The organism is Aeromonas eucrenophila (assembly GCF_000819865.1).
Taxonomy (GTDB): Bacteria; Pseudomonadota; Gammaproteobacteria; order Enterobacterales; family Aeromonadaceae; genus Aeromonas; species Aeromonas eucrenophila.
This window is the reverse complement of the sequence record NZ_CDDF01000011.1, coordinates 54,566-167,908: the sequence shown is the minus strand read 5'-3', so window position 1 is coordinate 167,908 and position 113,343 is coordinate 54,566. Positions and strand designations below refer to the sequence as shown.

The following is a 113,343-nucleotide window of genomic DNA, read 5'->3' as shown; positions in this document are numbered from 1 at the left end:
TCTTTCCGTAAAGACTGGAAGAGCGCCGCCTTGCGCAAGGACAAGAAGATCTACAACTACGAGATAGGCAACACCAAGTACACCTATGACGCCACCTCGGACAAGTCCCTGGCGACGACCCATGTGGAGTACCAGTACGACGACCTGAACCTGCTGTCCGTGCATCATGCCCTGTTGCAGACCGGCGTCACCCCGGGGGATGTGGCCATTACCGTCACCCTGCCCATCACCGAGTTCTACAACCCGGATGACTGTCAGCGCAACGAAGAGAAGATTGAGAAGAAGCGCCGCAACCTGATGCGTGCCATCTCCCTGAACAAAGGTGAGCTGTTCAACATCGTCAGCGTCGAGGTGATGCCGGAAAGCCTGCCCGCAGCCCTGTCCCGTCTGGTTGGCTCCGGTTGCAACGAGTTCACCAAGACCCTGGTGATCGACTGCGGTGGCACCACCCTGGACATGGGGATCATCGTCGGTGAGTTTGACGATGTCTCCGATGTGTATGGCAACAACGAGATCGGCGTCTCCATGGTGACTGACGCCACCCGCAAGGCCCTGGCGGCGGCAGACAGCGACTCCAGCTACCTGGTGGCGAACGAGTTCATCAAGCGTCGTCACGACATGAGCTTCGTGCGCGACGTGGTCAATGACGAGAGCCAGATCCCGCGCATCCTCGAGAAGATGCAGAACAAGATCGACGAGCTGGGTTCCCAGGTGGCCCACGAGGCGAAGAAGTTCGCCAAGAACCCGAACCGGGTCTATCTAGTCGGTGGTGGCGCCTCCCTCATCGTTGAGGCGATCAAGAGCGCCTATCCGACCCTGGGTGAGCGGGTCGAGCTGTTGGAAGACGCCCAGTCTGCTCTGGCCCGGGAGATTTGCCTCTACACCACGGAGGAAGAAGAGGTGTATCGGGAAGCGGCCGTGATGGCCGGGGTTGACGATGAGTAGTCAGCTCAAGCGCATGACCTTCTCCATCTACATGGATCCGGGTGCGCTGGAGTCTGACCGCTATGCGGCTGGGGTATTGCAGAGCTGGTATCAAAGGGCCCGCAAGATCCAGGACGGGGTCGAGGAGTTCGATTTCTCCAAGAGCCGCTTCCACAAGGACATCTACCTGTCCGGCATGTTCATGTACGTGCTGGCCCCCAGCCTGTGCAAGGCGGTGGCCAATGCCTTCGGCCCGGAGCAGGTGAGCCTGGCCACCCTGCGCCATGCCTTCGCCAGCTGCGGCTTCGATCTGGGGCAGGGAAGTGATGCCCCGGCTCTGACCGACGCCATGATCGATCAGATAGTGGCCAGGTTGGCTCCCCAGTTGGGTCAGGACAACAGTGCCCAGATACTGGAAGAAATAGTGCAACGCCTGAGCCAGCCTCAGGCCATGCCGGCGTCGGACCAGTTGGTGGATGAGATAGTGAGCCGCCTTGGTGAGCAGCAACCCACCGAACTCTGGGATGAGCTACGCCAGGGATTGCCAGGGGCGCTGGATCACGATCAGCTGGCGGACGCCATCGCAGGCAAGCTGCCTGCGATGGGGGTTGAGACGGATCTGGCGCCACTGCAGAACAGCCTGGCGCTGCTCTCTCGCCAGCTGGAGGAGCAATCCAAACTCATTCGTGAGCAGCATCGGCTGATCCAGCGATTGGCCAGCCAGCCGGGCCGACAGGTCGGGGATGAGTCGAGTGCCGAGCCGCTGATCGAGGATCTCTCGAGCCAAGTGGCCAACATGAAGAAGGTCAAGGCGAAGGGGATCTTCTAAGCATCTCGTCATCAATAAAAAGCCGAACTCCTGGGTTCGGCTTTTTATTGGGCGCAACTTATTGATGAGAATGCGTGCTCAGGGATGTGAGCAGACCGGGCAGTCGGGGCGCTTGGGCAGCTTCAACTCGCGAAATCCGCCGCCAAGGCCGTCGATCATCAGCAGCCGGCCGCTGTAGGTTTTGCCCATGCTGGCCAGCAGCTTGATGGCTTCCAGCGCCTGCAGGCTGCCCACCAGCCCCACCATGGGGGCCAGCACGCCGGCCTCGACGCAGGTGAGGGATTGCTCCCCAAACAGCGAGCTCAGGCAGGCGTAGCAGGGCTCACTCTCCTGCCAGGTGAAGCTGCACAGCTGCCCCTCCAGCCGGATGGCGGCGCCGGAGACCAGCGGCACCTTATGCCGTCTGGCCTTCTGGTTGAGCAGGTTGCGGATGACTACGTTGTCGGTGCAGTCGAGCACCAGCCGGTGGCTCGGCAACAGGGCATCGAGCAGCGCCTCGTCCGCGACGGCGGCGTGAGTTTCCACTTTCAGCCAGGGGTTGAGGGCACGCAGGGACTCGGCGGCGGAGTCCACCTTGTACTGACCGATGCGCCCGTCGTTGTGCAGCACCTGGCGCTGCAGGTTGGATAGCTCCACCTTGTCGAAATCCACCAGGGTCAGCCGCCCGACCCCAGCCACCGCCAGATACTGGGCGGCGGCGCAGCCAAGGCCGCCGGCACCTATCACCAGCACATGAGCCTGCTTGAGCGCCTCCTGTCCCTCGAAGTCGAAGGATTTCAGGATGATCTGGCGGTTGTAGCGCAGCAGCTCCGCGTCCGAGAGGATCTCGCTCACAGCAGCAGCCCCGCGAAGGGCTCGACGGTGACGGTGTCCCCCGCCGCCACCCTGCCGCGCTCTTGTTCCAGCACTATGTAGCAGTTCGCTTTGGAGAGGGAGCTGAACACCCCGGAGTCCTGAGAGCCTGTGCTGCGCACCTCGAGGCCGTTCGGGCCCGCGCTCAAGATGCCGCGCTGGAAGTCCAGCCGGCCCGGCGCTTTTTTCAAGGGTTCGCTCGCGACGGCGCCGATCCGCAGTGGCGGTATGAAAGTCTGGCCGGCGAGCTTGGCCAGGGCCGGGCGCACCAGCTGATCGAAGGTGACCATGGCGGAGACCGGGTTGCCCGGCAGGCCGAAGAACCAGGCGTTGGGCAGGCGGCCGAAGGCGAACGGCTTGCCCGGCTTGATGGCGAGTTTCCAGAAGCCGATTTCACCGAGCTCTTCGAGCAACTGCTTGGTGAAGTCTGCCTCGCCGACCGAGACGCCGCCCGTGGTGATCAGGGCATCGGCTTCACTGTCTGCCTGGATGAAGGCGGCACGCAGTTGCGCGGGATCGTCCGGGATGATGCCAAGGTCCAGACAATCGATGCCGAGGCGCGCCAGCATGGCCTTGACCCCGTAGCGGTTGGAGTCGTAGATGTCGCCGTGAGCAAGGGGCGTGCCCACTGGCTTGAGTTCATCGCCGGTGCTGAAGATGGCGACTTTGAGCGGACGGCGCACGGTGACGGTGGCGATGCCCAAGGAGGCCAGCAGCGGCAACTCGCGGGGGCTCAGACGCAGGCCGGAGGCCAGCACCTGCGAGCCCTCAGCCATGTCTTCACCGCGGCGGCGGATGTTCTGGCCGGGTCTGGGCTGGCTGATAAAGCGCACCAGCTCCCCTTCGAGCTCGGCCTCCTCCTGCATGATGACAGCCTCTGTGCCGGCGGGAACCGGGGCCCCCGTCATGATGCGGATGCAGTGGCCGGCGGGCCACTCTCCCTCATAGGGCTGACCGGCGAAGGCCTTGCCCGCCACCTTGAGCGGGGTACCGGTGGCGAGATCGGCCAGACGCACGGCGTAACCGTCCATGGCGGAGTTATCGAAGGGGGGCACCGAGAGGGGGGAGGCGATATCTTCCGCCAGGATCCGATCCAGCGCCTGGGGCAGCGGCAACTGCTCGGTGTCGCAGTTGCAGGCGAGTTGGTCCAGCATCCCTTGCAGGGCCTCGTTCAAGGGGAGCAGTGCGCCAGTGTCGAATCCCATCTTCATGACCTCTTTGGTGTGGTAGAGGGCGGATTATCCCAAAAAAACCGCGCCATGGGCAGGTTCACCGCACAGGAATGCGTGGCGAGCGGGAATGAGGGGATGAAAGGTGACATTATCTCGTCCAACTCCCCCCGTATGGGCAGGGTGGATCGAGGGTAAAACAGGACGGTTTGACATAAAGTCAGGTGTCGGGCTTGAGTTAGTCCGAATTATGACAATAATCGCCCTGTACTATTACCGTCCTGAACGGGTGCGCACCGCAGAGTGCCGTCACCGGTACGGTGGCCATCACAGTCCCTGAGCGTGGGAGAGAAACAAGATGACGAGCTTAAGTCAGGAAGCCCTGTTGGTCAGGGCCGCCCTCGAGGCCCAGGGCCTGGAGACACCGCTGGTGGCCAATGAACTGAACGGCCAGCAGAAGAGAGAGAAGATCGAAGGCCACATGCGCGCCATCATGGAGACGCTGGGGCTGGACTTGACGGATGACAGTCTGACCGAGACGCCGCACCGCATCGCCAAGATGTACGTGAACGAGATCTTCTCCGGCCTCGACTACAGCACCTTCCCCAAGGTGACGGTGATCGAGAACAAGATGAAGGTGGACGAGATGATCATGGTGCGGGACATCAGTCTCACCAGCACCTGCGAGCACCACTTCGTCACCATAGACGGGCTGGCCCACGTGGCCTACATCCCCCGCGGCAAGGTGATAGGGCTCTCCAAGATCAATCGCATAGTGCAGTTCTTCGCCCGCCGGCCCCAGGTGCAGGAGCGGCTCACCCAGCAGATCCTGCTGGCGTTGCAGACCCTGCTCGGCACTCGTGACGTGGCCATCAGCATCAAGGCGACCCACTTCTGCGTGAAGGCCCGCGGCGTGATGGACTCCACCTCCTATACCACCACCACCTCCCTCGGTGGTGTCTTCAAGACCCAGCCGGACACCCGCGCCGAGTTCCTCGGCGGCCTGAAAGGCTGACAACGGGGGGGCGCCCATGCCCCCGCCGTTTATCCCCGTACTGCCCCCTCAAGATTTCCTCAGAAAAGTGTTAAAGCCGTGACTGCACTGGCCGATACAGCTCTTCATGCCGGCCCATGGTCCTTTGGTGTCCATCTGGGATCCGGCATCGGCTCTATGGCCCTGATGTGACGGGCCGGGACTCACAGGGCGTGGTGCCCGGGAGGCTTGAAATACTGCAATGGATGGCAGCTATGGTGCCCCGTGCCAGGAAGGCACAGCACAGACGAATACCACTCGCTCACCCATTGCAGGACATGCCATGAATACCATGACCATAGGTAAGAAACTCACCGCAGGCTTTGCGGTGCTCGGCCTGATGATGGCCTTTATCGGCGGCTTCTCGCTGCTGCAGTTTGGCAACATGAACCGGGCCGCCACCGGCTTCACCGACAGCATCTTGCCTGCCGTCGTTCGCACCAGCACCCTGGGTGAGACCATCAATGCCCTGCGCCGCTATGAGCTGGATGTGTTCCTGGTGGCGGACGATCCCCAACAGAAAGCCCATTACCGCGATGCCAGCGAGCAGAGCCTGCGCGAGGCCGAGCGCCAGATAGCGGCCCACGACGCCACCATCTGGGCGGAGGACGTGGAGGAGCGCCGTACCTTCGACACCGTCAAGGTGGATTGGGGGAAATACGTCGCCCTGCACCAGCGCATCAGACAGATGCAAGACTCGGATCAGATGGCCGAGGCCCAGCGCCTGTTCATGACGGAGGGGATCACCCTCTACACCGGCCTAGCCAAGTCGGTGGCGGATCTCATCCAGATCAACCACGGCTATTCCATCAACTCCCGTGCCGCCGTGGTGGCCGCCTTTGACAGCGCCAAGCTGAGCATCATCATCTCCCTGCTGTTGGGACTGGGGCTGGTGGCCGTGCTCTCCACCGTGCTGACCCGTCAGATCCGGGATCCCTTGGTGATGCTGGCTCGCCAGACCCAGCGCATCGCCAGCGGCGATCTCGGCAAGGGCGAGCTGCAGGAGTGGATCCGGGGCAACCGCTTCAAGCGCGACGAACTGGGCCAGCTCGGCACCGCCATCGATCGCATGCAGGGCTCCCTGGCGGATCTGGTGAGCGAGATAGCGGGCTCGGTGAGCCAGCTCAGCAGCGCGGTGGAGGAGGTGAGCGCCATCTCCGAGCAGTCCGCCAAGGGCATGGCCAGCCAGCAGAGCGAGGTCTCCCAGGTGGCCACCGCCATGAACGAGATGCAGTCCACCGTCAATGAGGTGGCCCGCAACACCACGGACGCCATGAGCGCCGCCAAGGCCGCCTCCCACACCTCGAGCGAGGGGCACAAGGTGGTGGGTCGCGCCATCACCAGCATCGAGCAGGTGTCCCAGCAGATCGAGCAGGCGGGTGGCGTGGTGCAGCAGCTGGAGCAGGACAGCACCAACATCAGCATGGTGCTTGACGTTATTCGCGGCATCGCCGAGCAGACCAATCTGCTGGCGCTCAACGCGGCCATCGAGGCGGCGCGCGCCGGTGAGCAGGGCCGTGGTTTCGCGGTCGTCGCCGACGAGGTGCGTTCACTGGCCCAGCGCACCCAGAACTCCACCGCCGAGATCAGCAAGATGATCGAGGTGCTGCAGGAGCGCACCGCCGAGGCGGGCAGCGCCATGCAACTGAGCCGCCAGCAGATGCAAAACAGCGTCGGGTTGGCGCGGGAGGCGGGCAACAGCATCGACAGCATCAACGGTGCCGTCACCCAGATCAGCGACATGAATACCCTGATCGCCACCGCCACCGAGGAGCAGAACGCGGTGACCGAGGAGCTCAACCGCAGCATAGTCAACATTCACAACGCCGCGGACGAGAATGCGCAGGGCGCCCAGCAGACCGCCCAGGCCTGCATCGAGCTGAGCAAGCTGGCGACCTCGCTGCACCATATGACCCAGCGCTTTACGCTCTAAGTCGCATCGTTGCGTTGCAGATAGCAGAAGGCCCCGTCCATTGGCGGGGCCTTGTCGTTTCTGGCGGGTTTGCTGCTCAGCTCAGTCCGATAATCTCGCCGTCGTCATCGATATCGATATGACGGTAGGCGGGCAGACTGCCAAGGCCCGGCATGGTCATGATGGGGCCCGCCAGGGCGTAGACGAAGCCGGCGCCGGCGCACAGCCTCACCTCCTCGATGGGCACCTCGAAATCCGTAGGCACCCCCTTGAGGGCGGGATCGTGGCTCAGCGACAGCGGGGTCTTGGCCACGCAGATGGGCAGGTGATCCCAGCCCGCCTTGGCGAGCGCCGCGAGCTGGCCCTTGGCCTTGTCTGAGAGCAGGACGCCGCGGCCGCCATAGCCGCACTCCACCAGGGTGGCGAGCTTGGCTGTCAGGCTGATGGCGTCCGGGTAGAGCAGCTTGATCTCGCTCGGTTGCCCACAGGCTTCGACCACGGCGCGAGCCAGCTCGCTTGCCCCGGCGCCCCCTTGGGTGAAGGCCTCCGAGAGGGCGACGCCGCAGGCACCGGCGCGGCGCGCCTCGTCCGCCAGCAGGGTCAGCTCGGCCTGACTGTCACTTGGGAAGCGGTTGATGGCCACCACCACGGGCACCCCGTAGCGGCGGGCGTTCTTGATGTGCCAGGCGAGGTTGGCGCAGCCCTGGCGCAGGGTCGGCAGATCTTCTTCCCCGAGGCTCGGGGGCAAGGGCTGGCCGGGGCGAATGTCGAGCAGGCCGCTGTTGGCCTTGAGGCTGCGCACAGTGGCCACCAGCACCACGCAGGAGGGGGTGATGCCGGACTGGCGGTGCTTGATGTTGAAGAACTTCTCCAGCCCCATGTCGGAGCCAAAGCCCGCCTCGGTCACCACATAGTCTGTGAGGCCGAGCGCCATGCGATCGGCGATGACCGAGGAGTTGCCGTGGGCGATGTTGGCGAAGGGGCCGGCGTGGACCAGCACCGGGGTCTGCTCCGTGGTCTGCATCAGGGTCGGCTGCAGCGCGTCTTTGAGCAGCACCGTCATGGCGCCCGCCACTTCGAGCTGTTCGGCGGTGATGGGCTGGCCGTGCAGATCCAGCGCGAGCTGGATGCGGCCGATGCGCTCGCGCAGATCTCTGAGATCGCTTGCCAGCGCCAGTATGGCCATCAGCTCGGAGGCGGCGGTGATGACGAAGCGATCTTGGCGCTCTACCCCGTCGCTCGGGCCACCCTGGCCGATACTGAGGTGGCGCAGGGCGCGGTCGTTGATGTCGAGGGTGCGTGGCCAGAGGATGTTGGCCGGGTCTATGTCGAGGCGCGGCAGGCCTGTCCTGGCGCTGAACTGATCGCCGAGTTTATGCTCGTGGAACAGGCGGGCATCCAGCGCCGCGGCGGCCAGGTTGTGGGCGGCGCTGAGGGCGTGGAAGTCCCCGGTCAGGTGCAGGTTCATCTCCTCCATCGGCACCACCTGGGCGTGACCGCCCCCGGCGGCGCCTCCCTTGACCCCGAACACGGGCCCCAGGCTCGGCTGGCGTATGGTGGCGATGCTGGACTGGCCTATGTGGTTGAGCCCCATGGAGAGCCCGAGGGTGGTGACCGTCTTGCCCTCGCCGAGCGGGGTGGGGGTGATGGCGCTCACCAGCACCAGCTTGCCGCGCTTCTGCGGCGGTTCCTTGAGCAGCGCCAGGCTGAGTTTGCCCTTGTGATGGCCACGGGGGCTGAGCAGGGCGGCCGGGATGCGAAGGCGCCGGGCCAGTTCGTCGATGTGCAGGCGGGGGGACTGGCGGGAGATCTCGATATCGCTTAGCATCAGCACCTCGTTGGCATGTCTGGTTAAAACTGCGGCGAAGTCTAGAGGAATCAACAAGGTTATCCAATGAGTAATGCTATTTTATCCGGTAGTCGTGAGCCCCATCAAAGCCCTGTCCTGCTGGATCTCAACGCCCTCTATCACCCCCCCAAGCGGCCGCTGACCGCCCTTGGCATCGTCAGCACCCTGATCCCGCTGTTTGGCTATGGCTGGCAGGCGATGACCCAGGATCCCGAGACCCATTTTCGCCAGGAGCTCGGCAAGCGCATCAACAAGCACAAGACCGAGGAGGCCAACCTCACCCTGACGCTGCAACTGGCAGCCATGCTGGACTGCCACTGCCTGCACATCATGCTGCCCTACGCCCTGAGTGAGGCGCAGCTCGCCACCCTGCGGCGGCGCCTGCCACGCTGGCAGCTGACGATGACCGAACTGCTGCTGGTGGCCGAACTGCCACGGCCCGAGACGCCCTCCCAGACGGACCCCCAAGCCAAGCTCTGAGCATCTGCCCCGCCCATCATAGGGGAGTGGGGCCCTTTCATCTAATCGCCGCAATCTGGCCTGTCAGACCTCTCGATCCCAGTAATGAGGGGCGAGGTAGCGCTCCTGCACGAACTCGATGAAGCAGCGCACCTTGGCCGAGACGAAGCGGCGGTGCGGGTAGAGCGCATAGAGCCCCACCTGCCCCTTCTCCCATTCCGGTAACAGCGGCACCAGGGCCCCGGAGCGCAGCGCGTCCCCGACGATAAAGGTGGGCTGCAATATGATGCCCTGATGGTCGCAGGCGGCCCGGGTCAGGGCCACCCCGTTGTTGGCACGCAGCGGCCCTTGCGGGCGCACGCTCAGCTGCTCCCCATCCCGTTTGAACACCCAGTCCGGCTGGGTCAGGGTGTAGATGAGGCAGTCGTGCTGCTTGAGATCCTCAGGCGTCTTGGGGCTGCCCCGGCGGGCCAGATAGGTGGGGCTGGCACACACCACCAGCTTCATCATGGCCAGCGGCTTGGCCACCAGGGAGGAGTCCGGCAGGTTGCCGATGCGCAGCGCCAGATCGAAGCCCTCTTCCACCAGTGCCACCCGCCGATCGCTGTATTCGATCTCCAGCTTGAGCTCGGGGAAGCGCTCGCGAAACAGCGGCAGGGCGGGGGAGAGGTGCAGGTAGCCAAAGTCCATGGGCACCGACAGCTTGAGGGTGCCCTGAGGTTGCTGGTTGTTGCGGGTGAGCTGGCTGTGGGTCTCCTCCAGCTCGGCGAGCAGCGCCTGGGAGCGCTGGTAGTAGAACTGGCCCGCCTCGGTCGGGTTGACCTGGCGGGTGGTGCGCGACAGCAGCCGGGTCGACAGGGACTCCTCGAGCTGCTGCATCAGCTTGGAGGTCATGGCGACCGAGATGCCGAGCTGATGGGCGGCCTTGGTGAAGCTTTGACACTCCACCACCTTGATGAAGGTGCGCATGGCGGCTATCTGATCCATTACATTCCTCTCCTCACTTTCTACTGTCAGATGATAATCATTTTAATATAACGGTAATTATCTATCACCACTCGTGAGGTTAACATCCTGTCTACAGTTATGGCTTCTCAATGAATAAATGAAGGAAAATGGAATGAGCGCGATGAAGATGACCAAAACCCTGTTGGCCTCCTGCCTGTTTATGGCGGCTCCCCTGATGGCGGCCGATTACGACGTCGATCCGGCGCACACCACTGTCCAGTTCAAGGTGGGCCACCTCGGCTTCTCCGAGGTGGTGGGTCGTTTCAACACCTTCACTGGCACCTTCAGCATGGACGAAGCCAACCCGGCCACGGCCAAGGCGAGCTTCGAGATCGATGCCGCCAGCGTGGACTCCAACCACGAGCCCCGTGACAAGCATCTGCGCAGCCCGGACTTCCTGGACGTGAAGCAGTACCCCAAGGTGACCTTCGTCAGCACCGGCTATGAGGGCACCAAGGACAAGGGCGTGCTCAAGGGCAACCTGACCCTGCACGGCGTCACCAAGCCGGTGTCCTTCGAGCTGGTGCACATCGGTGAAGGCAAGGATCCCTGGGGCGGCTACCGCAACGGCTTCAACGCCACCACCATTCTCAAGCGCAGCGACTTTGGGGTGAACTTCATGGTGCCGAATATCACCGATGAGCTGACCATCAACCTGTTCGTCGAAGGCGTGCGCAAGTAATGGGCGCAGCACTCCTGTTGCAAACCCTGGCGGCTCCCTTGGGGGCCGCTTTGCTGTCATGGCGCTGGCCGAGGCTGGGGTATCTGTGGGGGGCGCTGGCCATCTGGCTGGTGGGCTGTCTGCTCGGCGGCGTCTATGGCCTGCCGGTCAAGGCGTGGCAATGGCTGCCGCTGACCCTGCTGGTGCCCGCCGTGGCGGCTCAGGTAGAGGACAAGCGGGCCGCCGTCGCGCTGTTCGCCGCGCTCGCGGCCCTGGTGTGGTGGCTGGGGCTGGCCTCGGTGCTCGCCCTGGACTCACGCATCTGGCTGGCGCTGCTGCCCGCCATCGCCTGGTTCGGTTGGGCGCAGCTGCGCACCGACAGCCAGGAGGGGCTCGGCTTTGCGCTCGGCTTCATCTGGCTGGCGCTGGTCATCGGCATCGATGGCAGTCTGCTCATCGCCCAGTTGGCGGGGGCCCTGGCGGCGTTTGCCGGCTTCCGTGCCCTGCTCGCGGCCTTCGCCGGGGTTAAGGTGGCACCGGCGGCACTGGGCTTGGCGCTCGCCTTCGTGCAGATGCTGGCCTGGCAATACGTGGAGGTGCCGCTCGTCGTGCTGCTGCCGGTCTGGCTGCTGCCGCTGCTGGAATGGGCCTTGCGCAACAAGCCCTGGATCCAGCGCTGGATTGCGCTGACCCTGGTGGCGGGCATCGGTGCCGGTCTGAGTCTGTGGTGGGTCTGGCCTGAGGCCTCACTGTACTGATTTTTGCATGAAAAACAGGCGATTACGTTTATATTTGCATGCTTAGTCATAGTCTGTGCAGATAAAGATTGAGCGTTATTGTGGTTTCAGATAAAAATGATTTTGTTAATTTTTTATCTGGACGCAGACAGAACCCGGCCATGCCGGGTTCTGTCTGCCTGCATACTTGCGGCACACTAAGGAGGCGCACAGTTGCGCAGTCAAGGATCTGAGCATCTGTTTTTTCGCCATTTTATCGAGCAGGCGCGCCTCGAGGGCCTCTGTATCCTGCTGGTCACCCATCTGCTCCCCGACAGGCCCTATTTTATCCAGGCGCTATCCCGGATCGGACGGGTGGGCGCCATCTTGCCCAAACCCAAGTCGGTGCACGGGCCGACCCTGACCTGGGCCCAGCAGCACTACCCCGTATTGCCCCTCGACCGTCACTGGAGCAACGACCCTGCAGAGGTGATCGCCCAGATAGCGCCACTGGTGGAGGCCCATGAGCGGCTCATCATCCTGGACATCGGCGGTTATTTTGCCAGGACCCAGGCCATCCTCTGCGAACACTTCGGCGAGCGCTTCATCGGGGTGGTGGAGATGACCGAAAACGGTCATCAGCGCTACGAGCAGGAGGTGCTGGCCGCCCCCGTCATCTCGGTGGCGCGCAGCCCGCTCAAGCAGGCCGAGGATATCCAGATTGGCCTGAGCGTGGTCTACTCCGCGGAATCTTTGGCGCGCACCCTCAATCGCACCTTCAACGTCTGTCAGGCCGCCCTGTTTGGCTATGGCAAGGTGGGGCGCAGCATCGCCCGCGAGCTGCGTTGCCGCAACCTGCATCTGGAGCTGGTGGAGACGGATGCCCTGCGCCAGGTGGAGGCGCTGTCCCACGGCTTCAAGCTGGTGGGCAAGGAGGAGGCGCTCGGCCGGGCCGAGCTGGTGATCTGCTCCACCGGCAACGGTTCGCTGGGTCTCGCGGATCTGCAGGCGCTGCGCCCCGGCGCCATGCTGGCCTCGGTCACCTCGGCCGACGACGAGTTTGCGTTCTGTCTCTCCCAGCTCTCCTGGCCGAGCGAGGAGGTGTGCCCCCATGTGCTGGCGCTTACCCGCCCGGATGGCAGCACCATCTTCCTGCTCAACCGGGGGGAGGCCGTCAACTTCGTCCACGGCGCCGTCATCGGCGAGTATGTCTATCTGGTGTTGGCGGAGATCATCGAGGGGGTGCATCAGCTTGCACGTCAGGCCCCGATCCCCGGCTTGTTCGAGCTGCCCCAGGCCACCATGCAGACCATAGCGCGTCATTGGCTCGCGGACTTTCACGGGGTCATCCAATAAAGGGGCCAGCCCCGTCCTCTTTGCACCGGTGTCGCGGGCTTGCATCGTCCGCTGAATCCTTTTTACGGAGTATCCCATGACTGAACAGTTAACCCCCGTCGGCAAGCCCCGCATCGAGATCCGCTACTGCACCCTCTGCCGCTGGATGCTGCGGGCCGCCTGGCTGGCCCAGGAGCTGCTCTCCACCTTCGATAGCGACTTGGGCGAGGTGGCGCTGGTGCCCGCCAGCAAGGGGGAGTTCAAGATCCTGGTAAACGGCGTGCAGGTGTGGGACAGGGTGGCCGACGAGGGCTTCCCCGAGGCGAAAGAGATCAAGCAACGGGTGCGCGACATCATAGCCCCGGAGCGGGACCTCGGGCACGCGGACAGGAAGCCTGCCACAGAGTGATCCAGGGTGCTCGAACGGATAAAAGGGAGGCCATGCCTCCCTTTTGCTTGTTGGCAGTCAGTCTGACTGTCAACTTGAACAGCTATGGCATGACCTGCTACTGATTGAGGTCTCATGCCCGCTTGTGGGCTTGATACGGCCTACCTCCACCCACACCAGGCCGTCGATGCCGTGGTGGAACGCGGGGACTCTGCCAAAGTCCATGAACGGCCCGCTCCCCGGCTCGCACAGCTCAGGGCGGCGCCGTTACGCCCGGTAGGCCGAGGTCAGTCGCACCAGCTCCACCAGGGTGGCGACTGCCTTTTCCATGGATTGCAGCGGGATGAACTCGTGTTTGCCGTGGAAGTTGTGGCCACCGGTGAACAGGTTCGGGCAAGGCAGCCCCATAAAGGAGAGGCGGGCACCGTCAGTGCCGCCGCGAATGGGCTTGATCTTCGGTACCACGTCGGCGGCCACCATGGCGGCCTTGGCCAGCTCCACTATGTGCATGTGCGGCTCTATCTGGCTGCGCATGTTGCGGTAGCTGTCCCTGATCTCCAGCTCGATGCGCGCCTTGGGATTGTCCAGCTTCAATGACGCGACCCGCTCCTTGAGCTGGGCCTTGCGGGCGGCGAAGCTGTCCTCGTCGAAGTCACGGATGATGTAGTGCAGCTCGCTCTGCTCTACTGTGCCGCTCATCTGGGCCAGGTGGAAGAAGCCCTCGTAGCCTTCAGTGCACTCCGGGGTCTGCTCGGTTGGCATGTCCGCATGGAAGCGGGCGGCCAGGGTCTGGCTGTTGATCATGCCCCCCTTGGCGGTGCCGGGGTGCACGTTGTTGCCGATAAAACGCACGGTGGCGCTGGCGGCGTTGAAGTTCTCGTATTCGAGCTCGCCGAGCTCACCGCCATCGACGGTGTAGGCCCACTTGGCGGGGAATCTGTCCAGCGGGAATAAGTCGGCGCCGCGGCCAATCTCCTCGTCCGGGGTGAAACCGAGCCAGAGATCGCCACGGGGGATCTCGGGATGGGCCAGCAACTGCTCGACGGCGGTCAGGATCTCGGCGATGCCCGCCTTGTCATCGGCGCCGAGCAGGGTGGTGCCGTCGGTGGTGATGAGATCCTGGCCGAGATAGTTCTTCAGGCAACGATACTGGCGGATGGCCAGCACCTCGTCCCCCTTGCCGAGGCAGATGTCTCCCCCCTGATAGCGCTCGATGATCTGCGGCACTACCTGCTCGGCCTCGTAGTCGGCGGTGTCCATATGGGCAATCAAGCCGATGGCCGGCGCGTCCGGCTGGTTGCCCGGCAGACAGGCGGTGAGGTAGCCGTGCTCGTCCAGGGTCACCTGACTCAAGCCAAGCCGTGTCAGCTCCTCCTGCAGGGCGCGGGAGAAGACGAGCTGTCCCTCGCTGCTGGGGCAGGCGGGATTGGTCGCATCGGAGCGGGTATGAAAAGTCACGTAACGCAGAAAACGCTCAAGCAGGGTATCCATGGGCAAGCCTCGAACCGGAAATGATGAGGGGCCATTGTGGACAATACTGTCGCACCTCTCATTGCGTCAGCGCAGTTTTTGATGAATTTGTGGAAGGGGAAAAGGAGGGGGCTACGGTGGTCATTCAGGGGTGTTCGTGCATAAAAATTCCGGATTAAAGCGTGGTTAATCACAGGCGTGTTGACCAAATATGACCTCGGCCCTGTGCCGGCAAGGCATGGGGCAAGATGGCCGGTTCACCTGTTATTTTCAGGGCTAATCGGGAGGGGGGGCCAATGCGCGCCATCCCAGAGCCAGCCTTGCTGACAGCAAGATTTGACCCACCCGGTAAAACCGATTTTTTAACACGATTTTTTATTGTCAGTAGCGGCGGTAAGTGTGTACACTCCGCGCCGATCCGATGGTAACCCTGAGCAGGCAGAGCCGCCAGACACCGGCAGGATCATACGCCTATAGGGCGAGGCACGCAGAAACGACAGACACTGCTAGGGTATGGTTTCTTTAATACCGGTTAGGCTCCGGTATCAGGGAGAGCAACGGACTCTCATCATCCAACTGACCGACTGAGCCAATGGCTCATCATCTTCCCTTGTCATGGGTGGTCACTGGAGTTGAGCTGGCTGTGGTGGTTGTCGTCTATCAACACGCGTGCGTGCTGACGTCTTCCCTTATCTTCCTTGAAATCTCCCTTGTCGTCGCGATGGCTGCCGAATGATGAACGAACGGCGTGGCTGATGCCGCTCGTCATCAAAGTACCGCGGCGCCGCGTTAGAGTGGCACCGCATACCGTTGAGCTTGATGTAAAGCCACCAGCCCCACATCAAGACTCGTTACTTCCCAAGATCCACCAGGCAGCTCAGGCTTGCCGCGATTGCAATCGAGGGTCTGGCGATGTGGAAGGTCATGACCGTGGTGTCACTACCTTCCGAACGCCAGCAGGCAGCTCAGGCTCGCCACTCTTAAGCGATCGATGGTCTGGATGTGATTGAGGGTAACGAAGGCGGTCTTCTGGCCGCTCATTTGCGAGGCATAGCCCATGACTAACTGGTCCAGCAAGGACTCCTTGAAGGTCTACAACGTTCCCTACTGGGGTGCGGGTTTTTTCAATATCAATGACGCCGGTCATGTGACCGTCGCGCCCGACAAGTCGCGCCCCGATGCCCACATCGTAATCTCCGATGCCATCGAACAGTTGCGCCAGTCCGGGCTGACCACCCCCGTGTTGCTGCGTTTCCCCGACATCCTCAAGAGCCGGGTCGATGCGCTGTTCAACGCCTTCGGTCAGGCCATCGAGAAGTCAGGCTATGAAGGGGACTATCTGTGCGTTTACCCGATCAAGGTAAACCAGCAGCGCCGCGTCATCGAGACCATCAGCCAGTCCTACAGCGACAAGCCAAGGCTTGGGCTGGAAGCGGGCTCCAAACCGGAGCTGTTGGCCGTGTTGTCCCATCACCATGAGCAAGGCTCGGTGATCGTGTGCAACGGCTACAAGGACCGCGAATACATCCGCCACGCCCTCTTGGGCAACCTGATGGGCCACAAGGTCTACATCGTGGTGGAGAAGCCTTCCGAGCTGGAAATGGTGCTGGACGAGTCAGTTCGCCTGAACATCAAGCCGAACATCGGCGTGCGTGCCAAGCTCGCCTCCACCGGCTCCGGCATGTGGGAATCGAGCGGCGGCGCCATGTCCAAGTTCGGCCTCTCCGCCTCCCAGATCCTGGCGCTGGTGGAGCGTCTGCGCAGCCTCGGCAAGCTGGACTGCCTGCAACTGCTGCACTTCCACCTGGGCTCCCAGATTGCCAACATCCGCGACATCCAGGGCGGCATCCGTGAGTGCGGCCGTTTCTACGCCGAACTGCGTCGTCTCGGCGTGCCCATCGACGTGGTCGATGTGGGCGGCGGCTTGGGTGTGGACTATGAGGGCACTCGCTCCCAGAGCCACTGCTCCGCGAACTACAGCCTGTCCGAGTACGCCAACAACGTGGTGTGGGGCATAGGCGATGTGTGCCGCGAGTTCGACCTGCCGCACCCGACCATCATCAGCGAGTCCGGCCGCGCCCTGACCGCTCACCACGCCGTGCTGGTCACCAATCTCATCGGTGCCGAAGGGGTGGAGGTGAACGACATCCACGCGCCGGATGAAGACGCGCCCACCATTCTGCAGAACATGTGGAAGGGCTGGCTGGATCTGCGCACCGAGGATCCCTCCCTGCTGGAGATCTTCCACGACTCCGTGGCCGACCTTGGGGACGTGAACACCCAGTTCACCATGGGGCTGCTGAACCTCGAGCAGCGCGCCTGGGCCGAGATGCTGCACCAGAACACCTGTCTGGCGCTCAAAGAGCTGCTCAACCCGGTGAACCGCAACCACCGCGCCCTGGCGGACGAGCTCTCCGAGAAGCTGGCGGACAAGTGCTTCGCGAACTTCTCCCTGTTCCAGTCCCTGCCGGATGCCTGGGGCATTGGCCAGGTGTTCCCCGTGATGCCGCTGACCGGCCTCGAGCGTCCGCTCACCCGCCGCGGCATCCTGATGGACATCACCTGCGACTCCGACGGTCAGGTCGAGCACTACGTCGACGGTCTGGGGGTTGAAAGCACCCTGCCGATGCCGGAGTACGGCGAAAACGAAGAGTGCCACGTCGGCTTCTTCCTGGTCGGTGCCTATCAGGAGATCCTCGGGGATCTGCACAACCTGTTCGGTGACACCCACTGCGCGGAAGTGTGGCTCGACGACGAAGGCAAGATGGACATTCGCAACGTGGTGCGCGGCGACACCGTCGATCAGCTGCTGCGTTACGTCAACATCGACCCGTCCGTCATCCGCGAGAACTACCAGCGGATCGCCTCCCACCCGGCGCTGGACGACGCGACCCGCAAGGCCCTGCTCGACGAGCTGGAGCTGGGTCTGCAAGGTTACGCCTATCTGGAAGACGAATAAGCCACGGCTTGCTTCGTCCTTCACGGGAATGAAAAACGGCGCCTCAGGGCGCCGTTTTTATTGCGGCCTCGCGCAGTATTGCCAGCATCCTATCCGCTATCCGCTATCCGCTATCCGCTATCCGCTATCCGCTATCCGCTATCCGCTATCCGCTATCCGCTATCCGCTATCCGCTATCCGCTATCCGCTATCCGCTATCCGCTATCCGTTATCCGTTATCCGTTATCCGTTATCCGCTATCAGCACTCCCTGAGATCAAGCCGTGGCTGGCTTTGACGCAGACGCAGAGCGCTGAGTCGCAGGCGTCATGCCTAAGCCCGACCCGAGTCGCCGACGGCGTCTGATGCGCCCGATGAAAATCCTGGTCGTGCGTTAGATGCAAAAAAACTTGAACCTTTGAGGTTCTTTTACGGAGGTAAATTTTTCATTTAAATCAGTACATTGACTTGTAACCTGTTGTTCCTTTGCGCGTACTTCAGTTTGTTTTCATAAAAATAAAGTTGAACAAATCTATTTTTAATCAAATAATGTTGCACGAACAACATGAGCCTGATGCTCACCGCACCTGATCCTCGGAGGTCCTATGAAAACCCTTATTGTCTCAGCCGCCGCGCCCGATGCCATCGGTCCCTATAGCCATGGCACCGCCTATGGCGACCTCATCTTCACCTCGGGTCAGCTGCCTGTCTGCAAGCGGCAGGGGGGCGTCGTGGAGGGGGGGATCGAGGCTCAGACCCGTCAATCGCTGGAGAACCTGAAGTCCGTGCTGGAGGCCGGTGGCGGTAGCCTGGACACCGTGCTCAAGACCACCTGCTATCTGGCGGACATCGCCGACTTTGCCGCCTTCAACGGGGTCTATCAGGCGTACTTCCAGGCGGATTGCCCGGCGCGCAGCTGTTTTGCGGTCAAGGATCTGCCGATGGGGGTCAGGGTCGAGATTGAGGCCATCGCCCATCGGCTGCCCTGAGACGGGAGGCCGCTTGCGAGCCGTTTGACGACGTCCCTCCAAGGGCCGCATGCTCTTCGGTCGGGCGTTAAAACCACCATAGGGATCAGCTAGATGGCAACAGTGGACATGGCCGCCGCCGAGGCTATCATGTCTGCCTGAGCAGGCACCCAGCCGCAGCCGATCATGGGCCGCGGCGTTATCATTAAGGCCCCCATGAAACTGCACGAGTTGACCCCGACCGATTTCGAGATCCTCAAGGCGATGGAGATCATCGTGGACGGCATCGCCGCCATGTATGGTCAGCATACCGAGGTGCTGCTGCACAGCCTGGATGCGCGCAATCCGTCGATCATCAAGATTGCCAACGGCCATATCACCGGCCGCAGCGTCGGCGCCCCCATCACCAACCTGGCGATGATGAAGATCAAGAGTGGACAGGATGTCTCCAGCCCCTACATGACCAAGTGCGCCACCGGCAAGACGCTGCGCTCTCTCACCACCGTCATTCGCAACGGCGAGCACCAGGCGATCGGCCTGCTCTGCATCAACAGCGACATGGATGCCCCGCTGCAATCCGTGCTGCGCACCATGATGCCGGAATGCATGCACCAGCATGAGCCGAGTGCGACCCCCGAAGTGTTCGCCCGCAACATCGACGAGGCCCTGAGCAGCACCATCGACAGCATCAGCGCAGAGGTGCGGGGCAACGAGGCGGTGCCGCCATCCCAGAAGACCAGGGTCATGGTCAACCAGCTGCATGAGCTGGGGATCTTCGAGCTCAAAGACAGCGCCCAGATCGCCGCCCGTCAGCTCGGCATCTCGGTGCACTCCATCTACCGCTATCTGCGGGAGATCAAGAAAGGCTAGCGAGGGATGGTGGCCGCTTGAAAGGGGAGGGGCCAGGGCCTCTCTTACCTTCCGCATTCCTCTCCTTGTCGTTTTTCCGCCCCGCCCATCTGCGGGATCAGCTCGCCGAGCCTGCCTGTTGATGGTGTCAAACCGATACTTTTTTCCCACTATTATCGCCACAGAGCACGACCTCGGGCATTGACGTTGCCGTGAAATGGTAACTTCAGGTGAGTAGGCTAGTCGCCGGGACAGTAACAGGACCAGATGCGGTGTGTTTTTAAACTGAAATATAAAAGTGAGCAGTGAGAAGAGAAACAAAGGATGTTGGGGGGGAATTGATGAAGCAGGTCATCGGGATGACCTGTTTCATGATTAGTTTTCCAGCATACTATTGGGATAACATCCTTTCAGTTCGTTGTTTTTCAAGAACTTGTATATGAACGGGCATTAACCAATTGGGGTGGGTAATCATAATTTTGTTCTATTTTTTTATTTTTTGCTTGAGTAAGTGCATGTTGGATGAGCACCATCACTATACCGAACATTCCCCCAAGCATTGTTGCTAATATGACGATCAACGGGCGTTTGGGTTTATCCCGTCTCAATGGTTGGCTAGGTGTATCCAGATAAGAAAATGGGCTAAGTTTTAAATCACCAATCTTTATTTGATCCAGTCTAGCGAGCTGTACTCCCAACTCAGCTATTTCTGGCATATACTCTTCAATTTTTAGTGATTTTAAAATGGCTAATTTTCTTACTAATGCATCTTCCCCTAGGGTTATTGGGAAACGATCACCATAGCTGAAATTCTCTAATGGCTTATTTACTCCAGCAGCATTGGCTATGCTCATACTGTATTCTACACCTTCGATTTCTCTAGCCAATTTTCGCTTTGCATCTTCGGTCATTAATTTCATTCTTAGATTAAGAGTATTAATTTTACTTTTTTTATTATTTTCCAAATCTTCGATGAATTCTTGGCTCAGCAATTCAACAACATAATTAATATAGCCAGTTAGCATTGATAATGCGTCATCTCTCTTATAGAAAGAAAAGGAGAGACGTATACCAGGTTGTTCACCCTTCTTATCTTCAAGTTCGTTCTTCATCCATGCCGACCAGGTTCTCAACAAGCGTTGTTGTGCCAATTCGGACAAATTATGCTCTGCCACATATTCTTTGAATTGGATCGTTGCCTTTAAATAATCATTTATATTGTTGTAAGAATTAAATTCTAGGAAAAAATCCTTGTACAGGGAGTCATTATTCTTGGTGCCACTTAACCCTTGTATATTAAGGGCATTTCTTAGTTGATCAAGCTGCAATGTGTCGCGTGGCTTAGGTTGATAGATGACTGCGCTGGCGGTCCATTGCTCGGGTGCCTGTATTGCATACAGCAAACCAATACAGCCGCAGATGAAGGCTGCAAGGAAAATACGAATTTTTTTCTTCCATAACAATATTATCAATTCAGACAAGTCTATCTCATCATCTTTTTTGTCAATAAACTGATGATTCATTCCTTTGTTGACTCCTCTATTAACAGTGTTATCCATGGTTTTGTCAGTCACAAATTGTCGCAGATAGTCTTTTATACTGCATTTGAGACCGATTTTCATCGTCTTATTCACAATTGACGATCAAAAAATGAGTGATGACAGCTTTCCCATCACCAAGTTGAATTTATTGTGTCAATGTTGTTATGCGTTTGTTTGTTTTTGGGTTTGCCTTGGTTTTTTCGTTAGCATTTCAGTGTGGGTAATAAATAATATCCATATTACTTAATTAAAATGATAGGATATCTAAGGTATGAGTATTATTTATGATCGTTTCTACAGCGAATAATTATTTCTGATTTATCGATAGGGGATCATGAAAGCGAATTTTTTCTTATAAATAATTATATGGCTTGAGTTAGAGTGATTTTCCACCCAACACATAAAATGTTGTGGATGAAATCATAGATATTCTTTATTGGACCTCCTTTTAAACGGAGAACTTGTTTGATAGGGCAATTACCCCGCTCGGCTGAACGACATACTCAATTTTTCCTGCCGTGTAAGCCAAGCCATATATGATGAAGTTAGTACAGTGGTCTATGGCGTGTTTTTTCCTATTCGTTGGCCTTCGTTCGTATCTTATATCTACTATTCCGCACACTTATTATCTATCTAAACCCGCAGGAGAAATCATGTCTCGCATCCTCTATCTGCTACGCCACGGTCAGACGCGCTACAACGCCGAGCAGCGACTGCAGGGGCGCTGCAACTCGGATCTGACCGCCAGGGGCGAGGCGCAGGCCAGTGCCATGGGGGCTCGTCTGCGGGAGCAGATCGCCGAGCCTGCCCGTTGGTGCGTCTATGCCAGCCCGCTGGGGCGTGCCCGCCAGACGGCGCTGCTGGTATGTCAGCAGCTGGGGATAGAGAGCGAACAGATCATCTGGGATGAGCGGCTGGTGGAGCTGGGGATGGGGGAATGGGAGAGCTGCCGGGTACCGGATCTGCTGGAAGATCACCCAGAGCTCGATATCAGCAAACCGGACTGGTATCTGCAGGCGCCCGGCTGCGAAGGTTATCTGAGCATCCAGCGCCGGGCGCAGAGCTGGCTGATGGATTGCACAGTCGCCGAGCGTGCCATCGTCATCTCCCACGGCCTGTTTGGTGCCATGCTGCGCGGTGCCTATGCCGATCTCGACTATGTCACCAGCTGGCGCCAAGAGTTGCCACAGGATGCCTTCTTCAAACTCAGCGGCGGCCGGATCGAGCGGATCCCATGCTGAGCCAACCTATCGCTAGCTCCGACTGAACCAATCTGAGGGACAGTTCAGGCACCCGATGACGCGCTCTGTGTGGACAAGCCAAGCGGCGCAGGCTGGGCCATGACCCAGGGTTATCGGGTGTTAAACAGATGCAGGGCGGCGTACTGCAACAGCATGATGGTCTTGCCATCCCGAATAGCTCCCGACTCAATCATGGCGAGCGCCTCCTCGATACCGACCTCGAGCACGGCGATATCTTCCCCTTCCTCTTCGTTGCCACCCCCTTGCGAGACCCTATCACTCCCATGATAGGCGCCCACGAAGAAGTGCAGCCGCTCCGTCACCGAGCCCGGGCTCATAAAGGCATCGAAGATCTGGCGCACCTCGCGCACCCGAATTCCCGTCTCTTCCTCGACCTCTGCACGAATGCGCACCTCGGGGGCTGCCTCGTCGAGCAGGCCGGCGGGCGCCTCGATGAGGAGATCGTCGTGACCATTGACGAAGGCGGGGTAGCGAAGCTGGCGAACCAGGATGACGGTGCGGCGCTCCGGCTCATAGAGCAGTATGGTCGCCCCATTGCCACGGTCGTAGGTCTCACGGGATTGGCGCTGCCAGCTGCCGTCACTGCGCAAGAACGAGAAGGTGGTCTTCTTTAGCAGGTACCAGTCGTCGGAGAGGACGGCGACATGCTCTACCCGAATGCGATTTGCGATGCTCATGTGATTTCCCTCGGTGAGCAGGGATGGGGATCCCTGTGCTGGATATTTGCGCATATTTAATGCAATATCGTGCACAGTCAATTGATTTCGTGCAGTTGGAGGACGAATGCTCACATCGGAACGCAAGGCGCTTATCATCAGTCTCTTGCAGCGAGATGGCCGGGTGATTGCCAAGGCGCTCAGCCAGCAATTTGAGGTGTCAGAGGATACGATCCGGCGCGATCTGCGGGAACTTGCCAGCGAAGGACTGCTGCAACGAGTCCACGGTGGGGCCTTGCCCGTCTCCTCGGCGATCGCGGACTTTGGCACTCGCGAGCAGATAGGCTCGTCGGTGAAAATCAGGCTGGGACAGGCCGGCGCCCGGCTGATCCAACCTGGCCAGATTGTGTTTCTCGATGGCGGCACCACCAATGTGCAGCTGGCACGTCAGCTGCCCCGGGAGCTGCGAGCGACCATCATCACCCACAGTCCCAGCATCGCCGTGGAGCTTGTCCATCACCCCAGGGTGGAGGTCGAGCTCATCGGTGGTCGTCTGTTCAAGCACTCCATGGTCGCGGTGGGGGCCCAGAGCGCGGAGGCGATATCCCGCATTCGGGCCGATCTGTTTCTAATGGGGGCGACCGGTTTGCATCCACAGATGGGGATCACGACCGGCGATCGGGAAGAGGCGGCCATCAAGAGTCTGATGGCAAGGCAGTCGGCAGAGACCATAGTGCTGGCCACCCGCGAGAAGCTCGGCGCCGCGTCCCCCTATCAGATCATGCCCTTGGCGGAGCTGGCTACCCTGGTGACGGAGACTGGCCTGTCGGACGAGCAGCGCCATGGGCTCGATGCGGTTGGCGTCACCTTGGTGGAGGTGTAGCCTCGTCCGTCAGTATCTTGGCTCCCGAGCCGTGACCGACAAGGCTCGGACGCGCGCTATTCTCGCACCAGCCTCGGCAGCTTGTGGTAAAGCGCCACTCTATTGCCCATTGCATCTGAGCATTCCTCGATTGTGGTCGACTCGTTTTATTTGGGCCTTAACGCTATTTCCAATGGCTCCGTAACGTAGCCGGCGTATAGGCCCAAGATTAGGATTTTAAAAAATTTAATAAATGCCAGATAACCTATGGCTCCACACAACACCAGAGTATTCACTGGGGTAGGATGAGAAGGGATCACAAGGTTTGGGAGGGCACATGATCAGCCATATCGACCATCTGGTATTGACGGTGAGCGACATAGAGCGCTCGGTCGCGTTTTACAGTGCGGTGCTCGAGATGGAGGCCATCACCTTCGGGGCCGGGCGGCGGGCGCTGCGCTTTGGCAATCAGAAGATCAACCTGCAACTGCTGGGGCAGGAGCCGCGCAACAGGGCGCAGGTGGGAGCGGGGGATATCTGTCTCATCACCCACTGGACCCTGGCGCAGGTGGTGGTGCAGCTCGAAAGCCAGGGAGTCGAGATAGTGGAGGGGCCTGTGACCAAGAGCGGTGCCTACGGGCCCATCGAATCCGTCTATTTCCTGGACCCGGATCAGCACCTTATCGAGATAAGCCGCTATCTCTAGGCTTGCGAGAGGCTCTGGGGCGAGCAGGGCATCAACCCCGCGCAGATTGCCCACGGGCCATCGTCCGATTGCATCAGCTTGGCACTAAGAACAAACCGCCAGCTCAGTCAGCCTGAGCGTCCCTGCCGGCGTCTCGCCCTGAGTAGTCCCAGGAAGGTCAGGCCGGCCCCCGCCAGCAGCAACAGGTAGCCGAGGGGAAGCAGGGCGAAGGGTTCATGCAAGAATCCCTGTTTATCGAGGGAGGAGCCGATGAGGCTGAACGCCATGAAGCTGCGACCCCCATCACCATCAAGAGCACGCCTATTCTGACCATCATATTGATCTCGCTGCATTGGGAAGAGAGCAGAGCCTCCCATGCCGGGGTGAAGGGAGTGTGAAGTGAGGCAGGTGAAAAACGATCTGAAAGAAAAAGGGCAGCCCTGGGCTGCCTTTTGTGATCTGAGGGGCGAATCAATCGCCCATCGCCTTATCCTGGTGAATTAACAAACCCCCTGGGCCAGCATGGCGTCGGCCACCTTGACGAAGCCGGCGATGTTGGCGCCTGACTCGTAGTTCACGTGGGCCTCGCCATCCTGGCCGTAACGCACGCAGGTGGCGTGGATGCTGTTCATGATCCCCTTGAGGCGCGCATCCACCTCTTCCCGACTCCAGGAGAGGCGCTGGGCATTCTGGCTCATCTCGAGGCCGGAGGTGGCGACGCCGCCCGCGTTGGCGGCCTTGCCCGGGGCAAACAACACCTTGGCGGCATGGAAGGCCTGGATGGCGGCAGCGCTGCTCGGCATGTTGGCCCCCTCGGCCACCAGCTGCACGCCGTTGGCGATAAGGTTGGCGGCGTCATCTTCCCCCAGCTCGTTCTGGGTGGCGCAGGGCAGAGCGACCTGAGCCGACAGGTGCCAGGGGGTGCGGCCGGTGAAGAACTCGAGCCCGAACTCGTGGGCGTAATCCGCCACCCGCTTGCGCTGCTCGTTCTTGAGCTCCATCAGGCGGGCCAGTTTCTCGGGGGTGAAGCCGTCCGGATCATGGACGGTACCGCCGGAGTCGGAGGCGCTGATCACCTTGGCGCCGAGCTCCATCGCCTTCTCGATGGCGTATTGCGCCACGTTGCCGGAGCCCGAGACCGACACCGTCATGCCCGCCAGGGACTGGCCGCGGTGGGCCAGCATGGCCTCGACGAAGTAGAGCAGGCCGTAGCCGGTGGCTTCCGGGCGAATGAGGCTGCCACCGAAGGAGAGTCCCTTGCCGGTAAAGACGCACTCTGCGCTGTTGGTGAGCTTCTTCATCATGCCCGCCATGTAGCTCACCTCGCGCCCGCCGACGCCGATGTCGCCGGCCGGCACGTCGGTGTTGGCACCCAGGTGGCGATAGAGCTCCAGCATCAGCGCCTGACAGAAGCGCATCACCTCGCCCTCGCTCTTGCCCTTGGGATCAAAATCACTGCCGCCCTTGCCGCCACCCATGGGCAGGGTGGTGAGGGCGTTCTTGAAGGTCTGCTCGAAGGCGAGGAATTTCAGCACAGAGAGATCCACCGAGGGGTGGAAGCGCATGCCGCCCTTGAAGGGACCGATGGCGGAGCTGTGCTGGATGCGGTAGCCGCGGTTCACCTGCACCTGACCCTTGTCGTCCACCCAGCTGACTCTGAACTGCACCAAGCGCTCCGGCTCCACCAGTCGCTCCAGCAGGCCGTGCTGCAGATAGCGGGGGTGGCGGGTCAGATAGGGCCAGATGGAGGCGACCACCTCGCTCACCGCCTGAATGAACTCGGGTTGATGGGCGTTGCGCTTGGCGACCTGGGCCAGAAAATCCGCCTGGGATAGGGAATGACTCATCTGTAACTCCTGTAATGAATGGTAAAAATGGCCTCATGCCAGAGAAGGGTTCATGCCTCGTATCCAAATTTATGTTCGGTGTTTTAGGTGAATACGGACAACAATTTGGTTTCCTGCCGGATTTGCCGACAAAGGGCGCAATATCGCCTCTGGGCGCTCAACCTTGGCAAGATAATTCGTGCTGACGAAAATCTTTTTATGCATTTTCAGTCAATAAATAGCAAGTCTTAGTTCTGCCTTTTCGCGTTGGGCAGGCTCGCCACCGGCGCTGGCTTATCCGGCCCGGGTATAAAGAGGTGCGAATGAATATGTGTAACTGAGCCGGGAAGGTCGGCCCGGGGAGAATGGCGCTGAGCAAGTGGCGCCGTCGATGGGGCAGGCAGAGTTGCGACATACGGTCCTCCACCCCGGATGGAGCCTCATTGGCAGGGGGCGGGATTCCGAGGCGGCTGCAAGTATCCGGCGAACGGAGCGGGGCAATATGCTACTGTAGCGGCGTTTTTTTGAAGAATGCGCAGGCTTTGACCCTTTTAATGATGGAATGCTATGCAGACTAACCCGATGACGATCCGGCTGACCCAGCCGACAACCCCCCTCAACCCCATGATCTGGCAGGTGACCCATGCTGGCCGATGAATCCATGCGCCTGAACAAATACATCAGCGAGAGCGGCATCTGCTCGCGCCGTGAGGCCGACCGCTTCATCGAGCAGGGCCACGTCTTCATCAACGGCAAGCGGGCCGGCATCGGCGATCAGGTGTTTGCCGGGGATCTGGTCAAGGTCAACGGTCAGGTGATCGAGGCGCGGGAAGCAGACAGCCTGGTGTTCATCGTGCTGAACAAGCCGGTGGGCATCGTCTCCACCACCGAGGCGGGGGAGAAGGACAACATCGTCGACTTCGTCAACCACAGCACCCGCATCTTCCCCATAGGCCGGCTCGACAAGGACTCCCAGGGGCTCATCTTCCTCACCAACCACGGGGATCTGGTGAACAAGATCCTGCGGGCGGGCAACGATCACGAGAAAGAGTACCTGGTGACCGTCGACAAGCCGGTGACCGATGAGTTCATCAAGGGCATGGGGGCCGGGGTGCCTATCCTCGGCGCCGTCACCAAGAAGTGCAAGGTGAAGCGAGAGGCGCCCTTCGTGTTTCGCATCACGCTAGTGCAGGGCCTGAACCGCCAGATCCGCCGCATGTGCGAGCACTTCGGCTTCGAGGTCACCAAGCTCGAGCGCATCCGCATCATGAACGTCAGCCTCAAGGGGCTGCCGGTGGGGGAGTGGCGGGATCTGACCGACGACGAGCTGATCGAGCTGTTCAAGCTCATCGAGGACTCCTCCTCCGAGGTGAAGCCGGCCAAGGGAGCGCAGCCTGCCAACAAGCCGGTTGCCAAGGCGGCGCAGGGCAAGAAGCCGCGCCGGGACGACGATCACGAGATAGGCGGGCGTCCCAACGTACCGGGTCCGGCCGCATTCGAAAACAAGAGTCCGGCGGGCAAGGGCGGCGCAGGCAAGGGGACAGCGTCTAAAGGCGCCGCTGGTAAGGGTGCCCCGGCCAAAGGCGGCAAACCCGCCGCGGCGGGCAAACCGCGCACCAACCAGGGTGGACGGCAGAAGAAGGGACGCTAAGGCGCCCCGTCACACGGTTGTTCATGCTCCCAATACACCGGCCCTAGGCCGGTGTATTGCTTTGGGCAGGTGTGGATGTGCCCGTCTTGCCAACCACGGGCAGGCGCATCACCCGAGCGTAGTAACGGGGGTTGAGACGCAGCACCAGCAGGCTCATCAGCGCCAGGCCGCCCAGCTGCCACTGCCAGGCGCTGGCGAAGTCGCCGCTCACATGATGCAGGCGCGCCGCCACCCAGGGGCCGGTCGCCGCCAGCATGAAGCCAAACCCCTGCATCAGGGCGCTGAGGGTGCCGGCGCGGCGTGGATCCGGCAAATGATCGAGCGCTATCACCATGATGAGGGAGAAGCTGCCGCCAAGGCCTGCGCCGCACAGCATGCACCAGAGGATGGGGGCGCTGGTCGGCGCCAGCCAGAGGCCGCCAAAGCCCAGCGCCTGCAGCAATATGGCGAGCCCCATCCAGGGGCGCCTGTCCTCCTTGCGCGCCGCCAGCAGCGGCAGGCCGAGGCCGCTCAGGGTCTGTGCCAGCGCCAGCCAGGCCACCAGCTCACCCCCTTGCTGGGCGCTCCAGCCCAGCGCCATGTAGGCCGGCGCCAGCCAGGCCACGACGATGCCATAGCCGCTGTTGATGATGCCAAAGCACAGGATCAGCAGCCAGCTGCGGGGCAGGGCGAGCAGGCGCTGCTCCCCCTCGGGCACTAGCGGCGCGGGGGGGACGGGCAGGCGCACGCGCCACCCGAGCCAGCCGAGCGCCAGCAGCACCGGCAGGCTCCAGAGTGCCAGCACCCGCGACCAGTCCAGCTGGCTCGCGAGCTGGGGGCTGAGCACGGCGCCGAGGGCACCGCCTCCCATCATGCAGGCGGAGAAGATCCCCATCACCAGCGGCACCCGGCTGGCGAAGACCTGTTTGATGAGGCCGGGCAGCACCCCCTGCACCAGGGCCGAGCCCAGGCCGCAGAGGGCGGCGCTGGCGATGAGCAGGGCGCCGCTGGTCAGATCGAAGCGCAGGGCGCTGCCGAGGGCCAGCAGCAGCAGGGCCGCGGCCAGCAGCGGGCGCGGGCCGGCCAGGGTGCGCAGGGTCGGGGTGAACAGCACGCCCACCCCGATCAGCAGCAGCGGCAGCAGGGTCACCCAGGCCAGGTTGTCCATGCCGAGCGCCAGCCGCGCGTCTATCTGCCCCGCTAGCGGGCCGATGGCGGTGAGGAAGGGGCGCAGGTTGATGCCGATCAGCATGACCAGCAGCAGCAGGGCGCCGGCCCCTGGCCGCATGGACGGCTCATTCATGGGGCTGGGCCCCGTAGAGGGCGGCGGCCGGGAGCGGGCTTGGCAGCTTGATGAGGGGCAGCGGCGGCGGGCTGAGGGGCAGTCGCAGCTTGTCATAGCTCGATGTGCTGTCGAAACCGAAGGGGGCCGCATCCTGGTTGTCGAAGGCGTAGTAGACGGCGCCGATGCCGTTCATCACCAGGGCGCACAGGCACATGGGGCAGGGGTGGCCGCTGGCATAGACCACGGCGCCCTTGAGGGAGCCGTGCTGGCTGGCTTCGCGCAGGGCCTCCAGCTCGGCGTGACGGGTAGGATCCCCCGCCTCCAGCATGCGATTGACGGCGCTCGCCAGCAGCTTGCCCTCCTTCACCAGCAGGGCGGCGAAGGGTCGGCCCCCCTGTTGACGGTGGGTCAGCGCCAGGTGCAGCGTCTGCTCGAGCCACTCCTGATGGGTGGGATCGGAGATCGCGGTCAACGAGTTGACGAGACGGGTGCCGGACTGGGGGAGATGGGCCTGTAGCATGGGAGATCCTGCGAAAGAGGGGGATGGGAGCAGCCTAGCGGGCCGCCATGTCATTTGGAAATTAAATGATAGAATGACTATCAGTGATTTTATAAATGGGAAAACCCCTCAGATGGACAGCCCCCTGCTGGATCCCCAGCTCTTGCGCAGCTTTGTCGCCATCCTCGAAACCGGCAGTTTCACCCGCGCCGGCGAGCGGGTGCACCTGACCCAGTCCACCATCAGCCAGCAGATGCGCCGCCTCGAGCAGCAACTCGGCTGTCCGCTGCTGGACAGAAGCGGCCGCACAGTAGTGGCCACGGTGGCCGGGGAGAAGTTGCTGGGGCTGGCGCGCCGCATCCTGGCGCTGCTGGCGCAGGCCGGGGAGCGGGTCAGCGAGGCCAGCCAGCCGCTGCGGATCGGGGTGCCGGAGGATTTCGTCGCCGGCGTCATGGCGCCGGTGCTGGCCGCCTTCGCCCGCCAGTATCCTATGGTGCGGCTGGAGGTGCAGAGCGGCCTCAGCCACGAGTTGTGGCGCAGCTTCGAGGAAGGGGGGCTGGATCTGGCCCTGGTCAAGCAGGCGCGGGGGCAGGGGGATCCCGTCGCCCGTTGGCGCGAGCCGCTCGCCTGGGTCGATAGCCGGGACTGGCCCGCCTGCGGGCGGGATCCGGTGCCCCTGGTGGTGTTCCCGAGTGAGGGGCTCTACCGGCGCCAGCTGACGGAGGCCCTCGACGCCAAGGGGCTGCGCTGGCACATCGCCTATGTCAGCGCCAGCCTCGCCAGCCTGCAAGGGGCGGTGAGCGCGGGGATAGGGGTCAGCCTGCTGCCGGCGCGGTTGCTGCTGCCGGATCAGGTGGCGCTGACGGACTGGCCCCAGGTGCGCTCGGTCGAGCTGGCGCTGCACCTGGGGATGGACAAGGGGGAACCGCTCGAAGGCCTCAGCCAGGCGCTCATTCGCCTGTGCGACGAGGTGATGGGGCCGCGCTGAGCGCAGGCCGCGAGATGAGCCGCGCTAGTGCACCTTGAAGCGGACGATCAGTGCGGCCACCAGGGCCAGGGCGAAGATGGCGGGGGCCCAGGTGCCGTGATGGCTCAGCAGGGTGGCACCTGCGGCGGCGATACCCGCCAGCCCCTGTTGCAAGAAGCCGCACAGCGCCATGGCGTAGGCGCCATGTTCCCTGGCATCACTGACCGCCAGCGCCATGCTGTTGGGGAAGAGCACCGCCTGCCCGAAGATGATGAGGCAGTAGAGCCCCATCATGATCACCAGCACCCCCTCTCCCTGTAGATCGGACAGCATTGACAGCACCACCATGCCGGCAGCGGCCAGCAAGATGAGGCCGGCCCCTTGCCTCATCAGCCGCTTGCCACCCACCCTGGCGACCTGCCGATTGACCGCCATGGCTCCCGCGAAGTAGGCGACCCCGATCAGCAGCCCCAGCGCCCCGAAGGTGGTCACCTCCAGCGCGAACCCTTGCTGCAGGACGAAGGGACTGATCTCTTGCAGGGTCACAGTGATGGCAAAGCCGAGCCCCCCGGCGCAGGCGGGCCAGAGAAAGCCGGGGCGTTGCAGCAGGCTGGCGTAGCGCCGCCACATGCCGGTGGTGGGCGCTGCGGCATTGGGGCCCTGCAGCGGCAGGCGGATCATCAGCGCCAGTGCCACCATGCCAACGGCCGCCACCAGGACGAACCCCAGCTGCCAGTGGGCATAGCGACTGATGAGCCCGCCTATCCACTGGCCGCCACCGAGGGCCGTGATGAAGGCGATGGAGAGGACAGAGAGGCGGCGAGCCAGCTCGTCCCCCTGCCAGTGATCCCGTATCAGGATGCGGGCGATGATGGTGGCGCCCCCCGCCGCTATCCCTTGCAGGGTGCGCAAGACCAGCAACAGCGGCCCCTGACTTGTGGTGGCGAGCAGCAGGCTGATCCCGACAAACAGCAGCAGTGACAGGGCCAGGGGAAGCCGGCGGCCAAAGCGATCGGCGGCGGCGCCCCAAAACAGCAGTGGCAGGTCGGCGCCAATCACGAACAGGGAGATGGAGAGCTCCGCATGTTGTCTCGTCATGGCGAGATCGCTCATCACGATTGGCAGGGAGGGGAGGTAAACCGTGGTGGCCATCTGGGCCATGAAGACGATGAGGCAGGCCAGCGTCATGAGCCGGGCCGACAGGCTCCAGGGCCCTGGCCGTTCGATGTTATTGGGGTTATCCATCACGAGGCTCACACAAAGAGGGGCTCCATCCTTGCATGGTCTTCGTTCGGCGTCACCCCATTTATAAGCTGTTTTTATGCATATTTATCCGCGCTTGAGCGGTCGGTGCCAGGGGGTCAGGCGAGCGCCTGTCTGGGCCTTACGGCGAGCCAGACTTCCAGCTCACCACCGCCGGTTTCGGGGTCAAACGCGGCGCCGTAGCGCTCGAAGTCCGGCTTGTGGGCAGACTCATAATCGGACCGGGCCAGCCAGTCCAGCGCCCCTTGCCAGGTCTGCGGCAGGGTGGAGACGTGGCCCCTATGCAGGAAGACGGCGTAGGTTTGGGGGTCGATGCGCATCCGGCCCAGGGTCTTGGGCAAGACCTCCAGCGCCGCGACTTCCACCGCGCACATGTATTCGCAACTGGTGGCGTCGGCGCCGCAGATGACACCGTAGGCGTGCTCCCCGAGCTGGCCGGGCAGTGGGCCGAGGGCGCCGAAGTCGCGCCACTGACCGCCGAAGTCCCCTTGCTGGAACTCATGGTGGCGGCGCAGGCCCCCCAACAGCATGGGGCGACCGGTTTCGAATCGAATGGGATCTGTCATGGAACCTCCTGGTGTGGGCTCAACCGAGCCGCGCTCAGTGATCCTTGCCTTCTTTGAGCTTGCGTTGGTAGTCCTGGGTGACGATGGCCAGCGCCGCCAGCGCCAGATCCGGCGCTATCCGGTTGGTCTCCAGCAGTTCGATAAGGTCCACCGCGAGCTTGACCTCGGGGGGGGCAGTTTCCAGTGACATGGTTGCTCCGATACTCGTCTGTCGATGGCGGCCATTATACAGGGCGGCGTCCGGATCGGGAGCGAGCCCATGTCACATCTGCACACCACCATCACAGATGCTGGCGCCCCGTTGTCATAGATGCTGGCGCATCTCCTTGTCTATCTCCTCGCGCAGGGCCATCAGCTTCCTGGCGTACTGCTGCAACTGCCGATCCTCGTCCGAAACGGGCTGCCACTGGGGCACCTTGTTCGGTTTGCCGCCCTCGTCCATGGCGACGAAGATGATGATGCAGTGGGTGGTCTTGTGGCGCTCCCGCTCTGTGGGGTGGCGGCTGTAGACGTCCACCGCCAGGTGCATGCTGGTGGTGCCGGTGTGGATCACCCGGGCGTGCACCTCCACCAGCTGGCCTATCTGGATGGGGCGCAGGAAGCGGATGCCCCCCACGTAGACGGTCACCGCATAGCCGCCGCACCAGCCGGCGGCGCAGGCGTAGCCCGCCTGATCGATCCACTTCATCACCATGCCGCCGTGCACCTTGCCGCCGAAGTTGACGTCGGCGGGCTCGGCCAGAAACTGCAGGGTCAGCTCGCGGGGTGGGGTCATGCATTCTCCTCAGATGGCATCACTGCCGGTTACTCTTGCGGTAGGCGTCGGCCTGCTGGCAGGGCGCCAGGGGTGACACATAGGGGCGCTCGTTGCCGGTACGCTGACCGACGCTGGCGTATTGCTGCTGGCATCGGGTCGCCTTGCCCCCGGCCCTGACGCAGGCATCGATGAGTTGCTGTTTGTCCTGCCCCGTCTGTTGTTGGCGGGCGTTGATGCAGGCTCTGTCCAGCCCGGCCTGATGGGTCTCCCTGTCCGGATTGGCGGCAAGCAGGCCGGTCGAGAGGGTAAGTCCGAGCAGCAGTATGGCGATCTTCATGGTTTGTCTCCCGCCGGGGGGCGTCCCGCGATGACCAGGGCTATGCCCCCCAGAATGCCCAGCGATGACAATAACAACCGCAGCGACCAGGACTCATCCAACCAGATGAGCCCGGCCATGGCCGCGAGCAGGGGCACCAGCAGCTGGACGCTGGCGGCCAGGGTGCGTCCCAGCTGGGGCAGCACCGAATACCAGAGCGCATACCCCAGGCCGGAGGCGAGGGCCCCCGAGGCCAGGGCATAACCGATGGCGGCCGGGCTGGCCTCGAGCCGGCCCAGCAGCAGATAGAGCAGGGCCGCAGGCAGGCTGGCGCGCAGGAAGTGGCCGGCATTGGCGGCGACGGGATCGCCAAAGCGCGAGGCCCGCAAGGTATAGCAGGCCCAGGCGATGCCGGCGGTGACCATCAGGACAGCCCCCAGGAGATCCGGCGCCTGGATGCCTGGCAGCAACAGCAGCACCAACCCCGCCATGGCGAGCAGCAAGCCGGCCCATTGGCGGGCAGGCAGACGCTCGCCCCGCAGCAGAGGGGGGGCCAGCATGCTGAGCTGGACGGCCGCAAACAGCAGCAGGGCACCCGTGCCCGTGGTCAGGGTGAGATAGGCAAAGGAGAAGGCGGCGGCGTAGACGAGGAGGGCCAGGGCGCCCCCCCAGTCTCCCTGGCGGGGCGGCGTGGGGCTGCGGGCTGCACAGAGCAGGAGCAGCACCAGGGCCCCGCTGGTCAGTCGCAGCAGGGTGAACAGCGCCGGATCCATCCGCTCTTCGAACAGGGCCAGGCGGCAGAGCAGGGAGTTGGCCGCGAAGGCGAGCAGGGTAAAGAGGGTCAGCAGGGCCAGTCTTGGGAGCGGCATTCATTCACCTCAGATTCAGTCAGGCCAACCTAGCATGAAAATCACCGTGGAGGAGGACCTATGAAACAAATACTCGACCAACTGCTGGGTGCCGGCAAGGGCTGGCTCAACGACGGCGGTGACAGCCGCAAGGCCCAGATGAAGGGCATGGCGCAGGGCGGTCTGGCCGCCGGGGCCATGGCCTTGCTGCTTGGCAACAAGAAGGTGCGCAAGTATGGCGGCAAGGTGGCGGCGGTAGGCGGTGCGGCGGCCCTGGGCGGCCTCGCCTACAAGCTCTATCAGGACTGGCAGTCCCAGCAGGGGGGCGCGAGCCAGCCTGCCCAGCCCCTCGATACGCTGCAAGGGCAGGCGCTTGACGCCCGCTCGACCCTGCTGGTGCGCGCCATGGTGGCGGCGGCTCGGGCCGACGGCCACATCGACGACGCCGAGCGTCAGAAGATCCAGCAGTACCTGACCGAGCAGGGGCAGAGCGATGCGGCGCGCTGGATCGATGCCGAGCTCGCCCGTCCGCTGGATCCCCAGGCGCTGGCCCGGGAAGTCACCGACATGGAGCAGGCCACCGAGGTCTACCTCGCCTCCCTGCTCGCCATCGACGTGGATCACTTCATGGAGCGTGGCTACCTCGACGAGCTGGCGCGGGCCCTCAAGCTCGACGACAACCTCAGGGGCAGCATAGAGCGGCAGGTGGCCCAGCTGAACGGGCCGGGCTAAGCCTCGAACAACGTGTAGAAACAAGGCCCCGTGACGGGGCCTTGTTGTTGGTGCCGCATCTGCGGTGAACCGCGTCTTGCGGTACCTAGCTCTCCGTCGGCCAGGGGCCGAGCTCGATGCAGTGGCCGCGATAGAGCGGATGCTCGCTGTCCTTCGCCATCACCAGCAACTCGCTGCTCGCCTTGAGCTGCTGCCACTCGGTCGGGCTCATCAGGCGACCCGCCATGACCTCTTTGAGGGGGGCTAGGGGTACCAGCTTGGCGGACGCTTTGTCGCGCATCCAGAGCATGGCGTCGGCGGGCAGGTGCAGCGGGCTCGCCTGATTCTGCTGCAAGCGGATGCTGGACTGGCCCGGCTGCTTGCCTTGGTAGGCCACCAACACGAAGGGAGCCTCCTCGCCCGCGGAAGACATCATGGCCAGGTAGCGCACGGGCTGGATGGGGGCGGAGGGCGAGGGGAGCAGGTGTTGCAGCCACAGGCCCAGCAGCAGGGAAGCGGCCATGGCGAGCGGCCACCACAGGCGATGGGGCCTGGGCTTGGGGGAGATTCCCTGTTCTATGTTGCGCCAGACGCTGCGGGGCAGGGTCGGGGCGGGCTGGGGTTGATGCAGCAGGGGATCCAGATGTTGTTGCCACTGAGCTATCCACTGCCACCAGTCGGGATCGCGCGCCATCAGGCGGGTCATCCTGGCCTGCACCCGCGGGCTCAGGGTGCCCAGCACGTATTCACCGGCGAGCCGCTCGCGCAGGGCGGGGTCCCGGTAGCGTTTGGGGGTCATTGGGTCAGGCATAGCTTGAGCTCCTCCAGTCCGCGCCGGATCCAGGACTTGACGGTGCCAAGCGGGGTTTGGGTGTGGGTGACGATCTCCTGGTGGCTCAGGCCGTGCCGATAGGCCAGCACTATGGCGTTGCGCTTGTCGGCGGAGAGTTGCCCGAGGCAGCGTTCGAGGGAAAAAGAGGGGGCAAGCCCCCCTTCCGTACTCTGAGCAGGTTTCTCCTCGAAGGACTCCTCCAGCGGGATCTCCCCGTGGCGGGCCTTGGCCCGCAGGGCATCGATGGCCAGATTGCGCATGCACTGGCAGAGCCAGGCCCAGGGGTAGTCGACCGGATAGGCGCTCTGGCCGTGCCAGATCTTCAAAAAGCCCTCCTGCAGTACGTCCGCGGCCCACTGCTTGTCCTTGAGCAGGGCGTGGAGCAGGGCGAACAGGGGTTGGCCCGTCAGCTGATAGAGCGCTTCAAACGCCTGCTTGTCCCTGAGCCGACTGCGGGCGAGCAGGTGGGCGAGCTGCTGATTGTCGATATTCACTCAGACCTCATCGTTGGACGCGGTGCCAGACATTCTTCATGCCATCCCCGCTGCTCTGGCCGGGCTGCTCATCCTTGATCCAGCGATAGAGCGGCTGGCCACGGTAGCTCCACTGATAGCGGCCGTCGTCGCGCAGGACCAGGCCGACACCGGCGTCGGCCGCGCTGCCGACCCCGGCCTTGACCTCGCTGTCGCTCGCCAATGCCGGCGGCCATTTCTCGGCGCATTCAGCATAACAGTTTGATTTTCCTTGGGCATCCTTGTCGAAGCGGTAGAGGCTAAAGCCCTTGGCATCGACCAGATAGGCCTTGCCGTTCTCGGTCATCTGGGCGATGGGCACCTGCTCGGCCCCGCTCAGGGGCTGGGTCTCGAGGGCCCAGGCCGAGGCGAGGGGCAGGCAGGCGAGGGTGATGAGGAACTTGTTCATGGTGTGTCTCCTGAGATTCATGGGGTTGGGGTTAACGGGTCCAGCCATCCTGGGCGAAGAGGGGCTCGCCTTGGGGGCTGTCGATGAAGTCGAGGAAGCGCTGGGTGCTGGCGTCGGCCCCCGCGGCTTTGGCGATGACGAGATCGCGATAGATGCGGCGCTCCGGCTCGATTTCGACGAAGTCGGCCTTGTCCTGGTGGTTTAGGGGCCAGTGCACCCAGGTGATCCAGGCATCGGCCTGCTGGCCGGTGAAGGCCCGGAAGCTGGCGCCGCTGCCCTGCTCGAAGGCAACGATGTTTCGTCTGAGCTTCTGCACATCGGCCAGGGAGCCCTTGCGCCCGGCCACGTCTTCCCAGAGGCCGGTGCCGGAGGTGTTGTAGCTGCCGAGCCCCTCGGTCACCACCACCTTGAGGGGGCGGTTGATCAGATCCTCGATGCCGCGGATCCCCGCCGGGTTGCCCTTCTGCACGGCGATGACGCTGCGCCTCAGGTAGTAGGCGTGGGCACTCTGCTTGTCGAGGAAGGGATAGCGCTCCAGATAGGCGGACATGGACTGCTCGGCGCCGGCGAAGAACAGATCGGCATCCTGCAGCGCCCGATCGCGCCAGCTGGACTCGGGGCCGGCGGTGACCTCGACCTTGATCCCGGTCTCCTGCTGGAAGGCCGTGGCCGCCCGTTTCAGCGCGGTATCGGGCCCGCCCGGGCCATATAGGCGGATCACGCCATCGCCGGCCTGATGGGCAACGCCGGTCTTCTCGGAGGCGCCAGCTTGATCAGCACTTGGGGCGGCCTGCAGCGGCAGTTGAACGAGGGCCGCGCAGAGCAGGGCCGGCCATAGGGGGTGGGGTTTCATCGTCTCTCCTTGATTGAGGTTCAAGCAAGAGACGACGGGGGGAGGCGATTGGATGCAGCCGCACGGAAAAAAAGATGGGTTGTGGAGCGAGAGTGAGCGGGGTTGAAGGGGAACCCGCTACTCTGGCGGGCTCTGACGGACGTTGCTAACCGGTGCCCAGTTGCCGGTGAATGAGATCGGCAAGCTGCTCCAGGGCCGCCTCCAGCGCCGGGCTCCAGGGATGGGAGCTGTTGATGCGCAGGCAGTGGTTGTGCTGGCCCTGGCTCGAGAACAAGGCCCCCGGCGCCAGCGAGAAGCCGCAGGCCAGTGCCTGGGCGTGCAGGGCCCGGCAGTCGAGGTGGGGGTCGAACTCCAGCCAGAGGAAGTAGCCGCCGTCCGGGGCGCTGATGCGCACCTCATCCGGGAAGAGGCGCAGCAGGGCGGCGCGCATCTGCTGCTGACGCTGGGCCAGGGTGTGGCGCAGGCGCCGAAAGTGAGCGTCCACCCCGCCCTGGCGCAGCATGTCGGCGAGCGCCAGCTGGCTAGGCACATTGGTCGACAGGGTCGACATCAGCTGCAGCCGCTGGATGCGCTCGGCATGGGGCCCCGCCACCACCCAGCCGACCCGAAAACCCGGCGCCAGGCACTTGGTCCAGGAGCTGCACAGCAGGCTGTCTCCCCGCGCGTCCCAGCTCTTGATGGGGCGAGGCCGCTCCCGGCCGAAATAGAGCTCGGCGTAGACGTCGTCCTCCACCAGCGGCACCCGGTGTTCGTTGAGCAGGGCCATCAGCGCCTGCTTGTGCCCGTCCGGCATGGTGTGGCCGAGCGGGTGCTGGACGTTGCCCATCAGCCAGCACGCCTTGATGGGGCGCTGGGTCAGCGCCTCCACCAGCAGGGCGAGATCGATGCCGACTCCCGGGATCACCGGGATCTCCACCACGTTGAGCTTCAAGCGCTCTATGGCCTGCAGGGCGCCGTAGAAGGTGGGGGATTCCACCACCACCCAGTCCCCCGGCTCGGTCAGGGCCTGCAGTCCGAGGGAGAGCGCCTCCATGGCACCGGTGGTGATGATGATCTGCTGGGGGTCGACCGCCAGCCCGTCGCCGGCATAGCGCTGGGCGATGGCGCGGCGCAGCGCCTCGTTACCGGGGGGAAGGTCTGCCACCGTGCTGAAGGGGTCGAGCCGGCGCATGCAGCTGGCCAGGGCCCGGCCGAGCTGGGGGTGGGGGAAGAGCGCGGGATCCGCCACCGCCATGCCGAGCGGCACCAGCTCGCGGGACTTGCTCGCCTGCAGCACCTCGAACACCAGATCGTTGATGTCCACCGAGCCGCTGTAGTGGGCCTGTTGCGGCGCGCTGGCCCGCAGCGGGGAGGGGGCGGCCTTGACGTAGTAGCCGGACTGGGGCCGCGCCAGTATCAGGCCACGGCTTTCGAGCAGCTGATAGGCCTGCAGCACCGTCATGGGGCTGAGGGCGTGGGTCTTGCAGCTCTGGCGGATGGAGGGAATGCGCTCCCCCGGCTGCCAGACGCCGCGCTCTATCTGTTGCTGCAGCAGGGCTGCCAGCTGGCCGTAGCGAGACATGGTGGGTTCAAACTGTTCTAGGTGTATTTCAATATAACTGCATCTGTTATAGGTGTCATGACTCATGTTGTACTTGGCAGGCGAAAACCTGTCTGTTAAATGCAACATAGAGAGTCCTGCATGATTAGCCTGGATGATGTGGTAAGCCTGTCCCGATTGCAGTTCGGGGCCACGGCCATGTTTCACTTCCTGTTTGTGCCCCTCACCCTGGGGCTGTCCTGGATCCTGGTGATCGCCGAATCCGCCTACGTGATGACCGGCAAGGTGATCTACAAGGACATCACCCGTTTCTGGGGCAAGCTGTTCGGTATCAACTTCGTGATGGGGGTGACCACGGGGATCACCCTGGAGTTTCAATTCGGCACCAACTGGGCCTACTACTCCCACTATGTCGGCGACATCTTCGGCGCCCCCCTGGCGGTGGAAGGGCTGATGGCCTTCTTCCTCGAATCTACCCTGGTGGGCCTGTTCTTCTTCGGCTGGGACAGACTCTCCCGTGGTCAACACCTGATGGTGACCATGCTGGTGGCGCTCGGCTCCAACCTCTCCGCGCTCTGGATCCTGATCGCCAACGGCTGGATGCAGAACCCGGTCGGCGCCGAGTTCAACCCCATGACGATGCGCATGGAGTTGACCGACGTCACCGCCGTGCTGTTCAACCCGGTGGCCCAGGTCAAGTTCGTGCACACTGTGGCGGCGGGTTACGTGGCCGCGTCCCTGTTCGTGATGGGGGTGAGCAGCTGGTATCTGCTGCGCCGCATGGAGGTGCGCTTCGCCCTGCGCTCCTTCGCCATCGCCTCCGGCTTCGGTCTGGCCGCCATCCTCTCGGTCATCGTCCTCGGGGACGAGTCCGGTTATCGCACCGGTGAGGTGCAGAAGGTCAAGCTCGCCGCCATCGAGGCGGAGTGGGAGACAGAGCCTGCCCCGGCGGCCTTCACCCTGTTCGGCTGGCCCGATCAGCAGGCCGAGAAGACCCATGCGGCCGTCAAGATCCCCTATCTGATGGGCATCATCGCCACCCGCTCCCTGGATGAGGCGGTGACCGGCATCAAGGATCTCAAGGCCGAGCACGAGGTGCGCATCCGCAGCGGCATGCTGGCCTATGGCGCCCTGGAGGCGCTGCGCCAGGACGGTGGCAACGGCGCCGCCCGCGCCACCTTCGAGCAGCACCGTCAGGATCTCGGCTACGGTCTGCTGTTGACCCCCCATGCGAAAGACATTGCCAAAGCCGACGAGGCGGCCATCGCCAAGGCGGTGGAGGATTCAGTGCCCCAGGTGGCGCCGCTGTTCTGGAGCTTCCGGCTGATGGTGGGCATAGGGGTGGTGCTGCTGGTGCTCTTTGCCGCCTCCTTCCTGCAACTGTGCCGGGGCCGGCTGGTGCAATCGCCGCGCCTGCTGAAGGTGCTGTTCTGGAGCATTCCGCTGCCCTGGATTGCCATCGAGGCGGGCTGGTTCGTGGCCGAGTTTGGCCGCCAGCCCTGGACCATCAGCGAGGTGTTGCCGGTCTCGGCCTCGGTCTCTCTGCTGCAGCCGGGCCAGATCTGGTTCAGCCTCATCTCCATCAGCCTCATCTACACCAGCCTGCTGGTGGTGGAGCTGTTCTTGTTGCGTCATGTGATCCGCAAAGGGCCCGCCAGCCTGCAGACGGGTCGTTATCAAGGTGAAGTCTTGGCAAGCGGGAGTGCGCTCTGATGGATTATGAAACCCTGAAATTGATCTGGTGGGGCCTGGTGCTGTTCATGCTCATCGGCTTCGTGGTGATGGACGGCTTCGATCTGGGGGTGGGCCTGTTGCTGCCTATCGTCGGCAAGACAGATGAGGAGCGGCGGGTGCTGCTCAACAGCGTGGGCCCGGTGTGGGAGGGCAACCAGGTGTGGCTCATCGCCGGTGCCGGCGCCCTGTTCGCCGCCTGGCCGCTGGTCTATGCCGCCGCCTTCTCGGCGCTCTACGTGCCTTTCATGTTCCTGCTGTTCGGCCTCTTCCTGCGCCCGGTGGGTTTTGACTATCGCAGCAAGCTGGAATCGGCCCAGTGGCGCCGCTGGTGGGACAGGGCCCTGGTGACCGGGGCCTTGCTGCCGACCCTAGTGTTCGGCGCGACCCTCGGCTTTTTGCTGCAAGGATTGCCGTTTCGCTTCGATTCGCACCTTCGAATCCACTACGGCGCCTTTGAGTTCAACTGGCCGCTGCTGCTGACCTGCATGGGCACGGCGCTGGCCCTGCTGATGCTGCACGGCGCCAGCTTCCTGCAGTGCAAGACCCAAGGGGTTATTGCCGAGCGCTGCGCCCGCCAGAGCCTCTGGCTCGGCCCTCTGGCGAGCGGTCTGTTTGCCCTTGGCGGCGTCTGGCTCAGTCAGATGGAAGGCTATCGCTTGCAGGAGATAGGCGATCTCAACGGCGCCCTCACCCCGCTGATGAAGCAGGTGGCGCTGGCACCGGACGGCTGGTTCAGCAACTTCGCGGCGCAGCCCTGGCTCTGGTGCGTGCCGGCCCTGGGCCTGCTGCTGCCCATGGTGAGCAGCCTTGCCAGTGCCCGCGGCCTGCCGCGCCTGGCGATCATGGCCAGCGGCGGCGCCTGCGCCACCATGATGCTGACCATCGCCATCGCCCTGTTCCCCTTCGTGCTGCCCTCGTCCCTGGATCCGTCGAGCAGCCTGACCCTGTGGGACGGCACCTCCAGCGAGGGCACCCTGCTCATCATGCTGGGGATAGTGGGGGTGCTGATGCCCATCAACATCGGCTACACCCTCTGGGTCTACCGGGTGGTGCGCGGCAAGGTCAGCACGGATCAGGTTCGCCAGCACGGCCACAGCCTCTACTAACCGTCTTCTACTCAAGGGAGTTTCGACTATGTGGTATTTCACCTGGATTCTGGGGCTGGGCTTTGCCCTGCTGTGCGGCCTGGTCAACCTGCTCTGGCTGGAGGCGCGCTGGGCCGCGGACGAGGATCTCAAGGAGTCTTGAGCCCCGCCGCCTTGGAAATGAAAAAGGCCGACACTCAGTGTCGGCCTTTTCGTTTGGGGGAAGGTCAGACCGCCAGCGCCAATTTGGCCTCGCGCTTCTCGCTGACGTGGGTCAGGCCGTAGGCCAGCAGCACGATCAGCGCGCCTATCCAGGGGGTGTGCATCAGCCCAAGGTGCTCCACCACGAAGCCACCAACGACTGAACCCAAGGCGATGCCGACGTTGAAGGCGGCGATGTTGAGGCCGGAGGCCACGTCCACGGCGTTGGGGGTATGGATCTCGGCCTGTTTCACCACCAGCACCTGCAGTCCCGGCACGTTGCCAAAGGCGAAGGCACCCCACACCAGCACGGTCAGCACCGCCAGCACCGGATGGGGCGCGGTGAAGGTGAGCATCAGCAAGATGAGCGCCAGCCCGGCAAACATCAGCTTCAACGCGGGCAATGGACCCATCTTGTCCGCCAGCTTGCCGCCCCAGATGTTGCCGAATGCCACCGATACTCCGTATACCAGCAGGATCAGGCTGACCGCGTTGGCGCCGAAGCCGCTCACCTGTTGCAGGATGGGGGCGAGGAAGGTAAAGGCGGTGAAGGCGCCGCCGTAGCCGAGCGCTGTCTTGGCGTAGACCAGCAGCAGCGGCTTCTTGGTCAGCACCAGCAGTTGTTCACGGATGCTGGAGGCTGCCCCCTTGGGCAGGTTGCTCGGGATCAGCAGCAGGCTGCCCACCATGGCGATGAGGCCCAAGAGGCTCACCACCAGGAAGGTCTCGCGCCAGCCAAACTGTTGGCCAATCCAGGTGCCGAGCGGTACACCGGTCACCAGGGCGACGGTCAGGCCGCTGAACATGATGGCGATGGCGCTGGCCGCTTTTTCTTTGGCCACGAGGCCAGTGGCGATGGTCGAACCCACCGAGAAGAAGACCCCGTGAGCCAGACCGGTCAGCACCCGGGCGACGATCAGGCTCTCGTAGCCGGGGGCCTGCCAGGCCAGCAGGTTGCCGGCGGTGAACAGCGCCATCAGCCCGACCAGCAACCACTTGCGCGGCAGCTTGCCGGTCAGGGCGGTCAACAGCGGCGCACCTATGGCGACGCCGAGGGCGTAGAGGCTGACCAAGAGGCCCGCCGAGGGCAGGGAGACATGCAGTTGCTCGGCGATGGTGGGGATGAGCCCCACTATCACAAATTCGGTGGTGCCGATCGCAAAGGCACTCAGGGTGAGGGCAAATAACGCCAGTGGCATACAAACTCCTTGGATAGGACTCCCGACGGGAGAATGGCGCCAGTATGCCGACGTGCTTTGTTGGCAAAAATGACGATGACATCAAATTACTTTTGCTTAATCAGCAGCAATAACCGAGGGGAGGCGGGTGTTATCGGGCGGGAAAGGGGGGTGGCAGCGCACCAAACCAAAAAAAGCGGGAGGCACAGTGCCTCCCGCTAGGGGTTGGATAAATGTCCCGGATCGTTATTGACTCCCTTCTCCCCTGGCGGGAGAAGGGGCGGGGATGAGGGGACATTCTGTATATGCTGCAAAACTGGCTTAGGGTAGCGAAAGATGCTGCTATACCCTCTCCCATGGGGAGAGGGAACAATCCGGTTAGTCCCAGGCAGGTGCGAAGTCCGGATTGGCGCAGCGCTCGCCCCGCTCCAGGGTGGCGATCTGGGCCATCTCGTCGGGGCTGAGCTGGACCTTGAGGGCGGCCAGGTTAGCGGCCTGGTTCTCCCGCTTGGTGGAGCTCGGGATCACCGTCATGCCCTGGGCCAGCAGCCAGGCCAGCGACACCTGGGCCGCCGAGACGCCGTGGCGTTTGCCGATCTCTACCAAGAGCGGCTCGGTGAGCACCTTGCCGTAGGCGAGCGGCATATAGGCGGTGAGGGCGATGCCCTGCTCCTGGCAGAACTCAACCACCTTGCGGTTTTGCAGCAGGGGGTGCACTTCCACCTGCTGGTGAGCGATGGCGCCCGGCCCCAGGATGTCGATGGCTTCTTTGAGCTGGGCCACGGTGAAGTTGGAGACCCCGATCTCCCGGGTCAGGCCCTGGGCCTTGGCCTCGGCCAACTGCTCCAGATAGACCGCCATCGGCACTTCATCCTGGGGGGAGGGCCAGTGAATGAGCGCCAAGTCCAGATAATCGGTGCGCAGCTTCTCGAGGCTTACCTTCAGGCTCGGGATCACCTTGCCCGGACCGAACTCGCTGGTCCACACCTTGGTGGTCAGGTAGATATCCTGGCGGGGCACAGCAGTGCTGGCCAATATCTCGCCCACCTCGGCCTCGTTGCCGTAGATCTGGGCGGTGTCGATATGGCGATAGCCGAGCTCCAGGCCGGTGTTCAGGGTGGCGAGCAGGGGCTCGCCCTTCAGGCGGAAGGTGCCCAGACCCATCATTGGCATTTTCATCATCAAACTCCTCATGTTCTTGCTTTTTACGTTCTTGTTTATGGGGTTTGCCCATCAGTCAGTTTGCCGTCTGCGGTCAAACTGCTGGTGGGCAGAAAAAGTGGTGCAGGCGGTCAGGCCAAGTGATAGCGGCGAACGGTGCTGTTGGCAAACCAGCCCTGGGTGTCGGCCACGAAGGCGATAAAGTGGGGCTCTTGCTGGTGGGCGATAAGGGCATCCTCGCTCACCCACTCCTCGTGCAGCATCCAGGATTGGGGGTTATCCAGGCTCTGGTGCAGTTGATAGCGCAGGCAGCCGGCCTCTTGCTGGCTGGCCGCGATCAGCGGTGTCAGGGCGGCCCTGAGTTGGGCGGCGAATTCGGGCTTGGCGTCGAGCTGGGCAATCACTATGACGGGAACGGACATCTGACTCTCCTCGAGACAACGAGAGTCAGTATGCCTGCGGTGGCGTGCGGATAAGAGGGGCGCTGTCGCAAAACACTATTGAGGTGAGCGCAGCAATAGAGCAGTGGTGAAGGGTGCGCCCCTGCAAGGAGTCACCAGGAGCGCACCACGCCAGCTCAGGCGCCGGCCGCCTCGGACCAGACCGCAAACTCATTGCCGCTGGGCTCAACGAAGTGGAAACGGCGGCCACCGGGGAAGTCAAACAGCGGGCGAATGATGGTGCCCCCATGCTGGAACACCTTGGCCTGGGTCGCCGCAATGTCGGCGCTGTAGAACACCAGCAGGGCGCCGCCCTGGGCGCTCTGACAGCAGAGATCCGCCCGGTAGAAGCCGCCATCCAGCCCTTCCCCCGCAAAGGCGCAGTAGTCGGGGCCGTAATCCACAAACTGCCAGCCAAAGGCGGCGGTAAAGAAGGTCTTGGTGGCCGCGAGATCCCGGGCGGCAAACTCCACATAGTTCAGTTTTTCATGGGCCTTGGTCATATGGCTTCCTGGCTTGTCGGTTGATGCTCCATTACTGACACCTTACTGCTTGGGTTGCCAGCGCTTCTGGGTCCGCGGCGTGGAGTGGGGCAGTGCCTCCCAGGGGGTCAACTTGAGCTGCCGACGGCGCACCTGGAAGACGATAGCCATCAGCAGGCCGACACCGATGGCAAAGAAACTGGTTTGGCGCAGGGCATACCCCAGGCTCACCTCATGCTCCCAGCCGAAGAACCACATCAACAGTCCCCAGATGATACCCACCGGCAGCCCCATGGCGATCAGGTTGACCATAAAGCGCTCATAGTGGGGTGGTTTCAGTTGCCAGCCGAATTTGCGCAGCAGTTGGCACAGGGGCGGGTCGTAGTTGATCTCCTTCACGCCCTTGCTGGCCAGCTCTTGATGGGCGGCGAACAGGCGGTGTTCAAATGACATTGTGCTTCCTTCGTGTGACAGCAGGGTTGGTGATAAGACGCCTGCTCAATATCCCTATGTGGGCGCCGATTGTAGCCTTGTTGTCGGCGGGAGTGTTAGCGCCGGATCACAGCAATGGCACCAGGGATTGGAAAAGTCTGGGGGGAGAGGTAGTGGCGGAAAGGAGGAGCTTATCGCACGCCAGGGCTTCATTGCCCCGGCGTGCGGATGACTTGGCTCAGCGCCCGGTCACAGGGCCCGGCCATCGTAGTGCTGCACCGGCAGCGCCTCGGGATCCACTCCCTCCAGGCAGCGGACATTGACGGCGACCATGTGGTGCCCCTTGGGATCCACGCCGTCGCAATAGGGGTGGATGCCGCACACCGGGCAGAAGCGGTGTTTGACCACATGTTTGTGGAAGGTGTAGGTGCTGGCGGCCTCGTCCGGGGTCAGCAGTTGCAGCTTGTCGCGCGGCAGCATCCACAGCAGGGATCCCTTGCGCTGGCAGATGGAGCAGTTGCAGGCCATGGCCTGGGTCAGCTCCCCCTCGACTTCGAATGCCACCCTGCCGCAGTGGCAGCTTCCCTTGTATTTCATGTCATTGCTCCTCGTTGACGGGGGGCGATCAGGCAACCGACGCCCCCTTGTTACCAATGTCATTTTTGTATCGAAAGAAGCATATACGTTGTGTTCATGTTGCGCTGACTGCGCACTCAGGAGAGACCCTTCTCGTAGGCGGTAATGGATTACCGCCGACTTCACAGAGAACAGGAAGGTTCTATGACACATCGCTATCTCACCTCGGCCATTCTCCTCGCCCTGCTGGGGGCCAACCCCATGATGGCGGCGGCAGAGGCCCCCATGTCTCCCCTGATGACCCAGCTGAACAAGGGCAACTGGCTGTCGGAGTCCGAGGCGAAGACCCTGAGCGACGAGCTCTACTACCAGGACGCGGTGCAGGCCTATCTGGTCTCCCTGCCGCTGATGAACACCATAGGCCTGCGCGACGGCTCCGAGGCCGCCTTTGGCAGCGGCTACAACGTGCTGCCGGTGTGGAAGGAGCGGATGGACAGCCGCGCCGTGGTGCCGACCCCCAATGGGGATGTCATCTACTCCATGAGCTATCTGGATCTCAAGCAGACGGGCCCGCTGGTGATCAAGGCGCCGGCCAACGTCATCGGCATGTTCACCGACTTCTTCCAGCAGACCATCACGGACGTGGGGGCCATAGGCCCGGGTCGCGCCCGTGGCGGCCTCTACCTCTTGCTGCCACCGGATTACGAAGGGCCTGTGCCGCAAGGCTATTTCGCGTTCAAGTCATCGACCTACAACGTCTTCCTGTTCTTCCGCACCATCATGGGCAAGGGGGAGGGCAAGCCGGATCCGGCCCCGGCGGTGAAGAATGCGGAAACCACCCGGGTCTATCCCCTGTGGGACGTGGAGAAGGAGGTCAAGCCGATGGAGTTCCCGGATGCGAGCGGCAAGCGGGTCACCATGATGTACCCGACGGATGGCGCTTACTGGCAGAAACTGAAGGAGTTCGTCGATTACGAGCCGCTCACCGCGATCCCGGATCAGACTCGCAGTGCCCTGCTGAGCATCGGCATCGGCATCGTCAAGGGCAAGCCGTTCGCGCCGAGCAAGGGGCCCTGCTGAAGAAGGCGGTGGAGATGGCCCCCCGCATGATCCTGGCCCGCCGTCAGGTGGGACTCGACGATCAGCGCCAGCTCTACTAACCGAACCGCCAGTGGGAGAACTCCTGGGCAGGGGCCACCGCCGAGTGGATGCAATACGCCACCCTGGACAAGAACCAGCGCGCCGCCTTCTTCCAGATCGCCTATTCGAGTGCGGCGGCCATGGTGATGCACACCACGGGGGCGGGCTCCAAGTACCCTTATGCGACCAAGGACAAGGACGGCAAGCACCTGGAGGGCGGCAACACCTACAAGCTGCACCTGCCCGCGAACCCGCCGGCGGCCCTGTTCTGGGCGGTGACCGCCTACAACATCACCGACGGCACCATGCCGGAGACGGATCAGCTGCTGCCCTCCACCAACGGCTATTACGACATTCCGAAGAACCAGGATGGCTCCATCGACCTCTGGTTTGGGCCCAGCAAGCCAAAAGATGTCGCAGACAGCGCCTTTATCAAGACCATAGCGGGACGCAATTTCCTGGTGGCCCTGCGCCTCTATGGCACCGAAGACGGTTTCTATGACCAGACCTGGATCCTGGACGATCTGGTCAAGGTGAACAACTGAATCAGACAGCATCCCGGTGTGGTCAAGGTGCCGCGCCGGGAGCCTTCCTCAGAGGAGACATAGATGAAACTCAAGCAACTCGTATGGCTGACCACGCTCGCGCTGAGCGCGGGAGCCATGGCCCAGTCGGCCCCATTGACCATTCCCCATCCCACGGCGTTTGATGCGTTGACCTGGCCCGCCGCCGGGGTCCAGATGCCGGAGGCCTACGTGAAGGCCATCGCCCAGCAGGCCTACATCTGGGGTTATCCCATGGTCAATCAGTTCAACCGCCGGGCCACCATCACCAAGGCGCCCTATCCGGCCCTCAATGGCGGCATGGTGCCGGTTGCCCCCATGGGGCAGCTCAGCATGCTGACGGATTACATCAAACCAGCAGAAACCTTCGTTACTTGCCCGAATCAGGACGTGGTCTACGGGCTCGGCTTCTTCGAGCTGGATAAAGAACCCGTGGTGATCCAGGTGCCGGACTTCGGCGATCGCTTCTGGGTCTACGCCATCTACGATGCCCGCACCGACCAGATAGCGAACCTCGGCAAGCCCTATGGCTCCAAGCCCGGCTTCTACCTGCTGGTGGGGCCAAACTGGCAGGGTGAGACTCCCAAGGGGATCGAGGGGGTCATCTGCTCCTCCACCGAGATGGCCAACGTGATCCCCCGGGTGCAGATGGACGATACCAAGGAAGATCGGGCGGCCATCCAGGCGCCGGTGCGGGAGGTGATGACTTACCCGCTCAGCAAGTTCGACGGCAAGATGAAGTCCTATGACTACGCCAACATCCCCTCCATCGGCGAGAAGCCCAACCCCAGCGCCGGGGAGACCAAGTGGGTCATCCCGGACAAGTTCTTCGATCAGCTGGACAACGTGCTGACCAAGGTCGCGCCCCTGCCCGGTGAAGAGGCGCTGTATGCCCAGTTCCGCCACTTGGTGAACGCGGGCAAGCAGGATCCCAAGGTGCGCCAGTGGATGAACGAAGCGGCGGAGCAGACCGACAAGACGGTGATCGCCGACTTCTTCAGGTGGGAGAACAACGGGGTACCGGCGGGCAATGGCTGGAACCGCTCCAAGAACAACGCCCAGTTCGGGGTGGACTACTACAACCGCACCGGCACCTCCAAGTCGAACATGTTCGACAACAAGCCCGACGAGACCCAGTACTTCTACACGGACTATGATGCCGGCAAGGTGCAGCTCGACGGCGCCCACAGCTACCAGGTCACCTTCGCCAAGGGGCAGTTGCCCCCGGTGAAGGGCTTCTGGTCCCTGACCCTCTATAACAGCAAGCACCTGTTCAGCCCGAACGAGCTCAACCGCTATTCGCTTGGCACCAAGAACAAGGATCTCAAGCTCAATCCTGACGGCTCCCTGACCATCCATGTCAGCCGCAAGGCGCCGCCCAAGGCCGAGATCAACAACTGGCTGCCGGCGCCCGAGGGTCACTTCTCCCTCTATATCCGCGCCTACTGGGGCGAGAAACCCATACTGGATGGCAGCTGGATCCCGCCCAAGATCGAGAAGTTGAACTAACCCCTCGGCCGAAGGCCGCTGTCGATACAAGCCCCACGCCTCGTCGTGGGGCTTGTTTATGTGGGCCGGGTGCCGGGCGCCAACGTGATGGCGCGGGAGATTTTGGCTTGCCAATTTATCGACATTGCGTCTATAAAACGCCATTGCTCTTGCCAGGATAACAACAATGAAGACCCATTCCGATGAACTGACCCTGTTCGTGGCCGTGGTGGAGGCGGGTAGCTTTCGCCAGGCGGCGGAGAACCTGGGGATGGACAACTCAGTGGTGAGCCGCGGCATCAAGCGCCTCGAAGAAAAGCTCGCCACCGTGCTGCTCAATCGCACCACCCGCCGGGTCAGCCTGACCGAGGAGGGGAGCTGGTTCTATCAGCGGGCGGTCAAGGTGTTGACCGAGATGAGCGAGGCCGAGAGCCACCTGCTGATGCGCCGAGAGCAACCGGAGGGGATATTGCGGGTCGATGCTGCCACCCCCTTCATACTGCACCGGCTGGTGCCCATCATCGGCGAGTTTCGCCGCCGCTACCCGGCCATCGAGCTGCAACTGCACAGCTCCGAGGGCTTCATCAACCTGATGGAGCGGCGAGTGGACATGGCCATTCGCATCGGCGAGCTGACCGACTCCTCCCTGCGCGCCCTGCCGCTCGGGCGATCCAAGCTGCGGCTGCTGGCCTCTCCCGCCTATTTAAGCGAGCGCGGCACCCCGCGCCAGCCGGCGGATCTGCTGGAGGGTCACGAGCTGCTCGGCTTTTTGCATCCCGATCACCTCAACCACTGGCCGCTGCTGAGCGCGGAGCAGGGAGACCGTTTTGCCATCACCCCGACCCTGAGGGCCAGCAGCGGCGAGACCCTGCGCCAGCTGGCGCTCAAGGGGCAGGGGATCGTCTGCCTCTCTGACTTCATGACCGGGGAGGACAGGGCGAGCGGCGCCCTGGTGGAGGTGCTGGCGCGCAGCAACAGCGGCGCCTCGCGTCCCATCAATGCGGTGTTCTACTCCGATGCCCAGCGCGACATCCGGCTGCGGGTCTGGCTCGACTTTATCCGGGAGCAGCTCGGCAACCATTCCCTGTAGGGCAATCACCACCTCTGCCTGCTCGGTGTGCACCGGCGTGGGGCGCGAACACAATAGAAGAGGCCGACATCGCTGTCGGCCTCTTTGGGTTTTCACCTGGGTGAAAGGGGCTGGTTATTCGTCTTCAAGGGCCCAGCGACGGGAGCGCTCCACCGCTTTCTGCCAGCCGCGATAGCGCTTGTCCCGATCCGCGTGATCCATCTGGGGGATGAATTCGCGATCGACGCTGAACTTGTCTTGCAGCTCGTCGGAGCTCTTCCAGAAGCCCACGGCCAGACCGGCCAGGAAGGCGGCGCCCATGGCGGTGGTCTCGATCCGGGTCGGACGCACCACTGGGGTGTGCATCATGTCGGACTGGAACTGCATCAGGAAGTCGTTGGCCACGGCGCCGCCGTCTACCTTCAGGGCCGCCAGCTTGATGCCGGAGTCCTGCTGCATGGCATCCAGCACGTCGCGGCTCTGGTAGGCGATGGATTCCAGCGCGGCGCGGATGATGTGGTTGCGGTTCGCGCCACGGGTCAGGCCGACCATGGTGCCACGAGCGTATGGGTCCCAGTAAGGGGCGCCCAGACCGACGAAGGCCGGCACCAGGTAGACGCCGTTGGTGTCACCCACCTTGGAGGCGAAGTAGTCGGTGTCGCGGGCATCGTGGATGATCTTGAGCTCGTCGCGCAGCCACTGGATGGTGGCGCCGCCCATAAACACGGCCCCTTCCAGCGCGTAGTTCACCTCGCCTTTAGGACCGATGGCGACCGTGGTCAGCAGGCCGTTGTGGGAGCGAACCGGTTCGGTACCGGTGTTCATCAGCATGAAGCAGCCGGTGCCATAGGTGTTCTTGGCCATGCCTTTCTCGAAGCACAGCTGGCCGAACAGGGCGGACTGCTGGTCACCGGCGATGCCGGCGATGGGGATACGGGTGCCGCCGCCACGGGTGGTGTAGCCATAGACCTCGGAGGAGGGTTTGACTTCCGGCAGCATGGACATGGGGATGCCGAGCTCGTCCAGCATCTTTTCATCCCACTTCAGATCGCGGATGTTGTAGAGCATGGTGCGAGATGCGTTGGTCGGATCGGTGACATGCACCTCGCCGTTGGTCATCTTCCACACCAGCCAGGTGTCGATGGTACCGAACAGCAGCTCGCCGTTGATCGCCTTCTCGCGGGCCCCTTCCACGTTGTCGAGGATCCATTTCACCTTGGTGCCGGAGAAGTAGGCATCCAGCACCAGACCGGTGTTCTCGCGCACATAGTCTTCCAGACCGCGGGCCTTGAGCTCTTCGCAGATGGCGGCGGTGCGGCGGCATTGCCAGACGATGGCGTTGTAGACGGGTTTGCCGGTGGCTTTTTCCCACACTACGGTGGTTTCACGCTGGTTGGTGATGCCGATGGCGGCGATCTGCTCGCTGTGCAGGCCGGTCTTGGCCAGCACCTCGGTGAACACGGAAGACTGGGTGGCCCAGATCTCCATGGGATCGTGCTCGACCCAACCCGCCTTGGGGTAGTGCTGGGTGAACTCGCGCTGGGAGGTCGCGACTATATTGGCGTCCTGATCAAACACGATGGCACGGGACGAGGTGGTGCCTTGATCCAGGGCGACGACATATTTCTTTTCAGCAGACATGATGTTCTCCACGTTTTAGGGGGCCACTCTTATGCGGCGGCTTTGTCTTTAGCGAGTAGGTCGGCTTGCTCGGTGGCGGCAACACGGTTGCCCGGCACGCAGGGAGCCAATACTTTCACATAGAGGGCGGTTCCCAGCTGGGCGCCGACGATGGGGCCGAGGATGGGGACCCAGAAGTAGGGATTGTCACGACCGCCGGTCAGGGCCACATCACCCCAGCCTGCGACGAAGGCGAACAGTTTGGGGCCAAAATCACGGGCCGGGTTCATGGCAAAGCCGGTCAAGGGGCCGAGGGAGGCACCGATCACCGCGATCAGGATCCCGATCAGCAGGGCGGCGGCGAAACCTTTGGGGGCGCCGTTGTTGTTGTCACCCAGCGCCATGATGCCCAGCATCAGTACGGCGGTGATCACCATCTCGACCGCGAACGCCTGCATGTTGGAGAGCAGTGCATTGGGGTAGGTGGAGAAGATGCCGGCGGTGCCGAGGCTCTCGACGCTGCCGCGCACCACGTTGTGGGTCAGTTCCCACTGGGTGAAAAGGTTACCATAGAGGAAGTAAACCAAGGCGGCGGAGCAGAAGGCGCCCGCGACCTGAGCGATGATGAAGGGCACGACTTTGCGCTTGTCAAAGCCAGCGAAGGTCATCAGCGCCAGGGTAACGGCCGGGTTCAGGTGGGCACCAGAAATGCCGCCGGTGACATAGATGGCGATGGCGACGCCCAGACCCCAGGTAATGGAAATTTCCCATTGTCCGAAGTTGGCACCGGCCAGCACCAGGGCTGCCACACAACCGACGCCGAAGAAGATCAGCAGGCCGGTTCCGATAAACTCGGCGATGCACTCGCCAAGCAGGGTATTGGGTCTTTGTATGCTCATAACTTGTTATTCCTTATATCCACCCAGAGTAGGTTTGATGTTCCATCTCGTTATCGTTCAGTTCCATTTGTTGCGTCCGCAAACGTTTCTTCTTGTTTTTTGAGCCAGCGCAAACGTTATGTTCGTTTTCGCTCGTTCTTGGACGAGAGAGAAAATAAACCTTCTGTATCAATTCACCATACCCCTGCCACAGGAAATGTGGACAAGATCCCACTCATTGCTAAGAAAATGTGACGAAAAGCAACTTGCGCAGAACTAGATACCACCAATGGGGTATGTGAAAGCCGTGCTGTATAAGGGCTTGCGCTCAATGTGCCCTCACTCCTCCGATGACTTTCTCTGTAATAAAACTGCAATATTTCCGCCTACATCACAGATTAAATGTTCACATGTGAGCACAATAGGCTCGCTTGCGAATCGGGACTCATCTGGTTTGTCTGCACGAACGGGGCACCCTCAACCGCCCATAACAACAATAAGGAAGCAAACATGCTTAGTCTCTTCAGGCCAGCACCCCACATCGACCGGCTACCCGCCGACAAGGTCGATCCCTTCTACAAGCGCATGCGCTGGCAGGTGTTTTTCGGGATCTTCTTCGGTTATGCCGGCTACTACCTGGTACGCAAAAACTTCAGCCTGGCCATGCCCTATCTGATAGAGCAGGGGTTCTCCCGCGGCGATCTGGGCCTGGCCCTGTCCGGGGTCTCCATCGCCTACGGTCTGTCCAAGTTCCTGATGGGGAACGTGTCGGATCGCTCGAACGCGCGCTACTTCCTCTCCGCTGGCCTGCTGCTCTCGGCCGGTATCATGTTCATGATGGGGACCATGCACTGGGCCACCTCCAGCATCGCCATCATGTTCGTGCTCTTGTTCCTGAACGGCTGGGTGCAGGGCATGGGCTGGCCCCCCTGCGGCCGCACCATGGTGCACTGGTGGTCACAGAAAGAGCGGGGCGAGATCGTCTCGGTCTGGAACGTGGCCCACAACGTGGGCGGCGGCATGATAGGCCCGCTGTTCATCCTCGGGATGGGCTGGTTCAATGACTGGCGCAGCGCCTTCTATGTGCCGGCGGCTGCGGCTGCGGCCATCGCCGTGATCACCTTCTTCGTGATGCGCGACACCCCGCAATCCGTCGGCCTGCCCCCCATCGAGGAGTTCAAGGACGACTACCCGAAGGATTACAACGAGAGTCACGAACAGGAGTTCTCCGCCAAGGAGATCTTCATGAAGTACGTGCTGCACAACAAGCTGCTGTGGTACATCGCCATCGCCAACGCCTTCGTCTACCTCATCCGCTACGGCGTGCTGGACTGGGCGCCGACCTACCTCAAGGAAGCGAAAGACTTCAGCGTGGATCACTCCTCCTGGGCCTACTTCCTCTATGAGTGGGCGGGGATCCCGGGCACCCTGCTGTGTGGCTGGATCTCGGACAAGATGTTCAAGGGCCGCCGCGCCCCGGCCGGCATCCTGTTCATGGTGCTGGTGACCGTCGCCGTGCTGGTCTACTGGCTGAACCCGGCAGGCAACCCGAGCGTCGACATGATGGCGCTGGTGGCCATCGGCTTCCTCATCTACGGCCCCGTCATGCTGATCGGTCTCTATGCCTTGGAGCTGGCGCCGAAGAAGGCTGCCGGTACCGCCGCCGGCTTCACCGGCTTGTTCGGTTACCTGGGTGGCGCCGTGGCCGCCAACGCCATGCTGGGCTACACCGTCGACCACTTCGGTTGGGACGGTGGCTTCATGGTGCTGGTGGTTTCCTGCCTGCTCTCCATCGTGCTGCTGGCGATGACTCTCAAGCACGAGAACATCGCCGTCGCCGCCAAGGCCGCTGCCAATAAGGCATAAAACGTGATCCTGCCCTTATCGATCCGAAAAGGGATAAGGTAGACTGCCCAAGGCCCCGCATTGCCGGGGCCTTTTTTCGTCCCATCAGCGGAGTGCAAGCGTGAAGCAAACCCAACGACATCTGGAGATCCTGGACGTCCTGACGCGGCAGGGTTTCGTCTCGACCGACGATCTGGTGACCCATTTTGACGTCAGCCCCCAGACCATTCGCCGGGATCTGAACGATCTCGCCGAGCAGAACAAGATCCGGCGCCATCACGGCGGAGCCTCCCTGCATTCGAGTACGGTCAACACCGCATACAGCGCCCGCAAGGTCATGCAGCTCAAGGAGAAAGAGCGTATCGCCCGCGAGGTGGCTGCCAACATTCCCGACGGCTCCTCGCTCTTCATCGACATCGGCACCACCACCGAGGCCATCGCCCGCGCCCTGCTCGATCACCGCGAGCTGCGCATCGTCACCAACAACCTGAACGTCGCCAGCATCCTCACCGCCAAGGATGACTTCACCGTCATCATCGCCGGTGGCGAGATCCGCAACCGGGATGGCGGCATCGTCGGGGAGGCGACCCGCGACTTCATCGGCCAGTTCCGCATGGACTACGGCGTCATCGGCATCTCCGGCATCGACAACGACGGCTCCCTGCTCGATTTCGATTACCACGAGGTGAAGATTGCCCAGGCCATCATGGCCCACTCCCGCCAGGTGTTCCTGGCCGCCGACCACACCAAGTTCGGCCGCAACGCCATGGTCAACCTCGGTAACATCGACCAGATCCACGCCCTGTTCACGGATCAGGAGCCGCCGGAGCGGCTGATGCGGCTGATGTCCCAACATCAGATCGCCTGCCACGTCTGCTGACATCCAAGACTCCGCCAGCATCAGGCCGCCATAGGGCGGCCGCTTTTTTCCACTCAATACGCCCCGCCTTCTTCCCCCTTTGCCGTCGCGCCCTGGCATGGCAAGGGTGCCCGCCAGGGGGGGATCCCCCGCCCGCAGTGGCCACCGCCGGCATGCCGATCACCGATTGGCAGCATTTTTAGCATTGTCGGAACAATCCCGATCACATTCTCATCATAAAATGTTCGTTTATCATTTTTTCATGTTCTAATATGAGCGAAATCAAACATTGCCCACATGGCAAACACAAAATAAGAAAGTAGGTGAACATGAGCGAACATTATGATCTGGTCGTCGTCGGCGGCGGCATCAACGGGGTCGGCATTGCGGCAGATGCGGCGGGGCGGGGGCTGAAGGTGGCGTTGTTCGAGGCACAGGATCTCGCCTCGGCCACCTCTTCCAACTCCAGCAAGCTGATCCACGGCGGCCTGCGTTACCTCGAGCATTACGAATTCCGGCTGGTGAAAGAGGCGCTGGCGGAGCGGGAGGTGCTGCTCGGCATGGCCCCGCACATCGCCCGTCCCATGCGTTTCCGCTTGCCCCATCGCCCGCACCTGCGTCCGGCCTGGATGATCCGCGCCGGCCTCTTCCTCTATGACAACCTGGCCAAGCGCGACAAGCTCAAGGGCAGCTGTGGCGTGCGCTTTCTGCCGCAAGACGGCCTGAAAAACGGTATCAACAAGGGCTTCGAATACTCGGATGCCTGGGTCGATGATGCCCGTCTGGTGGTGCTCAACGCCATGATGGCCCGGGACAAGGGCGCCGAGGTGCAGACCCGCACCCGCTGCGTCAAGGCGGTGCGCGGCTCCAAGCACTGGACCCTGACCCTGGAGCGGGCCGGCGGCGAGCAGTTCAGCGTCACCTGCCGTGGCCTGGTCAATGCGGCCGGTCCCTGGGTCAAGACCTTCTACGACGAGAGCCTGCACGAGAAATCCCCGCGCGGTATTCGCCTCATCAAGGGCAGCCACATCATAGTGCCGCGCATCCACGAGCGCGAAGAGGCCTATATCCTGCAAAACGAGGACAACCGCATCGTCTTCGTCATCCCCTATCAGCAGGACTTTTCGCTGATCGGCACCACGGACGTGGAGCACAGGGGGGATCCGCGGGAGGCGAAGATCAGCAGCGCCGAGATCGAGTACCTGTGCAAGGTGGTCAACGGGCACTTCACCCGCCAGATAGCGCCCTCCGAGGTGATCTGGACCTATGCCGGGGTGCGCCCGCTCTGCGATGACGAGTCTGACTCACCCCAGGCGGTGACCCGCGACTACACCCTCGAACTGAGTGGTGAATCCGACGGCGCGCCCCTGCTCTCGGTGTTCGGTGGCAAGCTCACCACCTACCGCAAGCTGGCCCAGGCAGCCTGCAACAAGCTCAAGCCCTGGTTCCACCAGATGGGGGACGACTGGACCGCCAGCAGCCGGCTGCCCGGTGGCGAGTTCGACTGCTCCACCACAGAGCTGGCCCGCGCCTACATGCTCGAATTCGACTGGCTGGATGAGCGCGGCGCCCGCCGCATCGCCGAGGCTTACGGCAGTCATGCCCGCCTCTGGCTGCACGAGGAGCGTGGTCAGCACTTTGGCGCCGGCTTGTACGAGTCGGAGGTACGCTACCTGATGAGCCGCGAGTGGGCCTATTCCCTGGAAGACATACTGTGGCGCCGCAGCAAGCTGGGGCTGCGCCTGTCCGAGGCTGAGCAGCAACAGTTGCAAGCCTGGCTGGATCAACATCAGGCCTTGCCCAAGGCAAGCTGATGAAGAAGGCGGGCGGCCCTGGTCACCCGCCGTAAATCTGCAATAAACCTCTGCTATAACAATAACCTACATTCAAGCCGAAATAATAAACGGCACAATAACAAGAGCACAATCCATGAACAAACTTCCTCTCTCCCTGGTGGCCCTTGGCCTCGGGGCCGCCCTCGCATTGCCCGCCCTTGCCGCCGACGAAGGCAAGATAGTGATCGCCCACCGCGGCGCCTCCGGTTATCTGCCCGAACACACCCTGGCGTCCAAGGCGCTGGCCTACGGCATGGGGGCCGATTACCTGGAGCAGGATCTGGTGATGACCAAGGATGACCAGCTGGTGGTGATGCACGATCACTTCCTCGACGGCATCACCGACGTGGCCGAGCGCTTCCCCGGCCGGGCCCGCCCGGATGGCCGCTACTATGTGGTGGACTTCACCCTGGCCGAGGTGCGCTCCCTGCGTATGACGGAGCCGTTCCAGCTGGTGGATGGCAAGCAGGTGCCGGTCTATCCGGCGCGCTTCCCGCTGTGGCAATCCAGCTTCGAGATCCACACCTTCCAGGAGGAGATCGAGATGATCCAGGGGCTCAACAAGAGCACCGGCAAGCAGATTGGCATCTACCCGGAGATCAAGGCCCCCTGGCTGTTCCGCCATGAGGGCAAGGACATCTCCAGCGCCGTGCTCAAGGTGCTCAAGCAGTACGGCTACACCAATAAAGAGAGCAAGATCTACCTGCAGAGCTTCGATGCCGACGAGCTCAAGCGCATCGACACCGAGCTGATGCCTGCCTTAGGGATGGACTTGAAGCTGGTGCAGCTGATGGCCGAGACCGACTGGCACGAGACCATGGTCTACGACGCCAAGGGCAAGGCGACTCCCTACGACTACGACTGGATGTTCAAGCCGGGGGCCATGAAGACGATCGCCGCTTACGCCGACGGCATAGGCCCCTGGAAGCCGATGGTGGTGACCGAGCCGGGCACCCTCGGCAAGCCGGTGATCACCGGCATGGTCAAGGAGGCCCATGCCGCCGGCCTCAAGGTGCATCCTTATACCTTCCGCCAGGATCAGGGTCAGATCCCGGCCTATGCCAGGGACTTCACCGATCTGCTCAACATCTTCCTCTATCAGGCGGATGTGGACGGGGTGTTCAGCGACTTCCCGGACAAGGCGGTAGCCGTCATCAAGGCGCACGGCAAGGCATAAATAGAAGAAGAGAGCACGGGAACGCAAGCGGGGCCAGGTGCCCCGCTTTTTTATGCCCGAGAGAGGAGCAAGAAGATAACCAGTCGTCTGGACTCATGTGAATGATTTGATTGTAAATTTATGTTTACGATATTTTGTTCTTCGGAGGTTAGGGGTACCCGATTTTATGGCTGCCGAGGTCAATATGTTGGTCGTTTATTCACCTGTTGAGCCATTTCACCGCTAGTTTCACTTGATTGTTTGTTTTTCCTTGGTAAGGTGGGGGCGGTTGCGTAACAAAGCGCTGACTTGTGTAAACAATAAAATACACTCGGCGCAATTGGCTTAAATACAGTAGAGAGAATGAGAAAATGCAGAGAGATCCCCTGAACAACATCCATATCCAGTCCGAACAAGTGATGATCACGCCTGCCCAGCTCAAGGAGAAGTTACCCATCTCCGAGCGTGCGCTGGCTTTCGTGCAAGGGGCTCGCACCACCATCGCCGACATCATCCACCGTCGTGATCATCGCCTGCTGGTGATCTGTGGACCCTGCTCCATCCACGACATGGACGCCGCCAAAGAGTACGCAACCAGACTCAAAGCGCTGCATGATGCCTATCAGGATTCTCTCTACATTGTCATGCGGGTCTACTTTGAGAAGCCACGCACCACGGTCGGCTGGAAGGGCTTTATCAACGATCCGAACCTCGATGGCACCTTCGACGTGGAGCTGGGTCTGCACCGGGCCCGTGAGCTGCTGTGCTGGCTCGCCGAGCTGGAATTGCCGCTCGCGACCGAGGCGCTGGATCCCATCAGCCCGCAATACCTGGCGGAGCTGTTCTCCTGGTCGGCCATCGGTGCCCGCACCACGGAATCCCAGACCCACAGGGAGATGGCGTCCGGTCTCTCCATGCCGGTCGGCTTCAAGAATGGCACCGACGGCAACCTCGGTACCGCCATCAATGCGCTGCAGGCGGCCTCCAGCCCCCATGCCTTCATGGGCATCAACCAGCAGGGCCAGGTCGCCTTGCTGCAGACCCAGGGCAACCCGGACGGCCACGTGATCCTGCGCGGCGGCAAGCACCCGAACTACGACTCGGTCAATGTGTCCCTGGCGGAAGAGGCGCTGGAGAAGGCGGGCCTGCTGCCCGGCCTGGTGGTGGATTGCAGCCACGGCAACTCCAGCAAGGATCACCGCCTGCAACCCAAGGTGGCGGACAACGTCATCCACCAGATCCAGGAGGGCAACCGCTCCATTATCGGGGTGATGCTCGAATCCAACTTGCTGGAGGGCAACCAGTCCAGCGAGCAGCCCAAGGAGCAGATGCGCTACGGGGTTTCAATCACCGATGCCTGCATCGACTGGGACACCACCGCCGACTTGCTGGCCCGCTGCCATCGTCAGCTGGCGGCGCCACTTCAGGGCAGAACCGCGTCTTAAGCCGTGGTATCTTGTCATCATCTGGAGCAGGGGGCGCCACGGCCAACGGCGGTGGCGCCCTCCTGACATCTGTTGCAATCGATTGAATCACAAGGCGTCGCCGCCAGCGGCGCCAGCAAGGATTGGACATGGCTGAAGAATTGAATGCCTTGAGGGACAAGATTGATGCGGTGGACAGGCAGCTGATCGATCTGTTCGCCGAGCGCCTGGCCCTGGTGGGGGAGGTGGGGGAAGTGAAGAGCCGACACGGTCTGCCCATCTATGCGCCGGATCGGGAGGCGAGCATGCTGGCTCGCCGTCGCGCCGAGGCCGAATCCCTCGGGGTGCCCGGGGATCTCATCGAGGACGTGCTGCGCCGGGTGATGCGCGAGTCCTATATCCTGGAATCGGCCAGCGACAAGGAACATCACTTCAAGTGCATGAAGCCGACCCTCGGCAAGGTGGTGATCATCGGCGGTCAGGGCCAGCTCGGCCGGCTGTTCGGCCAGCTGTTCAGCCTGTCGGGCTACAGAGTCGAGAGCCTGGAGCAGGCCGACTGGCCACGGGCTGACGCCATCCTGGCCGGGGCCGGGCTGGTGATGGTGGCGGTGCCCATCGATGTCACCTGCCAGATCATCGACCGGCTCGGTGCGTTGCCCGGCGATTGCCTGCTGGTGGATGTCACCAGCGTGAAGGCACAGCCCCTGTCACACATGCTGGCGGTGCACAAGGGACCCGTGCTGGGGCTGCACCCCATGTTCGGACCGGACGTGGCGAGCCTCGCCAAGCAGGTGATCGTCTGCTGTCAGGGCCGGGACCCGGCCGCCAGTCAGTGGCTGCTGGATCAGATGACCATCTGGGGCGCACGGCTGCAGCAGGTGGAGGCCAAGGCCCACGACGAGGCCATGACCTTCATCCAGGCGCTGCGCCACTTTGCGACCTTCGCCTACGGTTGGCACCTCTCCCGGGAGCAGGCCAACCTGGATCGGCTGTTGACCCTGAGCTCTCCCATCTACCGGCTGGAGCTCGCCATGGTGGGACGGCTGTTTGCCCAGGATCCGCACCTCTATGCCGACATCATACTGTCGTCACCACAGAACCTGGCGATGATCCGCCGCTACTACCAGAACTTTGGCGAGGTGCTGGGGATATTGGAGCAAGGGGACAGGGCGGGTTTCATCGACGCCTTCGAACAGGTCTCCGGCTTCTTCGGCGAGCGGGCGGATGAGTTCCTGCGCGAGAGCCGCATGCTGCTGGCCCAGGCCAACGATCGCCGACAGCACGGCTGAGATTGAACGACATCTATACAAAAGGGGCCATCAGGCCCCTTTTTCGTTGCTGTTATGCTGATTGGTGCAGGCGCAGCAGAGGAAGACGCAGCTAAATTGTCATCATGGCAGCAGCTTGCCTTGCTCGAGGGACGGCAGTCGCAGCTCGGCCTCGTCCCAGCCAAGGGGTAGGGTCAGCAGCTGATCGATGAGCTCGCGGCGATCGGATTTCTCCAGATAGGCGAGGTAGAGCGGGCGGCTGAGCGGCTGCCCTCCTTCCACCAGATGCAGCCGTCCCTGCTCGAGGAAGGGGCTCACCATCCGTCTGGGCAGGTAGGCGGCGCCACCGTTGGCCAGCACGAACTGCAGCGCCATGCTGGCGGAGCTCGAATGCAGCACAGGCGTCTTCTGCAGGCTCTGCAAGCGACTGGATTGGGGCTCGAAGCTGGTGCCCCAGTCGAGGTGAATGTGCGGCATCTGCATCAGGCTGTCGGCGCTGGCGGCACTGTCCCGGCTCACCAGCACGAACACCAGCTCACCTATGGGGTGCAGGGCGATCTCGTCGATCTTGGTCGGCTCCGAGAGCAGGGCGAGATCGAGGGAGCGCTCCAGCAACTGGCGGCACAGGTGCTCGCGCGACGCGGTTTCGAGCCGCACCGCGAGGCCGGGGGCCAGCGCATAGACGTGATTGAGCCAGTCGTTGAAATCGAGCTCCCAGAACACCGCGGGGGCGCCGATGGCGAGCTGCTGACTGAAGCCGGGGGAGAGGGCCACGTCCTGCTTGGCGCGGCCTAGCGTGTGCAAGATGGCGTCTGCGTAGGGCAGCAGACGCTCACCGGAGGCGGTCAGGCGGATGTTGTTGCGATGACGGGCAAACAGGCTGACCCCGAGTTGCTGCTCAAGCTGGCGGATCCGAAAGCTCACCGCCGACTGGGTCAAGTAGAGATTCTCGGCCGCCCGGCCAAAGTGCCGGGTCTTGCTGACCTCGATAAAGGTCCGAAGCAGCTCGGTATCCATTAATCGAGGGACTCGTCGCTGCCACCGCCGCCACCACCGCTGCTTTCAAAACTGCCGCCCATGTCTTCGTTGGCGCCACCGGCGACGGTGCACAGACGATGCACCCGCTTGGGACCAATCACCTTCAGATACTTGAACCACACCTTGGCGTGGGGGTTGCTACCGGCGGCGCCAGACTTGACCTGCTCGATGAAGGCACTCTCCACCTCGTCGCGCGGAGCCTGGTTGCCCTGGTAGAGCGCCAGCATGACGGTGCCGTATTTTTCCAGACTGTCGGCTTCGGCCACGGTGAATTCGCCGCTGCGACGCAGGCCACGGGGAAAATGTTTGAAGTCATTGAAACGCTTGTCTGATTCGAAGCTCATAGTGCTCTTGTTCTGGTTAGTTTGACCTTTGCGGGCAAGTATCATCAGGCCGTCGCAGAGTGCAAAATCAATTTTTTTACTATGTTAATAAATATATTTCATCGAACTGGGTTTCGCTCATCCCGAAGGGGGATTTTGCGGTGAGTACCACAAAAAAGCCTGAAAAATAGTGGAGTTATGTCAGCTTCTGTAAAGGAAATGGCAGCATTGACGCACGAAAAACCCAAAAAATAAGGCGCCATGTGGCGCCTTATTTAGATGTTTATGAACAACTGTACCCGATCATCAGGCACTTATTCGATCATGGCTGGCTGCGCGAGGTTGTCGGCACGCCACAGACGATAGCGCACTTCATACTCTTGCGGCACATAGATGACGAACGGCAGCTTGGAGTTGTAGTTCACGAAGAAGCCCTGACCATAGATCTGGACGAAGGTATCTTTCTTCTGGCCATCCGGGCAGGCCATCAGGGTGCTGACGGGGCCGGAGACCTGGCCCAGGGTCAGGTAGTTGTAGCCCCAGCCCTTGACGCTGTGCTGTTCCAGGTTGCCGGCGAAGCGCGGCAGGTTGCAGTCGACCAGCATCTTCTTGCCGACCTGCAGTTCAACCATCATGTCGGCTTCATTCTCGACTTCCGGCAGACGGATCACGACACGTTCCTGGTTCACTTCGGCGGCGGGGAACATGCTGATATCAAATTTTTTCGGTTCGGCGGCGAAGGCATGGCCGCCCAATAACAAGGCGCCCAGCAGGCTAAAACGCAATACGGTTTTCATCTGTACCTCATGGGATTGCTTCAACGCCGCTAGACTAACCGCTCTGCCGTTTTCATGCCAGCGCTGCGGGGCGCAAAACCTGCCGTTACCGGCACACAATGACGTAATTTGATGCTTTTTTGACGGCTTGCCTCACAAACAGGCAACAGGGTAGGGGTCATGAGACCCCCACCCAGAGCCTCAACGCACCAGCAACACCTGCTTGGCCCAGGCGCTGGGGGCCCGCAGACCGACGGAGCCACTGGTGATGTCGAGATAGGCCACCGTCTTGCCCGCCGGGAAGGGGGTGGCGGACCAGAGATAGACGTAGCCATCGTTCACCTCTTTCCCGTCACCGGCCATGGCGCGGGGGAAGATGGTCTCGTTCAATGCCGGCTTGTAGCAGGCGGACTCCAGGATGCTGGTCAGCTCCTTGATGGTGGGCAGGCGCCAGTCCTGGTGGCCGCCGAAGCCATGGAGGGCGTGATTGGGCTCGGTGCGGATCCGCTCGGCGGTCAGCAGCGCCTGTTGCCAGTAGAGGCGGGTAGGCTCGCCACGGCAGCTGTTATTTTGCCAGGTCTGGCCCAGCTGGCAGCGCATCCAGGTGAGGCCGGAGGCCCGGTCCGTTACCGTGCCGTTGCCGTGATCGAGGAAACGGGAGCTGGGGCTGGTTCTGGGCATGTTGTCGTCGCAGATGGCGATGGCCAGTGCCAGCGGGCTGCACAGACCGAGCAGCAGGGTCAGGATAAACTTGTTCATCGGGTTACCTCGGCCACCAGGCGCAGTTGCAGGGCATTGGTGTCGTCAGGGGTTTGTACGGGGGTCGGGTAATCGCTGCCGGCATCCTCACCCCAGAAGAGCGGGGCAATGACGCTGAGCGGTGCGCTCTCGAGGCGACGGGACGGGGTCAGGGTCTGACTCCAGTAATAGCCATCGAAGCCATTGAACCCGGTGCCCAGATCGGGGAAGTAGCGCACATCCAGGGTCGCTATCTGGCCATCCTGCTGACTGAGGGAGCCAAAATGCTGCAGGCTCATCAGCTCCTGGGCCTGGGGCAGGCGCCAAGTCTGGATGCCGCACAGTTGCTGGCTGTTGAGCCACTGGCGGTATTGCTCGGTGGTGCAGATGGCCTCGCCGGCCGGGCAGGCGTAATCCAGCTCCTCCTGCAAGGGGTGGTAGTTGCCAAACTCCCAGGCGAAGGCTCGGTGCAGATCCCGCGGGCTGTCCGGGTCATCCAGCTTCTTCTCCCAGATAAGACCTGTGTTGAGATCCTCCACGCAGTCCCACTGAGTCGCGCTGTCCGGCAGTGGCTGCCCCTGGTTGTCGAGCTTGCGATAGCGCAAGGGGGACTGATTGAGACTGGCGTCCTGGCCCGGGTGATCTGCGGGTTCGCTGGTCAGCAGGTAGTCCACCCCGTCGCTGTAAGTGGTGACACCGCTGGCGGTGATCAGGGCTCTTGGCTGCTGTTGCAGTAAGACGGTGGTGAGTCTGGCCTGCAGGCTCTGCAGCTCGGGGCTGTTGGCAAAGTGCTGGCCGAGCTCGGGCAGCAGGGTGACCAGGCCCTGCCAGATCTGGCGTCGGCGCTCATCGGCAGAGAGCCCTGGCAGTATGCTGGTGTCATCGAGGCTGGCCAGCGCCAGCTCACCGAGGGCCTGGTTGAAGGCGGTCAGCTGAGCGAGGGCAGCGAGATCCTGGCCAGGCTGGAGCGGGGCCAGGGCCAGCAGCAGGTCGGCCAGCGCCTGGGCCGGCGGGATACCGTCGCCGATGCGGGTCTGCAACAGGCTGCTCAAGGGGGTGGGGGTGAGGCTCTGCCCATCCAGGCGCGCCGCCGGGTGGGTCAGGGTCAGGGCGGCCGGATCCCTTGGAATGAACAGCAAGGGGCTGGTCAGCAAGGCGGGGGAGTTGCCGCTCAGCTGACGGGCACCGGCGGCGCCACTGGCCTCGGGTTCGCCGGGGTCGCAGCTGTCGTTCTGGTTGAGGTTGACGCACAGGGTGCCCGCCTGGGGCAAATTGACCGTCAGGCGATAATCCGGCGCCGCCAGCGGCGCCTCATCCGTGCTGCCGCCACCACAGGCGGTGAGCAGGGGGGCCAGCAAACAGGCCAGCGGGGTCATTCTCATCTTCATTTATTGTCCTTGGAGGGGCCCTGGGCCCCTCGCTGTTTTTGAGTCATTGATCCCATCGAGGGGTCTTAGCCGCGACGCACCAGACGGCGCCAGAAGGCCAGCGGCAGCAACCAGAGCAGGTTGAGGCTGCCACCGCCGCTGCTGTCCGAGGTGTTGAAGTGGATGATGCCGTCATCCGGCAGGGCAATGGGCTCACCACACTGGGCGCCGATGCGCTGACTGATGCTCCAGCCGTTCAGGCGACCCTGTTTGCCGGGGGCGTTGTCCACCACTTCCAGGGTCCACTGACCGGCCAGCGGCTCACCGATGAACTGACTCAGGGGTTGCACGGATTGCAACTCGGTCGGGAAGACCCCCTTGAGGCGCGGCAGCGGGCTGTAGCCCTTGTCCCAGATCTGGACCCGGGTGCCGGAGGGGGAGTTGAGCCAGATCTCCAGCTCGTCCAGCGCCTCGTGTTGCAAGTCCAGGCTCAGTTGTAGCTCGCCGTTCACCCGGGCATCGCTCTTCGCCAGCACCAGGCTGGTCTGACTCAGTCCCTTCTCCTCCGTGCTTTGGGCATCCTTGAGGGTCAGGGCCTGGCCGTTGGCCCGGCTGATGACGGGGGTGCCGATGGGCAGGCTCAGGGACTGTTGCCATTGGCGCTCGCTCGGGCTGGCACCGGTCAGGGTCAGGTTGACGGGCAGGGCGGCCACGTCGCCGCAGGTGAGGGGGCTCTGGGCCAGCAGTCGCAGGGTGGTGCTCATGCTGGCGCCGGCCGCCAGGGTGCTGGCCTGCCACTGATAGGGGTCGGCTTGCAGGCCGGTCGGCAGGGTCAGGGTCAGATCGTGCAGGGTCACCGCTGTGTTGCCCGGGTTGCTCAGGGTGAGCACCACGGACTGGCGTTGACCCAGCTCGATGGCGCTGCCATCGGCCAGGGACAGGTTGACCGGAGCCTGCAGCAGGCCGTGCTGACGGAAGGCCTGCTCCAGGTGGCGGCCATAGTGGCGCGCCGGATAGAGCCGCTCGGCGGTGTCCACCGTGAGGCGGGCCAGCTGCGGCATACGGATGGCCGGGCCCAGGCCGAAGTGGGACTCGATGATCAGGCGATCGAACTCGTCCCTGGCCACCTCACCGTACTCGGCGACCGAGGCCAGCAGGGCCTGGAACAGCGGCGTGCCCCACAGCTGATCCCCGTTGCTGCCGTTGACGGTGCGGTGGGCCGGGTAGTTGTAGTCCGGGTGGTAGCGAGCGCGCAGATCGTCCAGCTGGCGCGGGGCCCGGTCGGTGAAGCGGGCATCCCAGTTAAACACCAGGGCCGGCTCGAAGTTGCGGCCGGCCTCGCTGCGTTGGCGGTGGCTGGCGGCGAGATAGTCGCTAAAGCCCTCGCCGATGGCGCCCCAATCCGCCTCATCACCGAGATCCGGCACTATGTGATGCTGTACCGCGTGGCCGAACTCATGCCAGACCACCATGGGATCCTCGGCATCGGGGACGCCGCTGCGGCCCAGCTCCAGCCTGCGCTCGAACGGATCGTAGAGGGAGTTGTCCTGATAGCCCGCATCGGTGTCGATGTCGAGGGCGCCGGGGATGAGGTCGGTGAAGCCGAGCGCCTTGAGGTGCCGTTGGGCCAAGTCCAGGTGGTAGTAGGCATTGATGTCGGCAAAGCCGGCATCGTCCCGGGTCAGGCGAAATGCCTGGGGGTTGTCGGTGCTGTAGGGGGCCGTGGCGGGCTCCATGGCATCCACCACCCGGGCATTGGGGCCGCTCAGCACATAGTCGCTGCCTTGCAGGCTGACCGGCAGGGCCACATTGTCCTGATAGGCGGCGTCTGCCAGCACCAGGGATTCGTGCCAGACCAGGCTGGCATCCTGCAATTGGGTGCGGGGATCCGGATCAAATACCCGGGCCAGTACGGACTGATCCCCCGCATCGGGGATGAAGGGGGCCGCCGTGGTGGCGGCGTCCATCCAGCGGCCGAGCTCCTGGCTGCCGTCACAGCTGGCAAACAGCTGCTGGTAGGCGGCCTTGGCGTTGCCGTCCTTGTGCTCGCGCACCCGCTGGCGCAGGGCTGGCACCAGAGTCTCGCCATCGCGCCAGTACCAGGCCTCGACCGGCCCCAGCGTATCTATCTCGGCACCCGCATCACGCAGGCTGGTGAGCAGGGGATCCAGGCTGGTGGCGGGGTCGCAGCCGGGTTCGGTGCTCTGGAGCGGGCGCAGGTTGTGATAGAGGCGCCAGGGCTTGCCGGCTGGATCGATGCTGACGGCGGCCTGGGTGGTCGCCACCGGCAGGCCGTTCACCAGCTGATGGAAGCTATGGTGGTGGCCGAGCAGGCTGACCCTGTCGTAGTCGGGGACGAGGGTCACGCCGAGGCGCTGCTCCAGCCAGGCTTGGGGCGTGGTGGTGAGCGGCGGCGCATCGACATACAGCAGCTCGGCGGCCTGCAGGGGCTGGGCGAGCAGGGTCGCCGCCAGCCAGAGGGCCAGGGATGAGGGTTTCATAGGTGACTCCAAAGCAAAAAAGATGAGGCGTGGCATCAGTGGTTCACCCCGGCGAGGGTGAGCAGGAAGGCATACTCCTGGGCCGCGCGCAGCTGCGCCGTACGGGGGTTGGCGAGGTGACCGCCATCGAGCTCGGTCCGGAGCAAGTAAGGGCCCTTGCCCGTGCTGTGGGCCCGCAGGCGGGCTATCCACTTGAGCGGCTCCCAGTAGGGGACCTGACTGTCATGGAGCCCTGCCGTCACATAAAGTGGTGGGTAGGGGGCGGCATGCAGGTTGTCATAGGGGCTGAGTCGGCGCATGGCAGCATAATCGGCGGCGTTCGCTGGGTTGCCCCACTCCGCATACTCCTGGCGGGTGAGCGGCAGCTCGGGATCCATCATGGTGCCGAGCATGTCGACGAAGGGCACCTGCAACACGGCGCCGGCGAAGCGGGTCGGCGCCTGGTTGAGGGTCGCCGCCACCAGCAGGCCGCCGGCGCTGCCGCCCATGGCAAACAACCGGGCGGGATCGATGGCGGGATCCCGGGCGAGGCTGTCTGCCACCGCCAGGAAGTCGTCCACGCTGTGCTGCTTATTCTGGCCACGGCCATCCAGATACCAGGTTTCCCCCAGCATGCCGCCCCCCCGTACGTGGGCGATGGCGTAGACGAAGCCGCGATCCAGCAGGCTCAGCACCTGGGACTGGTAGTAGGGGCGCATGGGGGTGCCGTAGGCGCCATAGCCATAGAGCAGCAGCGCCTTGGGTGTGATGATGTCTTTGCGCCACACCAGGGAGACCGGCACCCTGACCCCGTCCTTGCCGACCACCCAGCGCCGCTCGCTCTGATAGGGAGAGGCCTGGGTTGGCTCATCGCCGGTCAGCCAGGCGCCCGAGGCCAGATCCAGCCAGCGCTGGTGCGGGGCCTCGGCCATGCCCTGACGGCGAATGAGCACCCGCTTGCTCTCGGGATCCTGGGCGCCCTGGATCCAGGCCGTGCCGGCTCCCTCGGTCAGCGGCAGGCTGTGGGTCAGCTTGCCGTCGGCATCCAGCACGTCGAGCCAGTCGTCCCCTTCCTTGCGGTATTGCAGCACGGTATGAGCGGCAAACAGGCGCCACTTCTCGAGGCTGCGATCCTGCCCGGACCAGAGTGGCCGCCAGGGTTGGCTGCCCACCTCGGCCAGGCTGGTTGCCTGGTAGAGACCGAGCTCTCCATCCCGGTTGCTCTTGATCAGCACCCGCTCGGCCAGGGTGTCGAGGTAGTATTCGACTCCGGGCTGGCGCGCCTTGACGAGGGTCGCCTTGCCATCGTCCAGCAGGTATTGCTCCGAGCTGTCGTGGTTGTTGCTCTGCAGGATCAGGTGGCGCTTGTCCGTGGTGCGATAGAGGCTGAGCAGCCAGGCGGCGTCCGCCTCCTGATGCACCATGGTTTCTTTGCCGTCTTGCCAGGCCCAGAGCTGCCAGGGACGCAGGGTGTTGCGCTCGTTGGCGACCGTGTAGAGGGTCTTGCCGTCCAGGCTCCAGAGCAGATCGCTGGCCCTATGGGGCAGGGTGGCCAGGGTCTCGCCGCTCGTCAGATCCAGCAGGGTGATGCGGTAGTCTCTATCGCCACGGCTGTCCTCGGCCAGGGCCAGCCAGCGCCCGTTCGGGTGCAGGGACCAGGCGGCGAGTTCGTAGTAACCATCGCCGCTCTGGCGCGGAGCCAGCCGCTGGCGGGGCTCTGCCTGCTCGCCCGAGCGCTGCCACAGGCTGCCATCGGCGCTCATGCGCCACTGGCTGCCGGCCTGGCTCAGCCACTCGACGGGCATGGGCTCGCCCCGCTCCCTGTGCTGCCACTCGGATTGCAATTTCTCTGAGAGAGGCTGCTGGCCGGCGAGCTGTTGCTCGGTCCAGCGGTTCTGCTCGCGCAGCAGGGTCAGCAACGCGGGGGCGCTGCGGCTGTCGTCGCGCCAGCCACCATAGGTGTCGAAGCGGGCTATTTCGCCTTTCATCACCAAGGGGCGCTCGGGGATAAGGGGCGCCGCTGCCTGAGTCACTTCATGGACAGAGGCGGGCGCCGGGGTGGCCAGCAGGCTGGCCAGGATCAGCAGTGTTTGCATCAGATCCCCACGAAGGTGTAGCGCAGGCTGGCACTCAGGGTGCGACCGCTCTGGGTGAAGAGTCCGGCGTCGGTACCGGCTTCCAGCCCGGCCACATCCTGATAGCGGGTGTAGCGGGTGTCGAACAGGTTATCGAGCTTGACGTTGAGCTTGAGGGCATCGGTGGCCAGCCAGTCGGCGGTCAGGGCTATGCTGAACCAGCCGGCGCTCTTGAGGCAGTCGCCCTGGCTGCCGGTCAGGCTGTTGCCACAGGTGGGCACCCGGTTCATGGCGGCGGCGTAGTCCGCCTGCACCCCGAAGCTCCAGTCGTTGGCCTGATAGCTCAGGCGGGTGTTGCCCTCCAGCGGGGTGAGGGTGCGCAGGGCTTCGCCCTGGCTGTCTTCCCCGTCGACCCAGCCGAGCTTGGTGGCGACTTCCCATTCCTGGGTCAGCCAGTAGCTGGCGGCGACTTCTGCCCCCCAGGTCTCGGCCTTGGCCACGTTGCGGTACTGGCGCAGTATGACGCCGTCGCGCAGGCGCAGGCCCACCTCACGCCAGTCGATGAAGTTGTAGTAGCGGTTGTAGAACAGGGCCGGTTTGATGCTCCAGTTCTGCCCCTCACCACTCAATCCCCACTCGAAGCTGTGGCTGGTCTCCTCCTGCAACTCGGTGTTGGCGATGATCTCGAACGGCGGCAGGGCGAAGTAGTGGGGTATGTTGCCGTACACCTTGTCATAGGAGGGGGCACGGAAGCCGTTGGCGTAGCTGAGCCAGCTGCGCCACTCCTCGTTGAAGCGATAACTGGTGGCCAGGCTCGGGGAGATGTGCCAGCTGTGGTTTTCGCCGTTGCTGCCATCGAGCGGCTGCAGCCACTGGTGATCCATGCGCAGGGTCGGGGTGAACTGCCACCGGCCCAGGGTCGCCACGTCGCTCAGCCAGACGCCGGCCCTGTCGGTGCGGGCCCGGCTGAAGGGGGCGGATTGCTGGGGCTGGGGCACGCCGGCCTCCAGGCTCAGCTTCTCCACCGGCCGCTCGTGGGTGGTGCGCTCCAGCTCCAGGCCGTAGCTCAGCTTGTGGGCAATGTCACCTGTGGTCAGATCACGGCGCACACCCAGCTCGGTGCCGAGCCTGTCTTCGGTGAAGGTGGCGAGCTCCCGCTCGCTGCGATAGCGGGGATAGCCGCTCAGCAGGTCGTTTTGCAGCAGACTGCGCTTGTTGGCGGTGTTCTTGGAGTGGTTGCCATAGGCACTCCAGGTGAAGCTGTCGGCCAGCAGAGTATCGAGGTCGCGCGCCTCCCAGCTCAGTTTGCCGCCCTGGGTCTTCTGGGAGGCGTCTTCCCGGTACTGGCGTACCTGCCACTTGCCGTCGGGCTGGGGCACCTCGCGCGGTCCCTGATCCCGCTGGGCATTGTCTTCGAAGTAGTCGAGCTCGAGGCGCAGCAGGTGGTGCTCGTTGAGATCGAAGCGGGAGCTGGTGGACGCGCTCAGCCCGTCCAGATCCGCCGGGATGCGGCTCTCGTCATAGTTGGCGGTCTCGTGCCCCTGCCAGCCGGAGAGGCGCAGCAGGTGCTCGGTATCCATTACCCGGGCGGCGCCGGTGGCGCTCAGCTTCTGCTTGTCGCTGCTGCCATCTTGCAGCACCTTGCTGCTCAGATAGGCATCCTGACCCTGCAGGTAGTCTTCCGGTTGCTTGGTGCTGATGACGATGGTGCCGCCGATGGCGTCCGAGCCATGGAGGGAGGAGCCGGCGCCCTTGGCGACTTCGATCTGCTTGACGTCGTCCAGATCGAAGCTGAAGCGGCCCACCTTGTCGTTGAGATCGTCGGCACCGAAGCCATCGCTGACCCGCACCCCGTCTTTGATGATCAGCACCCGATTGCCGCCCATGCCGCGAATGATGATGTTCTGCGGCCGGCCGGCGGAGCCGGTCACCGAGACACCGGGCTCATTCTTGAACACGTCGGTGAGTTCGGTGGCGACCTGGCGATCCAGGTCCTCCTCGGTGATGACGGTGATGGAGCCCGACACGTCGGACAACTTCTGCTCTATACGCTGGCCCTTGACCACTATGGTCTCGCGCGCCTTGAGCTCGGGGTTCATCTCGGTTGAGTCGATCCTCGCGGGATCGCTGGCGGCCAAGGCTGTACCGGACAGCAGCATGGGCCAGTAGTGCAATGGTGTTTTCATTGTTGATAATGATTATTATTTAAGCCTGAAGGGCGCGGATTATTGCAGATGAATCCTTTCAGTTCAACGACTGATAATCATTATCATTTTGTTTTTATGATCTTGATCAGACTGACTTTTTTGACTGATAAATCATTAGTGGAAGCGATACGTTTGTGAATAGGAGGGGCGAAGCAGGGGAAAGATGGAGGTGAGTGCGGAGGCGGTTTCAGTCCTTGAGCGAGTCTTCAGGCAATAAAAAGCCCGCCAGAGCGGCGGGCTTTAAGGGACTTGATCGAGCCGTTACGGGGCGCGATAGAAGCGGTTGAGCTCGTTCATCACCTGGATCATGGCCCCCATGTCAGGGGTGCCGTGCTTGATGGGACGATAGCTCTCGCGATCCAGCAGCTCGAAGTCACCCTGCTTGTTGAAGTGGGTGATGGTGTTGCCCTGATAGATGGCGAAATCGTTCTGATCCCCCGCCAGCAACCAGCCACGGGGGCTGTCGTCAAACAGGCTGCGGCCGATGCTGTAGTCGCGCACCGGATTGCGTACCCCCAGCATGCCCTTCATCAGGGTGGGTACCAGATCCAGGTGGCTGCTCGCCTGGGGCTGTGGCTTGTTCTCGGCACCTGGCCAGGCGAGAACCAGCGGCACCTGCACCTGATAGGGGGAGTAGTTGCTGCCATAGCCCCAGCTGTTGCTCTGAGTTTCGTTGAACTCCTGGCCGTGATTGGAGGTGATGACGACTATGGTCTGCTCGCTCAGCCCCTGTTGCTGCAACTGCTCCAGCATCTGCTCCAGTAGCTGATCGGTGTAGAACACGGTGTTCTTGTAGCGATTCTCCAGCTTCTGCAGGTTCTCTGCCTTATAGGCGGTGGCCGGGTTGAAGCGGGTCAGCTCCGGCTGGAAGGGGCCCTTCACATTGGCAGGCACCTGATAATCCCCGGGGCTCGACAGGTAGACCAGGGAGAACCAGGGTCTGTCCGCCGAACGTTTGGCGAGCCACTGCTGCCAGTCACCGATGAGGCGGGTGTCATCTGTCTGCTGGGAGACAAACACCTGCTTGCGCAGGCCGGCGAGCAGGCTCTGCTGGTATTGCTGGGCATCTTCCAGCGCCCCAAACAGGCCGAACTGGTAGTCCTGGCGCAGCATCTCGTCGAACAGCACGGGCGGGCGCTTGTCGGTGCGGATGTCGCCGTAATAGTGACCTGGCAGCCCGTAGAAGAGACTGAACATCCCCATCACATCGTCATTGCCGCCACTCATGTGGTTTCGGAAATTGAGGTGTTGATCCGCGTAACGCTGCAGATTGGGCATGTTGATGTTGTTGAGCATGTCGGCGCGCAGGGAGTCGACCACCACCACCAGCAGGTTCTTGTGTTCAGCGGGCGCGCTCACGCTCAGCGGGCGCAGCGGGTAGATCAGCCGGTTCTCGGCGCTGCCCTGATCCTCGGCTCGCTTCTCATACTGCTCCAGATCCAGCCAGCCATGCTTGGCCAGGAAGCTTCTGGCGGTCATGGGGTAGGAGAGCGGGAAGTTGGCGCGCTGCATGGTGATGGGTTGATACAGGGTCGCATCGGCCCAGCTGTTGACCAGGTGGGTCAGGACGAAGCAGACCAGCAGGGCCAGTCCGACCTGATTGCCGTACTGGCGCCGTTTGCGCTTGTTGATCTTGCGCCACACATAGGCCGACAGCAGCAACTGCAGCAGGAAGATGGTGGGCACCGCCACGAAGATGATGCTCCAGATCGAGCCCTCCTCGGTCTGGGCCTGATCCAACAGCAGCTGCCACACCTGACCGTTCAGGTGGAACTTGAACAGCTGGAATACCTGGGTGTCGATGAGCAGCAGCACCTGCGCCAGGGTGGCAATGAGGGCTGAGATGAAGCGCAGCGACCTCTCCTTGGGCAACACGAAGCTCAGGGGGAAGACGGTCAGCAGGTAGGTGACGAAGCTCAGGAACGAGAAATGACCTATCCAGCTGATGATGAGATAGGTGATGCCGAGCGTGGTCGATGGCCAGCTGATGGAGCCCAGATAACGGGTCGCGATCAGCATGGCCAGAATGATGTTGAAGAAGGAGAACCAATGCCCCCAGGTGATCAGGCGAGAAACATTATCACGATAGGGGTTGCCGGTTTCGACCATAGTGATCCATCTGCTTGAAAAACATCAAAGAATGCGAAGAAACTCAGTGAGCATCGTGGCGATGATCCACCGAGGCGGTGAGCGCCTGGATGTACTTCTCGGTGATCGCCTGACGCTGCGCCGGGGCCATACCGTTGATGATATTGGTGGTCAGATTGCCAAGCACCATCAGGCTGAGATCCACCGGCGCCTTGTGTTTCTCGAGGGCGGTGATCAGATCGTTCATCAGGGCGTCAAACTGCTCGTTATTGTACTTTGATACGATGGGCATAATCTTGGGTTCATCTCGGTTCAAAGCGCCTTATAATACTTCACCCTTTCGGCTAACACTATGGCTTTGTGACATGAGTCTCGATATCGACAAGATCATTCTTCACTCCCTGCGGCCTGGCCACGATGGTCAACCCCACGCCGACACCCGCAGCCAGACCCTGCCCGCAGACGAGGCGGTACAAGGGTTGATGGCGGAACTGCATCGCATCTACAACGGCAAGGGCGGCAAGGGGTTTGGTTTCTTTGCCGACCCCGAGGCGGCCGTTGCCGAACTTGTCGACGGCGAGGAAGCCCCGAAACAGCCTTCCCCCGCGTTTCGCATCGCCCTCGAACAACTGCTCGGCGAGCAGACCGACTTCGTTCCCTTCTCGGTAGCCATGACCGAGTTGTTGGTGAAAAATCTGGTGGATCACGCCCTGGATGAGCAGGGTGTGCTGCTGTTTGCCAAATACAACTATGTCGGCGTCGATTACCTGATGCTCGCCCTGCTGGAAGGCAAGGAGAGCGTCACCGTCAGCGAGGCGCTGGAATTGCGTCATATCCAGTATCTGGATATCGGCAAATTGAACCTGGTGGCCCGCATCGATCTGACCGAATGGAAAACCCAGCCGGAGTCCCGCCGTTATATCACCTTCAGCAAGGGGCGCGTCGGCCGCAAGCTGGGGGATTTCTTCATGGACTTGCTGGGTGCCCGCGAGGGCATGGATGCCAAGGTGCAGAATAAGGGCCTGCTGCAGGCGGTGGACGATTATTGCGACAGCCGTCAACTCGAGCCCGCCGAGCGCAATGATTACAAGAAGCAGGTCTTCAAATATTGCACCGAGCAGGCCAGCGCCGGTGAAGAGATCGAGATCAAGGAACTCTCCGCCGAACTCTCTGCAAAAGAAGCGGGGGAGGGCGATCTGGACTTCTACAGCTTCATCGGCCAGGAGTATGAGCTCGAGGATCGCTTCCCGGCGGACAGGTCCACCCTGCGCGGCCTGACCAAGTTCGTCGGCTCCGGCGGCGGCCTGACCCTGAGCTTCGAGCAGAAGTTATTGAACAGCCGCGTCTTTTATGACCCGCAGACCGATACTTTGACCATCAGGGGGGTACCGCCGAACCTCAAGGATCAGCTGCTACGCCAGTCATAATGTGATCCAGTCATCACTTTTAGCAAAAAGACACCGGGGCTTGCCCCGGTGTCTTTTTATTTAAGGGGTTGGCGCACGTCGAAATTGACTCGGTACTTTGTTAACACATTAAACAAAATAATGGATGTGAAAGGGTTTTCAGTGGGGTGAAAGCCCTTTCATTGGTGTAATTTTATTTCTATTTGGTAATAATTTTTCCATATTCATCCAAAAATATGGCGATAAATCCCGATAAGTCGCTGAAATAAGAAAATGTTTTCAGAACTTTCTGGAAGAAAATACGTAATTGCATTTCAAAAATGCGAGGCGTGTCATGTGAGGCATTGGCGGCTTGGGATAATATTCATCTCGCACACAATGCTCTTACAGCGCGGAACTCATACAAGGAAAGGCTCATGAAAAAGAAATTGCTGTCATCCCTGATCGGTCTGGCTACCCTGGGTGTGGCTTGTTCAGCCACCGCCGCCATTGACGAAGGTCAGCTGACCATCTGGATCAACGGTGACAAGGGCTACAACGGCCTGGCCGAAGTAGGCAAGAAATTTGAAGCCGAAACCGGCATCAAGGTGACCGTCGCTCACCCGGATCAGGTTGAAGTGAAATTCCAGCAAGCCGCCGCTACCGGCAATGGTCCGGACATCTTCCTCTGGGCTCACGACCGTTACGGTGAGTGGGTCAAGGCCGGTCTGCTGGTGCCGGTCGCTCCGAACGCCGCCACCAAGGCCAAGTTTGAGCAGTTCGCCTGGGATGCCATGACCGTCGATGGCAAGACCTACGGCTACCCGGTTGCGGTGGAAGCCGTGAGCCTGATTTACAACAAGGATCTGCTGCCGAACCCGCCGAAGACCTTCGAAGAGATCGCCAAGATCGACGAAGATCTGAAGAAAAATGGCAAGCGCGCCATCATGTGGGCCTATGACACCCCTTACTTCAGCTACCCGCTGGTGGCTGCCAACGGTGGTTATGCCTTCAAGAAGACCGCTACCGGTTATGACGTGAAAGACACCGGCGTGAACAACGCAGGTGCCAAGGCCGGCGTCGGCTACATCTCCGAGATGATCAAGTCCGGTCACCTGGAGAAGGGCATCGACTACGGTGTCATGGATGCCAAGTTCAACAAGGGCGAAGTGGCCATGATGATCAACGGTCCCTGGGCCTGGAGCAACCTGGACAAGAGCGGCATCAAGTACGGCGTAGCCCCGCTGCCGACTCTGAATGGCAAGCCGGCCAAGGCCTTCGTTGGCGTGCTGGGCGCGACCATCAACGCCGCCAGCCCGAACAAGGATCTGGCTGTCGAGTTCCTCGAGAACTATCTGCTGACCGATGCTGGTTTGGCACCGGTGAACGCCGACAAACCGCTGGGCGCCGTGGCGTTGAAGTCCTTCCAGAAGACCCTGGAATCCGACGCCAACATCAAGGCCACCATGCAAAACGCCCAGAATGGCGAGCCGATGCCGTCCGTGCCTGAGATGAGCCGTTTCTGGTCTTCCTTCGAAACAGCCCTCAAGAACGTCACCTCCGGCCGTCAGAGCGTTGACGAAGCCCTGGATACCGCTGCCAAGCGTATCGTTCAGTAAGCATGCACCAGGGAGGCCTTCGGGCCTCCCACTCTCTCAAATCTCTCTTGGCGTAATAAAGGTTAATTGGCATGGAAGTAGTACCTTCTATCGAATCCTATGCCGGTCCGAAGGATAAGCACACCTGGCTTAAGTGGACCCTCGCTGCCCTGGTCGCCATCCTCAACGGCTATGCTGCCGTGATGATGTACGCCAGCGGTGAATGGGTGTTCGCCCTGCTCGATCTGGTGGTGGTTTCCGTCGGTCTGTATGTCTTCATGAACAAGAAGACCTATGCCCACCGCTATATTTTCCCCGGTGTGGCTGGCATGGTGGTGTTCATCATCTTCCCTCTCGCCTACACGATCGGCATCGCCTTCACCAACTATTCGGGATCCAACTTGCTCTCCCTCGAGCAGGCGCGGGAATTCCATCTGAAAAAGATTTACAAGGTGGCGGGTGGTGAGTTCGACTTCACCCTGCTGGGCGGCGAGAACAATCAGTTCCAGCTGTTGCTGCAACAGGACGATCAGTCCTTCATCAGCCAACCTCTTCATCTGATGAACAACAAGGCGCGTACCCTGGCCGTCCGTGAGGGCAAGGTCCATGACGAGGCGCAGGTTGTTCAGTTGCAACCCCTGAACGGGGAAGCCATCGGCCAGGCGGCACCCATTCGCGCCATCGTCGATCATCGCACTCATCTCAACGCCCTGGATCTGGTGCTGCCAGATGGCAGTATTCACCTGACCATGAGCAGCCTGCGCAAGTTTGCGGCGCAAAAGCCCCTCTATACCCAGCTGACGGATGGAGTTGTTCTGCAGAAGTCTGGGGTCATGATCAAGGACAGCAACCTGCTGCGCGACAACCAGAGCGGCGAGCTGATGCTGCCAAACCCGGACACCGGCTTCTACCAGTACATCGATGCCAACGGCGAGTTCGTCGGCAAGGGCATGGCCCCCGGTTTCGTGGTGAGCGTGGGCTGGAAGAACTTCGTCCGCATCATGACAGACCCGGGTATCCAGGGTCCCTTCATGCAGATCTTCGTCTGGACCGTGATCTTCTCCGCCTGCTCCGTGTTCTTCACCCTGGCCATCGGCACAGTGATGGCCTGTCTGGTGCAGTGGGATCAGGTCAGGGGGCGCGGTTTCTACCGGGTCATGCTGATCCTGCCCTATGCCATACCGGCGTTCATCTCCATCCTGGTGTTCAAGGGCTTGTTCAACCAGAACTTCGGTGAGATCAACCTGTTCCTGGAAGCGGCGTTCGGCATCAAACCGGACTGGTACACCACCCCCTTCCTGGCCAAAATGATGATCCTCATCGTCAACACTTGGCTCGGCTACCCCTACATGATGATCCTCTGCATGGGCCTGCTCAAAGCCATCCCGGAAGATCTCTATGAGGCGTCCGCCATGGACGGCGCGGGTCCGGTGCAGAACTTCTTCAAGATCACGGTACCGCTCTTGATGAAGCCGCTCACCCCGCTGCTGATCGCATCCTTTGCCTTCAACTTCAACAACTTCGTACTCATCCAGTTGTTGACCAACGGGGCACCGGACATCATAGGGGCCAGTACCCCGGCCGGGACCACGGATCTGCTGGTGAACTACACCTACCGGATCGCATTCCAGGGCTCGGGTGGTCAGGACTACGGTCTGGCCAGTGCCATCGCCACCGCCATCTTCCTGATCGTCGGCGCGCTCGCACTGCTCAACCTGAAATTGTCCAAAGCGGACAAGCTGTAAGGAGGCTCTAAAATGGCTATCGTACAACCCAAATCAGTCAAATACCGGGTGTGGGCAACCCACCTGGTCATGTGGGGCTTCCTCGCACTGATCATCTTCCCGGTGATCATGGTCATCGCCATCTCGTTCCGTAACGGCAACTTCTCGGTGGGGGAAATCATCCCCTCCGATCCGACCCTGGATCACTGGAAGCTGGCCCTTGGCATGTCCATCACCAACGCCGATGGCAGCATCACGCCGCCGCCGTTCCCGGTGCTGACCTGGCTGTGGAACTCCATCAAGATCGCGGGCATCACCGCCCTGATGATAGTGGTGCTCTCCACCACCTGTGCCTATGCGTTTGCCCGTCTGCGTTTCCGCGGCAAGCAGACCATCTTGCAGGGGATGCTGATCTTCCAGATGTTCCCGGCGGTGCTGGCACTGGTGGCCATCTATGCGCTCTTTAACAAGATCGGGGACTACATCCCCTGGCTGGGCCTGAACACCCACGGCGGCCTGATCCTGGCCTACATGGGCGGCATCGCGTTGCACGTCTGGACCATCAAGGGCTACTTCGAGACCATCGACTCCTCCCTGGAAGAGGCGGCGGCCATCGACGGTGCGACTCCCTGGCAGGCGTTCCGCCTGATCCTGTTGCCCCTGTCGGTGCCCATCCTGGCGGTGGTGTTCATCCTGGCCTTTATCGGCTCCATCACCGAGGTGCCCGTGGCCTCCATCCTGCTCTCGGATGTGAACAGCCTGACCCTGGCGGTCGGCGCCCAGCAATACCTCTATCCGCAGAACTATCTGTGGGGCGACTTCGCGGCCGCCGCCGTGCTGTCGGGCCTGCCCATCACCGTCGTCTTCCTGATGGCGCAGCGCTGGCTGGTTGGTGGCCTGACCGCCGGTGGTGTGAAAGGTTAAGTGAGCTGGCGGCATGCGCCACGCTGCCAGCACCAAGGTCTTCCTGCTGGTCTATCGCAGGGCTGGCTGGTTGGTGGCCTGACTGCGGGCGGCGTCAAGGGTTAATGTTTATGGCCGGGGGAGTCCTCTCCCCCCGCTATCACGATTTGCAAAGATTCAAGAGCGGAGCTCGTCATGGCTGAAGTAGTACTCAACAACGTTCGCAAGAACTACGATCCGGCGGTCCACAAGGACACCCTGCGTAACATCAACCTGGCCATCAAGGAGGGCGAGTTCATCGTCTTCGTCGGCCCGTCCGGTTGCGGCAAGTCCACCCTGCTGCGGATGATCGCGGGTCTGGAAGACATCACCAGCGGCGAGCTGACCATCGGCGGCCGTTACATGAACGACGTGCCGCCGGTGGAGCGCAACGTGGGCATGGTGTTCCAGTCCTACGCCCTCTACCCGCACATGAACATCTACGAGAACATGGCCTTCGGCCTCAAGCTCAAGAAGATGGACAAGGAGAACATCCACAAGCGGGTGATGCGTGCCGCCGATATTCTCGGCCTGGAGCCCCTGCTGGATCGCAAGCCCAAGGCACTCTCCGGCGGCCAACGCCAGCGGGTCGCCATCGGTCGTTCCATCGTCCAGCAGCCCCAGGTGTTTCTGTTTGACGAACCCTTGTCGAACCTGGATGCCGCGCTGCGGGTCAAGATGCGCATCGAGATCGCCAAGCTGCACAAGGAGCTCAACTCCACCATCATCTACGTGACCCACGATCAGGTGGAAGCCATGACTCTGGCCAACCGCATCGTGGTGCTGAGCCCGCTCAAGGGAGATGCCGAGTCCAACCTGGAACAGTTCGGCACGCCGCTCGAGCTCTATCACAACCCGGACAACAAGTTTGTGGCGGGCTTCATCGGCTCCCCCAAGATGAACTTCCTGGCGGGCGAGCTGCAGGAGATCGGGGAGCAGGAATGCCTGGTCAAGCTTACCTCCGGCGACATGGTGCGGGTACGGGTCGATGCCCGTCGCGGTGCCGTCGGCGACAAGGTGGAGCTGGGCATTCGTCCCGAGCACCTGGTGACCCTGGATCATCCCCATGCCCACAGCAAGGTGAGCGGGATCGTGCAGGTAGCAGAGCATCTGGGCGCCGAGTCCTTCGTCTATATGGATGTGAATGGCCACGACTTCACCGTCAAGGCGCACTCCGATATCGATGTGGCCACCGGTCAGCAGTACAGCGTCGGCATTCCGGCCGAGGCCTGCTACCTGTTCGATGCCAAGGAGCAAGCCTTCCCGCGCACGGCCAAATATATTCGCGCCTGATGGCGCAACGGTTTTTCGTCCTATTCAATGCCTTTTTGCCGGTCGCAAGACCGGCTTTTTATTGCCCGGCATTCGGGGTGCGGACGCTGGGTCTGGGTAGACCCTGAGCGCATATGGCGTCGCAGGACGCCGCCGGGGAGTCAGGGGCGGGGCGCTCGTGCTACACTGCCGCCCCCTTTGCCGGCAACAGGAGCAAACATGAAGAAAATGATGGAGATAGCGGGTCGTCAACTGGCCTACCTGGACGAGGGTCAGGGCCCGGTCCTGCTGTTTGGTCACAGCTATCTGTGGGACAGCGCCATGTGGGCGCCGCAGGTTGCCGCGCTCAAGGGGCAATATCGCTGCATAGTGCCCGAGCTGTGGGGCCACGGTGATTCCGACGTCTTGCCCGCGGGCCCCTGCACCCTGGGGACCCTGGCCAGGGATCATCTGGCCCTGCTCGATGCCCTCGGCGTCGACGACTTCGCGCTGGTGGGTCTCTCCATCGGCGGCATGTGGGGGGTCGAGCTGGCAAGGGCCGCGCCTGAGCGCCTCAAGGGACTGGTGCTGATGGACAGCTTCGTCGGCTGGGAGCCCCAGATCCCCTGCGAGCGTTATCTCGCCATGCTCGGCGCCATCGAGCAGGTCGGCAGCATCCCCGCGCCCATCATAGAGCAGGTGGCACCGCTGTTCTTCGCCCATCAGCCAGATGAGGCGCTGATGGAAGGCTTCAAGGCGCGGCTGGCCAGCTGGCCCGCAGACAAGGTGGCGAGCCTGGTGGCGGTGGGGCGCAGCTTCGTGAGCCGAGAAGACCGGATGGAGTGGCTGGAGGAGATCACGGTGCCGAGCCTGGTGATGACCGGCTGCGAGGACAAGGCGCGCCCGGTGCTGGAGGGTTACCTGATGGCCGAGACGCTGGCTTGTCCCTTCAAGGAGATCCCGGCGGCGGGCCATATCTCGACCCTGGAGAACCCGGCCTTCGTCAATCAGGCGCTGACAGAGTTTCTGGCCGGACTATAAGGCCGGGCAATCAGTGCTAGTCGCCAATGGATAACAAAGAAGGGAGCCTTGGGCTCCCTTCTTGTTGGTGGTGTTTCCTGTTATCGGTCTATCCGGTTACCAGATATAGCCTATCCCGAAACCGGCGTAGAGCTCCCCATCGTGCTGGACTATGGGGCTGTTGGCGATGTCGTTGTCATACAGCTCGTAGTTGGCGGCAAACATGCCGATCCAGTGGGGGCTGAAGCGGTAGCTGGTGATGATGGCTGCCATGGGGGAGAGGGTGGTGCCGGTGTCCCACTCGGCGCGCTGGGCGGTGGCCTCAGCGCCCGAGACACCGCCGAAGTAGTAGTTCGCCATCTTGTCGCTGCGGATCATCACCCCCATGCCGGGCATGATGAGCAGCTTGTCGCGAATGATGGGGAAGTCGGCCCACAGCAGCAGCTCCTGGCCGTTGCTGGTGCCGGTCACGTCCGTGCTGAGGCGGGTGCTGAGCAGGGCGTAGGGGGTGATGAGACTGGCGCCTATGCCCCCTTCGAGCTCCCATTCACGCTCTTCCATGCCCGCGAGCTCAGGGGCATCGTCGGGATCCAGGTTGCCGAAGCGGACCCGGCCATAGCCGTAGGCGGCAAAGTTGTCGTCCTTGTGGAAGTAGTAGCGGGCCCTGTCCCCGAGGAACATGAACTGATCGCCGAAGTAGACGGCGCCTGGCACCACCAGGGCGGTGTTGTCCTGGCCCTGGTAGCGCGCATCCCCGCCGATGGCGGCACCGCCCAGCACCAGCCCCTTGGGGACCGGACTGGTGGGACTGTCCTGCACGAAGACGTCGAGGGAGCCTAGATCGATCTCGGCCCGGGCGGTGGGGGCGAGTAGCAGAGCCAGCAGGCAGCCGAGGGGCGCATGGCGCAAGGCACGAAGAGGGGGCATGGACACATCCTTATTGATCAGGGGCCGGAGCTGGGGGGGCATAGAGTAGTGCTGATGATGCAGTCAGTGAAGCTTGTTTTTATTTTAAATTCAAGTCGATAGCAAGGTTGTGCCCTTTCTTTCTGCACCTTGGTGGAAGGTTGGCGCTAAGTGACTCTGTTTGCCATCTCGCCCTGGCCAGATGGATAAGAAAAGAGAGGCCGGAGCCTCTCATTTACATCAGCAGCAAGCCGCGGGATGAGGCGGCTCATCCCGTTTATCCCCATCAAGCCGTGGGGCGGGGCTGTTCATCCCGCTTGGGCCAGGCGTTGAGCACCGCCTTGACCAGGGTCGCCAGGGGAATGGCGAAGAAGACGCCCCAGAACCCCCACAGGCCGCCAAACACCAGCACGGCGATGATGATGGCGACCGGGTGCAGGTTGACCGCCTCCGAGAACAGCACGGGCACCAGCAGATTGCCGTCCAGCGCCTGAATGATCAGATAGGCCACCATCAACCAGGCGAAGTCGGGGGTCAGCCCCCACTGGAACAGGGCGACCATGGCGACGGGCACGCTGATGGCGACGAAGCCGATGTAGGGCACCAGCACCGAGAAACCGACCGCCACCGCCAGCAGTACAGAGTAGCGCAGCCCCATCAACGCGAAGGGAATGTAGGTGGCGATGCCGACGATCAGGATCTCGATCACCTTGCCGCGGATGTAGTTGATGATCTGGTCGTTCATCTCCACCCAGACCCGGTTGACCAGGGTGCGGTTGCGCGGCAGGAAGCGGCGCAGGCCCCCCATCAATACCGTCTTATCCTTGAGCATGAAGAACACCATCAGCGGCACCAGGATGACGTAGATGAGGATGGCGACCACGTTGATCAGGGAGCTCAGGGAGGCGCTCACCAGTTGTTCACCCCCGGTCAGGATACGCTGGCGGATGTTGTCTATGATGGTCTCGACCAGGCTGACGTCGATGATCTCGGGGTACTTCTCCGGCAGGGTGCGCACGTAGTCCTGGGCATGGTTGAGCATGGAGGGCGCCTCCTTGGCCAGGTTGATGCCCTGATTCACCAGGGTCGGGATCAGCCCGAGGAAGGCCATGGTGGTGAGCGCGATGAACAGCAGCAAGATCAGGCTGGTTGCCAGGGTGCGGGAGAGCCCGGCCCGTTGCAGCCGGCTGACCGGCCATTCCAGCAGATAGGCCATCACCAGCGCCACCAGCAGTGGCGCCAGCAGATCGCCGAACAGCCAGAGCACGGCGAAGCAAAATACCAGCAGCAGGAACAGGGTGACGGCATCGGGATCGGAAAAACGGGTCTGATACCAGCGCTTCAATACTTCTAACATCGAGGCTTCCTTAGATTACTGGGGTCATGTCCATCGCAATGACAGGGCCCCGACGACGGACTGCAAGGGAGATGGCTGGCATGGGCGTCAGGGTGAGGGCCCGGCCCCGACGACGATCCGCAAGGCGAGACGGCCATCTGACTCCTGCAACGGCAACACCTGATGACCCTGACGGCGCAACCAGGCCGGAATGTCCTGTCTGGAACCGGCATCCCCCAGTAGAATGAGCAGGGATTGACCTCGTTGGGCGCCGCGCAGCCAGAGTTTGAGCCGGATCAGGGGCTCGGGACAACGCCAGGGGGTCAGGTCGAGCTGTTCCCATTGGGGTTCCATACAAGGAAGGGTTCCATGGTGCGTGATGACCGTCATTATGGCCGTGATGGCACCGTGAAACAACGCTTGTGGGCCTTGATGGGCAAGGGTATTCTGCCCGAGCACTTTCTGATGGAGCTAGAGATAACGTGGCACGCTTTTCCCCCTTGATGGCATCATTTCCTTTGCTGATCTCTCTGATGAGCGCCACCTTTCATGCCCAGGCGAGTAATCAGCTGCCCGACATCGGCACCGCCGGGGTCGCGGCCCTGCCCATCGAGCAGGAGGTGCGCTATGGCAATGCCTTCATGCGGTTTGCGCGGGCCGGTCTGCCCATCATCGACGATCCCGTGCTCAGCGAGTACATCGACGATCTGGGTCAGCGACTGCTCACCAACGCCGACGGCGTGCGTTTCCCCTTTACCTTCTTCCTCATCAACGATCCCAGCATCAACGCGGCCGCCTTCCTCGGCGGGCGGGTCAAGGTGCACACGGGCCTGTTCCTCTACGCCGACAGCGAGAGCGAGCTGGCCTCGGTACTGGCCCACGAAATCACCCACGTGACTCAGCGCCACATCGCCCGTTACATGGAGGCGCAGGCCAGCAGCTCGGCCATGACCCTGGCGGGGCTGGTGGGCTCCATCGCGCTGGCGGTGATCAACCCCACCGCCGGCATCGCCGCCCTGCAGACCACGCTGGGCTTGTCCATGCAGTCGGCCATCAACTACACCCGTGACAACGAATACGAAGCGGATCGGATCGGCATGAAGACGCTCTATGACGCCGGCTTCGATCCCATGGGTATGGCGAACTTCTTCCAGAAGCTGGCGGCGGAGTATCGCTACGCCAGCAAGCCGCCCGAGATGCTGCTCACTCACCCCCTGCCCGAGACCCGGATCAGCGAAGCCCGCGCCCGTGCCAGCAGCTACGGCCAGCGGACTCTGCCCCCCAGCCTCGATTTCTGGCTGGCCAAGGTGCGCATCCAGGTGCGCTACGGCACCGAGAACCCGCAGGCGCTGCTCACCTACTTCGATAGCCGCTTGCAGAAGGGGGACTATCCCCTCAAAGACGCCGCCCTCTACGGCAAGGCGCTGGTCCTGCTGCAGCTCAAACGCACCGACGAGGCGGACAAGCTGATGCAGGAGCTGACGGCGCGCCATCCGGAAGACTTGTTCATGCTCGACGGCATGACCGACATCGATCTCGCCAAGGGACGCAACGCCCAGGCCATCTCCCGGCTGGAGCGCTTCCGCATCCGCATGCCGGACAACGAGGTGGTGGTGGTCAACCTCGGCAACGCCTATCTGGAGGGGGGCAACTACAAGAAGTCCATCGCCATCCTGGACCCTTATGCCCGCGAGCATGAAGAGAACAGCCTGGCCTGGAGTCTGCTTGCGGATGCCTATCGCAAGGCCGGCCGGATGACGGATCTGCACATGGCGCGGGCGGAGACCCTTTCCCTGCGCGGTGACTACCAGGCGGCCATCGACGAGCTGATCGTCGCGCGCGGCACCACCAGCGACAAGCTGACCCTGGCCCGCATCGAGGCACGGATCACCCAGCTGGAGCGTGCGAAGAAGGATCTGGACAGCCTGAAGGGCTAACTCGCCTATCAGCGACGAGACGGGGTGCCGAGAGGCGCCCCGTCTTGTTTTTTTGGATTCATATGCTGGTCTAGAAGTGTTCTATAGAGCTAGATGGCGTTAAATGATGCCTATGTAGCAGCTTGCGCTATTGTGGCGCCGTCAGTCTGGCCTTGAGATCCGCCAGTTTCTGCGCATCGAGCTCTCCTACCAGGGTCTCCCGCAACTTGCCCTCACCATCCAGCAGGTAGCTGGTGGGCAGCACCGTCGGTCTGGGGAAGGGGAGGCGGGTTTCATCATCGGGGATCATCAGCGGCACGGCGATCTGATACTGGCGCGCCAGGGCGGTCAGCTCGGCGGGGGAGGCGGGATCGTAGTTGATGGCGAGTACCCCAATCTGGCCTTCCCGGTGCAGCGCCGCCAGCAGCGGCATCTCCCGCAGGCAGGGGGCGCACCAAGGCGCGAAGTAGTTCACCAGCAGCGGCTTGCTGGCAAAATCGCTCAGGCTGACCGACTGGCCCGCGGCGTCGGTAAAACTGGGAGCCGGGGTGCAGCCCCCCAGCAGGCTGGCCACAATCAGCCAACAAATTCGTTTCATTTCCATTCCCCTCCTGCTTACCCTGCGCATCGGTTTCCCCTACAATAGCGCCATTTCTTGCCCCATCTTGCGAGCAATCAGGGAGTTACCATGAGCGAGACCCAAATTTACCACAATCCACGTTGTTCCAAGAGCCGTGAGACCCTGGCCCTGCTGGAGCAGCAGGGGATCGCCCCCGAGGTGGTGCTCTATCTGGAACAGGCGCCGAGCGAGGCGCAGATCCGCACCCTGCTGAACCAGCTCGGCTTTAGCGATCCGCGCCAGCTGATGCGCACCAAGGAGGATCTCTACAAGGAGCTGGGATTGGCCGAGCAAGCGGGTGATGCGCTGATCGCCGCCATGCACCAGCACCCCAAGCTCATCGAGCGCCCCATCGTCATCAAGAACGGCCAGGCCCGCATCGGTCGTCCGCCCGAGCTGGTACTGGAGATCCTCAAGTGAGCACCCGCTTCGCCCGTCTGCTGACCCTGGTCGGCTTCTTCGGCCTGCTGGTCTGGGTCATGCTGTGGCACCTGTGGCTCTCCCCCCACCCGGATCTCAATCCCTGGCTGTTGCCGGTGATCTGGACGGTGCCGCTGCTGTTCCCCCTCAAGGGCATAGTGCAGGGCAACCCCTACACCCACGCCTGGGGCAACTTCGTGCTGATGCCCTATTTCCTGCACGCCCTGACCCTGATCACAACGGATGAGGGTGAGCGGTGGCTGGCGGTGGTGGAGTTGGTGTTCACTACCCTCGCCTTCGTCGGCACCATCTATTACGCCCGCCTGCGCGGCCGTGAGCTGGGGCTCAGCATTCGCAAGAAGAAGGGCGAGGCGCAATAAGCCAGGCCTATCCTGACAAGACGCCCCGAGGGGCGTTTTTTTATGGGGCAGGGGGCTGGCGCCGCTCGGCCAGCTGCCGCTCGCTGAAGGCCATCAGCTCGGGGTAGAAGCGCAGAAAGCCCCGTTCGCTTGCCTGCCATGCCGGCGCGTCCAGGGTTGCGAGCGCCTCTCCCAGCGGGAGCGGGCGGCGCAGCCGATGGCCTATGCCGTTGAGGGCCCGGGTCAGTCCCTCCCGGCTTCGATAGGAGGCGATCCAGTCCTGCTCCGCCATCCGCTTGAGGGGCAGGGGTAACCCCTCCGGCAAGGAGGCGTCGTCTGCCAGCAAGCGGCCATAGCTCTCGCGCAGGAAGTGCGGAAGGGAAGGCTCGGCAAACTGCTGCCAATGCAGGCTGAGCCAGTGGTCGTAGAGCATGTCCACCAGGATGCCGCCAAAGCGGCGCCAGGGCTGCTCGAAGCGGGCGACGGCGGCCCTGTGCTCGGGATGGGCGTCGGTGAAGGCGTCTATCTTGCGGTGCAGCCAGATCCCCTCGTCGAAGGCGGGGCCCAGGGCGCTCGGCAGCGGCCCCTTGACGAAGTCCCCTAGCAGGTTGCCGGTGAGGGAGCTCTGGGTATGGGCGGCCAGATGCAGGTGAGCCAGGTAGTTCATGAAGGTGGATGAGGACCAGCAAGGGAGAATTGCTGCTGAGCCTAGCGGATCCGGCCGCCTTTGCCTATGGCGATCGAGCTCGCACGCTATTCATGAAAAGCTTTCACTGAGGCGCCAATGGTGGATTAATGGGGGCAGCCGTCTCTTTGGTGCCATTAACCGGATTGCGAGGAATAACCATGATGTTGACCCTGATCGAGGGTGCCGAACTCTACTGCCCAGCCTACCTGGGGCAGCAGGATCTGCTGGTGGCCGATGGCCGCATCGCCTGGATAGGCAAGGGGTTGACCGTGCCCGACGGCTGGCCGCTGACGCGGGTGGACGGTCGCGGCCGCTATCTGGTGCCCGGTCTGGTGGACCCCCTCGCCCATATCACCGGCGGCGGCGGGGAGGGCGGTTTCGCCTTTCGCACCCCCGAGCTCGCCGCCGAGGAGGCCCTCAAGGCGGGGGTCACCACCCTGGTAGCGGCGCTCGGTACCGACAGCCTGACCCGCTCGCCGGCCCAGGTGCTCGGCAAGGTGCGCGAATTTCGCGCCGCCGGGGTGAGCGCCTTCATGTACACCGGCTCCTATCACCTGCCGGTCAAGACCCTCACCGGCACGGTGGAGTCGGACATCATCTTGATCCCCGAGGTCTTGGGGGTGGGGGAGGTCGCCATCAGCGATCACAGATCCAGCGCGCCGACTCACCACGAGCTGGCCCGGTTGGTGAGCGAGGCGCGGGTGGCCGGCCTGCTCTCGGGCAAGAGCGGGGTCAGCTTCTTCCACCTGGGGGATGGCCGCGGGGCGCTGGCGCCGCTGCGAGCCCTGCGCGATGAGACCGATATCCCATTGCGCCAGCTCTATCCCACCCACTGCAACCGCAACCCCTGGTTGTTCGCCGAGGCCATCCATTGGGGCAAGGCGGGGGGCTGGGTCGATCTCACCACCTCGAGCTTCCCCGACTTGCTGGAGGATGGCGAACGGCTGGCCGCCGATGCACTGGTGGATCTGCTGGCCGCCGGGGTGCCCGCTGATCGCATCAGCTTCAGCTCGGATGCCAATGCCAGCCTGCCGCGCTTCGATGCCGAGGGGCGATTGATCGAGATGCGCTGCGGCCAGATCGGGAGCCTGTGGCAGGAGCTGGTGCAGGCCTGCGCCAAGGGAGTGGCGCTGGAGACAGCGCTGTCGGTGGTGACGGCTAATCCAGCCCGGGCGCTTGGTCTCGCTGGCAAGGGGAGCATAGGGGTGGGTCAGGATGCGGATCTGCTGCTGGTCGATCCCGATACCCTCGCCATCACGCGGGTGATGAGTGGGGGGCAGTGGCGGGCTTGAGGCCAGCAGTGGCTGAGAATGGTTCGGTAGTACAAAGAGGGTGATATCCCGACACGAAGAAGCCCGACCTCAAGGTCGGGCTTCTTTGTCTGAGTGGTGATGCTTAGATGGCCAGGAAGCCCAGGATCAGGATGGGGCCGAGCAGGCTCAGGATAAAGCCCGAGACGATGGCCACCGGCACCATCTGGATGCCACTTCCAGCTTGAACTCGGCAGTGAATGAGCGGCGTTGTTTTGCCATTGAACACCTTAGGTAACGGTGGCACCTAAAACGGTGTCCGGGATGATGAGACCACTGCACTCGTTCAGCCGCTGTACTGGGCGCGTGAGGATAATACTGTCTTCATCCCGTAGTTATGCAGCAAGTCACTGAAGAAACGCAATGCTTCCTCGGGGAGCAGGGGCGTGTCACCAGCGCTTGAGTCTGGGTTTTGAACTCATCCCAATGGGGCAGCCCACTCCCAGCGAGGCCTTCACGGCCGCTGCATCAAATTGTGTCGAGAGGGGCAACTTGACGTTGAACTTTACCTCGCTTTGTTCAACGGTCCAGTCTATGCCAGGCGGCCTGGAGCCAGATGTTGAGAGATTGCTGCGGGGGTAACAGATTGCCGAAGTCATGCCAGGGGGTTTGGCCGGTGTAGGCTATGGTCTCGATAAGGTGAGCCATATTCCCTCCAAATTACGTGATATGCAGGGAAAATCCTACGTATTCATGGCGGTGATATATATCTGTAATTATTTTAAATTATGGAGATTTTAAGAATAGCTAATTAGGATAATATTTTTACACGCTAAAAGGATAAAAACGGTGGAAAAAGTTCGCTGGTAAATTTAACCGTCAAAAAATATAACCCAAATGCCAATTGTTAGTGGTTGGTGATTCATTTGTTATTAGTATAGTTGGCTAGTCAATGTTAATAAAGATGAGAAGTATGCATGCTTTGCTTTTTATATTTCTGTTTCTAACCTTATCGATAGCGTCGGCTACTGAATTATCATCCTCAGATGAGGTAGACCTCAATGAGAGTCGCAAGCAGATCAGAGCTTTGCGCAAAGCTGAGCGGAATGCCACTATCCCGGCAGATGTACGCCCATCTATCACTCGGTCAAGTCAGTCAAACCAGCAGAGGCTGAATCGCAAGTGGGAACATGCATTACCTTTCTATGCGCAGAAGGCGATTGATCTTGGATTTGATTTACCTCTACCGTTCTCCTTTTCCATTGTGCCAACTTATATGCAACAGGGGATCGGTTTTTCCGGCTTGAAGCTGGCAATTCCCAGTCGTCCGGATATCGACTTTGACCGTTTAAATCTGGATGAGATCGATTTTGGTCATCCAGAAACCAATACCCAGACATGGCAACTGAAACTCAGCTCGTGGGTTCTACCGTTTATGCAGGTCGGCGTACATGCCGGGCGTTTTGATGGAAGCTCTGACCTGGAAGTCACCATCCCGGATTCGGTGTTTAATCATATTAAGCCGGGTATCAAGCCGATTCATTTTTCGCCAGATTTCTCAGGTTGGAATTATGGGGTAAGTACGAATTTTACCGCTGGTTTCGGTCAGTATTTTGGTGTTCTGCCGATCAGCTATACCAGGTCGGAAACTGATGATAAGCGAACCGAAAGTGAAGCTCTCCTGATTAGCCCACGAATTGGTCGTTCATTCCACCTCAACAATCTGGGGTTGGTCAGCCCTTTTGTTGGTTTTTCTTATATGAAAGTGAAGGGATTTACGCAGCAGTCTGATCCGTTTGGATACAATGTCGCTTACAGTATTTCTTCTGAAAACGAAAATGAATGGGCAGGTGTGGTTGGGCTGAACTGGAATCTGGCCCGCCATTACGGCGTAGTGACAGAGTTCAGTGTCGGTCCTGAACGAACCAGCATGGTCATGATGCTGGACTATCGATGGTAGGCAGAGCCATGATAGCCAAGATTTATTTATATTGGGCGGAGCTTCGACGGAACAATAACTCTAATGGTAGAGGTGTCTAACGGTTATATTATCCATCGTATGCTGATTATTCAGATTTATGAAATTCAATAGATTTCGTGATATGAAGGTGTCCGTATTTCTGAGTTGTAGTGGGAGGGGATGTTGAAAACAAATCGGTGTATATTGATTTTTATTATGTTAATGGTTGCAGGTTGCAGCAATTTAAATGATGAACAAAAGAGTATAAAGCAGCAGAACATTAATGACATGGCACGCGACACTATCACGCAGCTGCTCGAGCGGGATGAAAGACTCACTAAAGCGTTCGATGAATCGTTAGCTTATATGGTTGTCGACATGAAAGTAACAAAAATTCCTGCTGTTGGAGTAGGTGGCGGCGAGGGAGTGCTTTTCATGAAAGCAGAAAATAAACCCACTTTTTATCGTGTTCAGCGTTTTGATCTGGGCGCTGGTTGGGGGGCTCGTTCCTATAAGGCTTTAGTTTTAGTGTCGTCACCAAACATCATTGAAAAATTAAAAGAGGGTCTCTGGGTATTTGATATCGGCGGAGAGGCTTCCGCTGGCACTGCTGCTATGGCAGGCACATCGAGTGACATTATTCCTGAGTACTCTGTACATATCCTATCCGATGGTGGCGTGTCAGCTTCAATTACAGCAAGGGCAATCAGAATCAGTAAAAGTGACCTCAATTGAACAAGAATATGAGCTGAAGGCTCCCTTTAGAGAGGCACTACTGCTGGCCGCCGGGGTGCCCATGGATCGCATCAGCTTCAGCTCGGATGCTAACGCCAGCCTGCCGCGCTTCGATGCCGAGGGGCGATTGATCGAGATGCGCTGTGGCCAGATTGGTAGCCTGTGGCAGGAGCTGGTGCAGGCCTGCGCCAAGGGGGTGGCGCTGGAGACAGCGCTGTCGGTGGTGACGGCCAATCCGGCCCGGGCGCTTGGCCTCGCTGGCAAGGGGAATATCGGTATTGGCCTGGATGCGGATCTGCTGCTGATCTCTCCCGATACCCTCGCCATCACGCGGGTGATGAGTGGCGGTCAGTGGCGGGCTTGAGGCCAGCAGTGGCAGAGAATAGTCAGCTGGTGCAAAGACCCTGACATCCCGAAACGAAGAAGCCCGACCTCAAGGTCGGGCTTCTTCGTTTGAGAGGTGATGCTTAGATAGCCAGGAAGCCCAGGATCAGGATGGGGCCGAGCAGGCTCAGGATAAAGCCCGAGACGATGGCCACCGGCACCATCTGGATGCCACCGGACTTCTGGATCACCGGCAGGGTGAAATCCAGGGCGGTGGCTCCGCCGTAGCCGATGGCCGCGGAGGGGTGACGACGCATCAGCATCGGAATGATCATGATGGCGATGAGCTCGCGCCCCAGATCGTTGATGAAGGCCGCGGAGCCGAGCACGGGCCCCAGCTTGTCTGCCACCAGGATGCCGGAGAGGGAATACCAGCCGAAGCTGGAGGCCAGCGCCAGGGCGTGGTTCCAGGGCATGCCCAGCCATTGGGCCGCCAGCAGGCTGCCGAGCCAGCTGCTCAGGATCACGGTGAGGGCGATTTTCATGCCCCAGGGATTGAGCAGGACCTGGCGCAGCCGCATGCCGGAGTTGCGCATCTGGATGCCGATGAGCAGCAACAGCAGCATCAGCGCCCACTCGCTCAACTTGTCGATGGGCAGGGCGCGCAGATCGATCAGCAGCCCCAGCCCGACCCCGGCCAGCACCACGAAGCAGAGCTGCAGGGACTCCCACAACATGTGCAGCTTGTTCGGCTGCCTGGCATCGATGGCCTCGTGGGTCGGTGGGCTGCGCTTGTCCAGCCACCAGAGCGCCAGCAGATTGCAGAGGGTGATGGCGCCGAGCATGATGGCGGCCACCTCGAAGATCACCGTCAGGTTGCTGCCGAGGTTCTCCACATAGGCCAGCCCCAGCCCCATCAGGAACAGGATGAGGTAGACCATCTTGCCGAGAGACTGATTGACCAGCTTGATGAGCCGCTGGGAGGAGAGGGGGATCAGATAGCCGATACCTAGCGGCAGCAGGATCAGCAACACATTCAGCAACATTGGGGCCTCGATCACAAAACTGGGAAAAATGGCACCTTATCACGAGTTGTTGCGCAAGTGTCACATATCCGTGAGCTTGACATGGCCCACACGGGCCTTTTTTATCATATTGTTATATTTTTCGGATGGCGGCCCATCCTGACCATCCTCCGGCAAGGGGCGGTCATCATCAGTAAAATCAATTTCATTCACAAAAACTGACCGGCTGACTCGACAGAAAAGGATGAATAAAGTCGTTTTGAGCGACATCCGGTGTGGATGGCTGAATTTTCTTGCTACCAGTGCGTTCTGAGTATAAAAATGCGGTATCTCGGGGGCGTCTGAAATCGGGTTTTATGCAGACAAAGTGCTGAAAAATACCGATGAGACCAATAAAAATACAGATAAAACACCAAATACCTCGGTTCTGTATTGTTTTTTAACTACCTGAGTGATATTTTCGCTGAAGGTTGCCATCGGTTAACGTTTTGTTAAATGGACGATGGTTGAGTCACGCCCCAGCGGCGTCTAGGGACAGACAAGGTTGTAATGGATGAGCGACGTCGCCGCACTGGAAGTTCGTGAACTGCACAAGTATTTTGGCACCCACGAAGTGCTCAAGGGCATCGATATGACGGCCCACAAGGGGGATGTCATCTCCCTGATCGGCTCCTCAGGTTCGGGGAAGTCGACCTTTCTGCGCTGTATCAATCTGCTCGAAACCCCCTCCTCCGGCACCGTGGCCCTCCACGGCGAGCTCATTCGCATGAAATCCAACCGGGCCGGTGAACGGCAACCGGAGGACATGCGCCAGGTGGAGCGTATTCGCAGCCGGTTGGCCATGGTATTTCAAAGCTTCAACCTCTGGTCGCACATGACCATCATGCAAAACATCATCGAAGTGCCGATCCAGGTGCTGAAGGTGCCCCGCGCCGAGGCCATCGCCAAGGCGGAGCATCTGCTCAACCGGGTCGGTCTGTGGGAGCGGCGCGACTATTATCCCGGTCACCTCTCCGGCGGTCAGCAGCAGCGTGCGGCCATCGCCCGCGCCCTGGCGGTGGAGCCCGAGGTGATGCTGTTCGATGAACCCACCTCGGCGCTCGATCCCGAACTGGTGGGGGAGGTGCTCGGCCTGATGCGCGAGCTGGCCGAAGAGGGGCGCACCATGCTGGTGGTCACTCACGAGATGTCATTTGCCCGCGACGTGTCCAACAAGGTCATGTTCCTGCACCAGGGGCGAGTGGAGGAGGAGGGCAATCCCAAGGAGATCTTCGCCCATCCCAAGTCGGAACGATTCAAGCAATTCATCTCTTCCATCTACTGATGGGCGGGCTGTCTTTTAACCATCTTCATTTTCAACGATCGACGTGTTTATCAAGGAGAGATACATGAACAAGCTGATGCTGGCGACTGCCGTGGTGACTGCTCTGGCTTCCGGTAACCTGATGGCCAAGGAGTGGAAAGAGGTGCGGATCGGGGTCGAAGGGGCCTATCCTCCCTTCTCCTGGACCGAGCCGAGTGGCGAGGTGAAAGGCTTCGACATCGACATCGCCAACGCCCTGTGCGAGGAGATGAAGGTGAAATGTACCCTGATCAAGCAAGATTGGGACGGCATCATCCCGGCGCTGCTGTCACGCAAGTATGACGCCATCATCGCCACCATGGACATCACCGAAGAGCGCAAGAAGAAGGTGGACTTCACCCAGAAGTACCAGCACATTCCGGCCCGCTTCGCCGCCAAGAAAGGCACCGAGGTCAAGCTCGACAAGGCCTTCATGGATGGCAAAACCGTTGCCGTGCAGCGCGCCACCTCCATGGACACCTACATCACCGACAACTTCCCGAATGCCACCATCAAGCGTTATGGCACCGCCGATGAAGCCTATCTCGATCTGAAATCCGGTCGGGTGGACTATGTGATGGCCGACTCCGCCGCCATCAGCGATGGTCTGCTGAAGAAAGAGGGTGGCGATGCGTTCGAATTCGTCGGCCCGAAACTGACCGATCCCAAGTGGTTTGGCGAGGGTGCCGGCATTGCGGTACGCAAGGCTGACAAGGATCTGAAAGAGAAATTTAACGCCGCCATCCTGGCCCTGCGTGCCAATGGCAAGTACAAGGCCATCAACGACAAGTACTTCGACTTCGACGTTTACGGCGAATAACGAAAAGACGTTTACGGCAACAAATAGAGAGAAGACGTGTACGGCGAGCGCCGTAAGTTCGATTAGCCGCGAAGCGGCGTCACCGGACGATGCGTCATAGGGCCCGTTGCCTCCCGCCGGAAGTGACGGGCCTGCTTAATTGCAATGGAGCTGCATGTGGTTGATTTAAAAGAATATGGGGCCTCTTGTATTGGAGAGACGAACCCAGTCAGTTGTTGCAATGGAGCTGCCTATGTTTGATTTGAAAGGATACGAACACTCTCTGCTGGAGGGCGCCTGGGTCACCCTGGAGGTCGCGCTGGCCTCCCTGCTGCTGGCCCTGCTGCTCGGCATGCTGGGCGCGCTGGCCAAACTCTCCCCCTACAAATGGGCGCGCGGCATCGCCACCGCCTACACCACCGTCATTCGCGGCATCCCGGATCTGGTGCTGATGATGCTGCTGTTCTTCGGCGGTCAGGTGCTGATCAACAACCTCTGCACCTGGATCAACGAGAGCTACAACAACTACCTGCTGGCGAGCGATCCCAACCAGGAGTGGGTCTCGCTGCTGCCGGATTACATCGACATCAGCCCCTTCGCGGCCGGGGTCGCCACCATCGGCTTCATCTTCGGCGCCTACATGACCGAGACTTTCCGCGGCGCCATCCTGGCGGTGGACAAGGGAGAGCTCGAGGCGGCGCGCGCCTTCGGCATGAGAGCGACCCAGGTGTTTGTGCGGATCCTGTTCCCGCAGATGATGCGTCACGCTCTGCCGGGCTTTGGCAACAACTGGCTGGTGCTGCTCAAGACCACGGCGCTGGTCTCCATCATCGGGCTCGATGACATGGTGCGCAAAGCGTCCTTGGCGGCGGGTTCGACCCAGCAGCCCTTCACCTTCTACATGGCGGTGGCGCTTATCTTCCTGATCTTCACCGCGGTCTCTACTTCGGCGCTGAAATGGGCCGAGCGTCACTACGCGATCAAGACGAGGTAAGCCATGGATTTCTCAATCATTCTCAAAGAGTGGCCCACCTACTGGGAGGGGCTCTACACCACAGTACTGCTGGTGGCGGCGTCCCTCGTGCTCGGCCTGGCATTGGCCGTGCCCATGGGGATACTGCGCAATAGCCGCAACTGGCTGATCAAGGGGCCGATCTGGGCCTATATCTACTTCTTCCGTGGCACCCCGCTCTTGGTGCAGCTGTTCATCATCTACTACGGCGCCGCCCAGTGGGAGTGGCTCAAGAACAGCGCCGCCTGGGAGCTGTTCGCCCAGGCCTGGTTCTGCGCCCTGCTGGCGTTCACCCTCAACACCGGTGCCTACACCGCCGAGATCGTGCGTGGCGCCGTGCTGAACATGCCAAAGGGCCAGATCGAGGCGGCCAACGCCTTCGGCATGACCCGCTGGCAGACGCTCACGCGGATCATATTGCCGAACTCGTTTCGCCGTGCGCTGCCCGCCTACAGCAACGAGGTGATCTTCATGCTGCAGGGCTCGGCGGTGGCGGGGATCATCACCATCGTCGATCTCACCGGCGCGGCGCGGATCATCAACTCCCGCTACTACAGCCCGTTCGAGGCTTTCCTGACTGCGGGCCTGCTCTACATGCTGCTGACCTTCGTCATCGTCTGGCTGTTCAAGAAGTGGGAAGCCCGCTGGCACGCCCATTTGCGCCCCCGTACCGTGTAACCGGGTACGAAAAATCAGAGACAAAAAAGCCCGCAGTCGCGGGCTTTTTTGTGGGTGTTTTGTGGTTTGCGCTGCGCGGTCAACGCCCCAGATATTCCCGATCGAAGAAGGTGTTGACCCAGTGGGGGCGGTAGACGGCGAGCAGGGTCATGGCCATGCCGTTGAGCAGCGCCTCGGGGAAGAGCAGCAGCGGCCAGATGGAGAGGTAGTCTGCGCTGATCACCTGCCAGCTGTAGCGCTCATCCAGTCCCATCAGCAGGGCACTGGCGATCATCTTGACCGAGATGCTCAGCGCCCCGCCGAGGAAGGCGGCCACGAACAGATAGACGAACAGGTGGCGGGGCATCCAGGCCCAGCTCCCCAGGAACAACAGCCAGCTGGTGGCCACCGGCAAGCCTATGTCGATGAGTGCCTGCCAACCGAAGTCTGCCAGATTCGTGACGCCAAAATAGCCGAGGATCAGCAGGGTGAGGCAGGGGGCCAGCAGGGCGAGGCGCCAGCCCAGCAGCAGGGTCAGGCTGGTGAGGCCGAGAAAATGGATCTCCAGCCCTTCGTGCAGGCCGGCCCGCAGATACCAGAGCGGCACCAGTGCGATGGCGCCTCCCAAGCAGAGATGCTGATAGAGGGGGTTGTCATGCAGGGTTCGTAGCAGGGAGCCACGCAGGCTGAATGCGAGCAGCACCAGCCAGAGCAGGAGGGCGGCGACTTGTCCTTCAGTCATGGCATGTCCTTTGCGCGTTACCGATTGCGGGTGAACGATGGCCATCCTCGGGATGGCGCAGAAAAAGGGCTGACCCTGTTGGGTCAGCCCTTTTCTTCAATATTTGACGTTGGGGTGGTACTTGCCGAGGATGGCCTGGACCCTGTCCATGGTCTCCTTGCTGGGGGGCTTGATCCCGGTGAGATCATAATGATCGCCCAGCACATCCCACTTGTGTTTGCCAAGCTCGTGATAGGGCAGCAGCTCCACCTTCTCGACGCAGTCACCCAGCTCGGCGATGAACTGGCCGAGTCCCTCGGCGCTCTCGTCATCGTCGGACCAGGTGGGCACCACCACGTAGCGGATCCACATGGTCTGGCCCCTGGCCGCCAGGTAGCGCGCAAATTCCAGGGTGTATTTGTTGCTGACGTGGGTCAGCGGTATGTGCTTCTCATCGTTGATCTGCTTGATGTCGAGCAGCACCAGGTCGGTGTTGTCGAGCACCCTATCGAGCAGCTCGTCGTAGTGGCGCACGAAGCCGTTGGTATCGAGACAGGTGTGGATCCCCTGCGCCTGGCAGGCGGCGAACAACTCGGCGATGAACTCCTGCTGCAGCATGGCCTCCCCGCCGGAGGCAGTGACGCCGCCGCCTGAGGCATTCATGAAGTGGCGGTAGCTGGTGAGATCCTGCATCAGCTCGGGCACTGTGACCTCGCGGCCGCCCTGGGTGTCCCAGGTATCCCGGTTGTGGCAATACTTGCAGCGCATCAGGCAGCCCTGCATGAACACGATGAAGCGGATGCCGGGGCCATCGACGGTGCCGCAGGTCTCGATGGAATGGATCCGGCCAATGACTTCGGTATTGCTGGCGTCGCTAACGGTGGCGGCAGGGATCCGGGGATTAGCCACTTTCCTGTCGGCAGAGCCGCTGACTTCGACGGCAGGGATCCGGTTAATGATTGACATAGACGACTCCAATTGTTCTGGCAGGGTGCGAGCGGTCGTTATTTTATTACAAAAAGCCCTATAAATCCTACCTGTTTAGCCCGGTCTGGCGTTGCCCAGCAGCGCCTCCAGTGCCTTGACCGCGAGCGGACGGCTGGTCAGGAAGCCCTGATAGTGCTGGCATCCCAGCTGCTTGAGGACATCCAGCTGCTCCTCATCTTCCACCCCTTCGGCGGTCACGGTGAAGCGAAACACCTTGGCCAAGTCCAGGATCGCCTTGACGATGGCCCTGTCCTGCTCGCTGTGCACCAGCGTCTGGATGAAGCTTCTATCCAGTTTGACCTCATCGGCCGGTAGATCGCGCAAATAAGCGAGGGAGGAATAACCGGTGCCGAAATCGTCGATGGAGATCAGGATGCCGAGCGCCTTGAGCTGGCGGATCTTGGCGATGCTGTCCAGCCGGTTTTCCAGCACCACTGACTCGGTCACCTCCAGCAGCAGGCGGGAGGGGGGCACGCCGGTGTCGCGCAGTATGTACTCTACCTGTTGCACGAAGCCGGCGGTGTGGAACTGGCGGGCGCTGACGTTGACCGACAGATGGGGAATGACGAGGCCGTTGTTGAGCCAAAAACTGTACTGGGCACAGGCGGTCTTCATCACCCAGTAGCCTATCTCCTGGATGAGGGTGGTCTCCTCGGCGATGGGGATGAACTCACCGGGGGGCACCATGGTGCCGTCGGCCTTCTGCCAGCGCAGCAGGGCCTCTATCCCGGACAGGCTGCCGTTGTCGACCCTGTATTGGGGTTGATAATGCAGCACCAGCTCGTTGTTGCGCAGGGCATCGCGCAGCTGGTTGCTCAGGGAAAGCTTGTTCTTCTCCTTCTCCGCCATGGCCTCGCTGAAGAACACATAGTTGCCTTGCCCCGCGCGTTTGGCCATGTGCACGGCGGTATCGGCCTGCTGCATCAGGATCAAATGATCCCTGTCATCGCCGCAGAAGAGGCTGATCCCCACGGAGGCGCTGCAGTGCAGCTTGTGATCGCCGATGTCGAACGGATTGCGGAAGATGCCCATCAGCTCGCGGGCGAAATGCTCCGCCAGGATCTTGGCGGTGACATAACCCTGGCCGAGTGCCGTGAACAGCAGGGCGAACTCGTCCCCCGAGGTCCGGGCCAGCACCAGGTTCTCCTGTGGCAGGGACTTGAGCCGCGCCACCACGGCCTGCAGCAGCAGATCGCCGCAGGCGTGGCCGAGGGAGTCGTTGATCGACTTGAAGTTGTCGAGATCGAGCAGCAGCAAGGCGCCCCATTGACCACTGGGGCTCTGCAAGGTGCGCTGCATGATGTCGTTCAGGCTGCGCCTGTTGTAGAGATCGCTCAGATCGTCGTAATAGGCGAGCCGCTCGATGTGGCGTGCGGCCTCCTTCTCACTGGTGATGTCGTGGAAGCTGCAGACGAAGTGGCTGATCTCGCCGGCCTCATCCTTGACGCCGCTGACCATGAGCCGGACCGGGAAGAGCTGGCCAGCCTTGTGCAGGCACTGCTCCTCACCGAGCCAGTACTCCTGCTCGTTGACGGCGGCGGTGACGTCATCTTTGAGGCTGTCGCCGTAGTAGGTCGGGCGCAGGGTGCCGATGTGAAAGCCGATCACCTCATCCGCCTCGAAACCTGTGATGCGGCTGAAAGAGTCGTTGACCTTGAGAATGATGCCGCTGTGATCCATCACCAGCAGACCGTCGTGGGTGTTGAAGGCCACTTCGGCCAGACGCAGGGCATCGTCATTGGCGAGGCGTTGCAGCTCGATGGCGGCCCGCTCACGCTGACTGTCGAGGGCGTCGAGCAGGGGCATGGGGTCGGCGAGCGGGCCATCGAGCAGCAGGGTGAGCTGGCCCAGAGGGGCGCCGTTCGGGCCATGGAGGGGGATGCCGACATAGGCCTTGGCATCGAGGGCCAGCAGTTGGCTGGCCTGGGGGTAGCGCAGGGGCAAGTCATCCACGTAGAGACTCTGGCCGTGCTGGAAGATCTCCCGGCCTGGTCCCATGTCCATCCGGATGGGTCTGACGGTGGAGAAGGTCTCCCCCGACAGGACGCAGCGTGGGATGATCCAGAGATCCTGACCGCGGGGCTGAAATTCACCTATCCAGCCGATGCGGGCCCCGCAACTGGCCATGGCCCAGCCGAGCAGGGCGCGGCAATAGTCGTTGCCGGTCTTGCAGCTCAGGGCGTCGGCGGGCAGGGAGATGGCCGCTGTCTCGGTCGCCGGCGGCTCAGGTTGCCAGTGACCCAGCAATTGGGCGCAGTGGCGCACCAGTTGCAGCGTCTCCTCGCTCGGCAGGAGCGTCTCGACGAACTCGAGGCTGAGCACCCCGATGAGCTTCTCCTGCTCCAGCAAGGCACCATCCAGGCGGGAGCAAACATTGGCATCAGCCAGGTAATAATGCTGGCTCAGCATGGGTTGATGGGCCGCCTCGGAGAAGCTCAGGGCGCCGCGGGTACGCAGGGCGCGGATATAGCGACTGTCCCCCCGGATGGCCCCGAGGGAAGGGACTCCCAGGGTGAAAACCGGGGTCAGCTGTTCGCTGCCAAGCGGGCCATTGGCCTGGTAGTGCCAGAGGATGAGGCGATCGGCGCCGAGGCACTCCTTGAGGCTCTCCAGCATGGCGGTGTACTGCTGCTGGCTGGCCATCTGGCTCAGGCGGGGCAGTTGCAACGACAGGTTGGCCGCGCTCTCCTGGCGCTGGGTCTGCAGGCAGATGAGCCAGAAGGCGTCTTGTTCGTGGGAAAGGGAGATATGCCACTGCAGATCGGCAAAGCGCAGCAACAGCTTGCCGCCCTGGCCGCTGGCGAGCCGCTGCTCTATGGGCTGGCGCAAGGCATCCGGCAACTGGGCCGGCCAGGCGCTTCTTGGCTCATCGAGCCAGTGGAGCGGCGTCTGCATCACATCGGTCAGGGCGACCAGCCGTTGGCTGCGGGTATCCAGGCGAAAGAACAGCGGCGCCTGGCTGGCGGTCGGGAGATGACTGAGCGCGGTAGACGACATGAACGGGCACTATCCTGTTGGGCAATTGTCTGCGGCCAAGAATACTGCAAAACCGGTCCAAACGAAATTTCATACCATGGGAAATGCAGGCACTGTCGATGCTTGCGTCCGGGGGCGGTCCGGCGATGGCCCTGCCGGATCATTGAAAGTCGGTTTCTCGCTTCGAACGCCGGCTCTGAGGTTCGGGTTGGGTACTTTGCATCGGGATTATCTGACGGCAGAGCAGGGTTTCCATAGAGACTCTTTTGGCTGTGACAGCCCTCCATTTCATGCGATCCCGTTTGTAAACGCCGCTGGCACTGAGAGTGAAATCACATTTTGACATCATGACCTCGAGTCGTTGTTGCCGGCTTTGGGGGCGAGGGAGTACTGTCTCGCAATCTGGTTTAAACCAACATTCAGGTGAGTGATGTCAAACACCATATATACCGTTGAAGTCGCTAAAGTAGCGCTGGATAAATGGATAGCCGATCACCGATTGGCTGCCGGCAGCAAGTTGCCATCCGAGCGAGCATTATGTGAAGCGCTCAATGTGAAGCGGATGACACTCAGACAGGCATTATTGAGCCTGGAATCAGACTCGGTCATTTTTAGAAAGGATCGTCGCGGCTGGTTTATGACGCCCGCTCGCTTTATTTATAATCCGAAATCTTCATCCAGCTTTCGTATCGCCGCCGAGGAGCAGGGGCGTGTTCCCAGTTGGGGATATTTAAGCAAAGAGCGTCTTGTTGAATATGAGGCGCGTTTCGCGACTCTTTTCTTCGGCGAAGAGAGGAAATCTATATATAAGATAACCGGTTGGGGCGCCCTGGACGAACACCTGGTGTTTTATCACGAGACTTATATTCATCCCGACTATGCCCCCGACTTTATCGATCATATCGGCAACGACTCTCTGCAGACGCTGTGGCAAACCCGTTTTGCTCAGACTGTGAAAACCAAGCACCTCACCTTCAGTCCCATTCGGATTGGTGCGGATATTTGCCGGCATCTGGGTTGTGCTCCCGGATCGCCCGCCATTCTCGTCGAAAAGCACAGAGCGAATGTGGACGGTGTCGTAGTGCATATCGATATCGAATATTGGCGTTTTGAGTCTGTGGACTTTGTTATTCATCTGTGAGGTTGTAAATATGAACGCAATTCAGGCCAGAAAAATCCTCGCGCGGCAGGGATCGCTGCCGCTCTATCTGCACGCATATTCTTTCCACATGAACATGCGTCTGGAGCAGATCTTGCCAGCCGATCTACTGGACATTGCCCATCAGCAGGGGTTGCGCGGGGTCAAGATCCATATCCTGGATGGAGAGAGCCGTTCCCTGAAGCACCTGAGCGACCCGGAACTGGTGGCCTTTCGCCGCAAGGCCGAGCAACTTGGGCTGGATATCAACCTGGAGATCAGCTCCTCCGTACCGGCGGAGATCGATGAAGCTGTCACCGTCGCCGAGAAGATAGGCGCCACCTCGCTGCGTTTCTATCCTCGCTATGAGGGTCATCTATCGTCTGTGCTGGCGCGGATCCGTGATGACCTTGCGCATATCAGGCAGCAGCACGGCCATCGGGCGTTGTCCTTCACCATAGAGCAGCATGAGGATCTGAAGTCAGGTGAGCTGGTGCAGCTGGTGCAGGAGAGTGGCATCGATTCCCTCTCCCTGTTATTTGATTTTGGCAACATGATCAATGCCAACGAGCAGCCTCTCGAGGCGTTGCAGATCATGGCGCCCCACATAGCCCACGTACATATCAAGGATGCCAAAATAATTCAGGAAGGGACTGGCCTCGGCCATATTGCATGCGCGTCCGGGACCGGGGATATGCCATTCGAAGAGCTGTTGAAACAGCTGATCTGTTTGGGGGACGATGCGCCTCAGGTACTCGCCTACGGATTGGAAGAAGAAGTGGATTATTATGCGCCGGCATTTCGGTTCAGCGATGAGGGCAATGATCCCTGGATCCCGTGGCGTGAAATGAGTGAAACCCCCTTGCCGGCTCCCGAGCTATTATCGGCGCGCCTGGCGCAAGAAAAACAGGATGCCATTCGCCAGATAGAACACGTCAGAACCGTTCTGAAAAAACTGGTCACTCAAGCCGAAGCCATTCTGAATTAATAAAAAGTACGTCCCCTACTCATAATATAAAACAAGAGACACTATTATGCTCACCAAGAAGAGATGGGCTCTTTTCAGCCTGCTCACGCTGTGCGGCGGTACTATCTATAAATTGCCATCGCTGAAAGACGCATTTTATATCCCCATGCAGGAATATTTTAATCTGACCAATGGACAGATTGGTAATGCCATGTCGGTCAACTCCATAGTGGCGACCATGGGTTTTTTCTTCTCTATCTATTTCGCCGATAAATTACCGAAGAAATATACGATGGCTATTTCGCTGATAGCCACCGGCTTATTGGGACTCTATCTTTCGAGCATGCCGGGATATTGGAGCATATTGCTGATCTGGGCCCTGTTTGGCGTGACCTGCGACATGTTGAATTGGCCGGTCCTTCTCAAGTCGGTCAGCCTGTTGGGGGACAACACCCAGCAGGGACGGCTGTTCGGTTTCTTCGAGACCGGGCGTGGGGTGGTGGATACCGTGGTCGCCTTCTGTGCGCTGGGGGTCTTCGCCTATTTCGGCAGCGGCCTGAGCGGTTTCAGGGCCGGCATCCTGTTCTACTCCTGTATCGTCATCGTGGTGGGGATTGGCATCTTGTTCCTGATGAACGACGAGGAGAAGACCGGGGCCGAGCAGAAGGCGGCGCGTACCGGCGATCTCTCGTCTGTGCTCAAAGACAAGCTGGTGTGGCTCATCGCCCTCAACATCTTCTGCGTCTACTCCGTCTATTGTGGCCTGACCTTCTTCATTCCCTTCCTGAGCAAGATCTACGCCCTGCCGGTGGCGCTGGTTGGCGCCTATGGCATCATCAACCAGTACTGCCTGAAGATGGTGGGAGGCCCCATAGGCGGCATCATAGCGGACAAAGTCCTGAAGTCCCCCAGTCGTTATCTCTGCTACAGCTTCATGGTCAGCACCGTCATGCTCGGCCTGCTGATCGTCCTGCCCCATGAGCAGATGTCCGTCTACCTCGGCATGGCCTGCACCCTGGGCTTTGGTACCGTGGTCTTCACCCAGCGCGCCGTCTTCTTCGCCCCCATCGGTGAGGCCAGGATCAAGGAGGACCATATCGGTTCCGCCATGGCGATGGGCAGCTTCATCGGCTATGCCCCGGCCATGTTCTGCTTCAGCCTCTATGGCCACCTGCTGGATCAATACAGCGGTCTGTTGGGGTATCAGATAGTGTTCGGCATCATGGCCTGCTTCGCCTTCGCCGGGACCGTCATCTCCACCCTGCTGGTGCGGGAGATCAAGCGTCAGGGCGCCGCCACCACGGCCGAAGCCATCGCCGCGAGTTGATGTGCAGGGCAGGGGGCTTGGAATGAGTGAGCGCCTTGCCCAGGTGAAATGAGAGAGGGGTGCCATTGGCTCCCCTCTCGTCTTGTGGCTTTCACCCCTCTGGTGAGAGGGCCGTCATTCGCGAGGCTGACCGAGCTGCTTGCGCAGATGGTGCTGTAGCACCGCCAGCATGCAGGCGCCGGAGAGGCCGATCATCAGGGCGCCATTGACCGCTTCGAGGGGGCCCAACAGCTTCCACTGCGCGCTCATGACGATATCGCCATAACCCAGGGTGGCGAAGTTGACGCCCGAGTGATAGACGGCTTCCTGCAGGCTATTGAACTCCCCCAGCCACAGGAAGAGGGCGCCCCAGACACCGATCTGGGCCAGGTTGCCCAGCATCACCAGGGTGATGATGCCAAACAGCGCAAGCACCCCGGCGAGGGCCCCCTCCCGCTCACCGAATCGCTTGATGTAGAAGCGAATGCACCAGACGGACACCAGGGATTGCAGCAGCATGTTGGCCAGGATCACCGGGATGCCGACCAGAAAAATATGAAACATCTCAGTCTCCTAACTTGGCTTCCGCCAGTGGCCGGCCCGCTGGCCAGCACTGCTCGAGCAGCAACATACAGAGCCAGCCGTAGCCAGCCACCAACAGATAGAGGCCGCAGCGCATGGCGGCGGCCAGCCAGACATCCTTGCCGGTGGCGCTGTCCTCGATCGCCGGACCAAACAGGATGAGGGCGGTGATCCAGGCGTTGCTCCAGAACGAGGGCGGGAAGCGACCCGCCACCAGTCGCACCAGGCGGCGTGCCAGCCAGAGCGTCATCAGGGCCAGCAACAGCACCAGCATCAACAACGAGGGCCAGAGGCTGAGTCCCAGCCAGAGCACGAAGGCGATCAGCGCCCCCATCAGGGTCGAGAGCACCAGCTCCCGGCCCGCCTGCCTGGCGGTGAGGGAGCCGCTCTGCTGGGCCAGGGTCACCGTCTTCATCACGGCCGGGATGTAGAAAGCCGGATTGCCGAGGGCCAGCAGCCAGACCGGCAACACTATGGCCACGGCGCGCAGCGCCAGTCGCTCGGGATGTTCCGGGGGAGGCGGCAGTGGCCTCGCCACGGCATCCGTCACCGGCTGGGGCGGGAACAGTGCGTGGGCCAGCCGGTTGACCAGGGTGCCCACCAGGATCCCCACCGCCATCATCTGGGCGATGGCGATGGCCAGCACCTGCTCGATGAGGCCGGCCACCGGGATCACCGTGATGGCCATGATGAGCAGCATGGCGGAGGCGCCCTTGCCCGCCATCGCCTGCTGCATCAGCAGGTAGAGCAGCAGGCAGACGAGCAGCACGGCCGCCAGGGCATAGTGGGTCAAGAGGGGCACCAGCAGCACGCCACCTATCATGACCCCCATCAGCAGCAGCGCCCCGGCCACCCCTTTCTTCAGGCCGAGGGCCTCCCCGGGCTTGCACAGCACCACCCAGGCCATGATGACCCCGAGGTGGGGCATGGGCAGGGCCAGCCCGTAGCAGATCAGGGTCGCGAGCGCGATGCCCGTGCCGATCCGCAGTACTGCCCTGTCGGCGTTATGCATATGGCGCCTCAATAGAGGAAGGAGCAGAGGCTCATCAGGCGGATGTAGAGCGATCCCAGCAGGTTCATCAGCCCACTCTCGCCCGCATAGACCAGCACATCGGCCTGGCCTCCCACCCGCAGTGCGTCGGTCGGGGGCAGATCCTCGGCCTTGAAGGCTATCTTGACCGGGAAACGCTGGGCCTGGCGCAGCCAGTCACGGTTGTTGTCCACCGTCGGCAGGGAACCCGCCGGTTGACTCTTGCCGTCACTCACCCCGTAGCCGATGCTGCGCACCTCGCCTTCGAACAGCTGGCCGGGCAGGCTATCGAGCAGGATGGCGACCTTGTCTCCCGGCTGAATATTGCCAAGGTTGTTCTCGGTGAGATCCGCCGACAGCCAGACGTCGTGAATGGCGATCAGGGTCATGGCCGGGGCGCCGGCCCCGATGAACTGGCCCGCGTCCGTGCTCAAGTCGGTGATGAGGCCGCGACCGGGGGCCACCATCAGGGTGTTCTTGCGATCCAGCTCTGCCTTGTGCACCGCCGAGCGGGCGCTGAGCAGCTGGGAGTTGTTCTCACCGTTCACCCCTGCGGCCTCGATGGCGCGACGCACATCGGCCTCGGCCGCGGCCACCTGGCTCTTGGCCGTCTCGCGGGTGGCCTGGGCGACTTCGAGGCGACGGACCGAAATGGCACCCGGATCTTCCCGATAGAGGCGCTCCTGGCGGTCGGCATCCTTGGCCGCATTGTCATAGGCGGCGCGCATGGCCTGCAGGCTTGCCTCTGCGGCCTTGATGCCTTCACCGCTCGCCTTGACGCTGCTGAGCACCGTCTGGTAGTCGGAGCGCGCCTTGGCGAGGGCGATGTCGTAGGGCTCGGGATCGATCTCGAACAGGGAGGCCCCTGCCGACACGTCCTGATTGTCGCGCACATAGACCTGCTTGATCTGGCCGGATACCTCGGCGGCGACGGGGACCACAAAGGCTTGCACCCGGGCCTGGGAGCTGTAGGGGGTGAGCCGGTCGGCCAGCAGATACCAGCCGAGCAGCAGGGCGATCAAGCCCAGCAGCCCGAGAGTGGCGCGGCTGCTGGCCTGACCGGGAGAAACATTGCTGTCAGTCATTCGATGTTACCTTCTGGTGCTGGGTTTGAGGCTGAGGCCGGGTTGCGTCGAGCAGGGGAGCCCAGTCGGCGCGGGCGCGCAGCTGGGCTTCCACCTCCGGGGTCACCAGGGGGCGCGATCGTCCCTGCTCCCAGCCACCACCCAGCGCCTTGTAGAGAGTGATGAGATCGCGCATCTGGGCACCACGGCTGTTGACCAGGCGCTCCTGCTGGTTGAACAGGGCGCGTTGGGAGTCGAGTACCCGCTGGAAGTCGGCCATTCCCTCGCGGTACTGGGTGTTGGCGATGTCCAGTGAACGGCGGGCCGCCTCACCGGTCTGGGTCAGCAAGGCGAGCTCATCCTGGCCGTTGGCGTAGCCTACGGCCGCATCATCCACCTCGCGGGCGGCCTTGAACACGGTATCGCGGTAGCGTTCATGCAACTGCTGGAAGCGGGCATCCTGCACCAGGATCTGGTTGCCGAGCCGCCCCTGATCGAGCAGGTTCCAGCTTAGCGAGGGACCGACGGCCCAGGAGAAGGTGCCACTGTCGCCACCGGTAGCGCTAACTCCCAGGGTGCCGAGCAGGGTGATGGAGGGATAGAGATCGCTCTCGGCCACCCCGATCAGGGCCGACTGGGCAGCCAGTTGCCGCTCCGCGACCCGCACGTCGGGACGGCGGCGCAGCAAGTCGGCCGGCATTTCGGCGACCAGGGCGAGCTTGCCCTCCGGGATCTTGCCGGTGTTGGCGGCCATCTCGGGCAGCGGGCCCGGTGTCCTCGCGAGCAGGGTACTCAGGGCATTCTGGCTCTGGCGCAAGTTGGTTTCGAGCTGGGGTATGCCAGAGAGAGTGCCCAGATACTGGGTCTTGGCCTGTTGCACATCCAGCTCGGCGCTGTTGCCGCTCTTGAACAGCCGCTCGGTGATCTCCAGACTGCGCTGCTGGATACGGGCGTTCTCATGGGCGATTTGGAGTCTGGCCTCGACGGTTCTGATGCTCACATAGAGCTGGGCCACCTGGGCAATCATCAGCACCTGGACATCGTCATACTGGGCCAGAGTGGCGAAGTAATTGGCGTCAGCCGATTCTATGCCGCGCTGGAACTTGCCCCAGAAGTCGAGCTCCCAGCCGAGATTGAAGCCCGCGCCATAACTGCTGCCGGCACTGCTGTGGCCGTTGCGGGTCTGACCCGCCTGCAGTAACTCGGCGGTGCCTATGGTGGCCTGGGGACCGAGCAGGCTCTCGGCGATGCCGAGCTGGGCCTGGGCCTCGAGGATGCGCAGACCCGCGATCCGCACGTCCGGATTCTTCTTCAGGGCCTCTTCCACCAGGGCGCTCAGCACGGGATCCCCGAGTTGGTGCCACCACAGACGATAGTCGGCGGCTGCGGTCGTTTTCTGACTCTCGCTGGCGCTGTGCCAGTCAGTAATCTCCTTGACTTGGGGTGTCTGGTAGTCGGGGCCGAGCACGGTACAGGCGCTGAGCAACAGGCATGCGCCCCCTGTGAACAGGGGGCGCATAGAGGGAAGAGCGATGACCATGGGGTTATTTTTCCGCAGTGGCCAGGCCTTCGTTGACCCAGGCCATGAAGATGCGATAGCCGATGGAGAGCATGGTGGCACCGATGAACATGCCGAGGATGCCGCTGGTGGCCATGCCGCCAAGGGCGCCGAGCAGTACTACCGGCATGGGGGCATCGACCCCGCGTCCCAGCAGCAGCGGTTTCAGCACATTGTCTGCCATGCCGGCAATGACCAGCAGCACCGAGTAGATGATGTTGACCAGGGTGCCGTGATCCCCTGCCATCCACATGTAGGCGATGATGGGACCGGTGACCAGAATGACGGGGACCTGGGCGATGCCGAGGATGAGGGCCAGGATGAAGAAGATGCCCACGGCCGGGATCCCCGCCAGCGACATGACGATGCCGGCCAGCAAGGCCTGGATGAAGGCCACGCCGATCACCCCTTGCGCCACCGCCCGTATGGTGCTGGTGCACAGCTTGGTCAGGGCGTTACCCTTGCGCTCATCGGTGATGCGAATGGCGATGCGGTTGGCACTCACTGCGCCTGGGGCACCCCAGGCCATCATGATTCCCGCCACGATGAAGGAGGCGACGAAGCCCAGCAAGCCACCGCCCATGCTGGCCAGCATGCCGACGACCTGCTTGGCAAGATCCCCCAACTGCGGCTTGTAGCTGATGATGAGGCTTGGCAAGTCCACCGAGGCTTTCAGCCAGATGGCGTGCAGCTTGGCACCCACCAGCGGAATGTTGGCGATGTCGGCGGACGGGGCCGGGATCACCAGAGTGTTGTTGTCCACCTTGTCGACCAGGGTGCTGACGCTGTCACCCAGCGAGCTGACCATGGCAACCGTGGGAGCCACGATCAAGAGTATTCCCAGCAATACCAGCAGGGTCGATGCCTTGCCCTGTTTCCCGCCAAGGCGCGCGGCGAAGCGCTGGTGGAGGGGATAGAGGGTAACCGCCAGGATCAGGGCCCACAGCATCATGTTCATGAAGGGGGAGAACACGGTGAAGCAGAAAGATCCCAAGGCCAGGATAAGACCGAACTTGATGAACATATCCAGGAATCTGGCAACCAGTCTTTTTTCGACTACGGCAAGATCATTAATTTCCATTCTGGTATCACTCCAACAGGTGATGAGCGCACAACAATTCTGGCCCGACAAAAGCCGAGCCAGCAAGTAAAGGTTGCGCAGTAATAAATGAACTTGAGTTCAAACATTGAGGGTGCGCCTTGGTATTGCACCATGCCTTCTTTTCATTGATGGCACAGACGTCAAGTTTTTAAAAAATGACTTAACCGTTTGATATTAGGTTGATTGGTGCAACAGTTCCAGTGGGGCTAGAGAATAAAGAGTCCTCGCATACCACACAAGTGAACTGTTGTTCCCAGTTTAGCTTGGGTTCAGAAAACGGGGGATAAAGGTATATATAAAATAGTTATCCATTAATAAGCCTCGAATGGGTTACACCAATATCACTCTTATGGGTAGATATATGTGCTGAAATATACCTCTTGCACGACATTATCCCTGTCATGGATGTGTATTCATGGGAAACCCTATATTCTATTGGCTCCTGAGCCGCGTCAGCGGCGACTCCACCCGGGATGAAACTTATGCGCCTTTTCGAGCCCAAACCCCTACCTCGTGCCTCCTATGCCTGCCGTCCTTGGTCAGCCCTGTTGCTGACTGCTGTGCTGCTCGCCGGTTGCGGCCCAGAGCCCGCGACTGAGGCCAGTCCGCCGTCTGCGGCGCAGCAAGAGAGCGGCGCCCCGAGCGAGATCAGTCAGGCCAGTGCTCGCCAATACCGGGATGCACCGGCGCTGGCGCTGGTCTTCTCGGCCCCGCTCTCACCGCGCAGCAGCTGGCAGCGCTGGCTCGCCGTGAGCGAGGGGGGCAAGCAGGTGCAGGGGGACTGGGTCCTGGCCGAGGATGGCCGCACTCTTTACTTCCCGCAGGTTGCCCCCGACAAAAGCTACGAGGTGACCCTCGAGGCGGGGCTGGGGCCCGCCCCCCAGAGTTGGACCATCAAGACCCGGCCGTTGGTGGCGGGGGCCTCTTTCACCGCCAGCGGCATGGTGTTGCCGCTGCGCCAGGAGCTGCGCCTGCCCATCAGCGCGGTCAACGTGGACGAGGTCAATATCGACTTCTTCCGCATCGAGGCCGACTATCTGCCGCGCTTTCTGGCGGAATACAAGCCGGGGGCGGGCATGGGCAACTGGGATCTGGAGCAGATCAGTGCGCGGGCCAAACGGGTGTTCAGCGGCCGCTACGCCCTGGCGCTCGATCCGAACCGCCGCGAGACCCGCCTCATCAACGTGAAGGAGCCGCAACTGGCGGAGGCCGGGGTCTATTTCGCGGTGATGTCTCCCCTTGGCGACTACAACTGGCGCAAGGAGACCACCTACTTCGCGGTGAGCGACATGGGGCTCAGTGCCCGCCGCTACCCGGATCAGCTGGAGGTGTTCGTCAGCTCCCTGGCCAGCGCCGCTCCCCTCAAGGATGTGCAGCTCTCCCTGCTCGATGAGAAGGGCAACCGGCTGCAGGTGCAGACCACGGACGTGCAAGGTCATCGCCGCTTCGAGCAGATCCAGGGGGCCCGCCTGTTGCTGGCGGAGCAGGGTAAGCACCTGGCCGTGCTGCGCCTCGACGGCGCCGCGCTGGATCTCTCCTCGTTCGATCTGGGCACCCAGCCCTGGCAGGCCCAGCAGCTCTATCTGTTCAGCGGCCGGGATCTCTATCGCCCCGGCGAGCGGCTCGACAGCGAGATCCTGCTCAAGGGGCAGGATGGTCAGCTGTTGCCGGGCATGGCGGTGGAGCTGGAGATCAAGCAACCGGACGGCCAGCTGCTCGAGCAGCGGCGACTGCTGCCAGATAGCCTGGGCGCCGCGCACTATGACGTGCGCCTGCCGGGCGATGCCCCCCTTGGGCGCTGGAACATCATCCTCAAGACCGCCGCCGGCAGCCGCTTCGAGTGGCCCTTCCTGGTGGAGGAGTTTCTGCCGGAGCGACTGAAGCTCCAGCTGGGCAAGGGGCCGGATGGGGAACTGCTCGGCGATGCCGATGCGCTGAC

108 protein-coding genes and 1 pseudogene (1 of these 109 running past the window's edge) are annotated in these 113,343 nt (G+C 61.7%); 53 read left to right on the top strand and 56 right to left on the bottom strand.

The genetic code is table 11. The annotated features are described in order from the left end of the window. Positions 1-945 carry the 3' portion of a plasmid segregation protein ParM domain-containing protein gene (parM, locus tag BN1124_RS11095; protein WP_231553635.1) on the top strand. 99 nt of this gene lie to the left of the window's left edge, so only the last 945 of its 1,044 coding nucleotides appear in the window; its start codon lies beyond the left edge, outside the window; the stop codon is at positions 943-945. Then, positions 938-1,753 (top strand): hypothetical protein, encoded by an 816-nt coding sequence (locus tag BN1124_RS11090; RefSeq protein ID WP_231553634.1) that lies wholly within the window; start codon positions 938-940, stop codon positions 1,751-1,753. The genes parM and BN1124_RS11090 overlap by 8 nt, the downstream gene beginning before the upstream one ends. Before the next feature lie 78 nt (positions 1,754-1,831). Here the strand turns inward: BN1124_RS11090 and moeB are convergent, their stop codons facing one another. Together moeB and moeA are read right to left on the bottom strand one after the other, a co-directional pair. Further along, on the bottom strand, positions 1,832-2,587 hold the full coding sequence (gene moeB, locus BN1124_RS11085; protein WP_042641869.1) for a molybdopterin-synthase adenylyltransferase MoeB: 756 nt from the start codon (positions 2,585-2,587) through the stop codon (positions 1,832-1,834). Further along, complete coding sequence (gene moeA, locus BN1124_RS11080) at positions 2,584-3,810, bottom strand: molybdopterin molybdotransferase MoeA (RefSeq protein ID WP_042642349.1); 1,227 nt, start codon at positions 3,808-3,810, stop codon at positions 2,584-2,586. The genes moeB and moeA overlap by 4 nt, the downstream gene beginning before the upstream one ends. A gap of 322 nt (positions 3,811-4,132) precedes the next feature. Here moeA and folE point away from each other — a divergent pair, with 322 nt between their 5' ends. Together folE and BN1124_RS11070 are read left to right on the top strand one after the other, a co-directional pair. After that, a complete protein-coding gene (gene folE / locus BN1124_RS11075; protein WP_042641867.1) occupies positions 4,133-4,789 on the top strand; it encodes a GTP cyclohydrolase I FolE in 657 nt (218 codons plus the stop codon). A gap of 301 nt (positions 4,790-5,090) precedes the next feature. After that, complete coding sequence (locus BN1124_RS11070) at positions 5,091-6,740, top strand: methyl-accepting chemotaxis protein (protein ID WP_042641865.1); 1,650 nt, start codon at positions 5,091-5,093, stop codon at positions 6,738-6,740. A gap of 76 nt (positions 6,741-6,816) precedes the next feature. On the opposite strand, the gene BN1124_RS11065 is transcribed toward BN1124_RS11070, so the two are convergent. Further along, entirely contained in the window at positions 6,817-8,547 is a 1,731-nt protein-coding gene (locus tag BN1124_RS11065) for a formate--tetrahydrofolate ligase (RefSeq protein ID WP_042641864.1), read from the bottom strand. Between the two features lie 66 nt (positions 8,548-8,613). Between BN1124_RS11065 and BN1124_RS11060 the strand changes: the two genes are divergently transcribed. Then, complete coding sequence (locus BN1124_RS11060) at positions 8,614-9,048, top strand: hypothetical protein (protein WP_042641861.1); 435 nt, start codon at positions 8,614-8,616, stop codon at positions 9,046-9,048. Between the two features lie 63 nt (positions 9,049-9,111). Here the strand turns inward: BN1124_RS11060 and BN1124_RS11055 are convergent, their stop codons facing one another. Beyond that, positions 9,112-10,014, bottom strand: a complete 903-nt coding sequence (locus BN1124_RS11055; RefSeq protein ID WP_042641859.1) for a LysR family transcriptional regulator — start codon at positions 10,012-10,014, stop codon at positions 9,112-9,114. A gap of 142 nt (positions 10,015-10,156) precedes the next feature. Here BN1124_RS11055 and BN1124_RS11050 point away from each other — a divergent pair, with 142 nt between their 5' ends. From BN1124_RS11050 to BN1124_RS11035, 4 genes are all read left to right on the top strand, one after another. Further along, complete coding sequence (locus tag BN1124_RS11050; RefSeq protein ID WP_042642347.1) at positions 10,157-10,717, top strand: YceI family protein; 561 nt, start codon at positions 10,157-10,159, stop codon at positions 10,715-10,717. Next, entirely contained in the window at positions 10,717-11,454 is a 738-nt protein-coding gene (locus BN1124_RS11045; protein WP_042641857.1) for a hypothetical protein, read from the top strand. Before BN1124_RS11050 ends, BN1124_RS11045 begins: the two co-directional genes overlap by 1 nt. 192 nt (positions 11,455-11,646) lie before the next feature. Continuing rightward, entirely contained in the window at positions 11,647-12,768 is a 1,122-nt protein-coding gene (locus BN1124_RS11040) for an adenosylhomocysteinase (protein ID WP_042641855.1), read from the top strand. 76 nt (positions 12,769-12,844) lie between these two features. Further along, positions 12,845-13,156, top strand: a complete 312-nt coding sequence (locus tag BN1124_RS11035) for an Rdx family protein (protein WP_042641853.1) — start codon at positions 12,845-12,847, stop codon at positions 13,154-13,156. Between the two features lie 246 nt (positions 13,157-13,402). On the opposite strand, the gene pepT is transcribed toward BN1124_RS11035, so the two are convergent. Together pepT and BN1124_RS21280 are read right to left on the bottom strand one after the other, a co-directional pair. Further along, positions 13,403-14,626, bottom strand: a complete 1,224-nt coding sequence (pepT, locus tag BN1124_RS11030) for a peptidase T (protein WP_042641851.1) — start codon at positions 14,624-14,626, stop codon at positions 13,403-13,405. A gap of 918 nt (positions 14,627-15,544) precedes the next feature. Further along, positions 15,545-15,682, bottom strand: a complete 138-nt coding sequence (locus BN1124_RS21280) for a hypothetical protein (protein ID WP_156128275.1) — start codon at positions 15,680-15,682, stop codon at positions 15,545-15,547. Between BN1124_RS21280 and speA the strand changes: the two genes are divergently transcribed. The 3 genes from speA (at position 15,663) to BN1124_RS11015 (ending at position 19,380) form a co-directional block, all read left to right on the top strand. Further along, complete coding sequence (speA, locus tag BN1124_RS11025; RefSeq protein ID WP_042641849.1) at positions 15,663-17,564, top strand: biosynthetic arginine decarboxylase; 1,902 nt, start codon at positions 15,663-15,665, stop codon at positions 17,562-17,564. The genes BN1124_RS21280 and speA overlap by 20 nt on opposite strands. 583 nt (positions 17,565-18,147) lie before the next feature. Beyond that, on the top strand, positions 18,148-18,531 hold the full coding sequence (locus tag BN1124_RS11020; protein ID WP_042641847.1) for a Rid family detoxifying hydrolase: 384 nt from the start codon (positions 18,148-18,150) through the stop codon (positions 18,529-18,531). A 195-nt stretch (positions 18,532-18,726) separates the two neighbouring features. Continuing rightward, entirely contained in the window at positions 18,727-19,380 is a 654-nt protein-coding gene (locus BN1124_RS11015) for a helix-turn-helix transcriptional regulator (RefSeq protein WP_042642345.1), read from the top strand. 404 nt (positions 19,381-19,784) lie between these two features. On the opposite strand, the gene BN1124_RS11010 is transcribed toward BN1124_RS11015, so the two are convergent. Then, the gene (locus BN1124_RS11010) at positions 19,785-20,981 is read right to left on the bottom strand and encodes an LPS O-antigen chain length determinant protein WzzB (protein WP_082041556.1); all 1,197 of its coding nucleotides are present in this window, start codon (positions 20,979-20,981) and stop codon (positions 19,785-19,787) included. A 572-nt stretch (positions 20,982-21,553) separates the two neighbouring features. On the opposite strand from BN1124_RS11010, the gene BN1124_RS11005 reads away from it, so the two are divergent. Beyond that, positions 21,554-22,141 (top strand): histidine phosphatase family protein, encoded by a 588-nt coding sequence (locus BN1124_RS11005; protein WP_042641845.1) that lies wholly within the window; start codon positions 21,554-21,556, stop codon positions 22,139-22,141. 110 nt (positions 22,142-22,251) lie between these two features. On the opposite strand, the gene BN1124_RS11000 is transcribed toward BN1124_RS11005, so the two are convergent. Further along, a complete protein-coding gene (locus BN1124_RS11000; RefSeq protein ID WP_042641843.1) occupies positions 22,252-22,839 on the bottom strand; it encodes an NUDIX domain-containing protein in 588 nt (195 codons plus the stop codon). A 106-nt stretch (positions 22,840-22,945) separates the two neighbouring features. Between BN1124_RS11000 and BN1124_RS10995 the strand changes: the two genes are divergently transcribed. Further along, the gene (locus BN1124_RS10995; RefSeq protein WP_042641841.1) at positions 22,946-23,701 is read left to right on the top strand and encodes a DeoR/GlpR family DNA-binding transcription regulator; all 756 of its coding nucleotides are present in this window, start codon (positions 22,946-22,948) and stop codon (positions 23,699-23,701) included. 316 nt (positions 23,702-24,017) lie between these two features. Then, positions 24,018-24,386 carry a VOC family protein gene (locus BN1124_RS10990; protein ID WP_042641839.1) on the top strand — a complete coding sequence of 123 codons (369 nt, stop codon included), beginning with the start codon at positions 24,018-24,020 and terminating at the stop codon, positions 24,384-24,386. A gap of 107 nt (positions 24,387-24,493) precedes the next feature. On the opposite strand, the gene BN1124_RS21685 is transcribed toward BN1124_RS10990, so the two are convergent. Continuing rightward, on the bottom strand, positions 24,494-24,607 hold the full coding sequence (locus BN1124_RS21685) for a DUF3955 domain-containing protein (protein WP_231553632.1): 114 nt from the start codon (positions 24,605-24,607) through the stop codon (positions 24,494-24,496). On the opposite strand from BN1124_RS21685, the gene BN1124_RS21680 reads away from it, so the two are divergent. After that, positions 24,602-24,763: a hypothetical protein gene (locus tag BN1124_RS21680; RefSeq protein WP_231553631.1), complete on the top strand. Its 162-nt coding sequence runs from the start codon at positions 24,602-24,604 to the stop codon at positions 24,761-24,763. The genes BN1124_RS21685 and BN1124_RS21680 overlap by 6 nt on opposite strands. A 102-nt stretch (positions 24,764-24,865) precedes the next feature. Here BN1124_RS21680 and gdhA read toward each other — a convergent pair whose 3' ends face one another. Then, positions 24,866-26,212, bottom strand: a complete 1,347-nt coding sequence (gdhA, locus tag BN1124_RS10985) for an NADP-specific glutamate dehydrogenase (protein WP_042641838.1) — start codon at positions 26,210-26,212, stop codon at positions 24,866-24,868. A gap of 622 nt (positions 26,213-26,834) precedes the next feature. Between gdhA and rluF the strand changes: the two genes are divergently transcribed. Then, positions 26,835-27,842: a 23S rRNA pseudouridine(2604) synthase RluF gene (gene rluF / locus BN1124_RS10980; RefSeq protein ID WP_042641836.1), complete on the top strand. Its 1,008-nt coding sequence runs from the start codon at positions 26,835-26,837 to the stop codon at positions 27,840-27,842. Positions 27,843-27,885: 43 nt separating this feature from the next. Here rluF and BN1124_RS10975 read toward each other — a convergent pair whose 3' ends face one another. Next, positions 27,886-29,109: an MFS transporter gene (locus tag BN1124_RS10975; RefSeq protein ID WP_231553630.1), complete on the bottom strand. Its 1,224-nt coding sequence runs from the start codon at positions 29,107-29,109 to the stop codon at positions 27,886-27,888. Between the two features lie 7 nt (positions 29,110-29,116). Beyond that, a complete protein-coding gene (locus BN1124_RS10970; protein WP_042641833.1) occupies positions 29,117-29,626 on the bottom strand; it encodes a nucleoside deaminase in 510 nt (169 codons plus the stop codon). 124 nt (positions 29,627-29,750) lie between these two features. On the opposite strand from BN1124_RS10970, the gene BN1124_RS10965 reads away from it, so the two are divergent. Beyond that, entirely contained in the window at positions 29,751-30,593 is an 843-nt protein-coding gene (locus BN1124_RS10965) for a LysR family transcriptional regulator (protein ID WP_042642341.1), read from the top strand. A 24-nt stretch (positions 30,594-30,617) separates the two neighbouring features. Here BN1124_RS10965 and BN1124_RS10960 read toward each other — a convergent pair whose 3' ends face one another. The 6 genes from BN1124_RS10960 to BN1124_RS10940 all read right to left on the bottom strand — a co-directional run bounded on the left by BN1124_RS10960 (position 30,618) and on the right by BN1124_RS10940 (position 34,343). Then, positions 30,618-31,817, bottom strand: a complete 1,200-nt coding sequence (locus tag BN1124_RS10960; RefSeq protein ID WP_042641831.1) for an MFS transporter — start codon at positions 31,815-31,817, stop codon at positions 30,618-30,620. Between the two features lie 116 nt (positions 31,818-31,933). Next, on the bottom strand, positions 31,934-32,401 hold the full coding sequence (locus BN1124_RS10955) for a GyrI-like domain-containing protein (RefSeq protein ID WP_042641829.1): 468 nt from the start codon (positions 32,399-32,401) through the stop codon (positions 31,934-31,936). Positions 32,402-32,435: 34 nt separating this feature from the next. Further along, complete coding sequence (gene rsmS / locus BN1124_RS20885) at positions 32,436-32,591, bottom strand: pleiotropic regulatory protein RsmS (RefSeq protein WP_082041554.1); 156 nt, start codon at positions 32,589-32,591, stop codon at positions 32,436-32,438. A gap of 114 nt (positions 32,592-32,705) precedes the next feature. Further along, positions 32,706-33,176, bottom strand: coding sequence for an acyl-CoA thioesterase (locus tag BN1124_RS10950; RefSeq protein ID WP_033131882.1), 471 nt, complete (start codon positions 33,174-33,176; stop codon positions 32,706-32,708). A gap of 19 nt (positions 33,177-33,195) precedes the next feature. Next, positions 33,196-33,495 carry a hypothetical protein gene (locus BN1124_RS10945; RefSeq protein ID WP_042641827.1) on the bottom strand — a complete coding sequence of 100 codons (300 nt, stop codon included), beginning with the start codon at positions 33,493-33,495 and terminating at the stop codon, positions 33,196-33,198. Then, on the bottom strand, positions 33,492-34,343 hold the full coding sequence (locus tag BN1124_RS10940; RefSeq protein ID WP_042641825.1) for a DMT family transporter: 852 nt from the start codon (positions 34,341-34,343) through the stop codon (positions 33,492-33,494). The genes BN1124_RS10945 and BN1124_RS10940 overlap by 4 nt, the downstream gene beginning before the upstream one ends. A gap of 60 nt (positions 34,344-34,403) precedes the next feature. On the opposite strand from BN1124_RS10940, the gene BN1124_RS10935 reads away from it, so the two are divergent. Next, on the top strand, positions 34,404-35,054 hold the full coding sequence (locus BN1124_RS10935; protein WP_033131885.1) for a tellurite resistance TerB family protein: 651 nt from the start codon (positions 34,404-34,406) through the stop codon (positions 35,052-35,054). An 85-nt stretch (positions 35,055-35,139) separates the two neighbouring features. Here the strand turns inward: BN1124_RS10935 and BN1124_RS10930 are convergent, their stop codons facing one another. The 5 genes from BN1124_RS10930 to BN1124_RS10910 form a co-directional block, all read right to left on the bottom strand. Next, positions 35,140-35,844 carry a hypothetical protein gene (locus BN1124_RS10930; RefSeq protein WP_042641823.1) on the bottom strand — a complete coding sequence of 235 codons (705 nt, stop codon included), beginning with the start codon at positions 35,842-35,844 and terminating at the stop codon, positions 35,140-35,142. Beyond that, positions 35,829-36,359: an RNA polymerase sigma factor gene (locus BN1124_RS10925; RefSeq protein ID WP_042641821.1), complete on the bottom strand. Its 531-nt coding sequence runs from the start codon at positions 36,357-36,359 to the stop codon at positions 35,829-35,831. Before BN1124_RS10925 ends, BN1124_RS10930 begins: the two co-directional genes overlap by 16 nt. Before the next feature lie 7 nt (positions 36,360-36,366). Continuing rightward, positions 36,367-36,786, bottom strand: a complete 420-nt coding sequence (locus BN1124_RS10920) for a COG4315 family predicted lipoprotein (RefSeq protein WP_052445585.1) — start codon at positions 36,784-36,786, stop codon at positions 36,367-36,369. A 31-nt stretch (positions 36,787-36,817) separates the two neighbouring features. Next, on the bottom strand, positions 36,818-37,639 hold the full coding sequence (locus BN1124_RS10915; protein ID WP_042641819.1) for an extracellular solute-binding protein: 822 nt from the start codon (positions 37,637-37,639) through the stop codon (positions 36,818-36,820). Between the two features lie 145 nt (positions 37,640-37,784). After that, positions 37,785-39,200: an aminotransferase-like domain-containing protein gene (locus BN1124_RS10910; RefSeq protein ID WP_042641817.1), complete on the bottom strand. Its 1,416-nt coding sequence runs from the start codon at positions 39,198-39,200 to the stop codon at positions 37,785-37,787. Between the two features lie 120 nt (positions 39,201-39,320). Between BN1124_RS10910 and BN1124_RS10905 the strand changes: the two genes are divergently transcribed. The 3 genes from BN1124_RS10905 to cydX are packed head-to-tail and all read left to right on the top strand — an operon-like array spanning position 39,321 to position 42,161. Further along, positions 39,321-40,892, top strand: a complete 1,572-nt coding sequence (locus tag BN1124_RS10905) for a cytochrome ubiquinol oxidase subunit I (RefSeq protein ID WP_042641815.1) — start codon at positions 39,321-39,323, stop codon at positions 40,890-40,892. After that, entirely contained in the window at positions 40,892-42,019 is a 1,128-nt protein-coding gene (cydB, locus tag BN1124_RS10900) for a cytochrome d ubiquinol oxidase subunit II (RefSeq protein WP_042641813.1), read from the top strand. The genes BN1124_RS10905 and cydB overlap by 1 nt, the downstream gene beginning before the upstream one ends. Positions 42,020-42,047: 28 nt before the next feature. Next, positions 42,048-42,161 (top strand): cytochrome bd-I oxidase subunit CydX, encoded by a 114-nt coding sequence (gene cydX / locus BN1124_RS10895; RefSeq protein WP_005310033.1) that lies wholly within the window; start codon positions 42,048-42,050, stop codon positions 42,159-42,161. A 64-nt stretch (positions 42,162-42,225) separates the two neighbouring features. On the opposite strand, the gene BN1124_RS10890 is transcribed toward cydX, so the two are convergent. The 6 genes from BN1124_RS10890 to BN1124_RS10865 form a co-directional block, all read right to left on the bottom strand. Beyond that, positions 42,226-43,398 (bottom strand): MFS transporter, encoded by a 1,173-nt coding sequence (locus tag BN1124_RS10890; RefSeq protein WP_042641810.1) that lies wholly within the window; start codon positions 43,396-43,398, stop codon positions 42,226-42,228. A gap of 357 nt (positions 43,399-43,755) precedes the next feature. Next, a complete protein-coding gene (dkgB, locus tag BN1124_RS10885; RefSeq protein WP_042641808.1) occupies positions 43,756-44,559 on the bottom strand; it encodes a 2,5-didehydrogluconate reductase DkgB in 804 nt (267 codons plus the stop codon). 110 nt (positions 44,560-44,669) lie between these two features. Next, positions 44,670-44,960, bottom strand: coding sequence for a putative quinol monooxygenase (locus BN1124_RS10880; protein WP_042641806.1), 291 nt, complete (start codon positions 44,958-44,960; stop codon positions 44,670-44,672). Positions 44,961-45,115: 155 nt separating this feature from the next. Further along, entirely contained in the window at positions 45,116-45,481 is a 366-nt protein-coding gene (locus BN1124_RS10875; protein WP_042641804.1) for a VOC family protein, read from the bottom strand. A 42-nt stretch (positions 45,482-45,523) separates the two neighbouring features. Next, entirely contained in the window at positions 45,524-45,913 is a 390-nt protein-coding gene (locus BN1124_RS10870) for a DUF6404 family protein (RefSeq protein ID WP_042641802.1), read from the bottom strand. 228 nt (positions 45,914-46,141) lie between these two features. Further along, positions 46,142-46,489, bottom strand: a complete 348-nt coding sequence (locus tag BN1124_RS10865; RefSeq protein WP_042641800.1) for a GFA family protein — start codon at positions 46,487-46,489, stop codon at positions 46,142-46,144. Between the two features lie 183 nt (positions 46,490-46,672). Here BN1124_RS10865 and BN1124_RS21555 point away from each other — a divergent pair, with 183 nt between their 5' ends. The 4 genes from BN1124_RS21555 (at position 46,673) to BN1124_RS10850 (ending at position 50,749) form a co-directional block, all read left to right on the top strand. Then, positions 46,673-47,548, top strand: a complete 876-nt coding sequence (locus tag BN1124_RS21555) for a DUF1254 domain-containing protein (protein WP_197066204.1) — start codon at positions 46,673-46,675, stop codon at positions 47,546-47,548. A 128-nt stretch (positions 47,549-47,676) separates the two neighbouring features. Continuing rightward, complete coding sequence (locus BN1124_RS21550) at positions 47,677-48,153, top strand: DUF1214 domain-containing protein (RefSeq protein ID WP_197066203.1); 477 nt, start codon at positions 47,677-47,679, stop codon at positions 48,151-48,153. Between the two features lie 63 nt (positions 48,154-48,216). After that, positions 48,217-49,680 carry a DUF1254 domain-containing protein gene (locus BN1124_RS10855; RefSeq protein WP_042641798.1) on the top strand — a complete coding sequence of 488 codons (1,464 nt, stop codon included), beginning with the start codon at positions 48,217-48,219 and terminating at the stop codon, positions 49,678-49,680. A gap of 166 nt (positions 49,681-49,846) precedes the next feature. Beyond that, complete coding sequence (locus BN1124_RS10850; RefSeq protein ID WP_042641795.1) at positions 49,847-50,749, top strand: LysR substrate-binding domain-containing protein; 903 nt, start codon at positions 49,847-49,849, stop codon at positions 50,747-50,749. A gap of 114 nt (positions 50,750-50,863) precedes the next feature. On the opposite strand, the gene glpK is transcribed toward BN1124_RS10850, so the two are convergent. Beyond that, entirely contained in the window at positions 50,864-52,369 is a 1,506-nt protein-coding gene (glpK, locus tag BN1124_RS10845) for a glycerol kinase GlpK (protein WP_042641793.1), read from the bottom strand. A gap of 29 nt (positions 52,370-52,398) precedes the next feature. Then, the gene (locus BN1124_RS10840) at positions 52,399-53,247 is read right to left on the bottom strand and encodes an MIP/aquaporin family protein (RefSeq protein ID WP_042641791.1); all 849 of its coding nucleotides are present in this window, start codon (positions 53,245-53,247) and stop codon (positions 52,399-52,401) included. Positions 53,248-53,736: 489 nt separating this feature from the next. On the opposite strand from BN1124_RS10840, the gene glpT reads away from it, so the two are divergent. The 6 genes from glpT (at position 53,737) to tyrA (ending at position 61,634) form a co-directional block, all read left to right on the top strand. Continuing rightward, positions 53,737-55,092, top strand: a complete 1,356-nt coding sequence (gene glpT, locus BN1124_RS10835) for a glycerol-3-phosphate transporter (protein ID WP_042641789.1) — start codon at positions 53,737-53,739, stop codon at positions 55,090-55,092. Between the two features lie 100 nt (positions 55,093-55,192). Next, positions 55,193-55,951: a DeoR/GlpR family transcriptional regulator gene (locus tag BN1124_RS10830; RefSeq protein WP_042641786.1), complete on the top strand. Its 759-nt coding sequence runs from the start codon at positions 55,193-55,195 to the stop codon at positions 55,949-55,951. A 308-nt stretch (positions 55,952-56,259) separates the two neighbouring features. Next, the gene (gene glpD / locus BN1124_RS10825; RefSeq protein WP_042641784.1) at positions 56,260-57,744 is read left to right on the top strand and encodes a glycerol-3-phosphate dehydrogenase; all 1,485 of its coding nucleotides are present in this window, start codon (positions 56,260-56,262) and stop codon (positions 57,742-57,744) included. Between the two features lie 115 nt (positions 57,745-57,859). Continuing rightward, on the top strand, positions 57,860-58,942 hold the full coding sequence (gene glpQ, locus BN1124_RS10820; protein ID WP_042641783.1) for a glycerophosphodiester phosphodiesterase: 1,083 nt from the start codon (positions 57,860-57,862) through the stop codon (positions 58,940-58,942). Between the two features lie 350 nt (positions 58,943-59,292). Beyond that, the gene (locus tag BN1124_RS10815; protein WP_033131907.1) at positions 59,293-60,366 is read left to right on the top strand and encodes a 3-deoxy-7-phosphoheptulonate synthase; all 1,074 of its coding nucleotides are present in this window, start codon (positions 59,293-59,295) and stop codon (positions 60,364-60,366) included. Positions 60,367-60,494: 128 nt separating this feature from the next. After that, the gene (gene tyrA / locus BN1124_RS10810; protein WP_042641781.1) at positions 60,495-61,634 is read left to right on the top strand and encodes a bifunctional chorismate mutase/prephenate dehydrogenase; all 1,140 of its coding nucleotides are present in this window, start codon (positions 60,495-60,497) and stop codon (positions 61,632-61,634) included. A 102-nt stretch (positions 61,635-61,736) separates the two neighbouring features. Here the strand turns inward: tyrA and hdfR are convergent, their stop codons facing one another. The 10 genes from hdfR to BN1124_RS10760 form a co-directional block, all read right to left on the bottom strand. Next, the gene (hdfR, locus tag BN1124_RS10805; RefSeq protein ID WP_042641779.1) at positions 61,737-62,630 is read right to left on the bottom strand and encodes an HTH-type transcriptional regulator HdfR; all 894 of its coding nucleotides are present in this window, start codon (positions 62,628-62,630) and stop codon (positions 61,737-61,739) included. Next, the gene (locus BN1124_RS10800; RefSeq protein ID WP_042641777.1) at positions 62,630-62,995 is read right to left on the bottom strand and encodes a MaoP family protein; all 366 of its coding nucleotides are present in this window, start codon (positions 62,993-62,995) and stop codon (positions 62,630-62,632) included. The genes hdfR and BN1124_RS10800 overlap by 1 nt, the downstream gene beginning before the upstream one ends. A 293-nt stretch (positions 62,996-63,288) precedes the next feature. Beyond that, positions 63,289-63,771 (bottom strand): serine protease inhibitor ecotin, encoded by a 483-nt coding sequence (gene eco / locus BN1124_RS10795; RefSeq protein ID WP_033131911.1) that lies wholly within the window; start codon positions 63,769-63,771, stop codon positions 63,289-63,291. A 180-nt stretch (positions 63,772-63,951) separates the two neighbouring features. Continuing rightward, positions 63,952-64,509 carry an Lcl C-terminal domain-containing protein gene (locus BN1124_RS10790; RefSeq protein WP_042641774.1) on the bottom strand — a complete coding sequence of 186 codons (558 nt, stop codon included), beginning with the start codon at positions 64,507-64,509 and terminating at the stop codon, positions 63,952-63,954. Beyond that, the gene (locus BN1124_RS10785) at positions 64,506-65,876 is read right to left on the bottom strand and encodes an Lcl domain-containing protein (RefSeq protein WP_042641773.1); all 1,371 of its coding nucleotides are present in this window, start codon (positions 65,874-65,876) and stop codon (positions 64,506-64,508) included. The genes BN1124_RS10790 and BN1124_RS10785 overlap by 4 nt, the downstream gene beginning before the upstream one ends. 65 nt (positions 65,877-65,941) lie before the next feature. Further along, entirely contained in the window at positions 65,942-68,356 is a 2,415-nt protein-coding gene (locus tag BN1124_RS10780; RefSeq protein WP_042641771.1) for a proprotein convertase P-domain-containing protein, read from the bottom strand. 35 nt (positions 68,357-68,391) lie between these two features. Beyond that, a complete protein-coding gene (locus tag BN1124_RS10775; protein ID WP_042641769.1) occupies positions 68,392-70,431 on the bottom strand; it encodes a prolyl oligopeptidase family serine peptidase in 2,040 nt (679 codons plus the stop codon). Continuing rightward, positions 70,431-72,596, bottom strand: a complete 2,166-nt coding sequence (locus BN1124_RS10770) for a TonB-dependent hemoglobin/transferrin/lactoferrin family receptor (RefSeq protein ID WP_042641767.1) — start codon at positions 72,594-72,596, stop codon at positions 70,431-70,433. The genes BN1124_RS10775 and BN1124_RS10770 overlap by 1 nt, the downstream gene beginning before the upstream one ends. 282 nt (positions 72,597-72,878) lie before the next feature. Next, a complete protein-coding gene (locus BN1124_RS10765; RefSeq protein WP_042641765.1) occupies positions 72,879-74,726 on the bottom strand; it encodes a DUF3413 domain-containing protein in 1,848 nt (615 codons plus the stop codon). 43 nt (positions 74,727-74,769) lie between these two features. Beyond that, on the bottom strand, positions 74,770-74,997 hold the full coding sequence (locus BN1124_RS10760) for a YejL family protein (RefSeq protein WP_011705556.1): 228 nt from the start codon (positions 74,995-74,997) through the stop codon (positions 74,770-74,772). A gap of 73 nt (positions 74,998-75,070) precedes the next feature. Between BN1124_RS10760 and yejK the strand changes: the two genes are divergently transcribed. From yejK to BN1124_RS10730, 6 genes are all read left to right on the top strand, one after another. Further along, a complete protein-coding gene (gene yejK / locus BN1124_RS10755) occupies positions 75,071-76,132 on the top strand; it encodes a nucleoid-associated protein YejK (protein ID WP_042641761.1) in 1,062 nt (353 codons plus the stop codon). A gap of 395 nt (positions 76,133-76,527) precedes the next feature. Then, entirely contained in the window at positions 76,528-77,709 is a 1,182-nt protein-coding gene (gene malE, locus BN1124_RS10750; protein ID WP_033131919.1) for a maltose/maltodextrin ABC transporter substrate-binding protein MalE, read from the top strand. 71 nt (positions 77,710-77,780) lie between these two features. After that, positions 77,781-79,433 carry a maltose ABC transporter permease MalF gene (gene malF / locus BN1124_RS10745; protein ID WP_042641758.1) on the top strand — a complete coding sequence of 551 codons (1,653 nt, stop codon included), beginning with the start codon at positions 77,781-77,783 and terminating at the stop codon, positions 79,431-79,433. Between the two features lie 12 nt (positions 79,434-79,445). Then, the gene (gene malG, locus BN1124_RS10740) at positions 79,446-80,336 is read left to right on the top strand and encodes a maltose ABC transporter permease MalG (RefSeq protein ID WP_042641757.1); all 891 of its coding nucleotides are present in this window, start codon (positions 79,446-79,448) and stop codon (positions 80,334-80,336) included. A gap of 174 nt (positions 80,337-80,510) precedes the next feature. Beyond that, positions 80,511-81,647 (top strand): ABC transporter ATP-binding protein, encoded by a 1,137-nt coding sequence (locus tag BN1124_RS10735; protein WP_042641755.1) that lies wholly within the window; start codon positions 80,511-80,513, stop codon positions 81,645-81,647. A 198-nt stretch (positions 81,648-81,845) separates the two neighbouring features. After that, complete coding sequence (locus tag BN1124_RS10730; RefSeq protein ID WP_042641753.1) at positions 81,846-82,646, top strand: alpha/beta fold hydrolase; 801 nt, start codon at positions 81,846-81,848, stop codon at positions 82,644-82,646. 96 nt (positions 82,647-82,742) lie between these two features. Here BN1124_RS10730 and BN1124_RS10725 read toward each other — a convergent pair whose 3' ends face one another. The 3 genes from BN1124_RS10725 to BN1124_RS10715 all read right to left on the bottom strand — a co-directional run bounded on the left by BN1124_RS10725 (position 82,743) and on the right by BN1124_RS10715 (position 85,221). Next, positions 82,743-83,552 carry a MipA/OmpV family protein gene (locus BN1124_RS10725; RefSeq protein ID WP_042641751.1) on the bottom strand — a complete coding sequence of 270 codons (810 nt, stop codon included), beginning with the start codon at positions 83,550-83,552 and terminating at the stop codon, positions 82,743-82,745. Between the two features lie 265 nt (positions 83,553-83,817). Continuing rightward, complete coding sequence (locus BN1124_RS10720) at positions 83,818-84,888, bottom strand: AI-2E family transporter (protein WP_042641749.1); 1,071 nt, start codon at positions 84,886-84,888, stop codon at positions 83,818-83,820. Between the two features lie 87 nt (positions 84,889-84,975). Next, entirely contained in the window at positions 84,976-85,221 is a 246-nt protein-coding gene (locus BN1124_RS10715) for a sulfurtransferase TusA family protein (protein WP_042641747.1), read from the bottom strand. A gap of 128 nt (positions 85,222-85,349) precedes the next feature. Here BN1124_RS10715 and bepA point away from each other — a divergent pair, with 128 nt between their 5' ends. Continuing rightward, positions 85,350-86,804, top strand: a complete 1,455-nt coding sequence (bepA, locus tag BN1124_RS10710) for a beta-barrel assembly-enhancing protease (RefSeq protein WP_378052342.1) — start codon at positions 85,350-85,352, stop codon at positions 86,802-86,804. A 127-nt stretch (positions 86,805-86,931) separates the two neighbouring features. Here the strand turns inward: bepA and BN1124_RS10705 are convergent, their stop codons facing one another. Beyond that, entirely contained in the window at positions 86,932-87,411 is a 480-nt protein-coding gene (locus tag BN1124_RS10705) for a TlpA disulfide reductase family protein (RefSeq protein ID WP_042641743.1), read from the bottom strand. A 60-nt stretch (positions 87,412-87,471) separates the two neighbouring features. On the opposite strand from BN1124_RS10705, the gene arsC reads away from it, so the two are divergent. Beyond that, a complete protein-coding gene (gene arsC / locus BN1124_RS10700) occupies positions 87,472-87,822 on the top strand; it encodes an arsenate reductase (glutaredoxin) (protein WP_042641741.1) in 351 nt (116 codons plus the stop codon). Beyond that, complete coding sequence (locus BN1124_RS10695; RefSeq protein WP_042641739.1) at positions 87,819-88,202, top strand: DUF2069 domain-containing protein; 384 nt, start codon at positions 87,819-87,821, stop codon at positions 88,200-88,202. Before arsC ends, BN1124_RS10695 begins: the two co-directional genes overlap by 4 nt. Before the next feature lie 40 nt (positions 88,203-88,242). Here the strand turns inward: BN1124_RS10695 and BN1124_RS10690 are convergent, their stop codons facing one another. Further along, the gene (locus BN1124_RS10690; RefSeq protein ID WP_042641737.1) at positions 88,243-88,848 is read right to left on the bottom strand and encodes an acyl carrier protein phosphodiesterase; all 606 of its coding nucleotides are present in this window, start codon (positions 88,846-88,848) and stop codon (positions 88,243-88,245) included. A 182-nt stretch (positions 88,849-89,030) separates the two neighbouring features. Here BN1124_RS10690 and iadA point away from each other — a divergent pair, with 182 nt between their 5' ends. Then, positions 89,031-90,161, top strand: coding sequence for a beta-aspartyl-peptidase (iadA, locus tag BN1124_RS10685; RefSeq protein ID WP_042642337.1), 1,131 nt, complete (start codon positions 89,031-89,033; stop codon positions 90,159-90,161). A gap of 103 nt (positions 90,162-90,264) precedes the next feature. Here iadA and BN1124_RS21275 read toward each other — a convergent pair whose 3' ends face one another. Continuing rightward, positions 90,265-90,426 carry a hypothetical protein gene (locus BN1124_RS21275; RefSeq protein ID WP_156128263.1) on the bottom strand — a complete coding sequence of 54 codons (162 nt, stop codon included), beginning with the start codon at positions 90,424-90,426 and terminating at the stop codon, positions 90,265-90,267. A 666-nt stretch (positions 90,427-91,092) separates the two neighbouring features. Between BN1124_RS21275 and BN1124_RS10680 the strand changes: the two genes are divergently transcribed. The 3 genes and pseudogenes from BN1124_RS10680 to BN1124_RS10670 all read left to right on the top strand — a co-directional run. Next, positions 91,093-92,079 carry a hypothetical protein gene (locus BN1124_RS10680; RefSeq protein WP_042641735.1) on the top strand — a complete coding sequence of 329 codons (987 nt, stop codon included), beginning with the start codon at positions 91,093-91,095 and terminating at the stop codon, positions 92,077-92,079. 180 nt (positions 92,080-92,259) lie between these two features. Further along, a complete protein-coding gene (locus BN1124_RS21270) occupies positions 92,260-92,814 on the top strand; it encodes a lipid-binding SYLF domain-containing protein (protein WP_156128261.1) in 555 nt (184 codons plus the stop codon). 37 nt (positions 92,815-92,851) lie between these two features. Further along, a pseudogene (locus BN1124_RS10670) lies at positions 92,852-93,178 on the top strand (amidohydrolase family protein); the annotation flags it as partial. Between the two features lie 103 nt (positions 93,179-93,281). Here the strand turns inward: BN1124_RS10670 and BN1124_RS10665 are convergent. After that, complete coding sequence (locus tag BN1124_RS10665) at positions 93,282-94,184, bottom strand: LysO family transporter (RefSeq protein ID WP_042641730.1); 903 nt, start codon at positions 94,182-94,184, stop codon at positions 93,282-93,284. Positions 94,185-94,716: 532 nt separating this feature from the next. On the opposite strand from BN1124_RS10665, the gene BN1124_RS10660 reads away from it, so the two are divergent. The 4 genes from BN1124_RS10660 (at position 94,717) to BN1124_RS10645 (ending at position 97,994) form a co-directional block, all read left to right on the top strand. Continuing rightward, entirely contained in the window at positions 94,717-95,487 is a 771-nt protein-coding gene (locus BN1124_RS10660) for an ABC transporter ATP-binding protein (RefSeq protein ID WP_042641728.1), read from the top strand. Between the two features lie 64 nt (positions 95,488-95,551). Then, positions 95,552-96,325: an ABC transporter substrate-binding protein gene (locus BN1124_RS10655; protein WP_042641726.1), complete on the top strand. Its 774-nt coding sequence runs from the start codon at positions 95,552-95,554 to the stop codon at positions 96,323-96,325. Between the two features lie 232 nt (positions 96,326-96,557). Next, entirely contained in the window at positions 96,558-97,298 is a 741-nt protein-coding gene (locus BN1124_RS10650; protein ID WP_042641723.1) for an ABC transporter permease, read from the top strand. A gap of 3 nt (positions 97,299-97,301) precedes the next feature. After that, positions 97,302-97,994 carry an ABC transporter permease gene (locus BN1124_RS10645; RefSeq protein ID WP_042641721.1) on the top strand — a complete coding sequence of 231 codons (693 nt, stop codon included), beginning with the start codon at positions 97,302-97,304 and terminating at the stop codon, positions 97,992-97,994. Positions 97,995-98,073: 79 nt separating this feature from the next. On the opposite strand, the gene BN1124_RS10640 is transcribed toward BN1124_RS10645, so the two are convergent. The 3 genes from BN1124_RS10640 to BN1124_RS10630 form a co-directional block, all read right to left on the bottom strand. After that, entirely contained in the window at positions 98,074-98,715 is a 642-nt protein-coding gene (locus BN1124_RS10640) for an energy-coupling factor ABC transporter permease (protein WP_042641718.1), read from the bottom strand. 96 nt (positions 98,716-98,811) lie between these two features. Then, complete coding sequence (gene pflA / locus BN1124_RS10635) at positions 98,812-99,660, bottom strand: pyruvate formate lyase 1-activating protein (RefSeq protein WP_156128259.1); 849 nt, start codon at positions 99,658-99,660, stop codon at positions 98,812-98,814. Between the two features lie 75 nt (positions 99,661-99,735). Then, positions 99,736-102,678, bottom strand: coding sequence for a sensor domain-containing phosphodiesterase (locus BN1124_RS10630; RefSeq protein WP_042641716.1), 2,943 nt, complete (start codon positions 102,676-102,678; stop codon positions 99,736-99,738). A 409-nt stretch (positions 102,679-103,087) separates the two neighbouring features. Here BN1124_RS10630 and BN1124_RS10625 point away from each other — a divergent pair, with 409 nt between their 5' ends. The 3 genes from BN1124_RS10625 to BN1124_RS10615 are packed head-to-tail and all read left to right on the top strand — an operon-like array spanning position 103,088 to position 106,089. After that, the gene (locus tag BN1124_RS10625) at positions 103,088-103,798 is read left to right on the top strand and encodes a GntR family transcriptional regulator (protein WP_042641713.1); all 711 of its coding nucleotides are present in this window, start codon (positions 103,088-103,090) and stop codon (positions 103,796-103,798) included. A 10-nt stretch (positions 103,799-103,808) separates the two neighbouring features. Further along, a complete protein-coding gene (locus BN1124_RS10620) occupies positions 103,809-104,783 on the top strand; it encodes a sugar phosphate isomerase/epimerase family protein (RefSeq protein ID WP_042641711.1) in 975 nt (324 codons plus the stop codon). Between the two features lie 46 nt (positions 104,784-104,829). Beyond that, positions 104,830-106,089 carry an MFS transporter gene (locus tag BN1124_RS10615; protein WP_042641709.1) on the top strand — a complete coding sequence of 420 codons (1,260 nt, stop codon included), beginning with the start codon at positions 104,830-104,832 and terminating at the stop codon, positions 106,087-106,089. A gap of 114 nt (positions 106,090-106,203) precedes the next feature. On the opposite strand, the gene BN1124_RS10610 is transcribed toward BN1124_RS10615, so the two are convergent. The 5 genes from BN1124_RS10610 to BN1124_RS10590 are packed head-to-tail and all read right to left on the bottom strand — an operon-like array spanning position 106,204 to position 111,383. Next, positions 106,204-106,632 carry an ion channel gene (locus tag BN1124_RS10610; protein WP_042641707.1) on the bottom strand — a complete coding sequence of 143 codons (429 nt, stop codon included), beginning with the start codon at positions 106,630-106,632 and terminating at the stop codon, positions 106,204-106,206. A 1-nt stretch (position 106,633) separates the two neighbouring features. Beyond that, positions 106,634-107,662 (bottom strand): DUF2955 domain-containing protein, encoded by a 1,029-nt coding sequence (locus BN1124_RS10605; RefSeq protein ID WP_042641705.1) that lies wholly within the window; start codon positions 107,660-107,662, stop codon positions 106,634-106,636. 8 nt (positions 107,663-107,670) lie between these two features. Continuing rightward, entirely contained in the window at positions 107,671-108,765 is a 1,095-nt protein-coding gene (locus tag BN1124_RS10600; RefSeq protein ID WP_042641703.1) for an HlyD family secretion protein, read from the bottom strand. Then, positions 108,758-110,284, bottom strand: coding sequence for an efflux transporter outer membrane subunit (locus tag BN1124_RS10595; RefSeq protein WP_156128257.1), 1,527 nt, complete (start codon positions 110,282-110,284; stop codon positions 108,758-108,760). Before BN1124_RS10595 ends, BN1124_RS10600 begins: the two co-directional genes overlap by 8 nt. Positions 110,285-110,288: 4 nt before the next feature. After that, a complete protein-coding gene (locus BN1124_RS10590; protein ID WP_033131539.1) occupies positions 110,289-111,383 on the bottom strand; it encodes an AI-2E family transporter in 1,095 nt (364 codons plus the stop codon). A 503-nt stretch (positions 111,384-111,886) separates the two neighbouring features. Between BN1124_RS10590 and BN1124_RS10585 the strand changes: the two genes are divergently transcribed. Beyond that, positions 111,887-113,343: MG2 domain-containing protein (locus BN1124_RS10585; RefSeq protein WP_042641700.1), on the top strand; the 1,457-nt coding region annotated here is incomplete at its 3' end.

Bases quoted from the DNA above. Each gene is read 5' to 3' on its own strand.
- pepT (WP_042641851.1), bottom strand. From the start codon at position 14,626: ATGGATACCCTGCTTGAGCGTTTTCTGCGTTACGTGACTTTTCATACC.
- BN1124_RS10625 (WP_042641713.1), top strand. From the start codon at position 103,088: ATGTCAAACACCATATATACCGTTGAAGTCGCTAAAGTAGCGCTGGAT.
- BN1124_RS11060 (WP_042641861.1), top strand. From the start codon at position 8,614: ATGAGTAATGCTATTTTATCCGGTAGTCGTGAGCCCCATCAAAGCCCT.
- BN1124_RS10955 (WP_042641829.1), bottom strand. From the start codon at position 32,401: ATGACAGATCCCATTCGATTCGAAACCGGTCGCCCCATGCTGTTGGGG.
- BN1124_RS10935 (WP_033131885.1), top strand. From the start codon at position 34,404: ATGAAACAAATACTCGACCAACTGCTGGGTGCCGGCAAGGGCTGGCTC.
- BN1124_RS10730 (WP_042641753.1), top strand. From the start codon at position 81,846: ATGAAGAAAATGATGGAGATAGCGGGTCGTCAACTGGCCTACCTGGAC.
- BN1124_RS10950 (WP_033131882.1), bottom strand. From the start codon at position 33,176: ATGACCCCACCCCGCGAGCTGACCCTGCAGTTTCTGGCCGAGCCCGCC.
- BN1124_RS10595 (WP_156128257.1), bottom strand. From the start codon at position 110,284: ATGGTCATCGCTCTTCCCTCTATGCGCCCCCTGTTCACAGGGGGCGCA.
- BN1124_RS10880 (WP_042641806.1), bottom strand. From the start codon at position 44,960: ATGTCCGTTCCCGTCATAGTGATTGCCCAGCTCGACGCCAAGCCCGAA.
- BN1124_RS10855 (WP_042641798.1), top strand. From the start codon at position 48,217: ATGAAACTCAAGCAACTCGTATGGCTGACCACGCTCGCGCTGAGCGCG.
- BN1124_RS10970 (WP_042641833.1), bottom strand. From the start codon at position 29,626: ATGCTACAGGCCCATCTCCCCCAGTCCGGCACCCGTCTCGTCAACTCG.
- BN1124_RS10680 (WP_042641735.1), top strand. From the start codon at position 91,093: ATGCATGCTTTGCTTTTTATATTTCTGTTTCTAACCTTATCGATAGCG.
- pflA (WP_156128259.1), bottom strand. From the start codon at position 99,660: ATGTCAATCATTAACCGGATCCCTGCCGTCGAAGTCAGCGGCTCTGCC.
- dkgB (WP_042641808.1), bottom strand. From the start codon at position 44,559: ATGATGAAAATGCCAATGATGGGTCTGGGCACCTTCCGCCTGAAGGGC.
- BN1124_RS10890 (WP_042641810.1), bottom strand. From the start codon at position 43,398: ATGCCACTGGCGTTATTTGCCCTCACCCTGAGTGCCTTTGCGATCGGC.
- BN1124_RS10850 (WP_042641795.1), top strand. From the start codon at position 49,847: ATGAAGACCCATTCCGATGAACTGACCCTGTTCGTGGCCGTGGTGGAG.
- BN1124_RS10725 (WP_042641751.1), bottom strand. From the start codon at position 83,552: ATGCCCCCTCTTCGTGCCTTGCGCCATGCGCCCCTCGGCTGCCTGCTG.
- BN1124_RS10720 (WP_042641749.1), bottom strand. From the start codon at position 84,888: ATGTTAGAAGTATTGAAGCGCTGGTATCAGACCCGTTTTTCCGATCCC.
- BN1124_RS11045 (WP_042641857.1), top strand. From the start codon at position 10,717: ATGGGCGCAGCACTCCTGTTGCAAACCCTGGCGGCTCCCTTGGGGGCC.
- BN1124_RS10785 (WP_042641773.1), bottom strand. From the start codon at position 65,876: ATGAAGATGAGAATGACCCCGCTGGCCTGTTTGCTGGCCCCCCTGCTC.
- eco (WP_033131911.1), bottom strand. From the start codon at position 63,771: ATGAAAACCGTATTGCGTTTTAGCCTGCTGGGCGCCTTGTTATTGGGC.
- BN1124_RS10640 (WP_042641718.1), bottom strand. From the start codon at position 98,715: ATGACTGAAGGACAAGTCGCCGCCCTCCTGCTCTGGCTGGTGCTGCTC.
- cydX (WP_005310033.1), top strand. From the start codon at position 42,048: ATGTGGTATTTCACCTGGATTCTGGGGCTGGGCTTTGCCCTGCTGTGC.
- BN1124_RS10870 (WP_042641802.1), bottom strand. From the start codon at position 45,913: ATGTCATTTGAACACCGCCTGTTCGCCGCCCATCAAGAGCTGGCCAGC.
- BN1124_RS10920 (WP_052445585.1), bottom strand. From the start codon at position 36,786: ATGAACAAGTTCCTCATCACCCTCGCCTGCCTGCCCCTCGCCTCGGCC.
- BN1124_RS10815 (WP_033131907.1), top strand. From the start codon at position 59,293: ATGCAGAGAGATCCCCTGAACAACATCCATATCCAGTCCGAACAAGTG.
- BN1124_RS10840 (WP_042641791.1), bottom strand. From the start codon at position 53,247: ATGAGCATACAAAGACCCAATACCCTGCTTGGCGAGTGCATCGCCGAG.
- BN1124_RS10790 (WP_042641774.1), bottom strand. From the start codon at position 64,509: ATGAACAAGTTTATCCTGACCCTGCTGCTCGGTCTGTGCAGCCCGCTG.
- BN1124_RS10615 (WP_042641709.1), top strand. From the start codon at position 104,830: ATGCTCACCAAGAAGAGATGGGCTCTTTTCAGCCTGCTCACGCTGTGC.
- iadA (WP_042642337.1), top strand. From the start codon at position 89,031: ATGTTGACCCTGATCGAGGGTGCCGAACTCTACTGCCCAGCCTACCTG.
- glpT (WP_042641789.1), top strand. From the start codon at position 53,737: ATGCTTAGTCTCTTCAGGCCAGCACCCCACATCGACCGGCTACCCGCC.
- BN1124_RS10660 (WP_042641728.1), top strand. From the start codon at position 94,717: ATGAGCGACGTCGCCGCACTGGAAGTTCGTGAACTGCACAAGTATTTT.
- BN1124_RS11000 (WP_042641843.1), bottom strand. From the start codon at position 22,839: ATGAGCATCGCAAATCGCATTCGGGTAGAGCATGTCGCCGTCCTCTCC.
- BN1124_RS10780 (WP_042641771.1), bottom strand. From the start codon at position 68,356: ATGAAACCCTCATCCCTGGCCCTCTGGCTGGCGGCGACCCTGCTCGCC.
- BN1124_RS10800 (WP_042641777.1), bottom strand. From the start codon at position 62,995: ATGAGCTTCGAATCAGACAAGCGTTTCAATGACTTCAAACATTTTCCC.
- arsC (WP_042641741.1), top strand. From the start codon at position 87,472: ATGAGCGAGACCCAAATTTACCACAATCCACGTTGTTCCAAGAGCCGT.
- tyrA (WP_042641781.1), top strand. From the start codon at position 60,495: ATGGCTGAAGAATTGAATGCCTTGAGGGACAAGATTGATGCGGTGGAC.
- rluF (WP_042641836.1), top strand. From the start codon at position 26,835: ATGCTGGCCGATGAATCCATGCGCCTGAACAAATACATCAGCGAGAGC.
- BN1124_RS10765 (WP_042641765.1), bottom strand. From the start codon at position 74,726: ATGGTCGAAACCGGCAACCCCTATCGTGATAATGTTTCTCGCCTGATC.
- BN1124_RS21680 (WP_231553631.1), top strand. From the start codon at position 24,602: ATGCAAGAATCCCTGTTTATCGAGGGAGGAGCCGATGAGGCTGAACGC.
- BN1124_RS10770 (WP_042641767.1), bottom strand. From the start codon at position 72,596: ATGAAAACACCATTGCACTACTGGCCCATGCTGCTGTCCGGTACAGCC.
- moeA (WP_042642349.1), bottom strand. From the start codon at position 3,810: ATGGGATTCGACACTGGCGCACTGCTCCCCTTGAACGAGGCCCTGCAA.
- BN1124_RS11010 (WP_082041556.1), bottom strand. From the start codon at position 20,981: ATGAAAATCGGTCTCAAATGCAGTATAAAAGACTATCTGCGACAATTT.
- BN1124_RS10905 (WP_042641815.1), top strand. From the start codon at position 39,321: ATGATTAGCCTGGATGATGTGGTAAGCCTGTCCCGATTGCAGTTCGGG.
- BN1124_RS10650 (WP_042641723.1), top strand. From the start codon at position 96,558: ATGTTTGATTTGAAAGGATACGAACACTCTCTGCTGGAGGGCGCCTGG.
- BN1124_RS11065 (WP_042641864.1), bottom strand. From the start codon at position 8,547: ATGCTAAGCGATATCGAGATCTCCCGCCAGTCCCCCCGCCTGCACATC.
- yejK (WP_042641761.1), top strand. From the start codon at position 75,071: ATGAGTCTCGATATCGACAAGATCATTCTTCACTCCCTGCGGCCTGGC.
- BN1124_RS11020 (WP_042641847.1), top strand. From the start codon at position 18,148: ATGAAAACCCTTATTGTCTCAGCCGCCGCGCCCGATGCCATCGGTCCC.
- BN1124_RS10645 (WP_042641721.1), top strand. From the start codon at position 97,302: ATGGATTTCTCAATCATTCTCAAAGAGTGGCCCACCTACTGGGAGGGG.
- BN1124_RS11050 (WP_042642347.1), top strand. From the start codon at position 10,157: ATGAAGATGACCAAAACCCTGTTGGCCTCCTGCCTGTTTATGGCGGCT.
- BN1124_RS10665 (WP_042641730.1), bottom strand. From the start codon at position 94,184: ATGTTGCTGAATGTGTTGCTGATCCTGCTGCCGCTAGGTATCGGCTAT.
- BN1124_RS11015 (WP_042642345.1), top strand. From the start codon at position 18,727: ATGAAACTGCACGAGTTGACCCCGACCGATTTCGAGATCCTCAAGGCG.
- malE (WP_033131919.1), top strand. From the start codon at position 76,528: ATGAAAAAGAAATTGCTGTCATCCCTGATCGGTCTGGCTACCCTGGGT.
- BN1124_RS11035 (WP_042641853.1), top strand. From the start codon at position 12,845: ATGACTGAACAGTTAACCCCCGTCGGCAAGCCCCGCATCGAGATCCGC.
- BN1124_RS10930 (WP_042641823.1), bottom strand. From the start codon at position 35,844: ATGCCTGACCCAATGACCCCCAAACGCTACCGGGACCCCGCCCTGCGC.
- BN1124_RS10600 (WP_042641703.1), bottom strand. From the start codon at position 108,765: ATGACTGACAGCAATGTTTCTCCCGGTCAGGCCAGCAGCCGCGCCACT.
- BN1124_RS11055 (WP_042641859.1), bottom strand. From the start codon at position 10,014: ATGGATCAGATAGCCGCCATGCGCACCTTCATCAAGGTGGTGGAGTGT.
- BN1124_RS10610 (WP_042641707.1), bottom strand. From the start codon at position 106,632: ATGTTTCATATTTTTCTGGTCGGCATCCCGGTGATCCTGGCCAACATG.
- BN1124_RS10775 (WP_042641769.1), bottom strand. From the start codon at position 70,431: ATGCAAACACTGCTGATCCTGGCCAGCCTGCTGGCCACCCCGGCGCCC.
- malF (WP_042641758.1), top strand. From the start codon at position 77,781: ATGGAAGTAGTACCTTCTATCGAATCCTATGCCGGTCCGAAGGATAAG.
- BN1124_RS21550 (WP_197066203.1), top strand. From the start codon at position 47,677: ATGCAATACGCCACCCTGGACAAGAACCAGCGCGCCGCCTTCTTCCAG.
- BN1124_RS11005 (WP_042641845.1), top strand. From the start codon at position 21,554: ATGTCTCGCATCCTCTATCTGCTACGCCACGGTCAGACGCGCTACAAC.
- hdfR (WP_042641779.1), bottom strand. From the start codon at position 62,630: ATGGATACCGAGCTGCTTCGGACCTTTATCGAGGTCAGCAAGACCCGG.
- glpQ (WP_042641783.1), top strand. From the start codon at position 57,860: ATGAACAAACTTCCTCTCTCCCTGGTGGCCCTTGGCCTCGGGGCCGCC.
- BN1124_RS21270 (WP_156128261.1), top strand. From the start codon at position 92,260: ATGTTGAAAACAAATCGGTGTATATTGATTTTTATTATGTTAATGGTT.
- rsmS (WP_082041554.1), bottom strand. From the start codon at position 32,591: ATGTCACTGGAAACTGCCCCCCCCGAGGTCAAGCTCGCGGTGGACCTT.
- BN1124_RS10915 (WP_042641819.1), bottom strand. From the start codon at position 37,639: ATGAAACCCCACCCCCTATGGCCGGCCCTGCTCTGCGCGGCCCTCGTT.
- BN1124_RS10975 (WP_231553630.1), bottom strand. From the start codon at position 29,109: ATGCGGCCAGGGGCCGGCGCCCTGCTGCTGCTGGTCATGCTGATCGGC.
- glpD (WP_042641784.1), top strand. From the start codon at position 56,260: ATGAGCGAACATTATGATCTGGTCGTCGTCGGCGGCGGCATCAACGGG.
- BN1124_RS10630 (WP_042641716.1), bottom strand. From the start codon at position 102,678: ATGTCGTCTACCGCGCTCAGTCATCTCCCGACCGCCAGCCAGGCGCCG.
- BN1124_RS10865 (WP_042641800.1), bottom strand. From the start codon at position 46,489: ATGAAATACAAGGGAAGCTGCCACTGCGGCAGGGTGGCATTCGAAGTC.
- BN1124_RS10655 (WP_042641726.1), top strand. From the start codon at position 95,552: ATGAACAAGCTGATGCTGGCGACTGCCGTGGTGACTGCTCTGGCTTCC.
- cydB (WP_042641813.1), top strand. From the start codon at position 40,892: ATGGATTATGAAACCCTGAAATTGATCTGGTGGGGCCTGGTGCTGTTC.
- BN1124_RS10875 (WP_042641804.1), bottom strand. From the start codon at position 45,481: ATGACCAAGGCCCATGAAAAACTGAACTATGTGGAGTTTGCCGCCCGG.
- BN1124_RS10945 (WP_042641827.1), bottom strand. From the start codon at position 33,495: ATGAAGATCGCCATACTGCTGCTCGGACTTACCCTCTCGACCGGCCTG.
- speA (WP_042641849.1), top strand. From the start codon at position 15,663: ATGACTAACTGGTCCAGCAAGGACTCCTTGAAGGTCTACAACGTTCCC.
- BN1124_RS11090 (WP_231553634.1), top strand. From the start codon at position 938: ATGAGTAGTCAGCTCAAGCGCATGACCTTCTCCATCTACATGGATCCG.
- BN1124_RS10590 (WP_033131539.1), bottom strand. From the start codon at position 111,383: ATGGAAATTAATGATCTTGCCGTAGTCGAAAAAAGACTGGTTGCCAGA.
- BN1124_RS10605 (WP_042641705.1), bottom strand. From the start codon at position 107,662: ATGCATAACGCCGACAGGGCAGTACTGCGGATCGGCACGGGCATCGCG.
- BN1124_RS10910 (WP_042641817.1), bottom strand. From the start codon at position 39,200: ATGTCTCGCTACGGCCAGCTGGCAGCCCTGCTGCAGCAACAGATAGAG.
- BN1124_RS10620 (WP_042641711.1), top strand. From the start codon at position 103,809: ATGAACGCAATTCAGGCCAGAAAAATCCTCGCGCGGCAGGGATCGCTG.
- BN1124_RS10995 (WP_042641841.1), top strand. From the start codon at position 22,946: ATGCTCACATCGGAACGCAAGGCGCTTATCATCAGTCTCTTGCAGCGA.
- folE (WP_042641867.1), top strand. From the start codon at position 4,133: ATGACGAGCTTAAGTCAGGAAGCCCTGTTGGTCAGGGCCGCCCTCGAG.
- BN1124_RS10760 (WP_011705556.1), bottom strand. From the start codon at position 74,997: ATGCCCATCGTATCAAAGTACAATAACGAGCAGTTTGACGCCCTGATG.
- BN1124_RS10715 (WP_042641747.1), bottom strand. From the start codon at position 85,221: ATGGAACCCCAATGGGAACAGCTCGACCTGACCCCCTGGCGTTGTCCC.
- BN1124_RS10990 (WP_042641839.1), top strand. From the start codon at position 24,018: ATGATCAGCCATATCGACCATCTGGTATTGACGGTGAGCGACATAGAG.
- malG (WP_042641757.1), top strand. From the start codon at position 79,446: ATGGCTATCGTACAACCCAAATCAGTCAAATACCGGGTGTGGGCAACC.
- BN1124_RS21555 (WP_197066204.1), top strand. From the start codon at position 46,673: ATGACACATCGCTATCTCACCTCGGCCATTCTCCTCGCCCTGCTGGGG.
- BN1124_RS10960 (WP_042641831.1), bottom strand. From the start codon at position 31,817: ATGGATAACCCCAATAACATCGAACGGCCAGGGCCCTGGAGCCTGTCG.
- BN1124_RS10690 (WP_042641737.1), bottom strand. From the start codon at position 88,848: ATGAACTACCTGGCTCACCTGCATCTGGCCGCCCATACCCAGAGCTCC.
- BN1124_RS10705 (WP_042641743.1), bottom strand. From the start codon at position 87,411: ATGCGCAGGGTAAGCAGGAGGGGAATGGAAATGAAACGAATTTGTTGG.
- BN1124_RS10940 (WP_042641825.1), bottom strand. From the start codon at position 34,343: ATGCCGCTCCCAAGACTGGCCCTGCTGACCCTCTTTACCCTGCTCGCC.
- glpK (WP_042641793.1), bottom strand. From the start codon at position 52,369: ATGTCTGCTGAAAAGAAATATGTCGTCGCCCTGGATCAAGGCACCACC.
- BN1124_RS11070 (WP_042641865.1), top strand. From the start codon at position 5,091: ATGAATACCATGACCATAGGTAAGAAACTCACCGCAGGCTTTGCGGTG.
- gdhA (WP_042641838.1), bottom strand. From the start codon at position 26,212: ATGAGTCATTCCCTATCCCAGGCGGATTTTCTGGCCCAGGTCGCCAAG.
- BN1124_RS10735 (WP_042641755.1), top strand. From the start codon at position 80,511: ATGGCTGAAGTAGTACTCAACAACGTTCGCAAGAACTACGATCCGGCG.